83 protein-coding genes and 1 pseudogene are annotated in these 89,476 nt (G+C 70.8%); 31 read left to right on the forward strand and 53 right to left on the reverse strand.

Annotated features, from left to right (window positions below; genetic code table 11):
- The 24 genes from BN344_RS20785 to BN344_RS15050 form a co-directional block, all read right to left on the reverse strand.
- Positions 1-404 (reverse strand): hypothetical protein (locus tag BN344_RS20785; protein WP_231486901.1); only part of this gene is annotated, 404 nt, incomplete at its 3' end.
- The gene (locus BN344_RS14940) at positions 404-946 is read right to left on the reverse strand and encodes a hypothetical protein (RefSeq protein ID WP_081788665.1); all 543 of its coding nucleotides are present in this window, start codon (positions 944-946) and stop codon (positions 404-406) included. The genes BN344_RS20785 and BN344_RS14940, both read right to left, overlap by 1 nt.
- An 11-nt stretch (positions 947-957) precedes the next feature.
- Positions 958-2,868 (reverse strand): type IV secretory system conjugative DNA transfer family protein, encoded by a 1,911-nt coding sequence (locus BN344_RS14945; protein ID WP_040339407.1) that lies wholly within the window; start codon positions 2,866-2,868, stop codon positions 958-960.
- Between the two features lie 58 nt (positions 2,869-2,926).
- Positions 2,927-4,096, reverse strand: a complete 1,170-nt coding sequence (locus BN344_RS14950; protein ID WP_040339408.1) for a M23 family metallopeptidase — start codon at positions 4,094-4,096, stop codon at positions 2,927-2,929.
- Positions 4,093-5,598 (reverse strand): ATP-binding protein, encoded by a 1,506-nt coding sequence (locus tag BN344_RS14955; protein WP_040339409.1) that lies wholly within the window; start codon positions 5,596-5,598, stop codon positions 4,093-4,095. The genes BN344_RS14950 and BN344_RS14955 overlap by 4 nt, the downstream gene beginning before the upstream one ends.
- Positions 5,595-7,109 carry an SCO6880 family protein gene (locus tag BN344_RS14960; RefSeq protein ID WP_040339410.1) on the reverse strand — a complete coding sequence of 505 codons (1,515 nt, stop codon included), beginning with the start codon at positions 7,107-7,109 and terminating at the stop codon, positions 5,595-5,597. Before BN344_RS14960 ends, BN344_RS14955 begins: the two co-directional genes overlap by 4 nt.
- Positions 7,106-8,566, reverse strand: a complete 1,461-nt coding sequence (locus BN344_RS14965) for a hypothetical protein (RefSeq protein ID WP_231486903.1) — start codon at positions 8,564-8,566, stop codon at positions 7,106-7,108. Before BN344_RS14965 ends, BN344_RS14960 begins: the two co-directional genes overlap by 4 nt.
- Positions 8,567-8,705: 139 nt before the next feature.
- Positions 8,706-9,440 carry a hypothetical protein gene (locus BN344_RS14970; protein WP_331279641.1) on the reverse strand — a complete coding sequence of 245 codons (735 nt, stop codon included), beginning with the start codon at positions 9,438-9,440 and terminating at the stop codon, positions 8,706-8,708.
- A 71-nt stretch (positions 9,441-9,511) separates the two neighbouring features.
- Positions 9,512-9,886 carry a hypothetical protein gene (locus BN344_RS14975; RefSeq protein ID WP_040339411.1) on the reverse strand — a complete coding sequence of 125 codons (375 nt, stop codon included), beginning with the start codon at positions 9,884-9,886 and terminating at the stop codon, positions 9,512-9,514.
- On the reverse strand, positions 9,883-10,557 hold the full coding sequence (locus BN344_RS14980) for a hypothetical protein (protein ID WP_231486906.1): 675 nt from the start codon (positions 10,555-10,557) through the stop codon (positions 9,883-9,885). The genes BN344_RS14975 and BN344_RS14980 overlap by 4 nt, the downstream gene beginning before the upstream one ends.
- Positions 10,558-11,211: 654 nt before the next feature.
- A complete protein-coding gene (locus BN344_RS14985; protein ID WP_040339413.1) occupies positions 11,212-14,415 on the reverse strand; it encodes a LysM peptidoglycan-binding domain-containing protein in 3,204 nt (1,067 codons plus the stop codon).
- Positions 14,412-14,858, reverse strand: coding sequence for a pilus assembly protein TadG-related protein (locus BN344_RS14990; protein WP_051515981.1), 447 nt, complete (start codon positions 14,856-14,858; stop codon positions 14,412-14,414). Before BN344_RS14990 ends, BN344_RS14985 begins: the two co-directional genes overlap by 4 nt.
- On the reverse strand, positions 14,855-15,250 hold the full coding sequence (locus tag BN344_RS14995) for a TadE/TadG family type IV pilus assembly protein (RefSeq protein ID WP_231486908.1): 396 nt from the start codon (positions 15,248-15,250) through the stop codon (positions 14,855-14,857). Before BN344_RS14995 ends, BN344_RS14990 begins: the two co-directional genes overlap by 4 nt.
- A 26-nt stretch (positions 15,251-15,276) precedes the next feature.
- Positions 15,277-15,741, reverse strand: a complete 465-nt coding sequence (locus tag BN344_RS15000) for a TadE family protein (protein WP_224499418.1) — start codon at positions 15,739-15,741, stop codon at positions 15,277-15,279.
- Between the two features lie 7 nt (positions 15,742-15,748).
- Positions 15,749-15,934 (reverse strand): hypothetical protein, encoded by a 186-nt coding sequence (locus tag BN344_RS15005; protein ID WP_224499417.1) that lies wholly within the window; start codon positions 15,932-15,934, stop codon positions 15,749-15,751.
- 40 nt (positions 15,935-15,974) lie between these two features.
- Entirely contained in the window at positions 15,975-16,889 is a 915-nt protein-coding gene (locus BN344_RS15010) for a type II secretion system F family protein (protein WP_040339416.1), read from the reverse strand.
- Positions 16,886-17,791, reverse strand: a complete 906-nt coding sequence (locus BN344_RS15015; RefSeq protein WP_040339417.1) for a type II secretion system F family protein — start codon at positions 17,789-17,791, stop codon at positions 16,886-16,888. The genes BN344_RS15010 and BN344_RS15015 overlap by 4 nt, the downstream gene beginning before the upstream one ends.
- Positions 17,788-19,188 carry a CpaF family protein gene (locus BN344_RS15020; protein WP_040339418.1) on the reverse strand — a complete coding sequence of 467 codons (1,401 nt, stop codon included), beginning with the start codon at positions 19,186-19,188 and terminating at the stop codon, positions 17,788-17,790. Before BN344_RS15020 ends, BN344_RS15015 begins: the two co-directional genes overlap by 4 nt.
- Entirely contained in the window at positions 19,178-19,987 is an 810-nt protein-coding gene (locus BN344_RS15025) for a hypothetical protein (RefSeq protein ID WP_051515982.1), read from the reverse strand. Before BN344_RS15025 ends, BN344_RS15020 begins: the two co-directional genes overlap by 11 nt.
- A gap of 10 nt (positions 19,988-19,997) precedes the next feature.
- Positions 19,998-20,684, reverse strand: a complete 687-nt coding sequence (locus BN344_RS15030) for an SAF domain-containing protein (RefSeq protein ID WP_224499416.1) — start codon at positions 20,682-20,684, stop codon at positions 19,998-20,000.
- Complete coding sequence (locus BN344_RS15035; protein ID WP_051515983.1) at positions 20,684-21,625, reverse strand: hypothetical protein; 942 nt, start codon at positions 21,623-21,625, stop codon at positions 20,684-20,686. Before BN344_RS15035 ends, BN344_RS15030 begins: the two co-directional genes overlap by 1 nt.
- Positions 21,619-22,290: a hypothetical protein gene (locus BN344_RS15040; RefSeq protein WP_040339419.1), complete on the reverse strand. Its 672-nt coding sequence runs from the start codon at positions 22,288-22,290 to the stop codon at positions 21,619-21,621. Before BN344_RS15040 ends, BN344_RS15035 begins: the two co-directional genes overlap by 7 nt.
- A 113-nt stretch (positions 22,291-22,403) precedes the next feature.
- On the reverse strand, positions 22,404-22,856 hold the full coding sequence (locus tag BN344_RS15045) for a helix-turn-helix domain-containing protein (protein WP_040339420.1): 453 nt from the start codon (positions 22,854-22,856) through the stop codon (positions 22,404-22,406).
- 488 nt (positions 22,857-23,344) lie between these two features.
- Positions 23,345-24,196, reverse strand: a complete 852-nt coding sequence (locus BN344_RS15050) for a ZIP family transporter (protein ID WP_051515984.1) — start codon at positions 24,194-24,196, stop codon at positions 23,345-23,347.
- A 248-nt stretch (positions 24,197-24,444) separates the two neighbouring features.
- Between BN344_RS15050 and BN344_RS15055 the strand changes: the two genes are divergently transcribed.
- The 5 genes from BN344_RS15055 to BN344_RS15075 all read left to right on the forward strand — a co-directional run bounded on the left by BN344_RS15055 (position 24,445) and on the right by BN344_RS15075 (position 29,939).
- On the forward strand, positions 24,445-24,633 hold the full coding sequence (locus tag BN344_RS15055; RefSeq protein WP_040339421.1) for a hypothetical protein: 189 nt from the start codon (positions 24,445-24,447) through the stop codon (positions 24,631-24,633).
- Between the two features lie 1,057 nt (positions 24,634-25,690).
- Positions 25,691-25,957 (forward strand): metal-sensitive transcriptional regulator, encoded by a 267-nt coding sequence (locus BN344_RS15060; protein WP_224499415.1) that lies wholly within the window; start codon positions 25,691-25,693, stop codon positions 25,955-25,957.
- Between the two features lie 21 nt (positions 25,958-25,978).
- Positions 25,979-26,284 carry a rhodanese-like domain-containing protein gene (locus BN344_RS15065; RefSeq protein WP_040339423.1) on the forward strand — a complete coding sequence of 102 codons (306 nt, stop codon included), beginning with the start codon at positions 25,979-25,981 and terminating at the stop codon, positions 26,282-26,284.
- A 59-nt stretch (positions 26,285-26,343) separates the two neighbouring features.
- Complete coding sequence (locus BN344_RS15070) at positions 26,344-27,723, forward strand: MBL fold metallo-hydrolase (protein ID WP_040339424.1); 1,380 nt, start codon at positions 26,344-26,346, stop codon at positions 27,721-27,723.
- A gap of 56 nt (positions 27,724-27,779) precedes the next feature.
- The gene (locus tag BN344_RS15075) at positions 27,780-29,939 is read left to right on the forward strand and encodes an MMPL family transporter (protein WP_040339425.1); all 2,160 of its coding nucleotides are present in this window, start codon (positions 27,780-27,782) and stop codon (positions 29,937-29,939) included.
- 894 nt (positions 29,940-30,833) lie between these two features.
- Here the strand turns inward: BN344_RS15075 and BN344_RS15080 are convergent.
- From BN344_RS15080 to BN344_RS20790, 3 genes are read right to left on the reverse strand one after another with little or no spacing between them, the layout of a single operon-like run.
- A complete protein-coding gene (locus BN344_RS15080) occupies positions 30,834-31,685 on the reverse strand; it encodes a cytochrome c oxidase assembly protein (RefSeq protein ID WP_166518253.1) in 852 nt (283 codons plus the stop codon).
- Positions 31,682-32,164: a DUF2243 domain-containing protein gene (locus tag BN344_RS15085; RefSeq protein WP_040339426.1), complete on the reverse strand. Its 483-nt coding sequence runs from the start codon at positions 32,162-32,164 to the stop codon at positions 31,682-31,684. Before BN344_RS15085 ends, BN344_RS15080 begins: the two co-directional genes overlap by 4 nt.
- A gap of 15 nt (positions 32,165-32,179) precedes the next feature.
- Positions 32,180-32,383: a hypothetical protein gene (locus BN344_RS20790; RefSeq protein ID WP_231486911.1), complete on the reverse strand. Its 204-nt coding sequence runs from the start codon at positions 32,381-32,383 to the stop codon at positions 32,180-32,182.
- Positions 32,384-33,411: 1,028 nt separating this feature from the next.
- Between BN344_RS20790 and BN344_RS15095 the strand changes: the two genes are divergently transcribed.
- The 3 genes from BN344_RS15095 to BN344_RS15105 are packed head-to-tail and all read left to right on the forward strand — an operon-like array spanning position 33,412 to position 35,419.
- Positions 33,412-34,164 carry a GntR family transcriptional regulator gene (locus BN344_RS15095; RefSeq protein WP_051515985.1) on the forward strand — a complete coding sequence of 251 codons (753 nt, stop codon included), beginning with the start codon at positions 33,412-33,414 and terminating at the stop codon, positions 34,162-34,164.
- A 26-nt stretch (positions 34,165-34,190) separates the two neighbouring features.
- Entirely contained in the window at positions 34,191-34,544 is a 354-nt protein-coding gene (locus BN344_RS15100; protein WP_040339427.1) for a rhodanese-like domain-containing protein, read from the forward strand.
- A complete protein-coding gene (locus tag BN344_RS15105) occupies positions 34,541-35,419 on the forward strand; it encodes a sulfite exporter TauE/SafE family protein (protein WP_040339428.1) in 879 nt (292 codons plus the stop codon). Before BN344_RS15100 ends, BN344_RS15105 begins: the two co-directional genes overlap by 4 nt.
- A gap of 162 nt (positions 35,420-35,581) precedes the next feature.
- On the opposite strand, the gene BN344_RS15110 is transcribed toward BN344_RS15105, so the two are convergent.
- On the reverse strand, positions 35,582-36,163 hold the full coding sequence (locus tag BN344_RS15110; protein WP_040339429.1) for a TetR/AcrR family transcriptional regulator: 582 nt from the start codon (positions 36,161-36,163) through the stop codon (positions 35,582-35,584).
- A 62-nt stretch (positions 36,164-36,225) separates the two neighbouring features.
- On the opposite strand from BN344_RS15110, the gene BN344_RS15115 reads away from it, so the two are divergent.
- Positions 36,226-37,410, forward strand: coding sequence for a cytochrome P450 (locus tag BN344_RS15115; protein ID WP_040339430.1), 1,185 nt, complete (start codon positions 36,226-36,228; stop codon positions 37,408-37,410).
- Positions 37,411-37,467: 57 nt separating this feature from the next.
- Here BN344_RS15115 and BN344_RS15120 read toward each other — a convergent pair whose 3' ends face one another.
- The 3 genes from BN344_RS15120 to BN344_RS15130 all read right to left on the reverse strand — a co-directional run bounded on the left by BN344_RS15120 (position 37,468) and on the right by BN344_RS15130 (position 40,448).
- Positions 37,468-38,658: an NAD(P)/FAD-dependent oxidoreductase gene (locus BN344_RS15120; RefSeq protein ID WP_040339431.1), complete on the reverse strand. Its 1,191-nt coding sequence runs from the start codon at positions 38,656-38,658 to the stop codon at positions 37,468-37,470.
- Between the two features lie 290 nt (positions 38,659-38,948).
- Positions 38,949-39,140 (reverse strand): ferredoxin, encoded by a 192-nt coding sequence (locus BN344_RS15125; protein ID WP_040339432.1) that lies wholly within the window; start codon positions 39,138-39,140, stop codon positions 38,949-38,951.
- A 30-nt stretch (positions 39,141-39,170) separates the two neighbouring features.
- The gene (locus BN344_RS15130) at positions 39,171-40,448 is read right to left on the reverse strand and encodes a cytochrome P450 (RefSeq protein ID WP_040339959.1); all 1,278 of its coding nucleotides are present in this window, start codon (positions 40,446-40,448) and stop codon (positions 39,171-39,173) included.
- A 27-nt stretch (positions 40,449-40,475) separates the two neighbouring features.
- On the opposite strand from BN344_RS15130, the gene BN344_RS15135 reads away from it, so the two are divergent.
- On the forward strand, positions 40,476-41,258 hold the full coding sequence (locus BN344_RS15135) for a TetR family transcriptional regulator (RefSeq protein ID WP_081788666.1): 783 nt from the start codon (positions 40,476-40,478) through the stop codon (positions 41,256-41,258).
- A gap of 507 nt (positions 41,259-41,765) precedes the next feature.
- Here the strand turns inward: BN344_RS15135 and BN344_RS15140 are convergent.
- Entirely contained in the window at positions 41,766-42,368 is a 603-nt protein-coding gene (locus BN344_RS15140) for an acyl-CoA-like ligand-binding transcription factor (protein ID WP_040339433.1), read from the reverse strand.
- 122 nt (positions 42,369-42,490) lie between these two features.
- Between BN344_RS15140 and BN344_RS15145 the strand changes: the two genes are divergently transcribed.
- The 4 genes from BN344_RS15145 to BN344_RS15160 all read left to right on the forward strand — a co-directional run bounded on the left by BN344_RS15145 (position 42,491) and on the right by BN344_RS15160 (position 46,191).
- Positions 42,491-43,327: a mycofactocin-coupled SDR family oxidoreductase gene (locus BN344_RS15145; RefSeq protein WP_040339434.1), complete on the forward strand. Its 837-nt coding sequence runs from the start codon at positions 42,491-42,493 to the stop codon at positions 43,325-43,327.
- On the forward strand, positions 43,327-44,163 hold the full coding sequence (locus tag BN344_RS15150) for a mycofactocin-coupled SDR family oxidoreductase (RefSeq protein WP_040339435.1): 837 nt from the start codon (positions 43,327-43,329) through the stop codon (positions 44,161-44,163). Before BN344_RS15145 ends, BN344_RS15150 begins: the two co-directional genes overlap by 1 nt.
- A 120-nt stretch (positions 44,164-44,283) precedes the next feature.
- Positions 44,284-45,192 (forward strand): AAA family ATPase, encoded by a 909-nt coding sequence (locus BN344_RS15155; RefSeq protein ID WP_040339436.1) that lies wholly within the window; start codon positions 44,284-44,286, stop codon positions 45,190-45,192.
- A gap of 66 nt (positions 45,193-45,258) precedes the next feature.
- Positions 45,259-46,191 (forward strand): vWA domain-containing protein, encoded by a 933-nt coding sequence (locus tag BN344_RS15160; RefSeq protein ID WP_051515986.1) that lies wholly within the window; start codon positions 45,259-45,261, stop codon positions 46,189-46,191.
- A 218-nt stretch (positions 46,192-46,409) separates the two neighbouring features.
- Here the strand turns inward: BN344_RS15160 and BN344_RS15165 are convergent, their stop codons facing one another.
- Positions 46,410-48,710 (reverse strand): (Fe-S)-binding protein, encoded by a 2,301-nt coding sequence (locus BN344_RS15165; protein WP_040339438.1) that lies wholly within the window; start codon positions 48,708-48,710, stop codon positions 46,410-46,412.
- A 139-nt stretch (positions 48,711-48,849) separates the two neighbouring features.
- Positions 48,850-49,554: a TetR/AcrR family transcriptional regulator gene (locus tag BN344_RS15170; protein WP_051515987.1), complete on the reverse strand. Its 705-nt coding sequence runs from the start codon at positions 49,552-49,554 to the stop codon at positions 48,850-48,852.
- A 226-nt stretch (positions 49,555-49,780) separates the two neighbouring features.
- On the opposite strand from BN344_RS15170, the gene BN344_RS15175 reads away from it, so the two are divergent.
- Entirely contained in the window at positions 49,781-52,078 is a 2,298-nt protein-coding gene (locus BN344_RS15175; protein WP_197022343.1) for an MMPL family transporter, read from the forward strand.
- Positions 52,075-52,506 (forward strand): hypothetical protein, encoded by a 432-nt coding sequence (locus BN344_RS15180; protein WP_137161230.1) that lies wholly within the window; start codon positions 52,075-52,077, stop codon positions 52,504-52,506. Before BN344_RS15175 ends, BN344_RS15180 begins: the two co-directional genes overlap by 4 nt.
- A gap of 48 nt (positions 52,507-52,554) precedes the next feature.
- Here the strand turns inward: BN344_RS15180 and BN344_RS15185 are convergent, their stop codons facing one another.
- From BN344_RS15185 to BN344_RS15200, 4 genes are all read right to left on the reverse strand, one after another.
- Entirely contained in the window at positions 52,555-53,283 is a 729-nt protein-coding gene (locus BN344_RS15185; protein ID WP_051515988.1) for a dienelactone hydrolase family protein, read from the reverse strand.
- Positions 53,284-53,335: 52 nt separating this feature from the next.
- Positions 53,336-54,409, reverse strand: a complete 1,074-nt coding sequence (locus tag BN344_RS15190) for a BtrH N-terminal domain-containing protein (protein WP_040339441.1) — start codon at positions 54,407-54,409, stop codon at positions 53,336-53,338.
- On the reverse strand, positions 54,406-54,912 hold the full coding sequence (locus tag BN344_RS15195) for a PaaI family thioesterase (protein WP_170977905.1): 507 nt from the start codon (positions 54,910-54,912) through the stop codon (positions 54,406-54,408). The genes BN344_RS15190 and BN344_RS15195 overlap by 4 nt, the downstream gene beginning before the upstream one ends.
- A 112-nt stretch (positions 54,913-55,024) precedes the next feature.
- A complete protein-coding gene (locus BN344_RS15200) occupies positions 55,025-56,572 on the reverse strand; it encodes an acyl-CoA synthetase (RefSeq protein ID WP_040339443.1) in 1,548 nt (515 codons plus the stop codon).
- A 113-nt stretch (positions 56,573-56,685) separates the two neighbouring features.
- On the opposite strand from BN344_RS15200, the gene BN344_RS15205 reads away from it, so the two are divergent.
- Positions 56,686-57,354 carry a TetR/AcrR family transcriptional regulator gene (locus BN344_RS15205; protein ID WP_081788669.1) on the forward strand — a complete coding sequence of 223 codons (669 nt, stop codon included), beginning with the start codon at positions 56,686-56,688 and terminating at the stop codon, positions 57,352-57,354.
- 44 nt (positions 57,355-57,398) lie between these two features.
- Here BN344_RS15205 and BN344_RS15210 read toward each other — a convergent pair whose 3' ends face one another.
- On the reverse strand, positions 57,399-58,463 hold the full coding sequence (locus BN344_RS15210) for an MBL fold metallo-hydrolase (protein ID WP_197022344.1): 1,065 nt from the start codon (positions 58,461-58,463) through the stop codon (positions 57,399-57,401).
- Positions 58,460-59,629, reverse strand: coding sequence for an acyl-CoA dehydrogenase family protein (locus BN344_RS15215; protein ID WP_040339444.1), 1,170 nt, complete (start codon positions 59,627-59,629; stop codon positions 58,460-58,462). Before BN344_RS15215 ends, BN344_RS15210 begins: the two co-directional genes overlap by 4 nt.
- Positions 59,630-59,990: 361 nt before the next feature.
- Between BN344_RS15215 and BN344_RS15220 the strand changes: the two genes are divergently transcribed.
- Together BN344_RS15220 and BN344_RS21225 are read left to right on the forward strand one after the other, a co-directional pair.
- Positions 59,991-60,302 (forward strand): EthD family reductase, encoded by a 312-nt coding sequence (locus tag BN344_RS15220; RefSeq protein ID WP_040339445.1) that lies wholly within the window; start codon positions 59,991-59,993, stop codon positions 60,300-60,302.
- Between the two features lie 211 nt (positions 60,303-60,513).
- A pseudogene (locus BN344_RS21225) lies at positions 60,514-60,750 on the forward strand (MFS transporter); the annotation flags it as partial.
- A 311-nt stretch (positions 60,751-61,061) separates the two neighbouring features.
- On the opposite strand, the gene BN344_RS20795 reads toward BN344_RS21225, so the two are convergent.
- Complete coding sequence (locus BN344_RS20795; RefSeq protein ID WP_040339447.1) at positions 61,062-61,250, reverse strand: hypothetical protein; 189 nt, start codon at positions 61,248-61,250, stop codon at positions 61,062-61,064.
- Between the two features lie 42 nt (positions 61,251-61,292).
- Positions 61,293-62,744 carry an NAD-dependent succinate-semialdehyde dehydrogenase gene (locus BN344_RS15235; protein WP_040339448.1) on the reverse strand — a complete coding sequence of 484 codons (1,452 nt, stop codon included), beginning with the start codon at positions 62,742-62,744 and terminating at the stop codon, positions 61,293-61,295.
- A 136-nt stretch (positions 62,745-62,880) separates the two neighbouring features.
- On the opposite strand from BN344_RS15235, the gene BN344_RS15240 reads away from it, so the two are divergent.
- Together BN344_RS15240 and BN344_RS15245 are read left to right on the forward strand one after the other, a co-directional pair.
- The gene (locus BN344_RS15240; protein WP_040339449.1) at positions 62,881-63,144 is read left to right on the forward strand and encodes an SOS response-associated peptidase family protein; all 264 of its coding nucleotides are present in this window, start codon (positions 62,881-62,883) and stop codon (positions 63,142-63,144) included.
- A gap of 359 nt (positions 63,145-63,503) precedes the next feature.
- Complete coding sequence (locus tag BN344_RS15245) at positions 63,504-64,310, forward strand: SDR family oxidoreductase (RefSeq protein ID WP_051515990.1); 807 nt, start codon at positions 63,504-63,506, stop codon at positions 64,308-64,310.
- 79 nt (positions 64,311-64,389) lie between these two features.
- Here the strand turns inward: BN344_RS15245 and BN344_RS15250 are convergent, their stop codons facing one another.
- Both BN344_RS15250 and BN344_RS15255 read right to left on the reverse strand, forming a co-directional pair.
- On the reverse strand, positions 64,390-65,325 hold the full coding sequence (locus tag BN344_RS15250) for an alpha/beta hydrolase (protein ID WP_040339450.1): 936 nt from the start codon (positions 65,323-65,325) through the stop codon (positions 64,390-64,392).
- Between the two features lie 73 nt (positions 65,326-65,398).
- The gene (locus BN344_RS15255) at positions 65,399-66,901 is read right to left on the reverse strand and encodes a flavin-containing monooxygenase (protein ID WP_040339451.1); all 1,503 of its coding nucleotides are present in this window, start codon (positions 66,899-66,901) and stop codon (positions 65,399-65,401) included.
- Between the two features lie 149 nt (positions 66,902-67,050).
- Here BN344_RS15255 and BN344_RS15260 point away from each other — a divergent pair, with 149 nt between their 5' ends.
- Positions 67,051-68,070, forward strand: coding sequence for an AraC family transcriptional regulator (locus BN344_RS15260; protein WP_166518254.1), 1,020 nt, complete (start codon positions 67,051-67,053; stop codon positions 68,068-68,070).
- Between the two features lie 681 nt (positions 68,071-68,751).
- On the opposite strand, the gene BN344_RS15270 is transcribed toward BN344_RS15260, so the two are convergent.
- The 4 genes from BN344_RS15270 to BN344_RS19165 form a co-directional block, all read right to left on the reverse strand.
- Positions 68,752-70,461 carry an MDR family MFS transporter gene (locus tag BN344_RS15270; protein WP_051515992.1) on the reverse strand — a complete coding sequence of 570 codons (1,710 nt, stop codon included), beginning with the start codon at positions 70,459-70,461 and terminating at the stop codon, positions 68,752-68,754.
- Positions 70,458-70,979 carry a MarR family winged helix-turn-helix transcriptional regulator gene (locus BN344_RS15275; RefSeq protein ID WP_051515993.1) on the reverse strand — a complete coding sequence of 174 codons (522 nt, stop codon included), beginning with the start codon at positions 70,977-70,979 and terminating at the stop codon, positions 70,458-70,460. Before BN344_RS15275 ends, BN344_RS15270 begins: the two co-directional genes overlap by 4 nt.
- Positions 70,980-71,053: 74 nt before the next feature.
- The gene (locus tag BN344_RS15280; RefSeq protein WP_040339453.1) at positions 71,054-71,389 is read right to left on the reverse strand and encodes a hypothetical protein; all 336 of its coding nucleotides are present in this window, start codon (positions 71,387-71,389) and stop codon (positions 71,054-71,056) included.
- Positions 71,390-71,598: 209 nt separating this feature from the next.
- Positions 71,599-72,231 carry a TetR/AcrR family transcriptional regulator gene (locus BN344_RS19165; RefSeq protein WP_166518255.1) on the reverse strand — a complete coding sequence of 211 codons (633 nt, stop codon included), beginning with the start codon at positions 72,229-72,231 and terminating at the stop codon, positions 71,599-71,601.
- Positions 72,232-72,369: 138 nt separating this feature from the next.
- Here BN344_RS19165 and BN344_RS15290 point away from each other — a divergent pair, with 138 nt between their 5' ends.
- Positions 72,370-74,568 carry an MMPL family transporter gene (locus BN344_RS15290; RefSeq protein ID WP_040339454.1) on the forward strand — a complete coding sequence of 733 codons (2,199 nt, stop codon included), beginning with the start codon at positions 72,370-72,372 and terminating at the stop codon, positions 74,566-74,568.
- A gap of 510 nt (positions 74,569-75,078) precedes the next feature.
- Here BN344_RS15290 and BN344_RS15295 read toward each other — a convergent pair.
- Complete coding sequence (locus BN344_RS15295) at positions 75,079-75,966, reverse strand: alpha/beta fold hydrolase (RefSeq protein WP_040339455.1); 888 nt, start codon at positions 75,964-75,966, stop codon at positions 75,079-75,081.
- 892 nt (positions 75,967-76,858) lie between these two features.
- Here BN344_RS15295 and BN344_RS20800 point away from each other — a divergent pair.
- Together BN344_RS20800 and BN344_RS15305 are read left to right on the forward strand one after the other, a co-directional pair.
- Entirely contained in the window at positions 76,859-77,050 is a 192-nt protein-coding gene (locus BN344_RS20800) for a hypothetical protein (RefSeq protein WP_040339456.1), read from the forward strand.
- On the forward strand, positions 77,047-77,283 hold the full coding sequence (locus BN344_RS15305) for a helix-turn-helix domain-containing protein (protein ID WP_051515995.1): 237 nt from the start codon (positions 77,047-77,049) through the stop codon (positions 77,281-77,283). The genes BN344_RS20800 and BN344_RS15305 overlap by 4 nt, the downstream gene beginning before the upstream one ends.
- 305 nt (positions 77,284-77,588) lie before the next feature.
- Here the strand turns inward: BN344_RS15305 and BN344_RS15310 are convergent, their stop codons facing one another.
- Positions 77,589-79,286: a recombinase family protein gene (locus BN344_RS15310; RefSeq protein WP_051515996.1), complete on the reverse strand. Its 1,698-nt coding sequence runs from the start codon at positions 79,284-79,286 to the stop codon at positions 77,589-77,591.
- Positions 79,287-79,654: 368 nt separating this feature from the next.
- Positions 79,655-80,602 carry a hypothetical protein gene (locus BN344_RS15315; RefSeq protein WP_155858910.1) on the reverse strand — a complete coding sequence of 316 codons (948 nt, stop codon included), beginning with the start codon at positions 80,600-80,602 and terminating at the stop codon, positions 79,655-79,657.
- Between the two features lie 749 nt (positions 80,603-81,351).
- Between BN344_RS15315 and BN344_RS15320 the strand changes: the two genes are divergently transcribed.
- The 6 genes from BN344_RS15320 to BN344_RS21070 all read left to right on the forward strand — a co-directional run bounded on the left by BN344_RS15320 (position 81,352) and on the right by BN344_RS21070 (position 87,507).
- A complete protein-coding gene (locus tag BN344_RS15320; protein WP_040339458.1) occupies positions 81,352-82,065 on the forward strand; it encodes a hypothetical protein in 714 nt (237 codons plus the stop codon).
- Between the two features lie 820 nt (positions 82,066-82,885).
- Positions 82,886-83,215, forward strand: coding sequence for a hypothetical protein (locus BN344_RS15330; protein WP_040339460.1), 330 nt, complete (start codon positions 82,886-82,888; stop codon positions 83,213-83,215).
- Between the two features lie 197 nt (positions 83,216-83,412).
- Positions 83,413-84,948 carry a tyrosine-type recombinase/integrase gene (locus BN344_RS15335; protein ID WP_040339461.1) on the forward strand — a complete coding sequence of 512 codons (1,536 nt, stop codon included), beginning with the start codon at positions 83,413-83,415 and terminating at the stop codon, positions 84,946-84,948.
- Between the two features lie 123 nt (positions 84,949-85,071).
- Positions 85,072-86,280, forward strand: coding sequence for a hypothetical protein (locus BN344_RS15340; protein ID WP_155858911.1), 1,209 nt, complete (start codon positions 85,072-85,074; stop codon positions 86,278-86,280).
- The gene (locus tag BN344_RS15345; protein ID WP_040339463.1) at positions 86,280-86,702 is read left to right on the forward strand and encodes a hypothetical protein; all 423 of its coding nucleotides are present in this window, start codon (positions 86,280-86,282) and stop codon (positions 86,700-86,702) included. Before BN344_RS15340 ends, BN344_RS15345 begins: the two co-directional genes overlap by 1 nt.
- A gap of 508 nt (positions 86,703-87,210) precedes the next feature.
- Positions 87,211-87,507 carry a WhiB family transcriptional regulator gene (locus BN344_RS21070; protein WP_051515997.1) on the forward strand — a complete coding sequence of 99 codons (297 nt, stop codon included), beginning with the start codon at positions 87,211-87,213 and terminating at the stop codon, positions 87,505-87,507.
- A 90-nt stretch (positions 87,508-87,597) separates the two neighbouring features.
- On the opposite strand, the gene BN344_RS15355 is transcribed toward BN344_RS21070, so the two are convergent.
- Both BN344_RS15355 and BN344_RS19970 read right to left on the reverse strand, forming a co-directional pair.
- Positions 87,598-88,092 carry a hypothetical protein gene (locus BN344_RS15355; RefSeq protein WP_040339464.1) on the reverse strand — a complete coding sequence of 165 codons (495 nt, stop codon included), beginning with the start codon at positions 88,090-88,092 and terminating at the stop codon, positions 87,598-87,600.
- Between the two features lie 565 nt (positions 88,093-88,657).
- Positions 88,658-89,389 carry a hypothetical protein gene (locus BN344_RS19970; RefSeq protein WP_155858912.1) on the reverse strand — a complete coding sequence of 244 codons (732 nt, stop codon included), beginning with the start codon at positions 89,387-89,389 and terminating at the stop codon, positions 88,658-88,660.
- Positions 89,390-89,476 lie beyond the last annotated feature (87 nt).

The following is an 89,476-nucleotide window of genomic DNA, read 5'->3' on the forward strand; positions in this document are numbered from 1 at the left end:
CAGTGCAGCTCGCGGGCGGGGTGCCGGGCGGGCAGCGGAGCGGCGGCGGCCAGCGCAGGCAGCCGGGCAGCCACGTCGTAGTCGGCGGTTGCGGCCCGGGCGAGCGCGGCGGCCAGCGGTAGCCAGTCCGGGCCGCGAACGAGGCGGGCGTCGACTCGTGCCACGAGCTGCCGCCAGGCCGCCTCGGTAGCTGCGTCGTCGTCGCCGTGCTCGGGTTCGCTTTCCAAGTCGGCGGCGATCTGGACGATGCGCGCGGCGATCGCGTGCCGGTCGTCGGCGGTCGCGGCGTAGCAGTAGGCAGCCAACAGGTCTGGGGTGTGCCGGACCATCCACGCGCGGCTGATCCGCACGCCGGCGAGCATCGATACCCAGTCGCCGCGGTCGGACAGTGAGGCGGTGGCCATCACTGGCCTCCTGCCGCTTCGGGAGTGTGGCCGGTCGAAGTGGCGCCGAGGTCGCCGTCGAACAGCGTCTGCCGCGCTGCGGTCGCCTGTGGGCTGTCGTACTCGGCGGCCCAGGAGCGGGCCGGCCAATCGGTGTGCCGGCCGGGTGGGCAGCCGATACCGAGCCGCTCGGCCAGGCGGGCGTGGAAGGCGGGCAGCGCGTAGCGGTGCCACTCCTCCAGCGCATGCGGAGCCGCCGCGTCGGCCGCGGTGGCCCGCAGGCAGGCGAGAACCGCGAGTTCGTGCACGAGGTGGGGATGGGTAGGCCAGCAGGAGGGGATGGCCTGCGCGGTCTGCCATGCGTAGCTGTGGTTGAGCCAGGCGGCGACGTCGTCCAGCCACGCCCACAGTGGGGTGCGCACATGAGCCGAGCAGGTCGCGGGGTCCCAGGGCCGGTCCAGCAGCCGCAGGCCGGCGGGCTCGAGGCCGGCTTCCTCGGCCTGACGGAGCTGCTCGAAGGCACGGCGGATCTCCCGCGGCGGTGGGGGGAACGGCAGGGCCACGTGAGAGACGGTCATCGAAGGCCCCGCTCGACCGGGGTGAGACCCGCGCGGGCGGCCGCGGCGTGGGCGCGACCGGTGCGCTCGGCCACGCTGGCGTTGTGGTCGCGGGCGGCGGTGACACGGTCGCGGGCCGAGGCCTGCGCGGCCAGCAGCTGCGCGCCGCGCCGTCCGGTGAGGCAGCGGGTCAGGCCGGCGACCAGCGGCGGGGCGTTCTCTGCGACCACGAGGGCCCGGCCGGGCGGCAGCTGGCGGATCTCTTCCGGGCGCAGCACGGGCACGGTCTCGCCGTGGGTGGATCGGGACCATCCGGTTCCCCGGTAGCTGTAGGAGGTGCGCCGGACCCGGGTACTGCCCAGTAGCTCGGACAGTTCGCGGTAGAAGCCGCCGTCCTTGCCGCCGCCGAAGGCGACGAGCACGTTGGTGAGCCCAAACAGCGCGCGGGCCTCGTCTTCGCCGTAGATGAGCACCAGCTGTCGCCACGTCTGCGCGGCGTAGAGGAAGCTGATCCCGAGGGCTCGGTCGTTGGCCATCCGAGTGCGCAGAGTGGGCAGCGGCGCGGTGGAGGGCAGCTCGTCCAGGCAGGCCAGCAGTGGCGGGCACAGTCGCCCGGTCGGTGCGTCTCCTGCCAGCTGCAGGGCGGTGTCGAGGACATGCTCGGCCAGAGCCGTCATCAGAGGGGCCGCCGAGGCATAGGGATCCTCGCGACCGAGCAGGTAGACGGTGCCACCGTCGGCCAATAGCGCGGCCATGTCGGTGGCTGGCCGGCCGGGTCCGGGAGTGCACCGGCTGCGGATGTCCGCCTGGAAGAACAGGGTCAACGCCTGCTGCACCGTGGTGGCGGTGTTCCCAGCGGTGCGCGGGTCGCCGTGCAGAGCACCGTGCAGTAGCCCGTCCCAGAAGGGCGCGGCGTGCGGATGAGCGCGCAGGACGTCGGCCGGCCGGGTCGCCGCCTGGGGGTGAGCGGTCCACTCCAGGACGTCCTCGATGGTGCGGCCGGTGAGCGCGGCGGCGTGCAGGTAGCCCTGAAGCACCTTGGCGGCTTCGAAGGCGTAGAAGCGGGCCGCGGAGTCGGTGGTGCCGCCGGTGACCGCACCAGGAACGGTGCCGGCGGTGAAGGCCTTGGCACGGCGCTCGGCCGTCATGGGATCAGCGCAGCCAGCGACGGGGTCCCACACCAGCTCCGGCAGTCCAGGAACCGCGCCGAAGGGGTCTAGTACGGCGACGGGGCGGTTGCCGGCGGCGCGGGCGTCGACGGTGAGCAGCAGGTCCTCGGCCTTGGTCAGGGTGACCAGCGCCGCGCCGGGCGCGTCGAGCAGCGCAGGGGCGAGCAGGTCGAGAGTCTTACCGGACCCCTGTGGGCCGTAGACGCCGGTCGTGCGGTCGAAGGGCACCCACAGCTGCCCGGCGGCGGGAACGGCGGCGTGGCCCAGCCGCCATCCCACGTCCGTGTTGACGACGCGGCGTGGTCTGCGCCGACGAGCCGAGGTCAGATCCGGACGGACGACGGGTCCGACCCGGCGCAGCCGACCGCCGCCCAGCACGTCGGCGACCTGGCTCCGGGTGGCCATGCCCGACCGCCCGGTCAGCCAGCGGTGACCGGCCCAGACCGCTCCCGCGCTGGCGGCCAGGAAGAGTGCGAGGCATCCGGCGATGGCGGTGTAGACCGCTGCGGGCGGCGGTAGCGCCGCCGTCTGCGCGGCGTCCAGCCCGGCGGTGGGCTCGGCTGTCAGCAAGCCACCGACGGAGGCGACAAGGGCGGCCGACCCGTGCGGCCACACCCAGCCGCCGCCGGCCAGCAGTGCCGCGGCTGCGCGGGCGGCCGGGAGCAGCAGCGCGGCGGCCGTCACCCACACCAGAACGGCGGCGAGCGGAATCTCCCAGCTCGCGGGGCCGACATCGGGCCGCGCCCGGCCGGCGTTCATCGCCGACCGCCTGCGCTCACGTGGTGCATGGCTTCTCCCTCGTCGAAGGTCAGGCGGCTCATCCGGCATCGGAGGCGAGCAGGTCGACGCCGCGGTCGGCCAGCCACGGCATCGGATCGACGGCCGCGCCGTCGAGGCGGACCTCGAGGTGCAGGTGGACGCCGGTGCTGTTGCCGGTGGACCCCTGGAACCCGAGCAGCGCCCCGGCGCTGACGCGCTGGCCGGCAGTAGCGGTATAGGCCGAGAGGTGCGCGTAGCGGGTTATCACGCCGCCGCCGTGGTCGAGTTCGACGAGGTTGCCGTAGCCGGCCAGGCTCAGGCTGCCGTCGCGGTCGCAGTAGGCGCTGGTGCACGCGGCTGTGACCACGGTGCCGTCGGCGGTGGCGTAGACCGGGCTATTGCGGGGTCCGGCGATGTCGACCCCCGCGTGCAAGGTGCCCCCACGAGGCCCGAACCCTGAGGTGACCGTGCCGGCGGTGGGCCGGATCCACGACCCGGAAGCCACCGGCAGGCCTGGGCAGACGCCGGCCACCGCGCCGCCCGGGTCGGCCGCGGTCGCCTGGGCGGCCGGCCAGAGCATGGTGGTCAGCTCGCTGGCGAGCGGCTCCCAGCGGGCGTACGCCGACCCGTACGCCGACACCTGGACTGCCTGAGCCGCCTCGGTCAGCGGGATGTTCTGCCATTTCGGCACTTCGATGAGTCGTCGGTAGAAGGCCTCGGCGGCGTAGACGGGGTCCATCAGCTGGGCGACGGTGCCCCATCCGGCGATCCAGCGCTGTTGAAAGGTGTTGACGCTGTCGTGGTCGGAGCCAAGGCCGTCATGCGGATAAGCCACGCTGTTGGCGGTCACCGCGGCCTCCTCGGCGGTGAGTCGGGGGCTGCTGCCGTCGTTGGCCAGCATCCGGAATCGCGACTCCTGGTACGCCGTGGCCAGCGCCACAGTGGCCGCGTACGGGTCGAGTCCTTGTGCCGAGGCGACGGTCACGATGGTCTGCGCGTGGCCCATCTGGACGGCGTCCAGCTCTGTGCCGGCGACGGTGGCGCCAGTCCCGCCGATCGAGCAGGACGACGACGCCACCGCCGTTGACGCCTCCGGAGCGGCGAGAACCGCGAGAGGGATCAGCAGCAGCGTCAGCACGCCGAACACCGGGACGGCGACGGGAGCGGCGACCTTCCACAGCCATCGCTTCGCGTACGCCCGCGCCAGTCCTTCTGCCGTCCCGCTCATGCCGGACGTCCTGTGAGGGCCTCGTTGGTGTCGGTCAGCGTCAGCTCCGGCGCCGTGAGGACGGTCTGCACCTTGAAGGCTCGGTCGCCCACCAGCCACAGGGCACGGCCCTTGCCGGCGATCGCCCAGCCGGTGACCACACGCTGGGCGATCGGGGTCAGCCCGAGCATGGTGGCGAGCTCGTCGGCGACGGCGTGGTCCTGGCCGTGCAGCACCTTGACGTCGCACAGGTGCAGCAGGTCACGGGCGATGGCCACCGCCTGGGAGGAGGCGTCGCCGGCGGTGAGCATGTCCGAGGGCTTGTGCGCGAGCAGGATCTGAACGTCGGCGTCGCGGCGGGACAGCCGCAGGTTGGCGTCCAGGCTCTTCATCGCCTCGGCGCCGAGACGCATCTGCCGCCAGGTCTCGTCGCGGATGACGATGCGCAGGTCGCCTGGGTCGGCGATCTCGCGCATCGCCTGTCCCCACGAGTTCAGGCAGGTCAATGCGATGCCGACGGCCTGGTCACCGAGCGGCTCGAGGCGGGACAGCGACAGCGACTGGATCGGCGCGCGCCAGTCGACCTCGATCGACGTGTGGTCGTCGAACAGCCCGGCCAACGAGCCCTTGACGAGGGAGCCGAGGGCATCGCGCAGGGTGCGGGTGGCGTCGAGGAAGTGCCGCCGGTCGGCGTAGCGGCAAGAGGCGACGAGGTCGTCCGTGGGCTCGTCGAGGGCTTGCCACAGCTGCGGGATGGTGGGCTCGGACAGCCGGGTGGCTCCGCTGCGGTAGCCGGTGAGCAGTCGCAGCGCCTCGCCGACGGCGGTCTCCTCGACAGGGCCGAAGGGCACGTTCTGCGAGCCGACCAGGCCCCGGATCAATACCAGCCAGCGGGCAAACATGATGGCCTCGCGACGGCGGGCCTCGGCGGCGTCGAGCTGCTCCCAGCCGTGGCCGAGCGGGCCGAAGGCCAGTGGGTTGACCCGGGCGGAGAGTCCGTGACCGATGACGAACGGCTCCACGCCCAGCGCGCGGCACAGCGGCTCGTACTCGTCCTTGGTGTCGCCGAGGACAAGCGTGCGGTAGCCGTAGGCGAGCATCCGCAGCGCGAAGGCCTTGACGGTGGCCGACTTGCCGCGGCCGGGCTTGCCGAAGACAACGACGTTGGGGTTGGTGACCGGGATGTCGTCGTCGGTGACCCAGCCGACCGGATCGCAGTAGAACGCCCCGCCCGACAGCAGGTCGATGCCCATCTGCGCGCCAGTGGGCGGTAGACCGCTGCTGGCGATCAGCGGCCACACCACCGGCGTCTGCTCCGAGGTCATCCGCCACACCGACAGCGGCGCCGTCGTCGACGCGCGGCCCCGGCCACGGCCTCGGGGTCCGCGGCGAGACACCAACTGGGTGAAGGGGCCGCGCTCGCGTGGTGCTCTGTCCACGGCGGGGACGGTCGGGAGCCGGTGACCGAAGTCGTCGAGCAGGACGGCGACGTCCCGGCCCCGGTGGGAGCCGCGGCGGTTCATCGTCGTCCCCTGCGGTCGGGCAGCCCGACGCCGAGGGGAATGGCGGCGGCGGCAAAGCCGGAGTCCTGTGCCAGGTCCAGCCGCAACGGCACGAAGCCGGCGGCACGGACCGATGCCGCGAGCCGGCGGCCGTGCTCGTCCACCGGCCAGGTGGCCGGGACGGTGACGCAGGCCGCGACGGCGGGGCGGACGAGCGCCCGCCCGGCGGCCAGCTTCTCGTCCGCGGCACCGATCCGCTCGGTGTCCCGTCGCTGCCGGGCCCGCTGCCGAAAGCCCATGCGGGCGCGCAGCTCGTTGCCGGTGGTGGCGCTCATGTCCTCCCGCCCGACCAGCCGGGTGGCCCGGTCCAGCGGCAGCGGGGCGAGAAAAATTGTCAGACAGCGCCGCTCCCCCGCCGTCGTCGGGACCAACACCGGGGCCAGTGCGCCGAGCACCGCCCCGGAGTCGGGCAACAGGATCGTGTCGGTGACCGACGCCCACGCGTCGTGCACGTAGTGCCGTAGCTCGGCGCGGGCCTGGGTGGGTCCGGCGGCGGCCATCGGGACCCCGGTCGCTAGCTGGGCGCCGTTGGCGGCGGCCAGGTCGGCGGCGATCAATTGGCCACGGTCGCCCGGAGCGAAGCCGGTGCGCACCGCGGCGGCGAGTGTCGCCGAGTCCAGCCAGGTGACGGCGGTGCAGCCGACCGGGCCGCGCAGCGCACTCTCGACCTCGGCCATCACCCCGTGCAGCACCCGGGCGCGGCCGTCCACCCCGCCGCCGCTCTCCTTCGCGGCCCGGCTGATCCGGCTCTCGCCGACGACGACGGTCAAGAAGGCCTCGGTGCGCACCGCGGCCGGGGTGAGAGTGGCGCCCAGCAGCGCATTCACCCGGACGGCCAGGGGGGCGGCGTCGGAACGGGTGTGGTCTCGTTCCCAGGCGGCGCGCTCGGCACCGTCGTCGGGCACCGTGCGCACCTGCAGGGCCAGGACGTCGATCAGTTCGGTGCGGGCGGCGATCTCGCACAGCTCGGCCAGGCCGGCGCCCATCCGGTCCCGCTCGCCCGGTTCGGCCAGCCCGATGCCGGGATGATCGATTCGCGCCACGGCTGCCCAGGTGCGCGCTGCGGAGTTCTGCACGATCACCGGGCGGGTGAACAGGTGCCCGTAGGGCGGTCCGTCGTGAGTGCGGATGCCGGCGAGCACTCCGGGCAGGTCCGCCTCGGACAGGTTCTCGGCCGTCCCGGACGCGGCTCGGGAGCCGAATATCGTCCAGCCCATCGCACCTCCGATGGTGTGCAGGCAGAGATCGGCGAACCAGCGGCCCGCGGCCCGCCCTCGGATGGGGACCAGCAGCACGGCGGCCAGCAGCGCCCACACCGGCAGCCAGATGACGAGCAGCGCCCATGCCTGCGCGTTCAGGGCCAGCAGCGCCGGTACGCCGGTGACGGTGACCAGGGCCAGTTGGGCGCCGGTCATGCCGAGGAACCAGCCGGAGACATCGCGGGAGTAGTCGCCGTAGCGGACGGCGTTCATCGGGCGTCGTCCTGGTCCGAGCCGATCGGACCGCTCTCGCCGGGCCGGTCAGGTGCCATACCGTCGAGGCGTTCGGCGGACCAGGCCGCAGGAGGGCCGTCCTCGAGGTGCTGGGCGTGCCCGTTCTCGATCGGTCTTGTCGGCATTGTTCCGCCGTCGTCAGGACGACGTCCTCGGCCCTGCCCGCCTCCGGTCGCCGGCCCTCCGGCGGAGCCGTTGCCGCGCGCCGGTACCCGGGCGGGCAGCGGCTGCCCGTAGTAGGGATGGGTGTGCCCGACTCCGGCGCCCGACAGCACGTCGGACGCCGAGGTCGCCACCCCCGCGGCCAGTCGGCCGGCCGTGGAGGTGCCGGTGGCGAGCGCGCGCAGCGCGCCGGCGAAGCGCCCGCTGGTCGCCGCGTCCGCAGTCGACTCGCCCTGCGCACGGTCACCGGCCAGCTGCGCCGCTGCACCTGAGGCGGCCACTCCCCCGGACGCGGCACCCGCCGCCGCGGTGGCCACGGCCGCTCGCCCACCACCGGCCTTCTGCAGCGCGCCCATGACTCCGCCGGACGCGGCCAGCGAGGAGCGCAACGCCGCACCACTCGACGTGCCCGGGTCGACGAAGGCCAGCAGCCGGAACAGCGCAAGCGGACAGATGGCTCCGAGCAGGATCAGCAGACAGCCGACCACCGCCATGCCGATCGCGGCCTCGGTGGTCGTCTCCTCTGCTCCGGTGAGAATGCCCTCGGTGATGGTCACTCCGACGCCGAGGACGAGCACGGCGACGGGTGCAACCAGCAGCGCGGCGAGGAACCAGCGCAGGCTGCGCCAGAACCAAGCACTGGACGTCTGCGCCAGCAGTCCCCCTGCCGAGATCGCCGAGGTCGCGGCCAGCACGATCAGCGCCGCCTCGCGGACCAGCATCAGCAGCAGGTAGCCCACGCTGGCCGGCACCAGCAGGAAGATCGAGCTGACCCCCAGCACGGTGGCGACCGTGCCGTCGACCAGGTCGCGGCTCACGCTGATCGAGGGGTCGAAGGCGGCCATGGTGTCGATGTCGAGCAGGCTGCGCAGCAGGGCGGTGGTCAATCCTGAGACTCCCGTGACCAGCAGCGCGGCCACCCCGACGTAGCTGGCCCAGACCAGCCCGAACTGCAGCAGTCCGATGAGCAGCCGGCCGAGCGTCTGCCCGTCCCGGCGCACGGCCGCGACGCCCAGCTGCACCAGGGCCATCAGTGCGGCCACGGTCGCGCCGATACCGAACGTCACCGGATAGACGGCGGCCAGCGGGCCATCGGCGGACAGGTCCGGTGTGGCCAGGGCGTCGATCACTGAGAACGCCAGGCCCAGCAACCACAGGCCGGCCTCCCACAGCGACAACATGGCATTGACCCAGACGTCTTCGACCACCGCGCCGGCGGCTTCGCCGACCGCGCAGAACGGATTGATCGGCAGGCACGGCAACGAACCGCCCACCCCGGGAACCGCCGGAAAGGCCGTCACCATCTGATCTGCGGCCGCTGCTGGACCTGTGGACACGAAGCAGATCGCCAGGGACAGAAGAAGGACCGCTCCCAGGCGGCGCGTCCAGCCGCTACGCCCTTCGCGTCGCTGCTCAGACATAGCGCAGGTCCCGGTAGCCGGCTGCGATGGCTGCCTCGGTGCCTGGCCAGACCGACGGCGCCGGCGCCGGCTCCTCCCCCGGGCCGATGACCCACCGGTCCCCGACCCAGGCCATGCGCTGGCAGTCGGCGATCGCGATCCGGGAGGTCTGCTCCACGGTGACGGTGAACTCGAAGTTCACGCACACAACGGCGAAGTCCTCGCCCACCGTGCCTTTGATGAGCCCCATCACCGGACGGACGACGATCGCCAGCTGCGGCGACCCCGCACCGGACAGGCCAGCTGCAGACAGCAGACTCGCCATGCCGCCGACCCCCGACCACGTCTCTGAGGTCGGCCCGCCAGGAGCGGCCCACCCGACGATCACCTGTCGCACGCCGTCCATCGAGCCGCTCTGCATCGCCGTCACGTCGATAGCGGCCAGCTGCGCCAGCGCGCCCTCGGGCGTGCGCGGGAATCCAGTGGCCACGGCCGCCGGCCCGACGCCGGTAGCCCGCGGCAACTCGAGAACGCCGGCAGCCTGCTTCGACACCGGGCCAGGCAGGGCGTCGTCGGGGTCTGCGGTCGGCATCGGCTCGGAGGCCAGCGCATCGTGCTGTGACATGTCGCGGGAGGGCGCTGCAGCCTGTCGAGCGTCGTCCCTCTCGTCCGGCTCCTCCTTGAGCCCTTCGACGACTGCCAGGACTAGGCCTGCCAGAAGCGCCAGCGCTACCACCGCGCTGACCACGAGCGCCGCAAGGAGACGCGCCGGGCTCCACTCCGGCGCACCGCTGTCTCGGACGTCTCGACGGCGGCGCATCAGGTGCACCCACTGCCGGTGATCGATTCGAGAATGACCAGGATGACCGTGTAGGTGATAGCCACCATGACGACCACCGCGATGCCCATCGCCCCGTACCGGGAGGCGTGCGGATGGGAGAACATCCGGCCCACAAGGACCGAGCCCAGCGACACGACCGCGGCGATCCCGATCAGCGCCAGCACCCCCCACTTCACCCACGCCGTCACCTGATCGGCGAAGGCCTCCACCCCCGGCGGCGCCTCTGGACAGACCGCCGCGGTGATCACCGGCGCCGCCGTCGCCGGTTCGCTGCTCAGCACGACCAGCGCGGCGAGGACGAGCGCGACGATCGACGCCGCCCGCACCGCCGCGGGCCCTTTCCCGACCCTCATCGGATACCCCCGGCCCGTCCGGTCCGCGCTGCCTGGCGCCGGTGCCGAGGTGTGGCCGCCGGCATCACGAGCTCCGCCAGCGCACGCCCCGCGGCAGCCACCGCCTTCGGTAGCCGGTCCCCAGTCAGCCCGGCGATCTGCAGACGCTGGTCGAACGGCACCGGGACCACTTGGCCGGTCGACCGCGCCTCACGGAGCCGGGGACCGCAGCTGGCCTCCGCCAGCCGTGGCCATCGCGCCGGGCCCACCGCCGCGACCGCCGCCTCCGCGCCGACGGTCGCCAGGACGTGCTCGGCCTGCCGGACCGCTGGAACCGTGACCCGGGTGACGACCACCAGAGCGCAGCCGGCGAGCGACGTCGACGAGTCGAGCAGCGCACAGGTCGTCGACCAACCCGCGTCCACCACCACCGTGGCGTCCGCGTCGGCCTCCGGGAGCCGTGGAAGCGCTCCGTCGGCGGAACGCGGAGCGAGCCGGACGACATCGAGTCGACCGCGGCGACCGCACCGCCACCCGGCGCCGTCGATGCCCAGTTCGATGGTCGGGGCCGCCGCCAGCCCCGACCGGGCCGGCTCCGAGTAGTCGACCAGCTGCACCCGCCCGCCCTCCGCCAGCCCCTCGGCCAGCGCCAGCGCGACGGTGGAAGCACCTGCCCCGGCGTGGCCGGCCACGACCAGAACGACACGGCCTCCGACGCCCGTTCGCTCCCACGGGACATGAGAGAGACCCGGTTGACCGGCATTGCCGCGGAGTGCGACCCCGAACGCTTGGTCTCCGTGAGCGAGGACGTCGTTGGCGACGTCGTCGAAGAGCCCCGCGCGGATGGCGGCCACGGCCGCGCGCATGGCGGGCACGGTCATCGACCGTGTCACTCGGAGACCGCTTGGGTTGGGAGACGCCGTCGCTGCCGACGGGGGCGCGTCCGCAATGAGTGGGCCGCGCCTCGATCCCCGATGCGGGGTTGTGGTGTGCATGCGCCGACGGTGGCGACCGAACCTCCAGTGGTCCTCCAGCCGCGGAGGCATGCGGCCTTCTGCAGTTGCGAGGGTTACCAGTGCAGGTTGTGGCCGGGTCGAGGCGCACGCACCGGAGAACTACCGGCGGTTAGCGGAAGACTCGTGCTGAGGGCCTGCGGCATGCTGCCGCCCGTTCCGCTGCTGGGCGAAGGCGCGCGGCGAGGACGGCGCGCTGTCAGTGGGCGGTCGGGCTGAGGGCTGGCCAGCCCTGGCACGGCACTCCCGCCGCGTCCCGCCCCACCCACACCAAGAGGTCAGCCGACCGTTCCTCGCCGTCAGGAGAACCGCTGGACAGGAACTGGGCCGTCCTCACGACGCCCGGTCGAGGAACTGCCGGCGGGCGCGGTTGATGGTCTCCGCCGTGCTCATGGGAAGGTCCATCTCGTCCTCACCGTCGTGGACGGCCACGATGCGCCCGATGTAGGTCTCGGCCTCGGCGCGGTGGCCCTGGTGGAAGGCCACCCACATCGCGTCCAGCAGTACCTGCTCGTCGTCCGGCGCGACGAGCAGGGCGCAGGCCGAGGCGGTTGCGGCAGCGGCCAGGTCGCCGTCGGCGAGGGCCGTGGAGACGACCTGGTGGGCGACGTCGCAGATGGCTGCCGTGAGCGTCAGATCGAGGCCGTCCAGCCACTCGTAGCCAGCCGGCCGCTGCGCGAATGGCGGGCCGGACACCAGCCGCAGGGCGGCCAGCAGGTCGGGCAGGCCGTCGTCGCGCACCGCGGCCCGGGCCCGCAGCTGGCGGAACAGGTCCGCGTCGACGAGCACACCGGTCAATGTGTAGCGACCGCGGTGACCGGAGCTGAGGTGCTTCTGGCCGGTGGTGGGGTCTGTGCCCAGCCATGCGCGAGCGCCGGCGGCGACCCGGTGGACGTAGGCGCGCGCGCTGACGGGGTCGGTCCTGCCGCCGCGCGCCGGCTGCAGCGCGGTCGCCGCCTCGTCAGCGGTGGCTCCGTGCGGGCGGGTGGCGAGGTAGGCGACAGTCTCCTCGTAGCGGCGCCGCAATCCAGATTTGGCGACGGCCGCCTCATCACCGTGCGCGCGCAGGGCGACCGGTCCGAGCAGGGTCAGCCGCGGCCGGGCCGAGTCCGGCGACCACCAGTCGGCGAGATCGCGGTCGAGTTGGGCGAGGTCGTCCTCGACCTCCCTGCGCACGTCGGCCGGCGCGGCAGACCCCAGGACGTCCGAAGCACCGCCGGTCTTCCACGGCGTCTCTGCCTCCAGGGAACTGCGGGTCGGCGTTGGTGGCGTCGAGTCACGGACTGCCTCGGCAGTAGACCCCCGTCGTAGCCGTGGCAACGGGGTGGAGGTCGGTGATGGAGCGGTATCCGGACCGGTCAGGCCGTCGAGGAGCGCGCCGGCGGCGTCGGTGCGCGCCTGCCAGGGGCGGTCGCCGTCGGCGGCGGGCATTGGAGCGTCCTCGGAGTCGCGCTCGAAAGCCAGCAGCGTGGCGATGTCACGGGCGTGCTGGACGGTCAGCTGCGGCGCTGGCAGCCGCAGTCCGAGTGCCGGGACGACCAGTGACCCGTCGTCGGTGAGCGTGAGCAGCCACTCGTCGCTGACTTGCTCCGGTTCGCCGCCGAGCACGAGTGCGACCGCGGCGCGCCGCTGCCGCGTTCGGAGAGCAGCGGCGGCCTCAACGAGTCCGCCGCCGATCTGATCCGGCAAGTACGGGATGAGGACGACCTGCGGCATCCAGCCGTCCCCGGCTCCGGCCCGCAGCCGCCCGTCCAGCACATCGTCGCCGTCGGACTCGGCGGGTTCCCCCAGGCCAGGGTCGGTGGTGCTGTGGACCGGGTGGACCCGCCCGGGGGCGAGGTCGACCAGTTCGCCGCCGAACCCGACAGGTGTGACGGTGAGCAGGTCAGACCAGCTGTTGACGGCCAGTTCGGCGGCCAGGTGCCGGGCGAAGTTCTCGCGGCGGTCGGCCGGTCCCGTCACGTACACAGACCCGAGACGTTCCAGGTCCAGCAGCCAGCGGCCCGCGGTGTCGGTGCCGATGGTGACCAGAGTCGGGTACGGCGCCAGACGGGTGCGGGCCACCTCGGGGTCGACACCGGTGTCCTGGTCGAGCCGCGCCGACCACCGAAAGCCGGTGTCGTCCGCGATCCACGGTTCCGGCGGAGGGCGGTCGGCCGGAGCGTGCAACCGGAGCTCGAGCCGGCCGCCGTTGAGTCGGGCGGCGACGACGTCAGGAAGCCGCCCGTCCGGATCGGCGGAGATCTGGACGGCGAGGCCGCGCAGCGCCAGGTCGAGCGCGGCGTAGTCGGCCGTGCCCTCGTCGGCCGCCGATGCCACGACCTCTTGTGTGGCCGACTGGGCCTTCGGAAGTGGGGCCAGCCGTCGGCCGGGACGGCGGCGGCGGAGCCGCTGGCGGCGATGCGTCAGCCACGCGGCGCCCACACCCGCGGCGAGCAGTGCCCCACTGCCGGCGAGCACGGCCACCAGCTCCGACGGTCCCTCGGCGGCATCCCCGCTGTGGGTGTCAGTGTCGCTTGCCGGCTGCTCCGATCGCTCAGGGAAGCCACCTGCTGTCGGCGCGGCCGAAGTCGGCGAGGGCTCCGCCGAGACGACTGGCTCGCCCACGTCGGGCGCCGGCTGGTCAGCCGGGGGTCTGCGATCGGCTGGTGGCGGAGGGGCGGCGTCCGCGGGGTCGGCCGGCGGAAGGTCGAGTACCTGCCCGGGGCGGATCAGATCGGGGTCGGTGAATAGGCCGCCGCCGGGCAGCGGTTCGCCGGCGTTGAGGTCGAAGATCGGCTGCCAGTGCTGCAGATCGTGCTGCTCGGCGATGTCGGTCAAAGTCTCGCCGGGCTGCACCGTCACCTCCGCGGCTTCGGGAAGGCGTGCGTCCGGTGGAAGGACCAGCGTCCAGCCAGGGCGGATCAGTCCCGGGTCGGAGAGGAGCGCGCCGTCGGGCTGGGGCCGGCCGCGGTTGAGCTGAAGGATCTCCTCGAACCGGGTCCAGTCGCCCAAGTAGCGGGCGGCGATGCGGCCCAAGGTGTCGCGCGGAGCCACCGTGTATGTGGGACCGGCCGCTGTAGGCCCTGTCGGCCTTGTGTTCACGGGCGGTGCAAGGGCTGGCGACGGCTCCTCGCGGCCGACCGGCTGGTCGGCCACGATCGGGGGGCCGGCAAGGGCGGGAGCAGCTAACAGCGGTCCGCTGCCAACACCGAGGACGGCAGCCACGAGAAGGCCGGCCATCTGCTGCGGCGCCGCCAGGCCGGGCAATCGCATCGGTGGCAGGCCACGCAGCTGGCTGGCGAGCTCGACGGCCACCGAGAGGGCGAAGCAGGCCCACGCGACCCAGCCGATGACCACGAGCAGGCCGAGGAAGAGCGCGCCGGTGTCCGGGCGACTCAGCGTGGTGGTCACCTGTTCCCAGGAAAGCCTGTCGTCGGGCAAGTAGGCGCCGCCGAGCCGCCACAGCCCGACCGGGATGCCGGCGACCGCGGCGGCTAGCAGGATCCCGGCGATCAGCCGGTGCAGCAGGTGCCGTGCCCCATCCGGTGTGGTCATGGGCCCTCTCCCCCGTTCTGGCCGGTCCCGCTGATCAGGTCGGCGGTCCCGGAGCCTTCGACGGTCATCGCGGTGATGCCGACCAGGCCGAGGAATGCAGTCGGCTCGGTGAGGCTGGTGGTGACTTGCAGGGTGTCGCCGTCGACGACGGTCACCGACCCCGCCACGTCGCTGCGGTCCAGGTAGTCCTGCGCCGCGGCGACCGCGGCGGCCGGATCCACGCGGACCTGCCCGGTCAGGGCCGCGGAGACGTCGAGCGCCTGCCCGCCGGCGCGGGCGGCCTCGTCGGCGATGGCGTTGGCGCGCTGGGTGGCGGCCACCTTGGCGCCGCCGTCGACGGCCAGGCCGATGATGAGCAGCAGCCCGGGGACGAGGACGACGAGGAAGACGCCGATCGCGCCGCGCTCGGCGTCCGGCTGCTGACGGCGTCGCTGGCTGGTCATCGTTCGCGGTAGGCGTCGACGGGGCTGGTGAAGGACGCCTCGACGGTGACCGATCCGGGCAGGCCCGGCGCGAGCAGGTCCGCCATGCCGACGACGCAGGTGATCGACACGGTGACGTCGCCGGGCTGGCCGGGCGGAGTCTGGAAGCCGGTGGTGTCGATGTCGACGCTCGTGCTCTGGCAGCGCAGGTCCTGGGCGGCCAGGGTGCGGTCCGCCTGGGCTCTGGCCAGTGCGGCGGCGGTGACGTCGTCCCGGGCAAGTGATGCCTCCCGGGCGGCCGCGCGGGCGGCCTCGGCGACGGCGCCCTCAGCGACCTGGGTACGTCCGGCCACGACGGCGAACGACAGCAGCAACAGCAGCGCCGGGGTCAGCAACGCCAGCTCGACCGACACCGAGCCCTGATCCCCCGCCCGTCCGTTCATGGCGTGGGCCGTTCCACGGGGCCAACGGCGCTCTGGGTGACCGCCCACCCGGACAGGCCGGGGAAGAGGCTGATCGACGTGCCCGTCACGGTCACTTCGATGCTGCTCGGGGAGCCCGCCACGGTCACGTCCCGGCCGGTGAGCAGATCCTCCGCGGTCTGGTCGAGGAAGCCTTCGGCCGCCGACTGGGCGCGTGCGGTCGACGCGGGCTGCACCCGACCCTCGCGGGCGCCTTCCTGGGCCGCGCCCAGGGCGACCGAGCGGGCGTAGAACCACAGGGCCGCCTGGATCAACGTCATGACCAGCAGGAGCACGACGGGGAACGTGACCGCCAGTTCCACCGACGCCGCGCCGCGTTCCCCTGACAGCTGCCGGCGCGCCACGCCGCTGGTCCGGCGGCCACGGACGTGGCACAGCCGGGACAGCGGTGTGGGGCCGCGTGAGCTGGCGGAGCGGGCCACGGGCGGGCTACTGGATCTCGGCTGAGCGGGAGGTGACCGCGTTGGCGATGATCGCGACCAGCGCGACGGCGATGCCGATCAGAGCCACCGTGATGATCACCTGCTCCACCGACAGCGAGCCGCGTTCCGGCTCGCCCCGCAGATCGCGGAGCCGGTCGCGCAGTGCTGCGGCGAGGATGGTCAGGGTGGTCATCAGCGGCATCATCGGACTCTCCTTCTGAGGGGCATGGCGGTCAGGTGGCCATCAGTCGGGCCAGGGCGGGATAGAGGAAGAGCAGCAGGAAGGCGATCGACAGCAGCGCCACCGGGGCGGTGAGCTTCTCGCTGGCGGTGTTGGCCGCCGCCTCTTCGTCGGCCAGCAGCTGGACGCGCAGGGACTGCGCACGGGCCCGGAGCGTCGGGGCGATCGACGCGCCCTCCTGGGCGGCAACCGCCGCGATGTCGGCGACGTCGGCCAGCTCCCCGACACCAGAATCCGCGGCCAGCCGGCGCAACCCCTCCCACGGTGGGTCGCCTGCGAGCCGGGCCGTGACCAACGCGTCGCTGATGCGGCCGAACACCCAGCCGTCGCCGATCGCGGCGGCACGCTCCAGAGCCATGGTGGGGCCCTCGCTGGCGTCCCGGCGGAGGCTGACCAGGTCGAGGTAGGAGCAGAGCGCCCGGCGCATCTGGCCGCGCGCCTCGGCGGCCTGGTCCCGCACGACCAGGTCGACGACGAGGAACAGGCCAACGGCCAGCGCTAGCGATCCGGCCACCGGAACCACGACCGGCAGGTGGACGCCGACGATGCCGAGGACGGCCGTGAGCAGCGGCACAAACGCCGCGCCGAACAGAGCCATGCCGATCTTGCGGACGGCGTACCCCGCCGGCGTCCAGCCGATCAGCGCCAACGCCGATCCCGGCGCCTGCAGACCGGTCGTGGGCAGCCGAGCGGCGGCCCACGACCCGGTCCGTCCTGCCGCCTGCGCCCAGCGGTCTCCCACCTCCCCGACAGGTCGCACGGAACCGATCGGGGCGCGCCCGTCCAACCGGGCCAGCGCGTCGGACAGCCGCGGCTGCTCGATCACGAGCGCGGTCCGTAGCAGCAGGAACAGCCCCAGCCCGACGGCTGCGCCGCAACCGATGAGGAGTACCTGCGCCGCGCTCACCGGGCCGGCACCTCCTCCGGGTCCCGTGCCGCCCCGCCGCGCGTCGTCGGGTCGACGAGGAAGCGGACCGTCGGCGCCGCCGCCGTGAGCCGGCGCATCCACAGCAGGCAACCGACCATCAAGGCGGCGATGACGGCCAGCACCAGCTGCCCGAGCGCGGTGCCGTAGGGAGCCAGGTGGTCCCCGTTCAGGGCGGCCAGCCCGGCGGCGGCGACGGTGATGAGCAACAGCCAGCGCGCGTTGGCCCGGGGCTTGGCGCGGTCGGCCTCCACCTTGCGGCGCATGGTGACCTCCTCGGTGAGGCTGTGCGCCAGCTCGGTCAGCACCCGGGCCAGCCCCGGACCGCGCAGCTCCGCACCGAGCAGCAGGGCGGCGACCACCAGATCACCGGCGGCGTCGTCCAGGTCGTCGGCGAAGGCCAGCAGCGCACGGGACGTGGACCAGCGCGCCTGCAGCCGGGCAGCCAACGTCGCGACCTCGACCTGGATCGGCTCCGGTGCGGTTCGCGCCGAGCGGATCAGCGTCTGCTCCAGCCCTCCGCCGGCGGCCAGGACATCGGAGGTGCGCCGCACCCACTCCTGCAACGCCTCGAGCCGCTCCACCGCCGCATTCCCGGCGGAGAACTGCGTCAGCAGCCACGGCACCCCGACTACCGCGAGCCCGGCCAGGACCCCGCCGACCGGCCACCCCGAAGCCAGCCACACGACAGCGGCCGCTGCTGCACCCGCCGCCCACAGCGCTCGCTGCCGGCGCGTCGTAGGCCCGTCGGCCCACGCCGCCGGGCGGCGTCGGCGAGGAGGCCGCGCCGGCCGCTTATCGGCGGTGAGCGCATGCGCGGCGAGGAGGGGGCCACCGACCACCAGCGCGCCGCACACGCCGGCCAGCAGCACCACGCCGGTCACCGCCGTCCCCCGGTGGCGCTTGCCCAGTGCTCCTGGCCGGGGCGGAGCCAGCCGGGATCGAAGCCGACCCGCACGTAGTCGGCCAGGTCGACCGGATCGTGCGCGGGCGTCGCCCGCCCATCCGGCCCGGCGGCGAAGACCTCCGTGACCGCCGGTCGCCCGCCCTCCCCCATGCCGTTGCACTCCACGACCTGGCTGACGAAGCGGTGCCGCTGCCCGCCGATCCACCGCTCGTCAACCGTGGTGATGTGCACGATGAGGTCGATCGCCGAGGCGCAGGACCGGTAGGCGTGCTCGGGGGTGACCGAGCCCCGGCCGCGCATGCACAGGTTGGCCAGTCGTTCGAAGGCGTGGTGGGCCGACCGGGCGTGCAGGGTGCAGGCCGAACCACCCTCGCCGGCCTCCATGACCTCGATCAGCGGCCAGGCCTCCTCGCCGCGGACCTCGCCCAGCCACACCCGGCTGACGTTCATCACCAGGGCGTGCTCGACGAGTTCGGTCAGGGTCACCTCCCCGAGGCGACGTCCGTCCGGGCCGCGCTCGCCGGTGCCCTCGCGCGCCTCGAACGGCACCACCCGAGGGTGGCGGTCGGGCAGCTCGTGCAGCAGCAGTTCGAAGTGCTTCTCGATCGTGGCCAGGTTCTCCTCGATCGGGAGTTCGTTGGCCAGCGCCCGCAGCAGCAGGGTCTTGCCGGCGCCCTGTCCGCCGGTGACCACGATGTTCTTCCGGGCCCGCACCGCAGCGCGCAGGAACTCGGCCAGCGGCTGGTCGATCGCGCGCAGCCCCACCATGTCGTCGAGGTCGACGTCGCGGATCCGGTGCCGCCGGATCACAAGCTGCGGGCGGGGCACGGTCTCGATCACCGCGGCCAGCCGGGAGCCGTCAGGGAGGCGCATGGTCAGCAGCGGGCTGGCCGTGGTCAGCGTGCGCTCGGCGCGGCCCAGCCGGGCGGCGATGTGCTGCAGCTGCCGGACCAGGTCCTCGTCGGAGTCGGCGATCGCGTCGACGCGGACGTCGCGGCCGTCGGCGTAGCCGATCCACACGTTGTCGAAGCCGTGCGCCTCGATGTTCTCGACCTGCGCATCGTCGACGTAGGGCTGCAGCCGGCCCAGCCCGAACTGGGCGGCGAACACGGCCTCGGCGATCGCCAGCTCCTCGTCCGGGGACGGCACCGCCTGCCCCGCGCGCATGCGCTCTCGGACCAGCGCGTCCATGCCGTCCTGGATGAGCGTGCGAGCCAGCTCCTGCTCCGCGGCCGAACCCAGGGAAGGACGTCGCTTGAGCTCCTCGGCGAGCGCGGTCGCCGTCGTCTCGTGCAGTCGGCGCACCAACGGCCAGTCGACCTGCGGCCTGACGGCGGGCAGGGACCGCCCCAGGTCGAGCTGCTCAGCGGACATGCTCGTGTCCGATCGGGTGCACCGGTGCGGGGACCTGGGCCGGCGGGCTGAGTATGGCCTCGTGCCGGGCGGCGAACTCTGCGACGCGGGCGGCGACCTCCCGCGCCCCTCTCAGCAGCGCCGATTGGTGGAAGGAGCGACCGGCCGGTACGCCGTCGCTGAGCACCGACGCTGCCTTGTCGTCGCGGGGCAGCGCGCCGAGGACCGGGATGCCGAGAGCGTCGCCGATCTCGCGCTCGCCGTAGGGCTCCCCTGCTGCGACGACGACCGCGGCGAGCGCACAGACACCCGCCCCCGATGCTGACTCGGCCTTCAACGCGGCGACCGCGTGGGTCGCGGCGCGCACGGCGCGCAGCGACGACCGGGTCACGACGATCACGGCGGCCGCCCGCCGGACGGCGTCCCGGGGGAAGTGCTCGGCGCCGAGCCGGCCGCAGTCGGCCAGCGCGTCCGTCGTGCCGCCGTCGATCGCGGCGAGCGCCCCGGCCAGGCGGTGCCAGTCCACGTGCCGCGCGCCGATGGGGTCGGTCAGACCGGGCAGCAGCCGCACCCGCGCGCCGGCGTCCAGTTGCAGCAGGTGCGCCTCCAGGTGCCGTGCCGGTCCGCCACGCCGCGCCGCCAGCTCCAGCTCGGCCAGCCCGCCTGCGGAGACTTCGCCGCGGCCGTAGCCGGCCAGGACGTCGCCGCCGGCCGGATCGAGCTCGGCGAGCACCGTGCGGCGGGGCCAGGACAGGGCGAGGGCGAGCGCGGCGGTGGTCACGCCGGGGGCTCCCTTGGCCGAGGTCATCGCGATCAGCACGGTGGGTCGCCTACTCCCCTGCGACCACGACGAGAGCGACCAGCCCGGCGGCTGCGCGGGCTGCCACGTCTGGGCCGTCGGCTTCGTCGACGAGGACGTCGACGACACGCCGCCCGTCCGTGCCCGGCTCCCCTGCGCGGACGACGGTGGCCGCCACGGTGACCGAAGAAGCGGTGGGTGCCGCCTGACCTTCGGTCGGCAGAGGCACCAGCAGCACGTCGTCCCCCGGTCGCAGCGGCGTGCCCGGAAGCTGCACGGCCGGCAGTCCGATGCCGACGAGTTGTTGACCGGGCGGAGGAAGCCGCTGATCGGTGGTCGCGTCGCGGGTGAGGAGTGTTCCGGGTAGGAGGTCTGCTGTTGCTGTTCGGCCGATGACCCGCTCGCGGTCGGTGTACGGGACCGGGGACAGGGCCGGGTCGGCGGCGATGCGTGCCTCCACGAGATCGGCAGCGGTGATCGTCTGCCCCCAGGCGACCGGCTGAGCGACGGCGATCACCGACGTCGTCTGGCCGAGCGAGGTGGCGAGGTAGGCGGCACCGAGTGCACCGAGCACGACCATGGCGACCGCCAGGGCCAGCAGGGCGGGGCGCCGGCGGCGTCGTGGTGGCGGGAGCACCGGAGCCTGGGGCAGTGGTGGGGGCACCCAGCCGTTGCCCTCGACGACGTCGTCGGTGGGGGCTGTCCGCATCCTGGCCATCAGCGCTCCTCGGCCTGGTTGAGCACGTGGAGCTCGCCGACGAAGAGCTCGCCGGTCGAGGACAGCTGCACCGTTTCGGTGCCGGTGCGACCTCCACCGGACCAGGTGACCGTCCACGTGGTCGTAGCGGTGATCGGCCACGGTCCGCCGCCGGGCACGTGGTTGGCCGATGCGCGGTCATAGGTGTGGCCGCAGTCCGGGGAGGGGCCGTCGGCACCCGGGGAGTGAGGCGTTCCGAGGCCGCAGGTGACGGTGGTCCCGTCGCCCATGTCCCAGGCGATGCGGGAGACCACGCCGGTCGCTTCGACGGCGACCGGCCCTTCGGTAGCGGAGCGCGTGATGGGTCCGGAGACGTTCTCCGCGCGATCGGTCCACATCCACATCGGGAGGCCGACCAGTCCGCTGGCCGACGCCTGCGGGGGTGCGGTGCGCAGTAGCGGCGGCTGCAGTTGCATGGCGGCGATGGCGCGCTGTGCGAGGACCTCGGGGTCGATGACTGCGGCCGGTGGCCCGCGACGCCAGGCGATCCCGGTGGCCGTGGAACCGAGCGAGCCGCCGTCCGCCGCACCGCAGTTGGCGATGTAGAGGGCACCGCCGTCCCCTGGCGTATGCCCTTCCCACAGCGGCGAGCCGGGAGGGGGTTGGGGGTCCATCAGCTTGAGGTAGCAGCCGCTGGATGACTCATACCAGCCAAGGTTGTCCTGGTAGCAGGGCACCGCAGCACCGTTCGACGAGGTGCACTCGGACGGTGCCGGCGCCGCAGCCCGGGCGGGGACGGTGGAGGGCGAACTGGGCACGGCCGGCCGGATGTCCTCGATGTAGCAGAAGCCGGAGGGCAGGCAGATCTCCTGGGGCGCGGCGGTGGCGACCGCGGCCGGGACCTGGAGGAGGACGGTCGCCAGGACGCCGGCGGCCGCACGCGCCCAGGAATGGGTCAGCACGTCTCGTCCTGCACGTCGACGGTGGCGACCAACCAGCGGTCCTCGGGTGGCGGGTAGAAGACAACCGTGGCAACGGCGACGTGCGGCGGTCGATCGACGCTCACGACGTCACCAGTGGCCTTGACCGTGGCCGGGAAGTCTCGGGTGTCGACGCAGTCCTGGATCGTGACTGTGCGGAGGGTTCCGTCTGTGCCACCAGCAAGGTCGACAGCGAAGACGTCGGGCGTGTGGATCACCTCGCCGGTGTGGGCGATACCGCGATCCCGGAGAGCCGAGATCTCGAGCAGCTCGGCGGACCGATAGGGGTCTGCGGTCAGCTGCGCGTAGGCCGGCAGCCAGTCCTGCGTCGGGTCGCGGCGCGCATCCTGGACCAGCCGAGTCACATCCCGGTAGACGGCCATCGCCGCGTCGGCGGCCGCCGCCTCGTCAGGGTTCATCGACGGGCCCGAGCTGGTGGACGCCGCACTGGTCTCGGAGGCCGATGCCTGGGGCGAGGTCTGCTCCGTGGCTTCCCCGTCCGTTCCGCATGCGGCGAGTGCCAGCACCGACGCGAGAGCGACGATGCGGCCCCGTACCCCATCGACCGCCCGCGAAGCGGTGCCGTGCAGCGCGGCCGGCGAGCTCGCCGGTCCAGTCTCCAGGACCGCGCCGAGGCCAGCCGCCATCGCACAACGCGACTCTGACCTGCGGATCACGGGCGCCTCCCGGACGAGGTTGCGGGAAATTACCACCAAAGACCGTCAGAAGGGAAAGCCCCAGATCTCCAGTAATCCTCCGGTCAACCTCCAGTTGACGCCAAGGGCGCGTGGTCACGGCGCGCGCGACGGATCGCGGCCTGGACGCGGGACTCGTCCACACCCAGCAATCCGGCCACGGCATGGACGGCGTCCGCCGTCGGCTCGGTACCGGGCCTGCCGTCCTCCAGTCGCACGTACGTCATGACGGACACCCCCGGTGCGCCCATCTCGTTCGTCGCCAGGCCGGCCGCCAGCCGGAGCGCCGCCAGCGGTGGATCGTCGGGATCGACGTCGAGCAGGTGCAGCGGATCGATTCCCACCGCGGCGGCCAGTCGGGGCACGAAGCGGGGCCGCGGACGCTCCAGGCCTAGCTCCCACACGCGGACTCTTGCGGGGCTCGACAGCTCGAGGCGTTCGGCGAGGTCGTCCCGGCTCAATCCCGCGGACTCCCGGGCGGCCTGCAGGCGATCGCCTCGAAGCAGCGGCCGCGCCACGGCAGCCCCCCATCACCCGTTCGGTGGACACCCGTTCGTGGCGTAGGACCCTAGCGCTCACCGTCCGCCTCGGTCGCACGACACCTCATCGTCCGGCGCGGGGTACGCGGCCGACGAGCGTTCGAGCGCCAGGGCTGACCTTTGAGCAACCGTGGCGGCGGAGGGGGTCCGGTCCCCTGACGGCTTTCCATTCACTGGAGAACGTCTCCAGGCTTACAGCGGGCTGCGCAAGCCTCCTGGCACAGGGCTGGGAAGGCCCGGAGGACGGCCGGACCATTACCCCGGAGCTCCCGCGCGGCAGCCGAGGGCGCCTGCACCGTCGTGGCAGAGCATCGAGACGAGGTCTCAGCGACTGCAGGAAGACCGGGTTGGTCTTCGTAGCGCCCAGGGGTTGGCCGATCCGGCGGAACAACGTTTCCGCACGGGTTCGGCCACCTCATCGGGCGGTGGCCGTCGCTGGCGCCCGGCTTCCGAGGGGCCGTGACGGGTCACTCGCTCAGTGCGGTCACGAAAGTGAGCAGCGCCGCGTAGAGGGTGAGGCCGGTGAGGAACCAGCCGAAGCTGGACCTGCGGGTCGAGGGCAGCTCTTCCTTGAAGACGTTGAGCAGGATGGAGCCGCCCAGCAGAGCGGTGAGCAGCGCGACGACGAGGGTGCTGGACGGCGCGAACAGTGCCGCGACGGCCCAGCCGCCCAGGAGGGCAGCGGCCAGTGCCAGGCGTCCGCGGGCGGTGAACCGGGTCGGGTAGTGCTCCTCCAGGCCGCGGTCGGTGAGCACGAAGTGCAGGCCCATGGCGATGGTGAACAGGACTGCGAAGGCGATTCCGGTGCGGAGCCGGAGCGCCATCGTGTACGTGATCAGGGCGTTGTAGACCATGAACGAGGAGAGGTGGAGCAGGTACACGCCGCGGCTGGGCTCCGTCCCCGGATCGCGGTCGTCCTTCGTCGCCGTGCCGCCCTCCGGCGAGCCGGCGCCACCGCTGCTCCGTGAGACGGCGTGGACGGGCGCTGCGCGGTGCTGGCGATCGGCCAGTCGTTCCAGCCCGTAGAAGACGGTGAAGCCGAACAGCGCCACGAGGAAGATGCCGAGGTCCATCAGCGGTGTGGGCCGCACGACGTCGGACAGCGCCTCTCCGATGGCTTCGTTGCCCTCGGCGATCTCGGGCAGGAGGTGCAGGAACACGTAGGCCACGGCGAGCCCACCGGCGAAGGAGCCGGTGGCCCGTTCCGGGACGAGGGGGAGCTTGCGGATCCGCGGGGCTGCCAGGTGCAGCGCGGCGAGTGCCAGGGCGATCAGGAAGGCGCCGATCACGCTCTGCCCGGTGGTCAGCTCGACGTCCACAGCACATCCGTCCTGAGTCGCAGGTCGCGCGGCCGACGTCGCCGCCCACGCCCCCGGTGGAGCGCCACACGGACAACGGGTCCACCGGCAGGCGCCCCACTCATGCCCGGGCAACCGCCGACTACTCCCGCTCCAGCACGGACGGCCTCTGATCAGCGTGCCGGCATGCATGGCGGCGCACTGTGCGTGCTGCGGCTGATCCGTTCGTCCCGCCGAGTGCAGGGCCCGCTACCGGGTACCGGTCGCGGATGGCACTTGACGAGGACACTTTCCACCCCGGTCAGATGGTTCCCCGCAGCGGGATTTACCGCTGTTCGGAGGGACACGGCGACCATGCCTACGAGTCCACCGACGTCAAGGGGCACCGCTTCCCGCCGCTGCCGGACGGGTGCCGTGGAGAGGGCTGGCGGCTGGAGCGGGCGGCCGATCACCACTGAGGCCCAGCCAGCCGCCTCTCGTCGTCACGAGGCTGGGCCGACACCCCGCCGGCTCAGTGCCCACCCCTCAGTTGTCAGACCGGGTGGTGCGTGCTCCGCCGGGCGATGCACGCACGAGCCTCCACCCGTCGGCCGCTCAGTTCAGAGACGACTGCATGCGTACCCCGTCCCTCACAGCGGGGCCTGCCGGTCGCCAGTCGGGCGCACGGAGGGGCCTGGATGGCCTGAGAGGGTCATGCTTGGACATGGCCTAGCTGAGTAGCAGCACATCGGCGCACGACCGCCTCGCCGCGTCACTTGCGGGACCGGCGCATGGCCGGGATGAAGCGGGGGGTCGTCGCGGCGTATGACGGGTAATCCGGAAAGCGAGTGCTCATGAGGCGCTCCTCCCATCGTGCCTTGGCGGCCAGGAGCAGCGTGAGTGCGACCGCCGGAGCAACCCGACGACGGCCTGCGGTCAGGAGTCGACCGGCGCCCAAGAGGAGTAGGCCGCTGTAGATCGGATGCCGCACTCGCCCGAACATTCCATCGCGCCGAAGCTGCGCTTGCGTTGAAGGCAGCGGAGAGGGAGTGAGCGCCGGTCCCAAGCCGGCCGCGGCCACCCCTGCTATGACGAGTCCCGCCCCACTCATGACGCGACCGATCCACCGGAGGGTCCGTGGGTGGGGAGGCGGGCGGACGGGCCACGCGAGCCCAGTGAGCAGAATCGCTTGGGCGCTGACCGCCGCGACTGCCGTGCACGGTTGATGCCTTGAACGCTGGTCCATCGTCGACCCCTCCCCTCAGCCGCTCATCCCACCTCACGAGTCGGCGCGTGGCGAACCGGTCCCCCCAACGACGACCGGTCTCGAAACCGGTGCCGCGAAACATCCACCGGCTCGACAGGGAACCTCTCGAGACCCGGCTACCTGTTCGCCCTGAAGAGGGCTCGCGGTTCCGCCCACAGGCATACCCATGGACACGCACCGGTCAGCCCACGGCGAGGTTCGTATCGCGGAGGCGCTGAGCCGCCGCAAGGCCGGTTGCCGATACCCCCCGGGGTATGTACGGTAGTGCCGTGGACATCCCCCAGGGCGAACTCGCCGACGTCGTCAAGCGCCTTAAGCGCATCGAGGGCCAGATCGGCGGCATCGTCCGCATGATCGAGGACGGCCGGGACTGCTCCGCCGTCGTCACCCAGCTCGCCGCCGCCTCCAAGGCGCTGAACAAGGCTGGCTTCGCCGTCGTCTCCACCGGGATGCGCTTCTGCTCGACCAACGAGGACAGCGAGACCCGCGAGATCGACCTGCGCGAGCTCGAGCGCCTCTTCCTCTCCCTCGCCTGACCAATCTTTCTTGGAGTCACGATGACCCAGCAGATTCCCCAGCTCACTCCAGCTCAGGCCGCCGACCGCACCGAGGCGGTTCTGCTCGACGTGCGGGAGGCCGCCGAACTGGCCGAGGGCCGGATCGCCGGCAGCACCCACATCCCGCTGGGCCAGCTGCCCGCCCGCGTCTTCGAGCTCGACCGGGCCCGCCCAGTCATCACTGATTGCCGTAGCGGCGGGCGCAGCTCCCAGGCCGCGAAGTTCCTGGCAGGCCAGGGCTACGACGTCGCCAACCTCGACGGGGGCATGACGCAGTGGATCGCCGAGGGTCGCCCCACCGCCTGACGTCGTCTCCTATTTGCCACGCAGATACCCCTGCCCCGTACCGTACTGAGGAGCCTTCCGTGCAGATCGACATCATCGAGACCACCGGCCTCGGCGACCGCAGCTACCTGATCAGCGACGGCGGGATCGGCGTCGTGATCGACCCCCAGCGCGACATCGACCGCGTGCTGGCCCTGGCCGAGAAGCGGGCCGTCCGCATCGCGCTGGTCCTGGAGACCCACCTGCACAACGACTACCTGACCGGTGGCCTCGAGCTCTCCGGCCGCGTGGGCGCCGACTACGTCGTCCCGGCCGGTGACACCGTCGCCTACGACCGGGTGCCGGCCGCCGACGGGGACGACCTCGAGGCCGGCCCGATGCGGCTCCGCGTGCTGCACACTCCCGGACACACGCACCACCACGTCAGCTACGTGGTCGCGGACGCCGACGGTCAGGTTCAGGCCGTGTTCACCGGCGGTTCCATGCTGTACGGCGCCACCGGCCGCACCGACCTGGTCGGTCCGGAGCACACCGATGAGCTCACCCATGCCCAGTACCACTCGGTGCGCCGGCTCGTCGACGAGCTGCCCGCCGGCACTCCGGTCTTCCCCAGTCACGGCTTCGGCTCATTCTGTGCGGCCACCCCGACCAGCGGAGACTCCTCCACCGTCGGCGAGCAGGCCAAGGTCAACCCGGCCCTGACCCGGGACGAGCAGACCTTCGTCGACGAGCTGATCGCCGGCCTGACGGCGATCCCTGCTTGGTACAGCCACATGGGGCCGGGCAACGCCGCCGGCCCGGCGCCCGTGGACCTCTCCGCGCCGCGACACGTCGACCCCGCCGAGCTGGCCGGACGACTGGCCGCCGGCGAGTGGGTGATCGACCTGCGCACCCGCACCGCGTTCGCCGCCGGCCACCTGCCCGGGGCCCTGAACTTCGAGCTGGCCATCGCCAACTTCGTCACCTACGTCGGCTGGCTCATCCCATGGGGCGGACCGATCACCCTGATCGGCGAGACCGAGCAGCAGGTCGCCGAGGCCCGCCGCGAGCTCGTCCGCATCGGCATCGACCGGCTCGCGGGTGCTGCGATCGGCAGCCCCGAGGCCCTGTCCGCCGGCCGCGAGCTTGCCTCCTATCCGGTCAGCGACTTCTCCGGCTTGGCCGCGGCGCTGGGTTCTGACCCGGACCTGGTCGTCCTCGACGCGCGCCGCGACGACGAGCGCGCCGGAGGCGGCGTGCGCGGCTCCCGGCACATCCCGATCCACGACCTGCCCGGCCGCCTCGACGAGGTTCCCGACGGCGACGTGTGGGTGTACTGCGGCTCGGGCTACCGCGCCTCCATCGCCGCCTCCATGCTCGCTCGCGCAGGCCGCCGGCCCGTGCTGGTCAACGGCGGCTACGGCGATCCCGACGCCGGTGCGGCCGCCGTAGGTCTGCACGACGACTCCGCCGCTCGCTGACTCGGCGGCCGCCGCCGGCCGCCACCCACTCCCCTTCTGACGAAAGCGACTCATCCGTGACCACGACGGCGACCAGCCGCCAGCCCGACTCCGTATCCACGTCATTCCGCCCTGGCCCGCTCGGCCGGCTCGGGGTCTGGGTCACCGCCCACGCCAGGACGACGACCGTCGTCTGGCTGCTGCTCATCGTCGGCCTGGGCTTCTTCGCCCCCCGCGTCGAGGCCGCACTGTCCGGAGCCGGCTGGCAGGCCGACGGCTCCGAATCCGTCGCCGCCCGCGAACTCGCCGTCGACCACTTCGGCGGCAACGCCAGCTCGGCCATCCAGGTCGTCGTCCACAGCTCCGACGGCCCGGTGACCGAAGGCGCCGGGGCGGACGTCGTCGCCCGCGCCACCGAGCTCCTCGCCGGCGACGACCGCATCGGCGAGGTCCTCCAGCCGCAACCCGGCGCGACACTCAGCCCGGACGGCAGCACCGCCGTCCTGCTCGCCGGCGCCGGTGCCGACACGAACGAGATGGTCCGGGTCGCCGATGACCTCAAGGGACCTCTGGAGGCGATGTCCACCGGAGCGGTCGAGGTCAACCCGACCGGCGCCTCGCTGCTGTGGTCGGACTTCAACGAGGCCAACCTCGACGCGATGCTCAAGTCGGAGATGCTGTCTTGGCCGGTGACCCTGGGCATCCTGGTGCTCGCCTTCGGCGCGCTGGTCGCCGCCGGGCTGCCCCTGCTGCTCACGCTGGCCGGACTGGTCGCCTCCGCGGGCTCGCTGGTCCTGATCAACGAGCTCGTGCCGGTCTCCATCTGGGCCATGAACTTCGCGATGATGTTCGCCCTAGCCCTCGGGATCGACTACGCGCTCTTCCTCGTGGTCCGCTACCGCGCGGCACGGATGGGCGCGGGCGCACCACAGGTGCGCGCGATCGCCGAGACCATGGACACCGCCGGCAAGGCCGTCCTGCTCTCCGGCGCGACGGTGCTCGTCTCCTTGTCGGCGGTGATGCTGGTCCCCTCGCCGTCGTTCCGGTCGATGGCCGGCGGCATCATGCTCGCCGTCGTCTTCGTCCTGGCCGCCACCCTGACGCTGCTCCCCCTGGTCCTGTTCAAGCTGGACCTGAAGATCAACCGGATCGCGCTTCCCTGGGTCCGCGCCGGAGAGCACCGCTCCCCGCGCTTCGCCGCGTGGGGTGAGCGCCTGTGGAAGCGACCGATGGTCTACGGCATCGGCTCGCTGCTCGTCCTGCTCGCCCTCGCCGCCCCGATCATCGGACTGAAGACGGCGATGCCCTCGATCAAGGTGCTCCCGGAGGACGCCAGCGCCCGGATCGGCTACGACCAGGTGCAGGAGGCCTTCGGCGAGGGGGCGCCCGGGACCCTGCAGGTCGTCGTGGACACCGCTGACGCCCCGACCGCTGCCGCCGTCCTCGGGGATGACCCCGCCGTCGCGGGTGTGATGCCCCCCATGCCGGCGTCGGACGGCACCGATCTGGCGATGATCCAGGCCGTCCCCACCGTGGACCCCTCGGACCCCGAGCTGTCCACGCTGGTCGACCGGCTGCGCGCCGACCTCCCCGACTCCGCCCTGGTCGGCGGCGCGCCGGTGGAGAACCTCGACCTCAAGACGCAACTGGACGAGTCCACGCCCCTGGTCATCGGGGTCGTTCTCGTGCTGGGCTTCCTGCTCCTGCTGGTCGCACTGCAGGCGCCGTTGATCTCGCTGCTGGGCACCCTGGCCAGCCTGCTGTCCACCGCCGCCGCGTTCGGCGTCGCCCGCCTGGTCTTCCAGGAGGGCATCGGGGCTGGCTTCTTCGGCTTCGAGAGCCAGGGCTTCCTCGACGCCTGGGCCCCGGTGTTCTTCTTCGCGATGATCTTCGCCATCGCCATGGACTACACGGTCTTCCTCCTGGCCAGCGCCAAGGAGCACTACGAGCGGACCGGTGACCCGCGAGAGGCGATGATCGGCGCCCTTGCACACTCCGGCCGGGTCATCTTCGCTGCAGGCGCCGTCATGGTCGCGGTGTTCTTCACCTTCGCCCTGTCCGGCCCCTTGCCGCCCAAGGAGATGGGGATCATCCTCGGCGTCGCGGTCCTGCTCGACGCCTTCCTCGTCCGACTCGTGCTGCTGCCGGTGATGCTCCGGCTCACCGGCGCAGCCGCCTGGTGGAGCCCGGCATGGCTCACCCGGGTCCTGCCGAACATCCGCTTCGCCCACGACTGATCCGGTGGCCGACGGCCGCCCCACTCACCGACAACGAGGAGATCCACCATGTGCCGAGCAGCCACCTGCAAGACCTGCGGCAGGACCACCTGGGCCGGATGCGGCCAACACGTCGACCAGGTCATGGCCGGCATCCCCAGCGCCGAGCGCTGCCCGGGCCACCCTCGCCCCGAGCGGTCCGGCGGCTGGCTGAGCAGGTTGATCGGGCGCTGACTCCACCCGCCTCCGCGCTCACCCACCGGGCGCAGTGCAGGTCTGTCCCTGACGGGCTGGGCGGTCTCCGGACCGCCCAGCCCGTTCCGCATGTCCTGCCACTCGGGCGGTCCGGTGCCCACGCCCTCGAACCTCGTCCGCGCAGCCCCCTGCGGCACGCCCTCGCCGAGGCAACGAGATGGTCGGGAGGGAGTCGGCTGACTGGTACCCCCACCGTCAGACCTGGGCCGTTCGACAGGTATGCCCGGGACCGCTCCTGCCAGGCCTGTTGCACTCGTCGGCGCCTTCTGCCTATTCTCGATCTGTGTACTGGGGATTTGCACCGGGTCGGCCCGCGTTCTGCGTGTGCCTTCTCGCGGTGACCCCGCTTTCGGTCGACGACCGGCTCTGTCCGGGCGGCACGCACTCCCGCTGAGGAAGCCACCCAGCGGCCTACCGCGCCCGCCCGCACTGCCCTGAAGGATTCTCGTTGACCCAGATCGCCGCGCCCCTGCCCTCACCCGCGCCGCTGCAGCCCGGCCTCACCGCGGAGCCGGCCTTGACGACCACGCCGGTTGCGAACACCCCCGTTCCGGCCGGCGAGTCACGCTGGCGGCGCCTTGTCGCTGCCGTCGCCGACACGCATCGGGCAGCCGTCCCCTTCTGACGACACGCGCTCCGCCGCGGCGAGGAGCCGCAGACTCACACAGCAGCGGGGGTGCTGGGGGCCGAGGTCGCTTCGCGCGCCAGAGAGCGTCCGGTGCGCCGATACCAGGCGGCGAACAGGGCGACGAGCAGCAGCAGGTCAGCGACGTGGCCCCCGTAGTACATGACCTGGGCCGCAGCCTCCACCTCCGCAGCGTCGTGCCCTCCGCCCACCGGGAGCACAGGAGCACGGGAGTACAGCAGCTTGGCCAGGAAGGCATGCAGGCCGCCGGCGACGACGACGACGGCCAGGCGTACCGCCATGCCTGGTCGGCGCGGAGCGGGATCGGGGCCGGCCACCGCCCAGGCGAACAGGTACCCGGCCAGCAGGAAGTGCAGGTGCACCAAGTGGTGCACCACCTCCGAGCGCGCGCTGAGGGCGTACAACGGCGTCAGGTAGAGCAGGTACAGCCCGCCGACGCTCAGCACGGCGGCGGTGGCCACGTGGGACAGCGCGTGCAGCGCCCGGGATCGCAGCAGCACGGCCACCGGGCGCCGAGCGGACACGGGCAGCCCGGCGAGCAGCAGGGTCACCGGGGCGCCCAGCACCAGTGCGATCGGCGCGAACATCCCCAGCAACAGGTGCTGCGCCATGTGCCCGCCGGCCGTGCCGGCGTCGACCGCTGGAGACAGCGCGGCGCTGATCAGGCCGGTACCCAGCAGGAAGCTCGCCGTCCGTCCGCGGCTCCAACCGCGTCCGCTCCCCCGCAGCCGGACGACGCCGGCCAGGTAGCCGGCGGCGAGCACGGCGGCGACCAGCACTGGCAGGAGCCACGTGGCGGCGGCCGCGCCTGTCCCATGCGAGCCGCCGTGGGCGAGCACGGCGAGGGCTCCACTCGGCGTGCTCACCGCCGATCGGCCCCGGCCGGCCCCTCGTCCCGGGACCGCCACAGCATGATCGCGCCCACCGCCAGCAGCACCAGCGCAACGCCGTTCCAGGCCAGGTCGTACGGCAGCACATCAACCCCGTAGCGGATCTCGTGGAGGTCCAGGAGCTTGTGGTCGACGATCCCGTCGAACAGATGGAAGATGCCCAGGCCGAGCACGAAGCCGCCCCACGCCGAACGCCGCGCCAGCGTTCCGCGGCGGCGCAGGTCGGCGAACCAGAAGAATCCGGCGACCAGCAGCACGAGGTAGGCCGTCTGCAGCAATCCGTCCGACAGCAGGCTGATGTCAGGGGTGGACCGGTCGTAAAAGTGGTGCCAGCTCAGCACCTGGTGGAACACGATTTCATCGGCGGCGGCCATGATGGCGATGCCGAGCATGGTGCCGGTCCACACCGATCGGCGGCGGTCCGCCGCGACTTGTCGCGGGGCGGTGTCCGTCATACCCGTCCTCCTGCGTCAGTGGCTGGTCAGCCCACGCCGGGACTGCAGGGAGGGCTGGATCCACCGCTCCGCAATCAGCCCGGTCGTGACCGAGTAGATGGCCTTGTGCAGGATGTCGACGACGTGCTCGTTGCGGGGCCAGACCATCGGCGGGGCCCCCACCCCGGTGGTGTTCTCCAGCGTCTGGTCGGTCGACAGCCGCACGATGGTGTGCGCCACGTGCGCCTGCGGGCCACGGAGCCCGACCGCAGCCCACACACCGCGCAAGGCCCCAGCACGGCCCCGGTTCCGTAGTGCATCGCCCAGTTCCAGCCCGTCGGACGGTCGGCGTCGGTCGGATGGCGGCCGAGCAGGGTGAGCAGCGTCCGGGCGGGGATGTAGGAGTTCGGCCGGTGGGTGACGGCCTGTTCCAGCTTCTCAGCCGCCGTCATCACAGCCACCCCGACCAGGCCTGCGGCCGCGCCGCGGCCTGCTGCCGGAAGCAGAGCGCGGGCACGACTCGACTCGCTAGCAGTCACCATGGGGCTTCCTCCTGATCGGTCATCGGGGTCTTAGCCCCTCGGCGCGGATCTACACCATCGTCAGGGACGCCGTCCGCACACGAGCGTGTCCACCGCAGTACGGGAGTCGGTTGCCCGGTCATGCGCTCGAGGCGCGATGCTCCAGCTCGCGACCGCTCCGCGCAGCAGCTCGCGGTGGTGGAGCACTCGGGTTCTCGCGGGCCGCCGATGCCGCGGCCCAGGTTCTGCCCGGTCGTGCCCGAGGACCAGCAGGTGCCGGCCGGGCGGACGACGTCGGCCAGCGGGCGAGGACGTCGACCAGCTGGGGGCGCGGAAGGTGCAGGTCCAGCACCAGGTCGAACTCCGCGGAGCCCAGATCGGCGGTCAGCATTTCCTCGACCCGCCACGTGAAGCGGCCCCTGGCGGCGCGCTCTCCTGCTCCCGCGCGAGCCGACGGCCGAGAAGCCGATCGCATCGACGCCCCCATCCCGCACCGGCCAGCCACAGCACCACCACGTTCCGGCAGCGCGTCGATGGGAATCACCTCGACCTGCACCGTGACTCGACCTGCGGATTGCACCTGTCCGGACAATTGGTGTAGACATGACCGTACACGTTCCGATGTGACGCGCACCCCCACGTCGGAGCCGGATCAGGAGACTTCTCGGCGGCACGGCAGGGAGCTTCATGACGGTCGATTCGGCGTCAGGCAGAAACGGAGCGGGGCGCCTGACGCGCACGCCGGGAATGCCGCTGTGGCATCAACTGCTCACCGACCTGCGCGCTCGGCTGGACCGCGGGGACTTCGCCGGCAGCTTCCCCGGCGAACTGGACCTGGTCGAGCAGTACGGCGTGAGCCGGCACACCGTCCGCGAAGCGCTCCGCCACCTACGGGCCGAGGGCGTGCTGAAGGTCTCCCGCGGCCGACGCGCACGCGTGGCAACGCCCGACACGGTGATCGAACAGCCGACGGGGATCGTCTACTCGCTCTTCGCGTCCGTCGAGGACACCGGGCTCGAGCAGCTGTCCGAGGTCCGCGCCCTCGACATCCGGGCCGACGGCGTCATCGCGCCGCGGCTCGGCCTCGAGGAGTCCACCCCACTGCTGTACCTGGAACGACTCCGCCTGGCCGGCGGATCGCCGCTCGCGCTGGACCGTGTATGGCTGCCGGCCTCGGTGGGCGAACCTCTGCTCGGGGTCGACTTCCGCCACACCAGCCTCTACGACCAACTCCTGGCGACGACGGGCATCCCGGTCACCGCCGGCGAGGAGACGGTGCGCGCGATCATCCCCACCCCGGCCGAGCACCGGACACTGCACCTGCAGCCACCGTCGGCTGCGTTCGCCGTCGAGCGGGTCGGCATCAGTTCCGGCGTGCCCATCGAGTGGCGGCACACCGTGATCCGCGCCGACCGCTTTGCGCTCACCAGCGCGCTGACATCCGCCCACGGGACACCCGGCGGGCACGGAAGCCTGATGTTGACGCCTACGTACAGCTGACCTCCGCACCGGAAAGGACGCCGGACATGACAACTGCGAACCATCAGGACCGGCTCCCCGACGTCGACGCGCAGCGGGCCGAGGAGATGCTCGACCGCGGCGAGGCGCTACTCCTCGACGTCCGTGAGCCGCAGGAGTGGGCCGCAGGCCACGCCCCTCGAGCCCAGCACGTGCCGCTGGGCGAGCTGCGGCCCGAGTCCATCCCCGCCGGCCGGCCGGGCATCGCGGTCTGCCGGTCCGGCAACCGTTCGGAGACGGCCGCCGATCTGCTGGCCGCCTCCGGGGTGCCCGTGCACAACCTCGCCGGCGGGATGAAGGGGTGGGCCGAGGCCGGTCTGCCGGTGGTCACCGACAGCGGGCAGCCGGGCACGGTCGCGTGATCGCCGCCACGGCGATCGGGCTGGGCCTGCTGATCGGGCTCAGCCTCGGCGCCCTCGGCGGCGGAGGCTCCATCCTGGCCGTGCCCGCGCTCGTCTACGTCATCGGGCAGGATGCCCGCACGGCCACGACCAGCAGCCTGTTCATCGTCGGCATCGCCGCCGTCACCGGGGCCCTCGGGCACGTGCGCAGCGGGCGGGTGCGATGGGGCGTCGGCCTCGCCTTCGGGATCGTCGGCGTCGCCGCCAGCCTCGCCGGCACCGCGGCCAACCGCCTCGTCGACGCGGACGTACTGCTGCTCGTGTTCGCCGGGGTCATCCTCCTGGCCGCTGCCGGGATGCTGGCCCAGAGCCGCAGCTCCACGAACTCCCCTCCGGAACGGCGGCTCGTGCACTCCGGCGTCGGCGCCGTCGAGGCCGCGCCGCGCGCGGGGGCCGAGGCCGAGCCCGAGGCCGCATCATCCGTCACCGGGGGCAGGCACACGGGTCGGCGGTGGACCGGCGCACAGGCCGGAAAAATCGTTGCCACCGGCCTGCTGGTCGGCTTCATGACGGGCTTCTTCGGCGTCGGCGGCGGCTTCGTCGTCGTGCCGGCCCTGGTCCTCGCCCTGCGCATGCCCATGCAGCAGGCGGTCGCCACGTCGCTGATGATCATCGCCCTCAACTCGGCCAGCTCCCTGCTGGCGCGAACCGGGTCCGCAGACTTCGACTGGTCCGTGATCGTGCCCTTCACGTTGGCGGCGGTCGCCGGCTCGCTGGCCGGAAAGAAGGTCGCCGACCGCCTGTCGGGTACCACCCTCACCCAGGCCTTCGCCGTGCTCCTCATCGCTGTCGCCGTCTACACGGGTACCGACAGCATCCTCGGCCTGGCCGGCTGATCGACCTGTCAGCGGGTGAACCTTCCGGCGACACTTCGGCTGGGGACCGAGTCGGATGGGCTCGCTTCTGCTCCGCCGTCAATGTTCACCGTGGCAGGGCGACCGGACGACCTGACCTACGACCCGGCGATCCCCGGGAGAGGCGGTGGAGGCGGGTAGCAGTCAGTGGGCGCCGAGCCCGTCCAGCAGGACCGCGACGAGGGTGCCTGTGGCGTCGTCGACCCCGATTCTGCCGCCGGCAATGAGGTGCGACAGCCCAGTGACAGTCACAGCACCGAAGATCATCAGGGCGGCGGCGTCGGCGTCGGCGACCTGCGCAAGAGAGCCGTCAGTGGCGCCTTGGTGCAAGAGTTCGACCACGGGAGCGTGGTAGGCCGCCCGGATCGCGGCGGCCAGCGCAGGCACCCGACCGGCCCGGCCCAACTCTCCGGTCAGCGCGCGACAGACCGCCGGCTGCTCGGCCATCACCGCGAGTTGGGCACGAACGACGCCGACGAGCCTGTCGCGGGCGCTGCCCTCCCCCATCGCCGCGATGGCGACCTGATCCGCAATGTGACGGAGGACGTCCTGGAACAGGAACGCCAGGATCTCCTCCTTGCCACTGAAGTAGTAGTAGAGGGTCGCCTTCGGCACGCCCGTGGCGGCCGCGACATCCTCGATCTTCGTGCTCTCGACACCCCGGTCGGCGAACAGCTCGGCGGCCGCAGGCAGCCGGGCGGCGATCTGGACCGGTACCGCACGCATTGACACTCCTCCCGATGTGCTGTTTAGACTGCGAGTACAAACTCCCGACGCAAGGGGTCACCATGCCAGAGACGGACCTCCGGTACGACCCCTTCGACCCGGCCGTGCAGGACGACCCGTACCCGGTCTACGCGGACTTGCGCGCCACCCGCCCTGTCTACTGGTGCGCGCCACGGAACTGCTGGGTACTCAGTCGCTACGAGGACGTCAGCGCAGCCCTCCAGGACCCGACGACATTCTCTTCCGCTCGAGGCATCTTCCCGGCACAGGGCTTCGACCTGGCGGGCGCGTTCCTGCCGATGATGATCATGATGGACCCACCGCGGCACGACCTCCTGCGGCGTGTGGTCGCCAAGGCCTTCACGCCGCGCCGGATCGCCCTGCTCGAGACATCGGTACAGCAGATGGCTGCGGAGCTCACCGAGCGTCTGGTCACCGCCGGCGGTGGCGACGTGGTGCGCGAGTTGTCCGGCCCGCTGCCGGCGATGGTCATCGCCGACCTGCTCGGCGTGCCGCGTGAGGACCGGGACCAGTTCAAGGCCTGGTCGACGGCGCTGGTGACCACCGACATCTCCGCGCCCGATCCGATGAGGTCGAACCTCGACGCCGCGGCTGCGCTCTACGAGTACTTCCGCCAGTTCCTCGACGAGCGCCGGGCGCGGCCACGACCGGACCTCATGTCGGCGCTGGTGACTGCGGAGGTGGAGGGGCGACGGCTCTCCGAGGACGAGCTGCTCGGCTTCTGCCTCCTGCTGCTGGTGGCCGGGCACGAAACCACCACGAACCTCATCTCCAACACCATCGCCGTCCTGGCCGAGCGGCCCGAGGTCATCGACCGGCTCGCGCGCGACCGCAGTCTTCTTCCGTCGGCCGTGGGAGAGATGCTCCGCTACGACTCCCCCGTCCAGGGCCTGTCGCGCACTCTCACGCGAGACGTACTCCTGCACGACGTTCAGATGAGGTCCGGCGACACGGTCCTGCTGCTCTTCGGCTCCGCCAACCGGGACGGCAGCGCGTTCCCGGACGCCGACCACTTCCACATCGACCGGGTCGTCGACAGGCAGCTCGCGTTCGGCCGCGGCATCCACTTCTGCCTCGGCGCCGCGCTCGCCCAACTCGAGACCCGATTGGTGTTCGACGAGCTGCTCAGCCGGACCCATGCCTGGCGGCTCGGCACCGGCGCCGCGCCGGTCAGGTTGCGGTCAGGCCCCATCCGTGGCTACGGGTCGCTGACCATCAGCATCTGACTCTCCGAGGCCGGGACGCTGCGGTGCTCGGCGGCGCCTCGACCGACATCCTGCTGTTCATCGGCCGGCGAAGGCGAGAGCGTCCTGCCAGGCGGTTCGCCAGCCGATCATCGCCCGGTACTTCATGATCTTGCCCGGCATGTTGAGCCCCAAGGTGCCGACGAGCAGGTCGTCCTGGCGGTAGAGGGCGAGCCATCGAGCGTCGTCGAGGTCCCCGATCACCGTGACCTCGTCGGCGGCGGTGATACCGACCATCTGGAGCTTGTCGCGGTACCAGTCCGACCAGAAGTAGGGGACGGCGCTGTACGGGGTGGCCCGAGCGGGAGCCAGAGCGTTGCGGGCGGCAGCGGCGCCCTGCTCGGCGGCCGACGTCCAGTGCTCGAGGCGCATCGTCCGGCCGAAGAGTGCGTTGTGCCAGCGCGCGACGTCACCCGCGGCGTACACCTCGGGGCCGGCACGCAAGGTCTCGTCGCAGACGACGCCGTCCTCCACGTGCAGTCCTGAAGCGATGAGCCAGTCGGTGACGGGGTCGGCACCGATGCCGACGACGACGAGATCGGCGGGCAGGACCGAGCCGTCGGACAGCGCGACACCTTCCACTCGACCCTCGCCTTCGAGCCCGGTGACGGAGACACCGCACCGCAGCTTGGTGCCGTTGCGGGCGTGCAGGTCTGCGCAGGCGGCTGCCATCTGCTCGCCGACGGCACGAACGAGCGGCAGCGGGGCCGCCTCGAGGATGGTGACGTCGACGTCCCGCTTGCGGGCGGCTGAGGCGACCTCGGACCCGATGAAGCCACCACCGACGACGACCATGCGGCGTCCGGCGTCCAGTGCCCCCCGGATGCTGCGGGCGTCCTCGACCGTGCGCAGGGTGTGCACACCGTCGAGCTGCTCGCCGGGCAGCTGCCGGGCCCGCGCACCCGTTGCGATGACCAGCCGCTCGTAACACAGCCGCTCCTCACCGCCCAGGACGATTTCCCGGGCATCGGTGTCGAGCGCGGTCGCGGGCACGCCGAGGCGCAGCTCGACGTCCAGGGCTCGCAGCTCGTCGTCGGTGCGGTGGTGCGGCATCGCCGGGTCGTCGCCCGGGTCGAGGAATGCCTTGGACAGCGGTGGCCGGTCGTAGGGCAGGTGCTCCTCCGCCCCGACGAGCAGCAGCCGACCCGAGTATCCGGCCTTGCGGGCCGACTCGACCGCACGCAGTCCCGCAAGCGAGGCGCCGACGACGACGAAAGGTGCTTCGGGCATGACTCTCCAGAGAACGGTCAGCGCTGGTGCGCCGAGACCACAGCGCGCAGCAGCGGTCGGCGGTCACACGAGCCGGGAGCAGTGGAAGGCGCGACGGGCTGGTCGGCCGCGCCCAGCGGTGGGCTGGAGCCCGCTCTCCCTTCAAGCCAGAGGGAGGCGGGATCAACCTGTGCGGTGATGGTCAGCGAGGCGTCGAGACCGAAGACGGCCGAGATCGCCCAGCCGCCGGCGACGTGCAGGCCCGGGTTTCCGAAGACGCGGGACGTCGTGCTCCCGGCGATGGACCAACCTCACTCCTCGATGCTCAGCGCGCTGGTGGGACAGGCCGCGACGGCCTCCTCCATCAGCGCCCGCTGGTCCCCCGAGGGTGTGGGATTCAGCAGCTCGAGTGCGCCGTCGTCACGGACCTCGAAGAAGTCGGGGGCGACCGACTCGCACATCCCCAACGACGAGCACTTGTTCTCGTCCAGCACGATCCTCACGCGAGTGTCCTTTCCGATCGGGTGGGTCGGTCAGCGCTCTGGGGTGAAGCGCACGGGCAGGTGGTTGACGCCGTGGAAGAAGGTGCTGACCGTGTAGGAGGGCTCGCCGGCCACCTCGATGTCGGGCAGCCGGGTCAGCAGCTCCCGGTAGATGGCCGCCAGCTGCTGGCGGGCCAGCTGGTTGCCCAGGCAGTGGTGGATGCCGCCGCCGCCGAAGCTCACGTGCGGGTTCGGGTTCCGGGAGAGGTCGAAGCGCTCGGGCGCGTCGAACACCTCGGTGTCCCAGTTGGCCGAGGCGTAGAACATGACGACCTTGTCGCCCTGGGTGATCTGTTGCCCGTTCAGCTCGCAGTCGCGGGAGGCGGTGCGCCGGAAGGTCATGATCGGTGTGGCCCAGCGGACCATCTCCTCGACCGCCCCCTTGAGGCGGCCGTCGAGGTCCTCCATCAGCCAGGCCTTCTGCTGGGGGAAGTCGGTCAGGGCCTTCATGGCATGGCTGGTGCTCTGCCGGGTCGTGTCGTTGCCGGCAATGGTGAGCAGCCCGAAGAAGGACATGATCTCCTCGTCGGTCAGCCGCTCGCCGTCGACCTCCGCCTGCACGAGGTTGCTGAGCAGGTCGTCGCCCGGGTTGCGCCGGCGCTCGGCGATGTACCGTCCGGACAGCTCACTGAGGTGGAGCATGGCCTCGAACAGGCGGCCGAGGGGTTCCTGGTCACCCATCAGCTCCGGGTCGTTCCAGCCCCCGGCGAACTGCGACTCGTAGGCCATCCTCGCCCGGTCGGCCTCGTCGATGCCCATCATGTCGCAGATGTTGTGCATCGGGACGAGAGCCGCCACTTCGGGGACGAAGTCGACCTCGCCCCGGGTGGCGATGTCGTCCACGATGCGCCGTGCGTTGGCCTGGATCTGGTCATCGATGCGACGGATCTGCTTCGGGGTGAACGCCGAGCTCAGCAATCGCCGGATCTTGGTGTGCCGTGGCGGGTCCATCGCGATGAAGCCCTGCCCCGCGTCGAGCAACTCCTGCGGCATCGACTCCATCACGATGCCCTCGCCGGAGATGAAGTCCTCGTGCCGCTTGGTGACCTCGACCAGGTCGGCATGGCGCACGACGGCCCAGAACCCCTGGTCGTTCGGGTCCTTCATCAGCATGTCCTCGACCGGCTGGTGCCATGTCACCGGACGCTCGGCGCGCAGCACGGCGTAGGTCTTCTCCCGCTCGGCGGCCGTCTGCGACCAAAACGCTCGGGACGAAAGGTCCGCCTGGTCATAGGGGCGGGTGTCGCGTGGCTGGGCAACAGCGGTCATCACGGCTCCAAGGTCTGCTCCATACGGATGACGCTTAGGTTGACACACGGCACGGTTTTGTCAAGTCTTGGACTCGATCACCGAATCTGTCACGGCTGGCCTCGCGAGCGGGGATTTCGGGCAGTGCGCCGTGACAGACTGTCGGCACTTGTCAAAGACTCAACAAGGACGAGGGGACGGAGACGGCCAGTGGCGGCAGAGCCTCTTCGTCTGACCTTCCGCCAGCACGTGCGCGACCGCGCACTGGACGCAGTGCGGGCCCTGACCGTGGAGAAGGGCTGGTCCGGCGTGCGCATGGGGGACGTCGCCGCGCTGACAGGGGTATCGCGCCCGACGCTGTACAAGGAGTTCGGCGACAAGCAGGGACTCGGCGAAGCGCTGATCATGCAGGAGACCGAGAGGTTCCTCGTCGGCATCTCCCGCACCCTCGACGCGCACCCTCAGGACGCCGCGGGGGGAATCTCCGCAGCAATCGAGTACGTGCTCGGCGAGGCCGACGCCAGCCCCTTGCTGTGCGCCATCCTCACCTCGGCACGTGACGCCGACAACGACCTGCTGCCCATGCTCACGACGCGTTCTGCGCCGGTGCTCGACGCCGCCACCCGAACCCTGATCAGCTGGTTCACGCAGCACTTCCCGCAGCTCGACCCACGAGACCTGGCCGACGGCGTGGACGCACTGGTCCGACTGGCCGTCAGCCATCTGGTACTCCCCGTCGATGACCGCACGACCACCGCGCACCGGCTGACTCGGATCGCCCTGCGCACCCTGCAACTCGACCAGGTCGTAGGGGACTCCCCCCGGCGATGAACCCGGGCGGCTTCAGCTGGCGCAGCCGTCCACGAGAGGCGATACGGCGGGCCGCTCGTGACGACGGGGCCCGACCGCCCTGCTTCATCGGGACGGACTCGACCACGCCTCCGCTCCGCCACGACCGTGGTGCTGATCGTGCGTGTCCGATCCCGCCACTCACGCCAGCGCGGGGTCGCAGGAGGGCCGCCCTGCCGTAGCACCGCTACCTAGGTGCTGTACGAATCGTTCGAGGTCGCGGGCAGGGCACGACCTCGCCGCGAGGACGAGCGCCGTCCCCCGCCCATCTCATAGCTCACGCCGGCGACCCGCCGGCGGACAGGCGTTCGCTCGTGCGTCGGCAAGCGCGAGTGCCCTTGCGCAGGTCACGGCCCTCAGCTCTGGGGCCATTGCCATGGTCCGGGACGCTGCGGCCCTGACCGGGCATTCCGACCGGCCCGGCGCTCGCGCGAGTCGGCCTCACGGCCGTGAGGCAGCTGTGGAAGGTGTGGAGGAAGCCGAGCTGAGTCAGGGTGCGGGCGGCTCGGGTGGGAGCAGGAGGTCCAACATCCGGACGAGCGCGTCATCCAGTCCGCTGGCCGGATGGGTGATCCAGTACTCGTGCGCGGCCAGGGTGCCCGCCAGCACCGCGTGCCCGACGACCACCGGGAACACGTCGTCGTCGGGTCGTCTGCCTCGCGCGAACTCGGCGGCCGCCTTTCGCCACTGCGCGTAGATCCGCGTCGCATGGGCCTGCAGGACAGGTACTTCCAGCACCAGCTGCGCCCGCTGCCACGCCCACTCCCGCTCCCCGGGCGGAAAGCGCAGGGCCGCCACCACCGCTCGGACGATGACGAGGCGGTAGGACTCATGCGGGTCCGCCGCCGACAACGCCTGCTGCAGCCGGACCAGCTCTGTCGGCGAGTCAGCGAAGCAGACGTCGGCCTTGACCGAGAAGTAGCGGAAGAAGGTGCGCCGACTGATACCGGCCGCCGTCGCGATGTCCTCCACGCTGGTCTCGTCGAACCCGTGGGCGACGAACAGCCGCTGCGCCACGGCCGCCAGCTCGTGGGCGCTCGTGATCGCCGGCCTGCCGCCGCGGTCGCCAGTCGCGACCCGCCCCTGCTCCATCCCCTCAGCAACCTCCCCTCCGGATCCAGGCATCGAGCGCCCTTCCATTTCTGACACACGGTGCCATAACCTGAGACGCAGGTCACAGTCGGCAATCGGCCGGCGCACGAAGGGAGATCGCCGTGGGACGAGTCGAAGGCAAGGTCGCCTTCATCACCGGGGCGGCTCGCGGCCAGGGCCGCAGCCACGCGGTGCGGCTGGCGCAGGAGGGCGCGGACATCATCGCCGTCGACCTGCTGGGGACGGTCGGGACGGTGGGGTACCCGCTGGCGACGCAGGAGGACCTGGACGAGACGGTCCGCCAGGTGGAGGCGCTGGACCGACGGATCATCGCCAGCAAGGCCGATGTCCGGGACAGCGCCGCGCTGAAGGCCGCGGTGGACGACGGTGTCGCCCAGCTCGGCCGGCTGGACATCGTGCTGGCCAATGCCGGGATCGCCAGTTTCGCACCGGTCGACGAGATGACCGACGAGATGTGGGACGACATGATCGACGTCAACCTCACCGGGGTCTTCAAGACGGTGCGAGCCGCTCTTCCCCACCTGAAGGCCGGGGGGAACGGCGGGGCCATCGTTCTGACCAGTTCGACCGCCGGGATCAAGGGTCTGGCCAACCTGGCGCACTACGTCGCGGCCAAGCACGGCGTCGTCGGACTGGTGAAGACACTGGCCAACGAACTGGCGCCGCACATGATCCGGGTGAACTCGGTGCACCCCACCGCGGTGGACACCACGATGATCCACAACGAGCAGACCTACACCCTCTTCCGGCCGGACAAGTCGCCGTCGGACGTCACCCGGGACGACGTCGGCGAGGCGTTCCAGAGCCTCAACGCACTCCCGATCGAGTGGGTGGAGCCGGTCGACATCAGCAACGCGATCCTGTGGCTGGTCAGCGACGAGGCCCGGTACGTCACCGGCGTCCAGCTGCCGGTCGACGCCGGGTCGGTGATCAAGTGATGGCCGGACGCGTCGAGGGCAAGGTCGCATTCATCACCGGCGCCGCCCGGAGCCAGGGCCGCAGCCACGCGCTGCGGCTGGCCCAGGAGGGCGCAGACATCATCGCCGTCGACATCGCCGGGCCGGTGCCGTCCATCCAGATGTACCCGCCGGCCACCGAGGACGACCTGGCCGAGACAGTGCGGCAGGTCGAGGCGCTGGACCGGCGGATCGTCGCCACCAAGGCCGACGTGCGCGACAGCGGGGCGCTCAAGGCCGCGGTGGACGAGGGGGTCGCCCAGCTGGGACGGCTGGACATCGTGCTGGCGAACGCCGGCGTCTTCGAGATCCAGCCGGCCCTCGAGGTCTCCGACGACGCCTGGCGGGAGATGATCGACATCAACCTGACCGGGGTGTGGAACACGTGCAAGGTCGCGCTCCCGCACCTCATCGAAGGCGGCCGGGGCGGGGCGATGGTCCTCACCAGCTCGACGGCCGGGCTCAAGGGGACGCCGAACACGATCCACTACACCGCGGCCAAGCACGGCGTCGTGGGGATCATGCGGACGCTGGCGAACGAGTTCGCCCAGCACTCGATCCGGGTCAACAGCGTTCACCCGACGGGGGTCGACACGGTGATGATCCAGAACGAGAAGACCTGGGGACTGTTCGCGCCCGACGATCCGGCACCCAGCCGGGAGAAGGCCGAGCCGATCTTCCAGTCCACCAATGCGCTGCCCGTCCCGTGGGTGGAGCCTGTCGACATCTCCAACGCCATCCTGTTCCTCGTCTCCGACGAGGCGCGATACATCACCGGGGTGACCCTCCCGGTGGACGCCGGGTACACCGTCAAGTAGCGCCCGCCGCCTTTCTCCGAGGAGCTCGTCCTGACCGAGCACATCCCGCACGCCACCGGCGACGACCCGGTCGTCACCGGCCACCGGGTCACCTTCGACGACGGCGCGCACGTCCGCACGATCCGCACCCGGGTCGCCCAGCACCTCGTCGGACGCACCAGGGAGCTGGACCTGCTGCTGGCCGCGGTCGCGGCCGGCCGGGACGTGCTGCTCGAGGGACCGCCGGGGACGTCGAAGTCGACGCTGCTGCGCTCGATCACGGCCGAGTGGGGCATCCCGCTGGTCTGCGTCGAGGGCAACGCCGACCTCACTCCCACCCGGCTCGTCGGGCACCACGACCCCGCCCGGGTGCTGCGCGAGAACTACTCCCCGGAGAACTTCGTGCCAGGCCCGCTGGTCGAGGCGATGCGCTCAGGCGGCTTCCTCTACGTGGAGGAGTTCAACCGGGCGCCGGAGGACACCCTGAACACGCTGCTCACAGCGATGGCCGAGCGGCGGATCGCGGTGCCCCGGGTCGGCACGGTCGAGGCGGAGGCCAGCTTCCGCGTCATCGCCTCGATGAACCCCTACGACACGATCGGCACCACCCGGCTGTCCACGTCCGTGCACGACCGGTTGTGCCGGCTGGTGATCGGTTACCAGGATGCCGAGGCCGAGCGGGGCATAGCCGGCCGCCGGACCGGGCTGGAGTCGCCGCGGCTCCTCGCGGACGCAGTGGCGCTCACCCGGGCGACCCGGGAGCGGGATGACCTGCGGCAGGGCAGCAGCGTGCGGGGCGCGATCGACCTCGCGCTGATCGCCGCCCAACTGGCCGCGATCCGCGACGTGCAGCTGCCGGCCGAACCGTCGGTCGCGCCGCCGCGTGGGCTGCCCGAGGAGTACACCGACATCGTCCTGGACGCGATGCTGCTGGCCCTGTCCGGGCGCGTGTTCCTCGACGAGACGCTGGAGACGACGCCGGAGACGGTGCTCCGGGAGATCTGGCAGGACCACTTCCTGCTCCACCCGGCGGCGGCGGAGCCTGGTTGAAGAGCCGTCGACGCCGACTCCCCGGTGACCCGCCGCGACCGCCCGGGCGCGAGCCGGACCCGGGGAATGCGACCACTCCGGCGCAGGCCCAAGCAGCTCACCGAGCAGCCGACGCTCTATGAGCCGTCCCGCGGCGAGGGCGGCATGGCGCTCGTCTCCGGCGACCGGCGGCGGACGCAGACGGCGGCGACCCGGGCCGGCGGGACCGCGTCCGGCACGACCGACGAACCGGCCGACCTCATCGCGCTGGCCGACCTGGCGACCGAGAGCGGGGCGGACCAGCTGACCCGGGCACGCGCGCGGCAGATCGCCCGCCGGCTCGCTGTGCCGCGCCCGCCGCGCGACCAGCGGTCCCGGCGCGGCGTGGGCGAGCTGGCCAGTCTGTCCTGGAGCGGGGGGTCCGACGAGCTGGACCTGGAGCGCACCCTCGAGGCGATCGTCGGCATCCCGTACCCGGAGGGCACCGACCTGGTGGTGCGCGAGCGGGTACGGCAGCGTCGCTCGGTCGTGCTCGTCGTGGACGTGTCGGGGTCGATGAAGGGCGAGCGGGTGCGGACGGCGGCGGCCACGGTGGGGGCGCTGGCCGGCGAGCTGGCCCGCGACTCGCTCGCCGTCGTCGCCTTCTGGTCCGACGCTGCGGTGTTGGTGCGGATGGGCGAGCAGGTCGCGCCGCTCGCCGTGCTCGACCTGTTGCTGCGGGTGCCGACCCAGGGGCTGACGAACGTGTCCTTCGCGCTGGATACCGCGGCCCATCAGCTGGAGGGCGTGCCGCCGCGTGACGCACGGGTGCTCCTGCTGTCGGACTGCGTGCACAACGCCGGACCCGACCCGCGGCTGACCGCTGCGCGGCTTCCGCGGCTGGACGTCCTGGTTGACACCTCCGGGGAGCAGGACGTCGAGCTCGGCCGCGACCTCGCCCGGCTGGGTCGCGGCCGGGCCAGGCTGGTCAGCGACCACCGGGACGTCGCTGCGGCGCTCTCCGCTGTCTTCAGTGATTGACCTGTGGGGATTCGTCACGCACTGCGCCCTCCCCCACCCTGTCCAGCAGTCTCCGCCTACGCCTCGAGGCGGCGTGGTCGAGCGGCATGCCCGCACCTTGCGCGTCCCGTCCGGAGGGACTGTCAGGCGCAGCCGCAGGAGCACGCGGCCACTGTGCAGGAAACGGCGACGGCGCGTGCTCCCCGGGCGGGGAACACGCGCCGTCGCCGGTCCTTCTCCTACTTAGGGTCGTGCTCCGTCGCCGCGGAGTCGAGCCCGACGACGTCGTCGGTCTTGGTGCCGACGTCGGCACCGGAGGCCGCGCCCTGGACGCCCGCCGCCACCGGCTGCATCGAGCGCAGCAGGATCTGGCTGACGTCGAGGACCTCGACGTGCTCGCCGGCCTCGCCGTTCTGCTTCTTCGACGTGAGGGCGTCGGAGAGCATCGTGATGCAGAACGGGCAGGCGGTGGAGATGACGTCGGGATCGAGCTCGAGCGCCTCCTCGGTGCGCTCGACGTTGATCCGCTTGCCGATCTTCTCCTCCATCCACATGCGCGCACCGCCGGCGCCGCAGCAGAAGCCGCGGTCCTTGCAGCGGTGCATCTCCTGCGTGGTGAGGCCCTCGACGGCGTCGAGGATCTCGCGCGGAGGCGTGTAGACCTTGTTGTGCCGGCCCAGGAAGCACGGGTCGTGGTAGGTCACCTTGCGGTCGATCGGGGTGACCGGGACGAGCCGGCCCTCCTCGATCAGCTGGCCGAGCAGCTGCGTGTGGTGGATGACCTCGTACTCGCCACCGACCTGCGGGTACTCCTTGCCCAGCGAGTTGAAGCAGTGCGGGCAGGTGGCCACGATCTTGCGGGTGCCGGGGACGCGGCCCTCGAAGACGCCGTTGAGGGTCTCGACGTTCTCCATGGCCAGCTGCTGGAAGACGAACTCGTTGCCCAGGCGGCGGGCCGGGTCACCGGAGCAGGTCTCCCCGTTGCCGAGGACGGCGAACTCGACGCCCGCGGTGTGCAGCAGCTCCGCGACGGCCTTGGTGACCTTCTTGGCGCGGTCGTCGACGGCGCCGGCGCAGCCGACCCAGAACAGGTACTCGACCTCGTGGGGCAGCGGGCCGTCGGCCATGCGCACCTCGAAGTCGAGCTCCTTGATCCAGTCCTCGCGGACGTTGCCGCCCATGCCCCAGGGGTTGCCGCGCTTCTCCAGGTTGGTCAGCATCACGCCGGCCTCGGAGGGGAAGTTCGACTCGATGAGCACCTGGTAGCGCCGCATGTCCTCGATGTGGTCGATGTGCTCGATGTCCACCGGGCACTGTTCGACGCAGGCGCCGCAGTTCGTGCAGCTCCACAGGACGTCGGGGTCGATGACCCCGCCCTCCTCGAGGGTGCCGACCAGCGGGCGGTGCGCCTGCGCGTCGTTGGTGCCCTCGATGCGGGCGTAGCCGCTGGCCCAGACCTGCTCGTCGCTGGGCTTGAGGATGTCGTAGTCCGGCGCCGTCTCCGACGCGGTCTTCTCACCGAGGAGGTAGGGGGCCTTCGCGTAGAGGTGATCGCGGAGGTCCATGATCACCATCTTCGGGCTGAGCGGCTTGCCCGTGTTCCACGCCGGGCACTGGCTCTGGCACCGCCCGCACTCGGTGCAGGTCGTGAAGTCCAGCATGCCCTTCCACGTGAAGTCCTCGATCTTCCCGCGGCCGAACACCGCGTCCTCGTCGGGATCCTCGAAGTCGATCGGCTTCCCACCCGAGGTCATCGCCGGCAGCGGGCCCAGGGCCGGCGCGCCACTGGCACCCTCCCGCTTGGCGTAGATGTTGAGGAACGCGCTGAACCGGTGCCACGCCACACCCATGTTCAGCACCCGGCTGATCACCACCAGCCAGGTCAGGCTGACCACGACCTTCACGAACGCCACGACGGTCAGCAGGTCCGGGCTGTCGGGCATCACGTTCGCCAGCGCGCCGGAGATCGGATGCGACCAGCCAGGCGCATCGGTCAGGCCCGAGGACACCTTCAGCGCACGGATCAGCAGGATGCAGATCCCGATGGTCAGGATGACCGCCTCGACGAAGTAGCCCCGGCCCTCGTTCGACCCGGCGAAGCGGCTCTTGCGGCCCTGCCGGCGCGGGTGGTCCCGCTGGCGCCGGTAGATCAGGTAGCCGATCCCGAGGATCGTGCCGGTGCCGATGATGTCCGCGAACAGGTTCCAGACGCCCCACTCACCGATCAGCGGGATGTGGAAAGCGGGGTTCCACACCTCACCGAACGCCTCCACCAGCGTCAGCACGAGGCCGTAGAACCCCATGAAGACGAACCAGTGCGCGACCCCGATCGAGGACCACTTCAGCATCCGGGTGTGACCCAGCGACTCGACCAGCGTCGTCTTCAGGCGGGTCCTCACCGGCCCCCACCGGGTGCCGTCGGGCTGGCCGGTGCGGATGATCCGCACCATCGCGCGGACGGCCCGGTAGGCCATCACCACCGAAACGAACAGGAACAGGACGCTGATCGTCCCCAGGACGACCTGCAGCGGGCCCGTCATCAATTCCTCCCCCGCACGCCTGACGGCGTCGGTTGACTCCCGTGCGCCGATCGGCGACGGCGAAACTCTGTGCGGTGTGCGCCTGGGGGCTCATCGCTCCGCGCCCCGGAACTCGCGCGCGAGAACGCGGCCTCGGCGATCACCCGGCGTCCCCTTCCTGAGGGCTGGCGCCGTTCGGACGGCTGCTGTCCGGCTCGCGCGAGGAGCTGGCCATCCGGATTGCCATGAAGCCGCTTCGCATACCCTCCACGCCGTCCTTCTCGTCGAGGGGAGGCAGCGACTCAGCCTGGTCGGGTCCCATTGCATCGAAGACCAGGGACACGTACCGGCGCCGGTCTGCCGGCGAGGCCGGGGGCGTGGAGAGACCGACGACGAGGATGCTGAGCACACGCGGGATGTCGTAGGGCTGCAGGTCCGCCCGGATCTCGTTCCTCTCCTGCGCGTGCCGCAGCAGGACGGCGAAGGGCTCCAGGAACTCCCTCAGCAGGTCGTCGGTCAGCACCGCGAAGTCAGCGGACGAGGCGATCAGTCCGCGCTCCCGGTCGAGTAGCTCCAGCAGTCGCTCGACGATCAGCAGGAACGACTGCCGGGCGCTGCCTTGGGCGCACGACTGACGAAGCAGGGGCAGGAGCTCGTCCCGCATGATCGATCGGTACACCGCCCGGGTCAGGCTCTCCCGGCCGGAGAAGTGGCGGTACAGGGTGGCGATCCCGACTCCGGCTTCGCTCGCGATCTCCTCCAGCGAACCCTGACCACCGGAGGCGAACACCTTGCGGGCGGCCGCGATCAACCGTTCGCTGTTCGCGAGGGCGTCTCGCCGCCGTGTACTCGCCGGCGGTGTCATGGCAGGGGATCCTCTCAGCCGACGCGAGCGGCACCCGCAGTACCGCTGGAGACCACCGGCTGCAGCCAGGGCCTTCCGTGCATACGATAGCTCCCTATCACTTCTGGTCTTCCACGGTGCCCTCATGGGAGCCGTGACGCACTGACCGGCTCTGGGGGCTGCGGTGTCGACATTGCTGTACAGGGTGGGGCGGGCGACGTATCGGCACCCGTTCCGTGTGGTCGCGGTGTGGGTGGTGCTGCTGGTCGCGCTCGTCGGCGCACTGGCCCTCAATCCCCCCAAGCTGAGCACGGAGTTCCGCATCGACGGGACACCGGCCCAGGAGGTGATCGACGAACTGGCCCGGGAACTCCCGGAAGTGAGCGGCGGTCAGGGTTCGCTGGTGTTCCAGGCGTCGTCCGGCGAGCGTCTCGACTCGGACCGGCTCGCCCCGGTGGTCGCCGAGGCCGTTCAGGGCGTCTACGGGATCGATCCGGTCGTGGATCCGGCCGAACTGACCGGAGCCCGAGAGCCAGGGGGCCCGCCCGCAGCCGGTTCCCCGGGCGACGTACCGCAGCCTCCCGGCGCGGCGGCTGTCGCGCCGGGGGCATTGGTCGTGGACGGCCGGCCGATCCCGGGCGTGATGGTGTCCGAGGACGGCCGCGTCGCGCTGTTCCAGTTCCAGTTCGAGGACCAGCTGTTCGAGCTCCCCCAGGGCACCGTGGCCGACACCGTCGCAGCGGCGGAGGCACCGGCGGAAGAAGCGGGGGTGGCCGTGCTTCCGGGCGCCACCCTGCAGGAGATCCCCGAGATCATCGGCATCGGGGAGATCGTCGGCCTCGCCGTGGCGGCCCTGGTCCTCGTCGTCACGCTCGGCTCCGTGGTTGCCGCCGGGCTGCCGCTGCTCACCGCCCTGGCCGGGGTCGGCGCGGGCATCGGCGGCGCCTTCGCGCTGGCCCACCTGTTCGAACTGAACTCCTTGTCCGTGGTCCTGGCGCTGATGCTGGGGCTCGCCGTAGGCATCGACTACGCCCTGTTCATCGTCAACCGGCAGCGGTGGCTCATCCTGACCCGCGGTCTGGACGCAGGAGAAGCCGCGGCCCGAGCCGTGGGCACCGCCGGAAGCGCCGTGTTCTTCGCCGGAACGACTGTCGTCATCGCGCTCACCGGGCTGTTGGTCGTGGGTATCGAACTGCTGACGGTGATGGCGCTCATCGCCGCCGCGACAGTCGCCATCGCCGTCGTGGTCGCCCTGACCCTGCTTCCGGCCCTGCTCGGCCTGGTCAGGGAACGCATCTGCTCACCTCGCGCCCGGGCACACCAGGCCCGGCCCGGCGACCGCTCCCGGAGCCCGGCGCGTCGCTGGGTCGGGCTCGTCGTGCGACACCGCTGGGCGGCCGTCCTCCTGGTCACCGGGGTCACCGCGCTGCTCGCCCTGCCGCTGTCCAGCATGCGGCTCGGGATGCCCTCGGCCGAGAGCTACGGCAGCGGCAGCGCACAGCGCGAAGGTTATGACGTGGTCGCCGAGGGCTTCGGCGAAGGCTTCAACGGGCCGCTGACCGTGGCCGTGCGGACCGCCGAGCCGGGCGCACCGATCGAGCCGCCGACTCTGGAGCAACTGGCGGCAGACCTCGACGCGCTCGAGGGCGTCCAGACGACCATGCCCGCCGGCGCCAGCCAGGACGGCACCATCGCGGTTCTGCAGGTCGTTCCGACCACGGGTCCGACCGACGAGGCGACCGAGGACCTGGTCGCGGAGATCCGCGACCGCTCGACGCAGTACGCGGGCGACCTCGGGGTCACCCTCGGCGTCACCGGCCTGACAGCCATCGGCATCGACATGTCCGAGCGACTGTCCGAGGTGCTGCCCCTCTACCTGGCGGTCGTCCTCGGCCTGTCGCTGATCGTGCTGCTCCTGGTGTTCCGGTCCGTCCTCGTCCCGATCAAGGCGACAGTCGGGTTCCTGCTCAGCATCCTGGCGACGTTCGGGGCGACGACGGCCGTCTTCCAGTGGGGCTGGCTCAACCAGGTGTTCGGGCTCGACAGCACCACCGTGGTGATGAGCGTGATCCCGATCATCGCGACCGGCGTGCTCTACGGGCTGGCGATGGACTACCAGATCTTCCTGGTCTCCTCGATCCGCGAGTCCCACGTCCACGGAAGTCACGGAGCCGACAGCGTCACCGACGGGTTCACCCAGGCGAGCCGCGTGGTGGTCGCTGCGGCGATCATCATGACTGCGGTCTTCGCCGGCTTCATCTTCAACGCCGACCCGACGGTCAAGCAGGTCGGCTTCGCGCTCGCCGTCGGCATCCTGATCGATGCGTTCCTGATCCGGCTCACCCTGGTCCCGGCGGTCATGGCCATGTTCGGCGACCGGGCCTGGTGGCTGCCCGCATGGCTCGACCGGCTCCTCCCCGACCTCGACGTCGAAGGTGAGAAGCTCCTCCAGCGGCTCGACGAAGAGCGCGGGGAGGTTCCCGCCGCCACGGATCAGCCTGGTCGGGAGCCGGCGTCGATCCCCGCGGGGGGAGGATCCCGATGACCCTCGCGCGGTGGGGACGACGGTTGATCACCGGATCCGCCGTAGCGTCGGCGACCCTCCCCTGGCTCGCCGACTGGAACCACGGCCACACCTTCGGTCCCGAGTACGGTCCGCACGCCCGGTGGCACGGGACCTCCGAGGTCCTCGGTGCGACGGCGGAGGGAGTCCTCGCCCTCTGGCTGCTCCGTGCCGCCGGCGACGAGCATCGGCCCGACGAGCGTCTGCTCGTCGCCGCCGCACTGCTGCCCATCGTCCGCTGGGCGCCGTTCAACCTCACGCTGCTGGTGCCCGGGACGTCCCCCTACGACCAGCACCGCATCCCGCAACGGGTCCTGGGCATGCCGGCCGCCCTGCTCAGCCAGGACCTCATCGCGGCCACCGCCGCCGCCGGGCTGCTTCTACGCCGCCTCGCCCGCCGGCGCCCGTAGGGCCGCGGGCGGCCGGCCGTCCGGCCGCTCGGCGAGCGCTCTGCAGGTTCAGCCGGCAGCAGGGTCCCCGTCGTGGAGGTGGTGGGAGAAGAAGCCGAGGATCCGCCGCCAGGCGTCCTCCGCGGATGGATGGTGGTAGCCGAAGCCGGCCACCCGCTCGAGGACGGCGAGTGGCCCGGCGTTGTGCCGGTTCATGAAGGAGTGGCCGGCCTGTGGGTACTCCTTGACGTCGTGGTCGACCGCGAGGCCGGTCAAGGCCTCGTCCAATCGCTCGGCCGCACCGGGCAGGGTCCTGTCGCGACCCCCGTAGCTGGCCACCACGGGGCACGCGCCCTGCAGCACGCGCTCGAGGTCCGATGGGATCTGCCCGTAGTTCGGGGCCGAGGCGTCGAAGCCGCGGGTGGCTGCGAGCAGGGCGAAGCCGCCCCCCATGCAGAAGCCGAGGATTCCCACGCTCCCAGTGCAGTCGGAGCGCCCCGTGAGCCAGGAACGGGCAGCCGCCAGATCGTCGAAGGCCGGACCTTCTCCACGGGCCAGCGTCCGGAACGTCGAGCGAAGGCAGCGGACAGCTCCCCCGGCGCTGAACAGGTCCGGCGCCAGGGCCAGGTAGCCGCCGGCCGCCAGGCGGTCGGCCTGCTGCCGGGTGTCGTCGGTGAGTCCGAAGGCCTCGTGCACCACCACGACGCCGGGCCACGGGCCCGTGCCGACCGGCGGTACGGCGAGATAGGCCTTCAACTGCGAGGCGCTCGCGGCCCCGCCGATCGTCGTCTCGGGCATCACGGCCTCCGGGGTCAAGTACCAGTCGATGAGCTGTGGGGCAGGCCCGGCGTCACATGGACGCCCGCAGTTCCTCGGCGGCCGCCTCCAGGAACTCCACGGCCTCCTCCTCCAGGCCGGGCAACCGGTCGGCCACCTCCGCCACGGCAGCGACCCGGTCCGACAGCGGGGTGTCGACTCTGGCAGACCGGCCCAGCCGGCTCCAGCCTTCGGCGCACCTGTCGTAGGCGAGGCCCGCCTGTTCGCTCGCCGCGCTCCCCGTCCGCCTGGCCACGTCATGGCAGCACTCGGCCTGCAGCCGACGGAACAGCCCACCCCCGGTGCCCGCCTTCTCGATGAACACGGGGAGGGCAGCCAGCGCGGACTCCAGGGTCACGTCGTCGAGGACCTGCGGCCAGCGGGCCAGGTCGTCGGCGAATCGGCGGATGCCGGCCAGCCCGGCTGCACTGATCGAGCCCGGCGGCAGGTCAGGGCGGTTCGCCAGCCCGGAACCCCCGCTGCGCATCCCGGCCCCCGCGGCGGCGAACGCGTCCGCAGCGGTGGAGCGCAGGTCCGGAAGCCGCTCCGGCCACTCCACGGCGAACGTCGCGTGCCGTGTGGGCGCCGGGAACCCCGTCGAGCGGCGCGCCCGGGCCAGCGCCGCGTAGGGCACCTCCTGGACGTCCTCGCGGTCGTTGTCGACGACGTAGGCGATCTCCCGCTCGTCGTCGTAGCCGACGATGACGACATCGTGCCGGCTCATCTGCAGCCGGACGCGGAGGTAAGGGAGCTCGGCGATGTCAGCCCACACCATGACGGGCCGGCCGGCGACCAGCTCGTCGCGGACCCACTGCCACCCCAGCGCCTCATCATCGGTACGCCGCAGGTCCACGCCGGCTCCGAGGCGACCGAGCAGGTCCACCTCCATGTCTCCTCCCCTGCCGACGAGGTAGACCGGCGGGGTCAGGCCCGGCACCCGCATGTACGAGAAGTGCAGTGCACCACCGAGGCCGAACACCAGGCCTTCCGCGGCCGCCTCCCCTCCCCAAGCAAGGCCGGCCCACTCCAGCAGATCCCGCAGGGCTCCGGATCCGCAGTGCCCGGCCATGCGGTGGGGGTAACCCTCCAGCAGCCGTCCCCCGGTCACGGTGCCACCCTCACCACGTCGCCGCCGCCACGAGCGAAGTGCTCCCGGCCGACGACGACGAAGACGGCGTTCGCTTCGACGACGAGCGCGCCCCCCTCGTCGGTGCCCTGCGCCCGGACGAACAGCTTCCTGCCCTCCCGGCGCTGTAGTCCGGCCTCGAGCAGATACGGGGTTCCGAGCAGCACCGGCGCCCGGTAACCGACCTCGAGATGGCGGGTGACAGCGGGCTCCCCGATCCGGTAGAGGAGGAAGCCGAACAGGTCGTCCAGCACCGTGGCGACCGCGCCACCGTGCGCGATGCCCGGCGCGCCGACATGCCGCTCGTCGAAGGCGTGCTCGGCGCGGACCGCGTCCCCTTCTCGCCAGACCTGCAGGTGGTGGCCGTGTGGGTTCTCCGGGCCACAGCCGAGGCAGCGTGGATGGTGCGGGGGCAGGTCTCGGGCATGGTCGTGCCCGGCGAACCCCCGCGCCCAGTCGCCGACCACCGAATTCACGTCGTCCACCACCACTGCCTCCTGTCGGACCCGTCTGATTGAGATTTCACGCGTGCACACTCCGGCCCGTGCGTCCCGGCGAGCCGGATGGGGGCAACTTCGGCGTCGCCGACCGGCGTGCTCAGCGGTGTACCGCCGCTTCTCCTCCGCCGTGCTGCTGCCGCAACACCGTCTTCAGCACCTTGCCGGTGGCGTTGCGCGGGAGCTCGGCGACGAACTCGACCCGCGTGGGGCACTTGAAGTGTGCGAGCCGTTCGCGGGCGTACGCGATCAGTTCCTCGGCCGTCGTCGCGGCGCCGTCCTGGAGCGCGACGACGGCCACCGGTGTCTCCCCCCAGCGGTCGTGGGGGACGCCGACGACAGCCACCTCGCGGACGGAATCATGCCGGTAGAGCACCTGCTCGGCCTCGATGGGGTACACGTTCTCGCCACCGGTGATGATCATGTCCTTCTTGCGGTCGACGAGCGTCATGAAGCCCTCGGGGTCCATGCGCCCGAGGTCGCCGGTGTGGAACCACCCACCGCGGAATGCCTCGGCCGTGGCCTCCGGTAGACCCCAGTAGCCGGCGAACACGTTGGGTCCGCGCAGCACGAGCTCTCCGACCTCCCCGGTGCGGACGTCCCTGTCGGCGTCATCGACGATGCGCGCCCGGACGTGGAACATCGGCCGGCCGATGGAACCCGCCTTCTCCTTGACGTGGTCGGCGTCCAGCACTGACACACCGGGCGCTGTCTCGGTCATCCCGAAGCCCTCCTGGAAGGGCAGTCCCTTCCCCTGGAAGAAGTCGATGACCGGCAGCGGGCACGGCGCTCCCCCGGACACTGCCAGCTCCAGCGACGACAGGTCGAAGTCGTCCAAACCGGGCACCGACATGAGCGCCGCCCACATCGCCGGGACCATGAACTGCACGGTGGTCCGCTCCCGGGACATGGCCTCCACGGTCCGGAGCGGATCGAACGACGGCAGCAGGACGTTGGTCCCGCCGACGTAGAGCAGCGGCAGCGTGTGGACACCCAGGCCACCGATGTGGAACATCGGCGCCACTGTCACCGTGACGTCGCTCTCGCGAAGCCCTCGGCCGAAGGAGAGACTGTTCACGACGTTCCACAGGTGGTTGTCGTGGGTCAGCATCGCCCCCTTGGGACGTCCCGTGGTCCCGGACGTGTACATCAGACAGGACAGGTCCCGACGGTCGACGTCGGTATCCACGGGCCGGGGATCGCCGCTGCTCAGCACCTGCTCGTAGTCGAGCTCCCCGTCCTCGGGCTCTCCGCCGACGACCAGGCGGGACCGGACCCGCACCCCGTCCGCGGTGACTGCTGCGCGCGCCACTGGCGCGAGGGGCGCCGAGTACACGAAGGTGTCCGACCCAGAGTCGACCAGGAGGTAGGCGACCTCCGCCGGCCCGAGCCGCACGTTCATGGGCACGAACACAGCCCCCAGCTTCGCGGTGGCCAGCATGGTCTCGAGGAACGCTGTGCTGTTGAGCAGGAGCCCGGCGACCCGGTCCCCTTGGCGGACCCCGAGCGCACGCAGCGCTCGGGCCAGCTGATCGATGTTCCTGTCCAGCTCGGCATAGGTGAGGCGCCGGTTTCCGTCCACCAGTGCGAGCCGGTCCCCGGACAGGAACGCCCTCGTGGCGACCCAGCCACCGATTCCCTCGTCCATGCGCCACCCTCTTCGTCGGGACAACAGTCCGTGACCCAGGTCACGGCAGCTTGGTCCAAACTTGACGGTGTCGTCAAGATGGAGCCCGCGGCCATCGGCGGAAGGGACGGAGCATGACCTCGGCAGGACCTGCGTCACCTCCGGCCACGGCGCGTGGCCGCCGCACCCGATCCGCACTGCTGACGGCCGGACGGCAGCTGTTCGAGGAGTGCGGGTTCTCCGCCGTGGGGATCGATGACATCGCCTTACGCGCGGGGGTCTCCCACGGCACGTTCTACACGTGGTTCGACTCCAAGGAGACGTTGCTCCGCGAGATCGTCAGCGAGGTCGCCGCAGAGGTCTTCTCGGCGACCTCGATCGGTACCCGCCTGCCGGCCAAAGCTGCGTACGCGCGCATCGAGGCCGCCAACCGGTCCTTCCTGCGTGCTGTCACCCGGCACTCCCGCATCCTCCGAGTGCTGGACTCGCTGGCGGACACCCAGGAGGACTTCCGACAGCTCCGCTCGGAGATGCGTGAGTCGTTCGTCCAGCGTGGGATGGAGGGCCTGATCCGGCTGCAGGAGCTGGGCCTGGCCGACCCGCTGCTGCCACCGCGGGCGACGGCCAGCGCGCTGGGCGCGATGGTGGAGTCCTTCGCCCACGTGTGGCAGGACCCGGTGGAAGAACTCGACGAAGCCGCCGCCGTCGACGTCCTCACCCGGTTGTGGGCGGGGGCGATAGGTCTGGCGCCGCCGGCCCGACCCGCCGGTGAAGGCACCGCCGAGAGCCCCGGCGCGGGCTGACCCTGCTGGGACCGCCGAGGGACCGCGCGGGGCGGCCCGGCCGGTCAGTGCTGCACCCAATGCCACGGCGTCTCGCGGCTGCGCCGCACCCGACCCCTGCTCTCCAGGAGAACCAGGTGCGCCAGGGTCTCGGCAACAGCCGCTCTGCGCATGAAACCCGAGATCTGCTGCCATGGCCGCGACCAGCTCAGCGCGGCGGTCAGCTCCCAGGTCGTGGGCGCCGTCGTCACAGCAGCGTGGATCTCCTGCAGTCGGGCGTCGTGGTGGCCCACCAGCGCCGACACGCGCGCCGCCAGACCGGCGAAGCGGTACTCGTGCCCGGGCAGCACCTCGTCCAGGTGGGAGTCCAGCGCCCCGACACGCGCCAGGGAATCGATGAAGTCGGCCAGCGGGTTGCCGCCCGACTGCGCGTGCACCCCGATGTTGGGTGTGATGCGGGGCAGGACGTGGTCGCCGGAGAAGAGGAGGCGACGACGGTGCTCGTGGAAGCACAGGTGCCCGGGCGAATGGCCGGGAGTGTGCACGGCACGCAGATCCCATCCAGGCAAGGGCAGCCGGTCACCGTCGCGGATGAGGCGGTCCGGTTCGGCCTGGCGGACGTAGTCGGCGATCTGCAGCGAGGCCCCGGACAGGACCCGGAGCTCGTCCTCGGGCACTCCGCAGTTCCGCAGCAGTGCGACCATGCCCTCCAGCAGGTCGGTGATGCCGGCCCCGTACCGGGCCGGCAGCAGCGCAGCGTCGTCGGGATGCAGCCCCACCCAGGCCCCTGACGCCTCACGGACCCGGCCCGCCAGGCCGTAGTGATCGGGATGGATGTGCGTCACCATGACGCCGCGGACGTCGGCGACCACGTACCCCGCCGTCGCCAGGCCCTGGGTGAGGGCTTGCCAGGCGTCGTCGGTGTCCCACCCGGCGTCGATCAGTGCCACCCCGTCATCGAGCTCGAGGGCGTAGACGAGGACGTAGCGCAGGGGGCTGTCGGGAATGGGCACCGGGATCGACCACAGCCCCTGCTGGACCCGCTCCACCGGCGGCAGTACGTTTTCGACCCACGCCCGTTGCTGCTTGACGCCGGTGACCCACAACGGGCCGGCGGACCCCGCGGTCACAGACCCATCCGCTTGCTGATGACCTCGTTCATGATCTCGTTCGCCCCGCCGCCGATGCCGAGTATCCGGGCGTCCCGGTAGTGCCGTTCGACCTCCGACTCCCGCATGTATCCCATGCCGCCGAAGATCTGCACCGCCTCGTCAACCACGAAGTCACAGGCGTAGACGGCGGTGTTCTTCGCCATCGACACCTCGGTGACGACGTCCTCCCCGGCCAGGTAGCGCTGCGCCACAGCTCGCGTGTAGGTGCGGGCGACGTCGACCTGACGCGCCATCTCGGCGAGCTTGTGCCGGATCACCTGTCGAGAGGAGAGCGGCCGCCCGAAGGTCTCCCGGTCCCGCGCCCACCCGAGGGCCAGGTCCAGGGCGCGGGCCGCGGTGGCGTAGGCCTGGACTGCCAGGCCGATCCGCTCGCTCTGGAACTGCTGCATGATCTGCACGAAGCCGGAGTTCTCTGTGCCCACCAGCTGCGCGGCCGGCACGCGGACGTCGGTGAAGGCCAGCTCGGCTGTGTCGCTGCACCGCCAGCCCATCTTGTCCAGCCGCCGGGAGACGCTGAACCCGGGCGTGTTCGTGTCGATGACGAGCAGCGAGACACCGCCGTGACCCGGTCCGCCGGTGCGCACAGCGGTGGTCACGAAGTCGGCGCGGACCCCGCTGGTGATGAAGGTCTTGGCTCCGTTGACCACGTACTCGTCGCCTTCGCGCACGGCCCGGGTGCGCAGATTTGCGACATCCGAGCCCCCGCCGGGCTCGGTCACCGCGAGCGAACCGATCAGCTCCCCGGCCAGCGTGGGTCGGACGTAGCGGTCGACCAGCTCGGCGCTGCCGTGGGCGGCGATGTGCGGCACGGCGATGCCGTGGGTGAACAGCGAGGCACAGACACCTGTGGACCCACCCCCGTGCAGGATCTCCTCGGTCATGACCGCCGAGTCGATCGCGTTGCCGCCGCTGCCGCCCACCTCTTCGGCGAACCCGACGCCGAGCAGGCCCGCGCCGGCCGCCTTACGGTGCAGATCGCGCGGCAGCTCGCCATCCCGTTCCCACTCGGCCATGTTCGGAGCGATCTCCCGGGCCACGAAGTCGCGGGCGAGCCGGCGGAGGGCCACCCGCTCGGGCGTGCTCCATGGGTCGGGGGCGTGCGCGGTGACGTCGGTAGGGCTCATGACTGCTCTCCTCCGGTCGGTCCTCCCGCAGCTGGTACACAGGCGGCCGCGTGCATGTCGAGCAGGGCCGCGATGCACCCTCCGCGCCTCGAACGACGTGAGCCACTACGACACCTCAAGCAGGTCGTAGGGACGGCCACGGAGGACTTGACGTCACCGTCAGGTTAGTCGTCCGTGGATGTGGCGCACAACACCCGCATCGTTCGCGCCGGCCATTCCGACAGCGGACTCGCAGCGCCGAGAGGCTCCGGTTGCGCTGGCTGCAGCGGTGGCGGATGTCGGCTCCACTACGCGCGATCCACCACGTCCTGCGGGAGCGGGAGTACCGCCAGATCGCCCACCAGTGCGGTAGGGAGAACGCATGACGCACAGATTGCTCGTCCAGTACGGCCGTCCGACGGACCCTTCTGCGTTCGACCAGCACTACCGCGACGTCCACGTCCCGCTCGCACGGAAGATCCCCGGCGTGGTGCGCTTCGACATCGGCCACGCCAACGCTCTGGACGGCGACACCGCGCCGTACCTGGTTGCCGTGCTCGACTTCGCCTCCGCCGAGGCGTTCGCTTCCGGCATGGGGTCCCCCGAGGGCACGGCCGCCGCCGGCGACGTGCCGAACTTCGCCACCGGCGGCGCGAGCATGAGCCACTACGACATAGAGGACTTCACTCCCTGAGCTGCCGGGTGCCGTCCTCCGGTGCGACGGGGGACGGCACCCGCGTCGGTCCAGGGGACTGCGCTCCCTCGACCGATTTCCCATTGCCGGCGGGCGCGGGAGGCGGCGGCGGCTCTACCGTCGCACCGGTGGGGGGGGCTCCGGTGCCGGGTCCCGGGGGCGAGCGGGGCCGCGACGCGGGCCCCTGCTCGTCGCCACCGCCTCCGGCACGGTGCTGAACCCGCTCAATTCCTCGCTGATCGCCGTCGCCCTGATCCAGCTGGCGGAGGACTTCGAGCTGTTGTTCGCCTGCGTCTCCTGGATGATCTCGCTGTTCCACCTGACCAGCGCGGTGGCCCAGCCGGTCTCCGGCCGGCTCGGAGACGTGTTCGGGCCACGCCGACTGTTCCTCGCGGGGCTCGCGCCGGTCGGCCTGGCCAGCCCGCGGCGCCGCTCTCCCCCGAACTTCGCCACGCTCCTGGCCATCCGGGCGGTCCAGGCGCTGGGCAGCTCCGCGATCTACCCCCTCCGGCATGGCGATCATCCGCCGGCTGGTCGTGGAGGGCCGGGCCCGCGCGCTGGCCGTCGATCAGCCCGGCGTTGGGGCGGTCGTGCAGGTCGCGGGTCGCCGTCCACGGTGACCGGGCCGTCGGCGAGGGCGGCCACCGGGGGGAGGAACCGCAGCACCGTGCCGGCCAGCCCGGCGTCGACCGTGACCGGACCGCTGAGCGTTCCGGGTGCGACCAGCCAGTCGCTGCCGTCGACGTCGTCGATGCCGACTCAGAGTGCGCCCAGGCCTGCGGCCATGAGGTCGGTGTCGCGCGCCCTGAGGGGGTGCACGAGCCGACTGGGGCCGTCCGCCAGCGCGGCGAGCACGAGTGCCCGGGCGGTCAGCGACTTCGACCCGGGCAGGGACACGACGGCGTCGACCGGAGCAGGGTGGTGCGGCGCGGGCCAGACGTCTCTCACGAGGTCAGTCTGCCCGCCCGCGCCGCACCTCCCCGCACGTGCTCAGCCGGCCTGCGGCTTCTCGGTCTTCTTGACCGGGACCGTGCGGAGCAGCCGCCGGTTGGCGAACTCGAACATGGCCAGCTCGGAGAGCTCGCGGCCGTAGCCGGACCGCTTGACGCCACCGAAGGGCAGCTCCGGGGAGGAGCCGGTGGGCTGGTTGATCCAGACCATGCCTGCCTCCAGCCGCTCGGCCACCGACCGCGCCTCCTCGGGGTTGCTGCCCATGACGGTTGCACCCAGGCCGAAGTCGCTGTCGTTGGCCAGCGCGACCGCCTCGTCGGCGTTCTTCACCTTGTAGACGACGGCCGCGGGACCGAAGAGCTCCTCGCGGTAGGCCCGCATGTCGGGAGTGACGTCGGTGAGGATCGTCGCCGACACGAACGCGCCGGCGTGATCGGGGCGCTGGCCGCCCGCGACGACGGTGGCGCCCTTGTCGATGGCGTCCTGGATCTGCGCCTGCAGGTCCGCGGCCGCCTTCTCGCTCGACAGTGGCGCGAGCGACGTCGCCGGGTCGGCCGGGTCGCCGGGGGCGAAGATGCCGAATGCCTGCTTCAGGCCCTCGACGAAGGGCTCGTAGGCGTCCTCGGTGACGATCAGCCGCTTGGAGGCGGTGCAGGCCTGCCCGGTGTTACCCATGCGCCCGGCGGTGGCCGCCTTGACGGTCGCCTCCAGGTTCTCACCGTCGAGGACGATGAACGGGTCGCTGCCGCCGAGCTCCAGCACGGACTTCTTGAGGTGCTTGCCGGCCAGGGCGGCGACCGACGAGCCGGCCCGCTCGCTGCCGGTCAGCGTCACGCCCTGGATGCGGGGGTCGGCGATGACCTGCTCGACGTCCTCGATCTTGAGGAAGGTGTTGATGAGCGCGCCCTCGGGGGCGCCGGCGTCACGGAACAGCTGCTCGATCGCCACGGCGCACTGCGGGGTGATCTCCGAGTGCTTGAGGATGACGGTGTTGCCCAGCACCAGGTTCGGGCCGGCGACGCGGACGACCTGGTAGAAGGGGAAGTTCCACGGCTCGATGGCCAGGAGCACGCCGACGGGGCGCGTCTCGATGACGGCCTCTCCGCCGCCCATCATCGGCTCGATCGAGGTCGGCTCGAGGAACTTCGGGCCGTTGCCGGCGTAGTACTTCAGGATCATCGAGCAGAGGAAGAGCTCGCCGACGGCCTCGTCCCGGCGCTTGCCCATCTCCTTGGTGATGAGGGCGGCGAAGTCCATGACGCGCTCGTCGAGCAGCTCGGCGGCCTTCTGGACAACGGCCGCGCGCTCCTCGACCGAGCGGTCGCGCCACTCCAGGTACGCGGTGTGCGCCTGGCCGATGATGCCGTCGATCTCCGACGTCTCGGTGAAGGGGTACTCCTTCTCCGTCTCGCCGGTGAACGGGTTGACGGTCGCGTAGCGCCGCTCGGCGCTGTCGCTGGCGGTGGTGGGGGCGTTCTGCGTAGCGGTCACGCGGTGATCCTCGTCTCTGGGGGGCTTGTTCCGCCTAGGCCTACCCCACGAGTGCCCGGCTGTCACGGGGCGGCCCGCTGTCAGCGGGCGCACCTACAGGGCGAGAGGTCAGCCGAACCTGTGCCAGGAGGCGCCCATGTGCGGTTGCTACGCCGCCAGCCGCAAACCCGAGGACCTGGCGCTGGAGTTCGAGGCCGTACCGGCCGGCGGGCAGTCCCCGGTGCCGGCCGACTACAACGTCGCCCCGACCAAGGACGTGCACGTCGTCCGCTGGAAGAAGGAGCGCGACGCCGAGGGCGCGCTGACCCGCGGCGTGCACCGCGAGCTCCGGGCGGTGCGCTGGGGCCTGGTGCCCTCGTGGAGCTGTCGAACGCGGCGACGGCGGGGCTGCTCGCGGTGATCGGCGTGAGCGTCGGATCCACCAACCTGGGGCTGCAGACGGCGTTGTACGACACGGTCCCGCCTGACGAGGTCGGGGCGGCAGCCGGCCTCTTCCAGACCTCGCGCTACCTCGGGGACCATCCTCTCGGCCAGCCTGCTGGGACTGCTGTTCGGCGACCAGATCGACACCGGGAACCTGCACCGACTGGCCTGGTGCCTGTTCGCCGTCAGCGCGCTCGTCCTGGTCCTGCACCTGCGTCTCCCGGGACGGCCACCCGCTGCGTCCTCGACCTGATCGCCCGTCCGTCATCGCCCGGCGAGGGCCCCGGCGTCATGGCAGGGTTCTGGGGGACGCGGAACCCGGCGGTGGAGGATCGGATGCCCGATCAGGCGATCGAGAGCCAAGCGCGGGAGACCGATGTCAGCGGCGTGCGGGTGCTGCTGACCGGCGGCACCAGCGGGCTGGGGCTGGGCATGGTGCGGGCTCTGGTGGCCGATGGGGCCTCAGTGGTCCTGACCGGCCGGGACGCCGACCGCGCGCGCCGGGTCGCCGAGCAGGAGACTGCCGCCGGGCCCGGATCGGCGACCGGAATTGCGATGGACGTGCGGGACGAGGCCTCCGTCGCCGATGGCGTGGCGGCGGCGCGCGCTGCCCTGGGTGGCATCGACGTCCTGGTGAACAACGCCGGCATCGGCATGCGGACTGTCAATCCGCGGTTCCTGACCGAGCCGCGACGGTTCTACGAGGTCGCCCCGGCGGGCTTCGCCGACCTCATTGCCACCAACGTCACCGGCTACTTCCTGGTGGCCCGCGCGGTCGTACCCGACATGGTCGCGGCGGGACACGGCACCGTGGTCAACGTCAGCATCAACGAGGAGACGATGCGTCGCCGAGGGTTCGTGCCCTACGGCCCGTCCAGGGCCGCCACCGACGCGATGTCCCGCGTCATGGCCGCCGACCTTGCCGGCACGGGCGTCCACGTCCACCTGCTGCTGCCCGGTGGCGCCACGGTCACCGGCATGATCCCCGACGACCTGCCGGATGAGGCCCGGGGCGGCCTGCTGGAGCCTGCGGTGATGGGCCCGGCCATCCGGTGGTTGTGCTCTCCAGCGGCGAGAGAGCACAACGATCTCCGCGTCGTGGCCCGGGAATTCGTCCCGCCGGTGGACACGTCCCCCGCGTGACCGACCCGCGGTTCGTCGCACCCACGGCTCGAGCGCCGGGCAGCCGGCCCCCCCGTGGCGGGTCGGCTGCCCGGACCCCTCAGCCGCGCAGCAGCTCGCCGAACCGGGCGCTGCTCTCGTCGATCGCGCTCTGCGCTGCCGGCGAGATGGCGCCCATGTCGAAGAACCCGTGGATCATGCCGTCGTAGCGACGGACGTCCGCGGCGACGCCCGCGGCACGCAGCGCCTCGCCGTAGGCCTCGCCCTCGTCCCGGAGCGGGTCGAACTCCGCCGTCACGACGACCGCAGGAGGCAGCCCCGACAGGTCGGCGCCGTGCAGCGGCGACAGTCGGGCGTCCTTGGCGTCGTCCCAGGCGCCTGCGTAGTGGCCGTAGAACCAGTCCATGGTGTCCTTCTCGAGGAAGTAGCCCTTGGCGTTCTCCACGCGGGAGGGGTACTCCCCCTCCGCGTCCACGGCCGGGTAGATCAGGAACTGGCCGGCCAGCGGCGTCCCGTCGGCGTGCAGTACCTGCGCCACGACCGCGGCGAGGTTGCCGCCGGCGCTGTCCCCGGCGAGGCCCAGCCGCTGGTCCCCGCCGAACTCGTCGAGGTGCCCGGCGATCCAGCGGGCGGAGGCCACCGCGTCGTCCGCTGCGGCCGGGAACGGGTGCTCCGGGGCCAGCCGGTAGTCCACGGCCACCACGACGGCGTTGCTGCCCTTGCAGACGTTGCGCGCCATGTTGTCGTGGGTGTCGAGATCGCCGATGACCCAGCCTCCGCCGTGGAAGAAGATCACCGTGGGGAAAGGGCCCTCGCCTTCCGGGCGGTAGACGCGCGCCTCGAGGTCACCCTCGGCACCGGGCACCGTCCGGTCCTCACTGCTCCCGACCTGGACGACGTGTTCGGGCGCCCGGGAGCCGTGGGTGAGCGCGAGGTACTGGGCGCGCCCGGCCTCGGCGCTCCCCTCGTACATGGGCGGCATGCCTGCCTGGTCGATCATGCTGAGGACGGCGGCGATGTGCGGGTCAACCGGCACAGGGTTCTCCTTGTGGGGGACGGCTGGGGACGTGCGGGAAGGGACTCCGGAAGCGGTGCGGCGCGACGGCCGGTCAGCCGTACACCAGCGAGCTGTCGTCGAGGTCGAGCGCAGGCAACGAGTCGCGCTCCTCGGCGTACTCGCGCAGGTGGACCCAGGGCTCCTGGTCCCCCTGCTTGAACATCAGGTGCATGGTGCGCATGACGTAGCCGGCGTTGAAGTTCTCCGGGTCGCCCCAGGGCCGCAGCTGCATACCGTCGTCCTCCCGGCGCAGCGTGGGGACGACGGTCGCCACACCCCGCTCCTCCATGTGAGCGAGCAACCGGCAGACGAACTCGCTGACCAGGTCGGCACGCAGGGTCCAGCTGGCGCGGAAGTACCCGAACACGTAGGCCATGTTGGGAACGCCGCTGATCATCATGCCGCGCCACGTGACCCGCTCGGTGAAGTCGACCGGCTCTCCGTCGACTGTGAAGGCAACTCCCCCGAACAGGCTCAGGTCGAATCCGGTGGCGGTGACGACGACGTCGGCCTCGATCTCCTCACCCGAGGACGTGCGGATCCCGGTCGCGGTGAACGTCTCGATGGTGTCGGTGACCACCGATGCCTTGCCCTCCCGGATGGCGGTGAACAGGTCGCCGTCCGGGAGTAGGGCGAGCCGCTGCTGCCACGGCCGGTAGGTGGGGTTGAAGTGCTTGTCGATGTCGAAGCCTTCGGGTAGCAGCGGACGCATCGATTCGATGATGAAGGCCCGCAGTTCGTCGGGCGCCTCCTTGGACATCCGGGTGATCTCGTCCCCCTCGGCGATGTACGCGCGCCGGAGGATCTCGTGGGTCCACTCGTCAGGGACGTCCAGGGCGCGGAGTGTGTTCGCCAGCTCGTGGGTCCTGGGGCGGGCGAAGAAGAACGTCGGCGAGCGCTGCAGCATCGTCACGTGCGCCGCCTCCTGCGCCATGGCCGGCACGAGGGTGGCCGCGGTGGCTCCGGATCCGATGACGACGACGCGCTTGCCGGCGTAGTCGAGGTCCGCGGGCCACTGCTGCGGGTGCACGACATGACCGCGGAACCGGTCCAGCCCCTCCCACTGCGGCTGGTGGGGCCGGGAGTGGTCGTAGTAGCCCTGGCACATCCAGAGGAAGTCGGTGGTGAACCGCAGCGACTCGCCGGTGTCCTCACGGGTCACCTGCACAGTCCAGCGCTTCTCCTCCGAGGACCAGCTGGCCGCGCTCACCCGGTGCCGGTAGCGGATCCGGTCGCCCAGGTCGTTCTCCTGGATGACCTCGTCCAGGTAGGACAGGATCTCGTCCGAGGTGGCGATCGACGCCCCCCGCCAGGGCTTGAACTTGTACCCGAAGGTGAACAGGTCGCTGTCGGACCGGACGCCGGGGTAGCGGTGGGTCCACCAGGTGCCGCCTCGGGCGTCCAGCGCGTCGAGGATGACGAAGCTCTTGTCCGGGAACTGCTGCTTCAGGTGATAGGCGGCGCCGATCCCGGAGATCCCCGCCCCGACCACGAGCACGTCGACGTGCTGGGTCTCCGCCGCGGTGCCGGTTGCTGCTTCTGCCGTCAAGGTCATGCTTCATTGCCCATCTGCCTGGTGATGTCGGTCACGACGGAAGCTAGCCGTGCGAGGCGGAGGTGAGCCATGCCACAATCGGCCGTGAGTTGAGTATTCCGGCCAACCCCCAACACCCCTTCGACGCGCCCGTCCGCGGCACGGGCAGCGTGGCACTTCTGTGTGGGCTGGCCGTGGAGCACGGCCTCCCCCGCCGTGACGTGCTGGCCGGCGGGGGGATACCGGAAGAAGCCCTCGAGGACCCGGCTGCCGAGATCACCGGCGAGCAGGAGATGCGTGCAATCGCTGCCATCGCCGGCTCGCTGCCCGAGGACGCAGGCCTGACCGCCGGAGCGCGATACCGGCTGGCGAGCTACGGCATCTGGGGCTTCGCCCTGCTCTCGAGCCGCACCCTCCGCGAGGGGACCGAGGTCGCGATGCGATTCGTGGACCTCACGTACGCGCTGACGCGCGTCAGCGCCCGGGAGGACGACGGCGAGGTCCGGCTGTTCTTCGACGACCTGGACGTCCCGGAACACGTCCGGCGCTTCGTCCTGCTCCGCGACAGCTCGGCGGCCCTGCAGCTGTGGCGGGAGACACTGGGGCGCCCTGTCGTGCCGCTGCGCGTGGCGCTGCGACTGCCGCAGCCCGCCGATCCGACGCCGTACGAGACCGCGTTCGGAGTGCCGCCGCGGTTCGGCGCCGCACGGTCGGTCCTGGTCTTCGACGCTGCCCTCCTCGACCAGCCGTTGCCGCAGGCAGCCCCCCTGACCGCCGCACTCTGCGAGGCCCAGTGCCGGGACCTCCTCCAGCGCCGCCACTCACGGCGAGGGACGAGCGGGCGGGTGCGTGACCTCCTGGTGCACACCGGGGGCCGGATCCTCGGACAGGAGGAGGTCGCCGCGGAGATGCACGTCAGCGTGCGGACCTTGCGCCGGATGCTCCGCGACGAGGCAACCACGTTCCGCGCGATCGTGGAGCAGACACGTGAACACCTGGCGGAGGAGTTGCTCGTGACCGCCGGTCTGAACGTCGAGCAGGTCGCTCGACGCCTCGGCTACACGGATGCCTCCACCTTCGTCCATGCCTTCCGGCGGTGGAAGGGAGTCAGCCCCGGCCGCTGGAGGGAGGGGGAAACCCGGCCGTCCACGAGCGGTGACACGTCCCGGCCTGCGGCCGGGCCGGAGTGACGGCGGCGCGGGCTGAGCTGCGCATCGAACCCCGGTGTCGCATCGGAGGGTCGAGAAGCGACGCGCCGGGCCCTCCAGGGCTGCACCGACCCCAGGACTGAGCCTTTCCCTGAGGCCGCTCAGTCAGAGGTCTTCGGCGGCCCTGTGCGGTCCCGCTCCGGCCGAACAGCCCGTGGCGGACAGCCGGCCCGCATCCAGGACTCCAGCTCGGCGAACCCCCGCGCCGCCTCCAGCGCGATCATGACCTGTCGGCGACACGGCCCCTGCCAGGTCGGGGGCCCGGCCGCCAGCCAGTTGGTCAGTACCGCCGGACGCCCTGCCCACGACGTGCCCATGGCCAGGCCGCCAGTCATGAGGCACCACAGCAGGAACCGCGCCACGGCCCGAAGCCACATCGCAGCGGCCTGGAGATACAGGGTGCCTCTGAGATAGCAGTCCACCGCGCACCCCACTCCGTAGGGGTCCAGCGCCGTCAGGGGGTGAGACAGCACCGCCGGTCGGCGCTTCTCCCGGCGTTGCACGCAGCAACCATCGTCGCCCCGTGGCGCCGCAATAGGAAGGGTTTCGGCCCCCGCTGTCCCACGCGACCGGGTGGGGTTGCGACCCGAATGACCCCTCGGGCCTCCGCGTTTCGGAGGTCGGCGGAGGCGGTCGTGTCGCGGCCGCCGCGGGCGTACAACGCTACGGCCGGGCCTTCGGTGGTTGCGTGCCTGCCGTGCCGTGAGTGTCGGAATGAGGAGGGCGAGCGACGTCGTCGGTTCCGCGCCGGAGATCGGAGTCCGGAACGACCGCCGTCTCGAAGGCCTCGGCGAGGTCTTCACCGCTTGTCTGCTCCTGCGGGTGACGGCGCAGCGGGGTCTCCCGCAGGAACAGCAGAACGAGAAAACCGACCAAGGCGAACGGGACGGCGGCGAGGAAGGTGGTCTGCAGCGCATCGGCGAAGCCTGTGATGACCGCGGTGTACACCGGCTCGGGCAGCGCGCCGATCTCTTCAGGGCTGCCGAGCGTCGGAGCCCCTCCCCCGAGCCTGTCGGCCGGGACGCCGGCCTCGGCGAGCCGGGACGGGATGGTGTCGGCGAGGCGATGCGTGAGCAGGGCGCCGAACACGGCCACCCCCAGCGCGCCACCGAGCGAGCGGAAGAACGTGGCACCAGAGGTCGCGACGCCGAGATCTTTCCGCTCCACGGCGTTCTGGGTGGCAAGAACGAGGACCTGCATGACCAGCCCGATCCCGGCACCGGTGACGAACATGTACCCCCCGGCCACGACCAGCGAGGTGTCGGCGGCCAGCCGGCTCATGAGTCCCAGCCCGGCGGCGGCCAGCAGCAGGCCGACGACCGGGAACATCTTGTACCGGCCGGTGGCGGTGATGGCTCGCCCGGACCCGATCGAGGCGCCGAGCAGGCCCACCATCAAGGGGAGCGTGAGCAGCCCGGAGGCGGTCGGCGACTGCCCCTTGACGATCTGCAGATACTGCGGCAGGAAGACGATCGCCCCGAACATGGCGACGCCGACGACGAAGCCCGCCAGACTTGTGATGACGAACGTGTGGTTCGCGAACAGGTGCGGCGGCATGATCGGCTCGCGAGCGCGACGCTCCTGCCACACGGCGAGGGCCAGCAGGACGGCCGCCGCGGCGGCGAGCGCGTAGGTCCACGCGGAGTTCCAGGCGAACTCCTTGCCGCCCAGCGACAGCACCAGCAGCAGAGCGCTGACCGAGCCCACGATGAAGAACGCGCCCAGCCAGTCGATCGAGCGCTTGCTGCGCGGGAACGGCAGTCGCAGCACCCGCTCGGTGACCAGCAGGGCGGCCACGCCGATCGGGATGCCTACCCAGAAGGTCCATCGCCAGGACAGGTGCTCGACGAGGAACCCGCCGAGCAAGGGCCCCGCAACGGTGGCAATGCCGAACACCGATCCGATGTAGCCCTGGTAGCGACCACGCTCCCGCGGACTGACGATGTCGCCGAGGATCGCCTGCGACAACGCCATCAGCCCACCGGCGCCGATGCCCTGGACCGCGCGGAATGCAATCAACTGGGCCATGTCCTGGGCGAAGCCACAGGCGAGAGAGGCGAGCAGGAAGATCCCGATGGCGGACTGGAACATGATCTTCCGCCCGTAGAGGTCGGACAACTTGCCCCAGATCGGCGTGGATGCAGTCGAAGTCAGCAGCGTCGCCGACACCACCCAGGCGAGCTGTTCCTGCCCACCGAGCTCCCCCACGATGGTCGGCAACGCCGTCGCCACGATCGTCTGCGACAGCGCCGCGACGAGCATGCCCAGCATGAGGCCGACCAGCACTGTCACGATCTGCCGGTGCCCCAGCGGCGGCAGACCCTCGCCGCCGGCGGAGTCCGGAGGCGGGTTACGGGGAGCAGGAGAACTCACGCGCGCACGACCTCTTCCGCACGAGTCGTGTCGGCAGGCTGTCCGCCAGGCGCTGCGTCGCTGGCCAGGCCGTCGAGATCCGCGTTCAACCGTTCCAGCAGCGCCGCGAACATGTCCTGTTCGTCGGTCGGCCAGGAGCCGACCAGCTCGCGGACGGCATTCCGGCGGAGCTGGCGTGTCTCCGCGACTGCACTCTGCCCGGCGGACGTCAGTCGCAGCCGGCAGGCCCGTCCGTCGTCCGGATCCGCCTCCCGCGTGGTAAGCCCGGCCTGCTGCAGGGCGGCCACGTGCCGGCTCACCGTCGAGGCGTCGAGGTGCAGGCGGGCCGCCAACGCCCCGTTGCGCATGGGTCCCGCGTCGTTCAGGAGGCCGAGGATCGTGTACGCGCTCCGGTCCAGCAGCTGTACGGGCCCATCGGTATGAAGCCGGACGCGCTGTGCTCGGTGGACGAGGTGGGTCAGCGCCTGTTCAATGCGCTCCAGCGACTCGAGGGCAACCCCACCCTGATCCGGTTGCATGTCCCAACCATACTCGGCTGCTGTACGGCGTCCAGCCGCACAGAGCTGGTCCGCCGCAGCCTCCCCGGCCGCGATCAGGCATCGTCGTCGCCCACCGATCCCGGTGACGCCTGGGCGAGCCAGGACTCCAAGGCAGCAATACCCCGCACCGCCTCACGGTGCACGACCTGATCGTCGACTCCCGATGGAGGCAAGCTGTCGACGAGCTCGGTCGGCCCGAGGCGACGGCCGAGCAGGTGTCCGGCGGCGGCGTAGATGCCGTAGCAGGACAAGGCCGCGGCCCCCAGACATGATGCGGCTGCCGCCGTCCAGGTGAAGACGGACAGGGTCTCCTCCAGCAGACGCCAGAGCGCTGCATCCAGCGCTTGCCAGGCCGAGAACGAGACACCGTCCATGTCGCCGCCGATCAACCGGTGGCGCCGCGGTCCCCGGGGGCCACGGCGCCCGTACGGAAGAAGGGGATCCTAGTCGCCCGAGGGGGTCATACCGACCTTTGTCAGTCCTGACTCCTGGAAGGCGCGGTGGTTCGCCACCCGTCACATCTCACGGCATGGAGTGCGGACACGAGGCGGGCGGACTCAGCGGGTGACCCCGCACGTGGGCTGTTCCGCGGTCCGGCTCACCCGACGGAGAGCATGGCTCCCCGGCGACGGACTGCCTTGCGGTAGCCGGCGAGCATCTGCGCGGTGATCTCGGTGAGCTCTTCGCGGAGCCAGTCCTCGGTGACGTCGGCCGGCGCGGCGAGCAAGGCCCCGGTGAGCGCCTGCAGCGTCGCGCCTCCCCACACCGCGCCCAGATCATCTGCCCCGTCCCCCAGGAGCATCGACTCCACCTTGCCCCGGAGCCGCGTCGTGAGTTCCAGGACGGCAGGTCTGGACATGGCGGCGGCGTCGCGGACGAGGTACCCGGCCAGCCGACGGTGCCGCAGCAGGTAGTCGACGTAGCCGGCCACCTCGATACCCCGGCTCCGGTGCCGGCTCTCCCTCGAGCTGTTGGCCTCGACCAGTCGGATCAACTCGTCCAGTGCCGGCCTGACCAGTGCGAGGAGCAATTCGTCCTTGGTCCGGAAGTGGTAGTACACGGCCGCCTTCGTCACGCCGAGCCGATCCGCGATCTCCTGCAACGAGGTGCCGTCGAACCCCTGGGCGGCGAACAGGTCGAGGGCGGCCTCCAGCACGCGCTGCGCCCCAGGAGTGCGGGGAGCCGATGTCGGGCTACCTGCTGCCGACGTCGCGAGCTGCGGGCTGGTCACCACGTCAGGGTAGCCATCAGCCCGTGTGCCCCACGGCCCACGGCGCTACTAGCCGCATGGCTAGTAGCCTCTAGCCGATTAGCTAGTCACCGATGCCGGTCCCCCTCACCGCCCCCCCTGACCTCCGGAGCACCACACGTGGCCGTCTTCCTCCACCGTCTCGGACGCTGGGCCTTCCACCGTCGCAAGACAGTCCTCATGGCCTGGGTGCTCGCCCTGGTCGCGCTCGGCAGCCTGGCCGGCGCTGTCGGAAAGGATGCCGACGCTCAGCTCTCCATCCCCGGCGTCGAGTCGGTCACCGCGTTGGAGACGCTGCAGGAGCGCTTCCCCGACGGCGCGGCGGGTGGCGCCACCGCCCGCATCGTCTTCCGCGCTCCCGAAGGTCGGACGGTGAGCGATCCGGAGATCGGCGCCGCCATCCAGGAGACGCTCGCCGCCGCGGCGGAGGCGAAGCAGGTGACCGAGGTCAGCGACCCCTTCCAGGACCGCGGCGTCTCGGCGGACCAGACCACCGCCTACGCCACGGTCGTCTACGAGGTGCAGCCCAACAACATCACCGACGAGGCGCGAGCCGACCTTCTCGACGTGGGAGAGGGCGCCCGGGGCGCCGGGCTCCAGGTGGAGTTCGGCGGCGAGGCCACCCAGGCCGCACCCGAGCAGGGCATCGCCGAGGCGGCCGGGGTCGTCGTCGCCCTCGTCGTCCTCGCGATCACCTTCGGCACGCTGCTCGCCGCGGGCCTGCCGCTCCTGACCGCCCTGATCGGCGTGGCCACCGGCATGGCCGCGGTCCAAGCCCTCTCGGCCGTCGTCGACTTGGACAGCGCCACACCGACCCTCGGTCTGATGATCGGGCTTGCGGTCGGGATCGACTACGCGCTCTTCATCATCATCCGGCACAAGGAGCTGCTGGCGACGGGCACGCCGGCCCGCGAGGCGGCGGGGCGAGCGGTCGGCACCGCCGGCAGTGCGGTCGTCTTCGCCGGGCTGACCGTCATGATCGCCCTGGCCGGGCTGGCCGTCATCGGCATCCCGTTCCTGACCACGATGGGTCTCGTGGCGGCCGGCATGGTCGGCGTGGCGGTCCTGGTCGCGCTGACCCTGGTGCCGGCCATGCTGGGCTTCGCCGGCGATCGGTTCAGCCGCTGGCCGGTGCCTGGTCTGCGGCGCCGTCAGGCAGCACTGGCCACGACGGAGTCCTGGGGCACGCGGTGGGCGCGCTTCGTCACCCGCCGACCGGTACCCGTCGTCCTCGCTGCCGTCATCGGCCTCGGGGTCATCGCCTTGCCGGCCCTGGACCTGCGGTTGGGGCTGCCCACCGACGGGGACCTGTCGGAGGAGGCCACTCAGCGGCAGGCCTACGACCTGCTGGCCGAGGGCTTCGGGCCCGGCTTCAACGGTCCGCTCACCGTGGTCGTGGACGCTACGGACGCCGAGGCGCCGGACACTGCCTTCGTCGCCACTGCTGAGGCGATCGCCGCGCTCGACGGCGTGGCGACCACGGCACCGCCGCGGCCGAACCCGGCCGGCGATACGGCAACCATCACTGTCATCCCGAGCGAGGGGCCGTCCGCGGCCGCGACCGAGGATCTGGTCGGCGACATCCGCGACCTCCGTCCCGGCCTGAGGGAGCAGACCGGCTCCGAGCTCGCCGTCACGGGCAACACCGCGCTCGGCATCGACATCTCCGAGAAGCTGGCCGATGCACTCCCGCTGTTCCTCGCGGTGGTCGTCGGCCTGGCGATGCTGCTGCTGATGGTGGCATTCCGCTCCATCCTGGTGCCGCTCAAGGCAACGCTCGGCTTCCTCCTGAGCGTTGCGGCCACCTTCGGTGCCCTCGTCGCCGTGTTCCAGTGGGGCTGGCTGGCCGAACTGCTCGGCGTCGCCTCGACAGGGCCGATCGTGAGCTTCCTGCCCATCCTGCTCATCGGACTGCTGTTCGGCCTGGCGATGGACTACGAGGTGTTCCTGGTCAGCCGGATGAGGGAGGAGCACGTGCACGGCGCCGAGCCGCGTGAGGCCGTCATCGGCGGCTTCCGTCACGGCGCGCGGGTCGTGACGGCCGCAGCCTTGATCATGGCGTCGGTGTTCGCGGGATTCGTCCTCGGCCCGGACGCCACCATCAAGAGCATCGGGTTCGCCCTCGCCTTCGGCGTCCTCGTCGACGCCTTCGTCGTCCGGATGGCGCTCGTCCCTGCGGTCATGACACTGCTGGGTCGCAGCGCCTGGTATCTGCCCCGTTGGCTGGACCGCGGGCTGCCGAACGTGGACATCGAAGGCTCGACCCTGGAACGCCACACCCCGGCGCCTGACCGCGAGCTCGCCGACGCCCGTCGCTGAGCTCACTGAGCGACAGCTGGGAGGGCCGCTTCCGGAGATGGAGGAGCAGCCCTCCCAGCGTCGCCATACCGCGTTTCGCTCCACCAGCCGGTCCAGCAGGGGCCACGAGTCGGGGAAGGAGTTCCGGGAGGCCACCGACGCCTCACGCTCATCCCGTTGGCCGAACTGCCGTCGGTTCGGCGTACGGACCGGCCCGGTGAGCGTCGCCCGTGATCGTTGCCGCCCCGGTACGCCGTCCATTCGGCAATGAGGGACGCAGAAGGGACATGGGACCTTCGCAAGATCGGTGCGGCGTCAGCACCCACACCTTCGCTCGGAGGTCTCCCCATTGGTCCAGCCCCCGACGCCGTCAACAACCCTCATGGGCACTACAACCAGTCCCCGACCTCGCCGACGGGGACCCGGTAGAGGGTGGACGGAGGCGGAGTCCGACGATCGGCCAGGGGCACCGGACACCTCGCCCCGGCAGCACTGCTCCGGGTGGTGCGCCGCTGAGAGCGGCGGCCGATCTCAGCGGGCCGCTGCGGTCCAGGACGTGAGAAGGGTGCGTAGGGCTGCGACCAACGGCAACGGCTGGTCGAGCATCGGGTGATGTCCCGCGTCGGGCAGCTCGATCACCGGAACCCCCACGGGTAGCAACTGTTCCATCCGCACCGCCATCGCCGGCGGGACCAACCCGAACTCGGACCGGAGGAGTGCGGCCCGGCAGCGTAGGGCGGGCAGCAGTTCCCGCATCAACGCGCGCTGGCCGAACATCGCGGGGTCGAACTTCCAGGTCCAGCCACCCTCCACCTGCCGGAGTGATTGCTCCGCGATGTGCCGGGCGATGAAGGGGAGCATCACGTCCTGGCGCGGCAGCGTGGTGAAGCGGGCCACCGCCTCCTCCAGGGTCGGGTAGACCCGCCGCGGCCGCATCCGGTGGCGGATTCCCTTCTCCTCCGGGGGCTGGTCGTTCAAGGGCGAGTCGATGATGACGACGCCGGCGAGTCGCTCGCCGTGCTGGACACCTGTGGTTGCCGCCGCCCAGCCGCCCATGCTGTGGCCGACCACCACAGGTGGCCGGGTGATCCCACCGGCGGCCGCCGCAGCCATCACCTCGGTCGCCCACAGAGTCATGTCGTAGTGCTCACGGTGACCACTGTCGCCGTGCCCGCTCAGATCGAGCGCCACCACCCGCTGTTCGCCGGCGAAGAAGGGAGCTACGTGATCCCACCACCCGGAGTGAGCGGCGCCGCCATGCACCAGCACCAGGCCCGGGAGCGCCGGGTCCCCCCAGCAGCGGAGGTGGATCGCGCAGCCGTCCACGTCCACGTCCACGTGGTCCGGGCGCGAGGCCAGCGCCGCCGAGAACCAGCGGGGGGTGGTTGCCGTCTCCGGCGATGGATCGTGGTGCTCCAATGGATCCTCCTCCGATGCGCCACGGCAGGCTATCCCCGCTAAACCGGTCATCCGGCGGCGGGTGCCTCGCTGCGACGACCAGCCGAACTCCGTCAAGCCGAGGCCGCGAACCGGTGAGTAGCGACGCCCACCTCTCGTCACCGACCGTGCCGCAGGACGAGCTAGCGACGGATGCGGCCTGTCACGGTGGACGTCACGACAGCAAGGACCTGAGCTGCGGCGATGTAGTCGGCCCCGGCAATCGGGGCCGACGGAGCGCATTCCCCGGGGGCAGCCGGTCGGTGATGTCGTGGATCGTTCCGCCGGTGTCCAGGTTGGCGGTGCGGCGCACGTGGATCCGGTTCCCGGCCGGGGTACGTCGTCCATCAGCCAGCCGGCCTCGGCGCCGACGGCGCGGGTTGTGTCGTCCAGCGGGATGCAGGACTCGCCACCGGTGGCCCTTTCCCGGCGGCGGCGCGACCCATTGACCCTCACCTGGCCGTCGGCCTGCCCCAGCTGGTCTGCACGTTCCGGCCGCCCTGTGAGTGCCCTACTTGCATCGGCGACGGCCCGCTGGCCGGGGGGTCATGCGGGCGGGACCGCACGGTCGAGCTCGGTGCGCCGTCCGTAAGGGCGCCCCACTACTGACGCGCCCGGGCAGTAGCCGATGTCCCGTACTCAAGGCTGACCTCCGGTACTTCTCCGGGGGGATCCTCCGGTAGCAGAAGACGGATCCGAGGCGCCGGCCTGTCGGATGACGGCGGGCGGGCGGTGCTGCCGTGCACTGGAACGAGAGAACTTCTGGAGCCTCGTTCGCGATCGTTGGACGGCAGGCAGCAGGCAGCAGGCAGCACCCGCTCCAGCACGGTTCGGGCCGTGGCAGCGGAGCGGGACAGTTCCGGAGGATAGCGACATGGGCGATGCGCAACTGCTCCGCGACGTGCTGGGCGCCGGTCCCTTGCTGCTGACGCCGGAGGAGGCGGTGTGCCTGCTCGGGGCCGGCTGTAAGACGACCATCCGTCGGGCCTCCGGCACGGACGGGTGCGGTCCTAAGGCGCTCCCGATCCAGCCCGACGTCATCGCTCGTAGGGAGGGACCGCGGTGAACCTTGAGGACCTCAGGGCCAGCGGCTCCGCCGTTGTGACGATCGCGCAGGCGGCCTCGGTATTCGGTGTCGACGTCCGCACGGTTACCCGGGCCATCGAGAACGGCGAGCTGCCGGTGGTCCGGTTGGGTCGACGACTACTGATCCCACGCCTACCCCTGCTGGCCGTCCTCGGCGTGGCAGTCGACGACGCTGTCGGAGGCCCGAACGACACCACTGCTGGTAGTCGTTAGCCGCGCACTCCACAACGACCCAGCTGATCGCAACGAGGACGCCTAGCGGCCCCGTACCGACAAGTCGCCGCCCAGCTGACAGCGCATCGTCTGCGTGGGATGGCGTACTCGTTGACCTGAGCTGGCCGACCGATCGGAAGTCGGGTCCGCGAAGGATCGCCTCGTGATACTCCGCGTGATACTGCTGCCCGTGGATTTAGGGGTATCTGGATGCGAACCTGGGTCGTCTGGGCGTCTCTGACGCAAGGCAAAAGCCCAGTTCAGAGCATCGTGACGTACCTAGATGCTGAACCGAGGACAGGAGTTCAAGTCCCCCCTCGGACACTTGTTTTGCCCAACATCTGGTGGGTTGGGCTCACCTCCGCCTCGACGGAGCTGGTTGAGGGGTCGTAGGTGATCCGGACGCCCAGGGTCGCGTAGATCTCAGCGCGGACCGTGCTGGCGACCTGACCCAGGCGGGTCGTCAGAAGGCTAAAGTCGGTGACGATGGCGCGCAGCTCCTCGCGCGTGAGAGTTGCTGCCGCGGAGGTCGTCAGCGTCGTCTGCTCAGCCCGCGCCTCGACGACCTCCTTCTGTGCATCGTTGATCCAGGCTGCTGCGAGGTGAGGGTCTACGCCCGCGGCCAGGGCCTCCTTGAAGCGCGACAGTTTGCTCTCCGCCTCCTTCAGGCGCCGATCGACGGCCTCCCTCCGCGCGACGTCAGCCATGGAGGGCTCAGTTGCGCTGATCATCGCCTCGACCGTCTCCTCGACGTTCTCCGGCGAGAACACGGCACGGAGCCAGTTGTCGAGTCCGTGGATGAGCCAGTCCTCTCGGAACATCACGTTGGAGGGGTGCTCACCTGGAGCCCCGGGCACGGTGTCCCTGACACGGCAGCGGTAGTAGATGTCGGTCGAACGGGTGCGGCTGCCCTCCATCTTCCGGCCACAGATGCCGCAGTGGAGGAGCCCCCGCAGGAGGTAGGGCGTCTTCGACGTTCGAGGGGAGCGAGGCGCTGACCGTGACGAAGCGGTCGAACGCTTGAGAGTCGTCTGTACGCGCTCGAAGTCCTCCACCGAGATCAGCGCCTCGTGCGAAGGGTTGGTGCTAGAGACCACCCGCTCCGGCTCGCTGCGCCTGAAGCGAACGAGGGTGCCCGCGCTCGCGTCAGTCGGGTCTACGAGCCTGTCGAAGCGTTGGAATCGGCCCCAGACTTGGTGGCCCGTGTACCGGGCGTTCTCGAGGATCGCCCGGACGGTGGCTGCCTGCCAACCGTCAGCCTTTCGGTGTGGATTCCGGCGGCGGTCGTGCGCTGACGGGCACGGGATGCCATCGGCGTTGAGGCGGCTGGCAATCGTCCGGAAGCCGGCGCCATCGAGCCGCATCTGGAAGATCCGCTGGACGACGGACGCCGCCGCGGGATCGACGTCGAGTCGATGCGCCCTGATCCCGTCAGCGGCCTTGGCGGGATGCGGATGCGGGCCGGCATCGCCGATGACGTACCCATATGGAGGGCGACCACCGAGGAAGCGGCCGGCGTTGATCGTCGCAGCCTCCATGGCGCCGATGACGCGACGCTGGACGACACGGCGTTCCGCAGCGCCCAGGCCGCCGAAGATCATCATCAGCAGATCATGAACGTCGGACTTGGCGTCGAACCGCCCTCCGACCTCGGGGAGCCAGACGTCTACTCCGTAGTGCTGGAGCGTGGGATAGATGTTGGAGAACTGCGGCCCCGAGAAGGCACGCTGAGGCTCGCTGATGACGATCGCGTCGAAGTCGCGCTTCGGGTTCGCGACGTCGGCCAGCAACGATGAGGCTTGGGGCCTGCGCTTCCAGACGACGGAGCGGCTCTGCCCGATGTCGAAGTACTCGCGCACGATCGTGCCGTGCCCCTGGATCAACCGCATGGCGGACTGGAGTTGCCACCCGCGGCTCACCTCGGGGTCCTGCCTGTCCTCGGTCGACACCCGTCCGTAGAACACGAACCGGATGCCTTCGTCATTCGTATCCTGGCTTGTCACGCTGCGTCCTCCTCTGCTTTCTCCTGATCATCCAGGTCAGGTCCGACAGGTAGAACGACCTTGAGGAGCAGTCGGGCCAGGGCAGGAGTCATTACAGGGCTGGGCGAGGGAACGCGGAAGACGATTGGTCCCCCAGTTTCGATGATGATTGGCTCGGTCACGGGCGTGGCATCGGCAGACGATTTGCTGGACTGGGCCATTCGCGAGACCTTTTTATTCACTCGTTCGGCGGACAAGGCAGCGTCCGACGCGCTCGGCAAACGGCGCCCCTATTGCGTGAGCGACAGGGGCATGCGGCGAGAGGCATCCCCATTCGCGAGAGGGTGCTCGGTTCCCTCGGGCGGTCAGCGCGGCGAGGACCGGCGGAGTCAAGCGACGCTGGCGACGTGGGTTCTCGCGGGCACAACGGTCTCGACGTGGACCTCAGCAGGTCGGGCTGGCCTTCCGACCCTCGCGGTAGGCGCGTGAAAGCCGCGGCGCTCCCCGTCGATCTGCAGGCGCCTGGCGCGAGCGATTCCAGCCACCCCTATTGCGCGAGCGCAGGCGTCGAGGTCCTCCAGCAGCGTGTCCGGTTGCGTGGCGGCCATCGCAATCTGTCGGCCCTCCCTCTCGATGAGCACGGGAGCCATCTCATGCTCGCTGCGTCCAATGGCGAGCAATCTGGAGACGGTGGATTCCATCGTGTCCACGTTCAGACCAGTTACCGCGGCCAACGTGGTCACGTCCAGGCCGACCGGATTCGACGCGAGCGTAGCCATGATCAAGGCGCCCTCGAAGCCCAGACCGCGCCGTCCAGGGCGAGACGGGAAGTCGGGCGGGACGTCGGTAGCGAATGCGTCATGGCGGGGCACGTCCATGTCCGGAGCATCGACCGGTCGGACGACCGCGACTTTGTTCATAGATCTCTCCTGCAAGGAAGAGACCTGTGAACACGTGACGATCTGACCGCCCGGGCGAAGCACGTAGGTCGATGCATCCCCGCGCGTGCCCTGCCGTTCCAACGCCACGAGCGTCCGATGGGCACCCGATGCTGCAATGACGCTTTGCCCGCAGATCTGACGCAATCGACGCGAGATCCGCGGTTGAGATGTGTTGGCCAAGAGAGCGAGACTACGAGAAGCGGCAGCGAGGTAGAGCCCATCGCCGTCCGTTGTGAGGGGCAGCGCGGCAACGTGCTCGCGCGCTAGGGCTAGAAGGGCGAACAGAGTGACGCGCTCTTCGGCTGCCGACTTCCCTCCCGAGAGGATTCGGTGGCCCACAGGCAGAAAGCCGTCGTGAATGACACGGTGCTGGAACGCGTCGAGCAGGCGGAGCACCATCTCATCGTGGCCGGGGTCGACGTTCTGACTTCGTCCCGGGTCGGACGGGAATCGGCGAACTTGAGTCATCGCCTTCCGCCAAGCGCGCTCGAACTCGCGGGGACGCCCTCGTCGATCCACGGACCACCACCGCCCAGGCGTCCCTTCGGTCTGCCATGTCCTGAGAGCCCGCTCGACATGAACGCGCCCCCAGCCTGCGTTGGCGAGCCCGGTCAGCACCGACTGAAAGTCGACCCAAGGCTTCGAGGACGCACCGTCGGAGGGCCCTTCAGTCAGGAGGCGCCAGACACGCTCTGACGGCATGACGGCGGTATCGGCCAGCCACACAGGGCGTTGCCGTTCGAGGCTCTGGCGAACCAGCGCGGCAGGTCGTACCGCGTCCCGTGGATGACGTGCGTGGCTGCGACGCTTCAATGGGCGACTTTGGCGGGACAGTTCCCGGACCACTGGGACCTGGATGTCGTTCTCGTTCATGGGGCCTCTCCGGTCCGGACGGTCCGGACGCCCGCCAGCAATCGGCAGGTTGGGCGTCCGAACCGACAGGAGCGCTGGACGAGGGCCGAGTTGCCCGCTAAGTGCCGCGGTCGCAGCGGTTCTCCGTCAGGGGGCCGGTGGTGTTGTGACACCGGATCGCTGGGTTCTTGAGCGAGGTGACAAGCGGGCTACTCCCCCGCTCGCCCGAGCGGCGGTGAAGTGCGTAGGTGCGGTCTGTCCAGTCAGACCGTGGAGTAGCCGATGAGAGGTGGGTGAGCCTCTCGATCCCCACCCGCCTCCAGTCCTTCGGCGCACCGGACAGCCGTGTCACGTTCAGGGAGACCAGCCGCGGGCTTCGTATCGAGGCGGCGAACGTCCTGGAACCGCTCGCACGCAGGCATCGGTCAGACGCGGGTTGCGGCGTGTATGTGCGCCTGGTGGTCGATCTCGGAATCGAAGCCGAGGGCGACTTCGACGAGGCGGTCGAGGAGAGCGTCGCTGGCGCGGACCTCTGGTGGGAGACGGCGGTCAAGGCGACCGTTGAGGTGCGCGGAACCCACGCCAGGACCGCGGAGCGCCTGACACTTCATCAACTCGCGGGCGAGGGCACGTTCATCCTTGGGCTGCCTCTCATCGACGACTCAACGACACCTGGCGCCTTCGACGAATGCGCCTCGATCACGCTCCAGTCCGCGGACGTCCGGAGGCTCTCACTCGCGCGAGCGCTCTGGATGGCGGGCGCAGCACCCCACTCACACCTGGACCTTTGGGTGGCGGCGGGTATCTGCCCGTCGGAAGTGGCTGGAGTCATGGCACTGCCCGAGGCGCAGCGCCGGCGTGAAGTTGGCACGCTGGCCGCCCTCCGCGGGGAAACGTTGCTTCCGATGCCGACGAGCGACTGCTACTCGATTGAAGCAGCCGACGTGGCGCTGGTTGTGGAGTCGGAAGCAACAGGGCCGATCAGTCGCCACGCCTGCAGTTGCTGACCTTGACGGCTCAACACTCTGCGATCGGAAGCCGGTGGACGTAATGGACGCGCCAGCCCGAAGGGTCCTTAGCGACTTCCAGCATGGCGTCGGCCGCGGCGGACAGCCGTCTGCTGACTCGCGAAGCGTCCATCGTGATCACGACGAGATGACCTAGGTCGCCGATTGACGCGAAGGCTCCGTCGCTACTCCCCACGAAGAAGTACGTCGCCCCTCGGGTCGCAAGGTCCCTTGCGAGCCGCAGCAACAGCCGATCCGCGCCTTGGCGTCGCCGGCCAGCGGATCTGACCCCGAATCCTGCCTGGCGGGCGAGGGCCCCATGGCTACGACAGATCACCTGGTGGCCAGCTGCGAATCGCTCCGTGTCTGGCCCCCCGAAGCGCCCCATCAAGGTGGCCAAGTCCTGGATTTGACCCGCCCCGGTTGAGAGGTTGTCCAGGTCCCACAGCAGCACGGTTCCTGGCGGCACGACCGCTGGCTTGGAGTCGGGCATGGTCGGACGGTGCAGCGAGGCTCTGACAGTTTCGCAAGACTGCCCCCGCCGTGTCGGCCGGGCACCCGGAGGTCAGAAGGGCGGCTCTTGGCTAGGAACCAGCCGCAGGCGCCTGTCCCCCTTCCCAGAGGCGTCTATTGGCGAGTGCACTGGTGGCTGGCCGGTTGAGCGCCGAGAGATGGCTGACACTGCCGCACGCAGCGATTCGTGCGGCTCCGACAGTCGAGCCGTCCTGCTGGTCACGGGAACCCATCCCCTTTCCTCGGGGACGCTCAAAACCGCCGTAAGCAGGTCCGCCTTCGAGATACACCCAGCGACGTGCGCTAGATGGCCGGTGATGTCGGCGACGTACTCGAGGAGTCGAAGCAAGTCCAGTCGCTCGAGACCGCTCGCCTGGGCCCACGCCTCCCCTGCGTCGATTCGGTCATCATCATCGCCGTCATCACGCCAAGCGACGTCATCACCGCGTCGCAGCATCACGAGGGCGTGGGTCTTGATCAGGCGTTCTGCCAGTTCGGCGAGGTCCAACATGGTCACTCCAATGGTTCTACGCAGATGGACCGTTCTGCTATCGGCACCCGACTTCGTTGGCTGTTCGACTACACGCGAAAGATTCGTCCGTCCTCCCCGACAGCCGTTGGACGCGTGGGCCACTAAGGCTTCGCGTCGCATACGCCGCAAGACTGCGATCTGAATGACCCGGCGCGCGCCAGTTGCGGTAGTTCAAGAGCTTCCGCAGATGGTGGCAACAAGACACATCACTTTGTCGCGTTGTTGGCCTGTGGGGGCTCAACTGTCCGCCTTATCAGACCGTTGCTACGGGTGGCGCCGAAACCACCATTTCGGCATTGGAGATGGCCGAGCTGATCAAGACCCGCACACCGGGCGTCTATAAGGCGCACCGGGCCAAGGGAACCGTCTACGTGGCCCGCTGGCGCGAGGTCGACCCGGCGACTGGCAAGGCCCGCGTCCGCGACAAGACCTTCCCCACGGAGGCCGCCGCCCGGCAGTACCGGGCCAGCGTCGAGCACGCCCAAGCGACCGGCACTTACGTGCCGCCCAACGTGGGCAAGGTGACCGTCCGAGAGGTCGAGGAGCAGTGGCTCGCCGTCCAGGCAACGCGGGTCCGACCCCGCACGCTGGAGAATTACGAGCGCGGCCTACGCCTACGGGTACTGCCCACATTCGGAGCCCGGCGCCTCGACAGCATCACGAGCCGGGACGTAGAGCGGTGGGTCGTGGAGATGGGACCGGTGATGCCCGGCACGGTCAAGCACGCAACCTTCCCGCTCTCCGCGACGCTGAACTACGCACGAAAGCACGGGCTGATCCAGTCGAACCCGTGCGAGGTCGTGGACCGACCCAAGCGGCTACCGACCGGCCGCGAGAAGCGGGAAGGGCACTTCCTGAGCCGCGCCCAGGTCGCCGCCGCGGCCGCCAGGTGCGCGGAGACGGAGCCGGTCTACGGGCTGCTGGTCCGCTTCGCCGCCGGTGTCGGACTGCGGCGGAGTGAGATCGCCGGACTACGGGTGCGCGACCTGCGTATGGCCCGGCGCGAAGTGCACGTCGAGCGCATGGCCGAACGGACCTATCCCGGTGGCGTGTGGGTCATTCAGGACCCCAAGAGCGCCAGGAGCCGGCGACGGGTGCCGATCCTCGACGACGAGCTGCTACACGACCTCGGCCTCCACCTGGCCGCCCACCCACGACGGGACCAGCTCGATGCGCCGCTGTGGCCCGCAAGGCCGCAGCGGCCCGCTGAACTACGCGGGCGAGGAGCTGTGGAACGCGGGCAGCTTCTACAAAACATGTCTTCGTACCGGCGGTCGCCGCCGTCGGGCTGCCCACCGACCCGCACACCGGGGTCCGCTTTCACGACCTGCGGCAGCCAGTGGCTCGCAGACGGGCACGACATGTTCTCGGTGTCCCGGGGGCTGGGTCACCACTTCCATCGCCTTCACGGACGCGGTGTACGCCCACGTCGCCAAGGAGCCCGACTACTCCGCCGCCATCGAACTCACGCGCGGAGCGCGCCAGAGCGTGTAACCTCGGTCACGCACCGGAGGGTCCCCCGTCGGCAAAGACGCGCGACGCTTCCCCTGAACCCACCGGTGTCCGTTGACGAGAGTCCACGGTGGCAAAAGGGGGCTGGATGCCAGAAGCACGGTAACTGCGTGTTTCTGGAGGCTTGGGTGCCATCTATCGCGATGCTCGCGACGATCGTCGGACCGATCTGCCTCCTCCTGGGATGGCTGGCGTATCTGAGATTCGCGCGCTGGCTGGTGCAGCACACCGGCGACCCCGCCTCCCTCGCCCACGCTGCAACCCTGGCCCGCGCGGTGCGGAAACAGCCCGACGCCCCGCCCGGAACGGACGTCAACTCCACGTAGTCGCTCGGCTCGACGTCGATGGGCTGGTTTCGGCTGGCGACTGTGCCCTGAAGGCGGCTTCCGGGGGCAGTTGTCTGACCCTTGCCCGCTGGTCTGCAACAGCGTCCAGTGTGCGATTTGCAGGTGACAACGATCGCGCAAATACGAGAAGGTCTTGCCGTGACTATCACTGTCTCTCGTGGCCACTCCACGATCACAATCGAGCGCAAGACCTTCGTGGCGCTGATCGAGGACTCCTGGCAGCGAGAAGCGAAGGAATACCTGAGGGCGTTGAAGACATCGCGCATCTCGTTCACGGACCTGGTGAGTCTCGGGCGGAGGGCGGAGATTCCGTACACGCTGTTCTTCGCCCCGATAGACGTCGTAGAAGCGCAGCTCAAGCGGAAGCAGGAAGTCCTGCTACGTGGGGTCAGCAAGGGCACCTTCTCGCTCAACTCACGCGGCACAGTCCTTCTCGCCGACATCGAACTGATCGTGAAGGACTTGCTGCGCAAGCAGCAGATGTTGAAGCGGCACGATCCAGACCTCCCTGACAATGTGATCGTCGGCGCCCTGCGGCGGTCCCGGCAGACCGTGAAGGATGACGCCGACTGGCTGGTTGCCCAGCTCGGCGTCGATCGCTCCTACCTGCTGCGCGTGAAGACGAAAGAGCTCGCCTTTGATCATTTCGTCGACTGGCTCGAAGAACACAACATCTTCGTGTCGCAGGGCATGAGAAATTACATGCCGCAGCCTATTCCGAAGCGGGCGCAATTCAGTGGCATTTGCATCCGGGACAAGAAGGTACCATTCCTGTTCGTAAACAACGGCGCCCACCGCGACAGCTTGGAGCCCGCGGGCCGGCGACTCCTCACGCTAGCGCTGCTCACTGTGTGCCTTGCTCGGAGCAAGTTCAAGCCAGTCGCCTACTCCGACCAATCCGACGATCTGATCGAGAACCGTGAGTATGAAATCGCCGAAGAGATGCTGATGCCCGCAACGTCAGTGGCTGACCTTCACGTCTCTTCCTTGGACGACGTCAAGGCGCATGCGACCACCTACTGCGTCACACCCAGCGCCTTTCTGATGCGAGCGCGACGACTCGCCCTCATCGACGCTGTGACGGCTCGCGGCTACATGACCATCCTGCGCGAGGAATTTCGGAATCGGCCGAAGACGCAGGCGCGACAGCCGAAGCCCGTAAACGCGCTGCGCAAGTACAACAGCGCGGAGTACTCCCGATCGCTGCTGAAGCAAATGGACGCCAAGCGGCTGCCTTCCTCGGAGATCGTCAGGGTGCTGTTCCAGAACCGCAAGGCCGTGTCCCTCAACGAGTACAGGGCGACGCTGTAATGATCGACCGCTACCTGGTGGATAACGTAACCCTGTCAATGATGACGGCCAGTCAGAAAGCGTCCACGTTCATGCTCAACCGGTGTCGGATCCCGGAGGAGATCTTCTACGAAGCCCGAGGACTGCCCGACATTGAGAAACTCAGACCGCTCACTTACCCGATCACAACGACGGTGCTCGACAGCGTGAAGGTTGTGCTGGCAACAATCAAACCGGAGGACAAGGTAGTCGACCTGTACCGCAACGAGGGCAACGGCGACGTTATGCTGCTGGCGACCGCCCTCACCGAGATGTCGGTCAGTGCCGAGCAGCTGTTCGGGGACCGCTGGATCATCGCCACAGCAGACAAGGGGCTCACCAGAAAAGCCGTCGAACTGGGCGTGCCCACCTGTACGTCGACCCATTTCATCGCGCTCGTCTGACAGTTTGGATGAGGCATGCGCTGACCGACTCCTGATGCCCTATTGCGCGAGGTCGCTGAGCGGCCCGCTCAGAGACACCGGTCGCATAACGACGAAGAGTTTCGCCCAGACTCGCAACCAGGGTCTGCACTGTGGTCAGGTCAGTACCGACCACGGCAGGCGGCATGCGACGAAGGCCAGCAGGCAGGTACCCGAACGGCTCACAGGTGACCGACGAGAACGGTCAGCCCATCACTTTCGCCACGCCTGGCGCGCCAACTCAGGATGAGCGGCGCCGGTACGCGCAAGCGGTGCAGCGGACGACGACCCCGGCACCGCTAACCCCAGAGCTGCAAGCGGAAGTCGACGCAATCCATCGGCGCAACCTCGAGCTCTTCCCGCACCGCTACAACTCCGATGACTACCGGCCCCAACCCCGCCCCAAGCCGTTCCCTCCCGTACTCGCGTGAAGTCCGTCACCAAGGAGCTGCAACGGCTGCGCCGGCGACCGCAGCCGTGGATTCCTCGGATGCCCTGGGCCGCCCGTGCCGCCTGCAAGGACCAAGACCCCGAGGACTGGATGGACGGCCGACCGGCTCGGCCGATCGCTGCCGCTAGGGCCGTCTGTGCGGCACGTCCGGTACGCGCGGCCTGCCTCGCCCACGCCCTGGCCTACGACGAGCCGCGGGGCATGTGGGGCGGGCTACCCACTCGGGAGCGGGTGGCGCGCCGCCTGGGGCTGCCACTGCAGGACAGCCAGGCCCGGCCGCACATGGGCACGCACGGCCCGAGGAAGATCAAGCCGCCGTCGACGCGCGCTGGCTAGGTCCACAAGCCGGGTGCCCCTGGGAGTGGCCTGGCGGCTCATCCCAGGGGCACCCTTGTCCACTCGTACCGGCAACTCGCGGAAGACTGTCTATGCCGACCTGTAGTCGTCGTTGCCGTACAGCTCGCGGCTCAGTTCATCGTCGTCGAGCGCCGACAGGGTTTCCACTTCTCGATGGATGCGTCGGTTCACTCGCTCCAGCTTGCGCCAAGTGGAGCACGGGAACTCCTTCTCATGGCACAGCTTGCAGCGCCCGTCCGCTGCTGCCTCGTGCTCCAACAGCACCTCGGCGAGAGCGGCCTTCCACGTGTCCCGGGAGTGCAACGCGCTCTTCATGCGGTCGTGGAACTGGTTCTGGAAGTTCCAGGCGACGGTGTAACCACCGCGTAGGCGATGGTCGTGGTCGCGCAGCCGCGTCAGCTCGCGTTCGGGCGCTTCGCCGGCGACCGGGTAGTGAAGCCGACACCGGGGGCAGTGCAGCGTCTCGTTGTCGTCGGCCGCCCGCGCAAACCTCATCGCACAGCAGGCGCAGGAGGGGCCGCGGTCGATCGGCGGGATGTCAGAAATCTCGGACACGTTGTACATGGCGGCATCCCTCGGTCGCAGGCGCATAGCGGAGATAGGAACGGGTGCGAGGCCCTGCGGTCGCGGTGGAAGCCCGACGGAAGTCCGCCCGCTATTGCTGGCTCTTGGCTTGAAGTGATCCCGCAGTCGCTTGACCTGGTCTGGTCGGAGGAGCGAGCCGACGCGGGTGGCCGGGATGCCGAGGCGGCTGCACGCGGCGAGTACATCGTTGCGGTGGACACCGCAGTCCTGAGCGACCTGCCAGAGAGGCGTCATCTGCACGCCTCCAGTACGCCACGGACCTACGACAGTTCTGTGTGGTGCACCGGCCGACTCGCCGACCGAGCCACCCCTACAGGTGAGCGCAGGCCCGGGCAGCGGCTCTAACCCAACGTTTGACCCAATGAGCCAGGGCGATCAAGGGTGATCAGGCGCTCCCCTGCCGATCACCGAACTGGGCTGTTTCCGCAGGTGAAAGGCCGACCCCCAGGCCAGCGGCGTGAGCCCCGCAGGCCCTGCGACGTCCTTAGGATCTGGTGCCTACGGCGTGTGCCAGCCGCGCCCTTTCCATCTGCGCTGCAGGAAGTCAGGCCACCGCCGCATCGCCGGCCTCGCCATCTGCAGGCTCGCCCCGGCTCATCCATGCCTCAGGCGCCGACCTACCGTTCTCGACTCGCTGGGCAAGCACATCCGGGGCGTAGCGCATGAGCGCCGTCAAGTAGTCCTCGGCGGCGGTGAGGTACTCCTCGGGGAAAACGGGGCTTGCTGCGCTTGGCATCCTCCGGCACAGGGAACAGAGGACGCCATCCGGGATCTCGAAGATGCGGGCCGGGGTGTCGAGGAGACCAGGGCAGCCGGTGTGAGGACAGGGCCGGAGCGCGAGTCGGGCGTGCGTCCGGCAATTCGGGCGGCACTCGGGTAGAGGGCAAGCGACGCGCGTCAGAAGCGGTGGCTTCTTGTTCACGCCTCGCAGCATGTGACTGATCGTTCCGGCGGGGGCGCCCGCCTGGTTGGCGATGCGTTTGACGTCGGACAAGCGGGCGGTGCCGGCTGGTTGCGCGCGCAAAAAGCGCATCACCTCGGCCCGAGGTCGGTTGTGGTACGCCCAGGCGCCGCTATTGCCCCGGCCAACGGATGCAGTCGGTTCGTCGGACCATCCCGTTGCCGCGCACTCTCCGAGGTATGCCCGAGCGACGTAGGCCGCGAAGTGCAGATCCAGGCTGTTCGGCGGTTCTTCGCCGTAGATGGCGCGCCACAGGGTGAGCCGCACGTCGGTAATGGGGTTGCGAAGGGCGACAGCGGCGACGCTCTCGCCCATCGAGAGGCCGTGGGTTCTGGCCAAGGAAGCGAGGTGCTTGGCTGCGGCAAGGCGAGGTGCTCGTCCCCATGTAGACGTTGGAGTCTG

Origin of the sequence: Candidatus Blastococcus massiliensis AP3 (genome assembly GCF_000582785.1) — a bacterium.
Taxonomy (GTDB): domain Bacteria; phylum Actinomycetota; class Actinomycetes; order Mycobacteriales; family Geodermatophilaceae; genus Blastococcus; species Blastococcus massiliensis.

Excerpts from the sequence above, each read along its gene's own strand:
- BN344_RS14945 (WP_040339407.1), bottom strand. The coding sequence starts at position 2,868 with ATGAACGCCGGCCGGGCGCGGCCCGATGTCGGCCCCGCGAGCTGGGAG.
- BN344_RS14950 (WP_040339408.1), bottom strand. The coding sequence starts at position 4,096 with ATGAGCGGGACGGCAGAAGGACTGGCGCGGGCGTACGCGAAGCGATGG.
- BN344_RS14955 (WP_040339409.1), bottom strand. The coding sequence starts at position 5,598 with ATGAACCGCCGCGGCTCCCACCGGGGCCGGGACGTCGCCGTCCTGCTC.
- BN344_RS14960 (WP_040339410.1), bottom strand. The coding sequence starts at position 7,109 with ATGAACGCCGTCCGCTACGGCGACTACTCCCGCGATGTCTCCGGCTGG.
- BN344_RS14975 (WP_040339411.1), bottom strand. The coding sequence starts at position 9,886 with ATGAGGGTCGGGAAAGGGCCCGCGGCGGTGCGGGCGGCGTCGATCGTC.
- BN344_RS14985 (WP_040339413.1), bottom strand. The coding sequence starts at position 14,415 with ATGACCACACCGGATGGGGCACGGCACCTGCTGCACCGGCTGATCGCC.
- BN344_RS14990 (WP_051515981.1), bottom strand. The coding sequence starts at position 14,858 with ATGACCAGCCAGCGACGCCGTCAGCAGCCGGACGCCGAGCGCGGCGCG.
- BN344_RS15005 (WP_224499417.1), bottom strand. The coding sequence starts at position 15,934 with ATGACCACCCTGACCATCCTCGCCGCAGCACTGCGCGACCGGCTCCGC.
- BN344_RS15020 (WP_040339418.1), bottom strand. The coding sequence starts at position 19,188 with ATGTCCGCTGAGCAGCTCGACCTGGGGCGGTCCCTGCCCGCCGTCAGG.
- BN344_RS15030 (WP_224499416.1), bottom strand. The coding sequence starts at position 20,684 with ATGGCCAGGATGCGGACAGCCCCCACCGACGACGTCGTCGAGGGCAAC.
- BN344_RS15040 (WP_040339419.1), bottom strand. The coding sequence starts at position 22,290 with ATGGCGGCTGGCCTCGGCGCGGTCCTGGAGACTGGACCGGCGAGCTCG.
- BN344_RS15055 (WP_040339421.1), top strand. The coding sequence starts at position 24,445 with ATGGCACTTGACGAGGACACTTTCCACCCCGGTCAGATGGTTCCCCGC.
- BN344_RS15065 (WP_040339423.1), top strand. The coding sequence starts at position 25,979 with ATGACCCAGCAGATTCCCCAGCTCACTCCAGCTCAGGCCGCCGACCGC.
- BN344_RS15085 (WP_040339426.1), bottom strand. The coding sequence starts at position 32,164 with ATGACGGACACCGCCCCGCGACAAGTCGCGGCGGACCGCCGCCGATCG.
- BN344_RS15095 (WP_051515985.1), top strand. The coding sequence starts at position 33,412 with ATGCCGCTGTGGCATCAACTGCTCACCGACCTGCGCGCTCGGCTGGAC.
- BN344_RS15100 (WP_040339427.1), top strand. The coding sequence starts at position 34,191 with ATGACAACTGCGAACCATCAGGACCGGCTCCCCGACGTCGACGCGCAG.
- BN344_RS15110 (WP_040339429.1), bottom strand. The coding sequence starts at position 36,163 with ATGCGTGCGGTACCGGTCCAGATCGCCGCCCGGCTGCCTGCGGCCGCC.
- BN344_RS15115 (WP_040339430.1), top strand. The coding sequence starts at position 36,226 with ATGCCAGAGACGGACCTCCGGTACGACCCCTTCGACCCGGCCGTGCAG.
- BN344_RS15120 (WP_040339431.1), bottom strand. The coding sequence starts at position 38,658 with ATGCCCGAAGCACCTTTCGTCGTCGTCGGCGCCTCGCTTGCGGGACTG.
- BN344_RS15130 (WP_040339959.1), bottom strand. The coding sequence starts at position 40,448 with ATGACCGCTGTTGCCCAGCCACGCGACACCCGCCCCTATGACCAGGCG.
- BN344_RS15135 (WP_081788666.1), top strand. The coding sequence starts at position 40,476 with ATGACGCTTAGGTTGACACACGGCACGGTTTTGTCAAGTCTTGGACTC.
- BN344_RS15140 (WP_040339433.1), bottom strand. The coding sequence starts at position 42,368 with ATGGAGCAGGGGCGGGTCGCGACTGGCGACCGCGGCGGCAGGCCGGCG.
- BN344_RS15150 (WP_040339435.1), top strand. The coding sequence starts at position 43,327 with ATGGCCGGACGCGTCGAGGGCAAGGTCGCATTCATCACCGGCGCCGCC.
- BN344_RS15160 (WP_051515986.1), top strand. The coding sequence starts at position 45,259 with ATGCGACCACTCCGGCGCAGGCCCAAGCAGCTCACCGAGCAGCCGACG.
- BN344_RS15165 (WP_040339438.1), bottom strand. The coding sequence starts at position 48,710 with ATGACGGGCCCGCTGCAGGTCGTCCTGGGGACGATCAGCGTCCTGTTC.
- BN344_RS15170 (WP_051515987.1), bottom strand. The coding sequence starts at position 49,554 with ATGACACCGCCGGCGAGTACACGGCGGCGAGACGCCCTCGCGAACAGC.
- BN344_RS15180 (WP_137161230.1), top strand. The coding sequence starts at position 52,075 with ATGACCCTCGCGCGGTGGGGACGACGGTTGATCACCGGATCCGCCGTA.
- BN344_RS15185 (WP_051515988.1), bottom strand. The coding sequence starts at position 53,283 with ATGCCCGAGACGACGATCGGCGGGGCCGCGAGCGCCTCGCAGTTGAAG.
- BN344_RS15200 (WP_040339443.1), bottom strand. The coding sequence starts at position 56,572 with ATGGACGAGGGAATCGGTGGCTGGGTCGCCACGAGGGCGTTCCTGTCC.
- BN344_RS15205 (WP_081788669.1), top strand. The coding sequence starts at position 56,686 with ATGACCTCGGCAGGACCTGCGTCACCTCCGGCCACGGCGCGTGGCCGC.
- BN344_RS15215 (WP_040339444.1), bottom strand. The coding sequence starts at position 59,629 with ATGAGCCCTACCGACGTCACCGCGCACGCCCCCGACCCATGGAGCACG.
- BN344_RS15220 (WP_040339445.1), top strand. The coding sequence starts at position 59,991 with ATGACGCACAGATTGCTCGTCCAGTACGGCCGTCCGACGGACCCTTCT.
- BN344_RS15240 (WP_040339449.1), top strand. The coding sequence starts at position 62,881 with ATGTGCGGTTGCTACGCCGCCAGCCGCAAACCCGAGGACCTGGCGCTG.
- BN344_RS15245 (WP_051515990.1), top strand. The coding sequence starts at position 63,504 with ATGCCCGATCAGGCGATCGAGAGCCAAGCGCGGGAGACCGATGTCAGC.
- BN344_RS15255 (WP_040339451.1), bottom strand. The coding sequence starts at position 66,901 with ATGACCTTGACGGCAGAAGCAGCAACCGGCACCGCGGCGGAGACCCAG.
- BN344_RS15275 (WP_051515993.1), bottom strand. The coding sequence starts at position 70,979 with ATGCAACCGGATCAGGGTGGGGTTGCCCTCGAGTCGCTGGAGCGCATT.
- BN344_RS20800 (WP_040339456.1), top strand. The coding sequence starts at position 76,859 with ATGGGCGATGCGCAACTGCTCCGCGACGTGCTGGGCGCCGGTCCCTTG.
- BN344_RS15330 (WP_040339460.1), top strand. The coding sequence starts at position 82,886 with ATGGCCGGTGATGTCGGCGACGTACTCGAGGAGTCGAAGCAAGTCCAG.
- BN344_RS15335 (WP_040339461.1), top strand. The coding sequence starts at position 83,413 with ATGGCCGAGCTGATCAAGACCCGCACACCGGGCGTCTATAAGGCGCAC.
- BN344_RS15345 (WP_040339463.1), top strand. The coding sequence starts at position 86,280 with ATGATCGACCGCTACCTGGTGGATAACGTAACCCTGTCAATGATGACG.
- BN344_RS21070 (WP_051515997.1), top strand. The coding sequence starts at position 87,211 with ATGCCCTGGGCCGCCCGTGCCGCCTGCAAGGACCAAGACCCCGAGGAC.
- BN344_RS15355 (WP_040339464.1), bottom strand. The coding sequence starts at position 88,092 with ATGTACAACGTGTCCGAGATTTCTGACATCCCGCCGATCGACCGCGGC.
- BN344_RS19970 (WP_155858912.1), bottom strand. The coding sequence starts at position 89,389 with ATGGGCGAGAGCGTCGCCGCTGTCGCCCTTCGCAACCCCATTACCGAC.